The following is a 114040-nucleotide window of genomic DNA, read 5'->3' as shown; positions in this document are numbered from 1 at the left end:
CTGGCGCAGCGGCGCGGCCAACTCGCGCCAATGCTCGACCCGGCTGGCCAGCCAAGGCCCACGTTCGCTGAGCACCGCCAGGCGCGCGCGGCAGTCTTCGCCGCGCTTGTGGTCATGGGTGGCGGTGGCCAGCAGGTTGTCGGGGAAGTCGCGCAGGCGGCGCTCGGCCTCGGTGTGAAACGCCTCGGGCGCGGCGCTGAAGCGCTCGGCCTCAAAGCCCACATCATTGCGCGAGAGCAATCGGGCCGAGCGGTAGAAGGCAGTGTCTTCCACAGCCTTGGCCGCGCTCGGCGCGGTCAGCTGCTGGAAGCGCACGCAGGCATGGCGCAGGTGCTTGCGTGGCCGGCCAGGCGGCAGGCGGCGCCAGGGTTGGCCGCCGAGCCACAGCTGGAGCTGGTCGAGCAACGGCCAGTCGGCTTCGCTCAAGGTTTGCCGGGCGCCACTCAGCGCCTGCTGGAAAAACGCTTCGTCTTCAGCGGGGCGGCCGATGGCGTTGATATAGGTGCGGTACACCGGGTAATGCTCGACCAGCGCCTGGAGCGCCCGGCGAATCGCACCCAGGGTCAGGTCACGGGTCATCAGGTCGTCGCGCGCCACTTGCAGCAGCGCCTGGGCCACCGACTCACAGTCGCCGGCCAGGCTGGCGTTGAGCACCAGATGGCGCGCCTGGCGGACTTCCTCAGGGAAGTCAGGGCGCTCGCTGACGCTGCGCCACAACTCGGTCAGCGGCTCTTCACCCGCGGGGTCGTGCTGGAGCAGCGACACCTGGTTCATGAACTCGTAGCCGGTGGTGCCGTCGGTGAGCCAGTCCTGATGCAGGTGCTCATCGACGCCGAGGATCTTCTCCACGTAGATCGGGAAGTGCTCAAGCGCAGCGTCCAGCGGGCGCGTGGCCAACAGGCTGTCGACGCGCCGGCGCAACTTGCGACAGTAACCGCGTGGATCGGCCAGGCCGTCGATATGGTCGATGCGCAGGCCATCGACCAAACCGCGCTCGATCAGCTCGAACAGCTTGGCATGGGTCGCTTCGAACACCAGCGCGCGCTCGACCCGCAGGCCGCCCAGCTCGTTGATGTCGAAAAAACGCCGCCAGTTGATATCGTCCGCCGCCGTGCGCCAGCTGGCCAGGCGGTAGGTCTGGCGTTCGAGCAACTGATGCAGGCGCTTGAAGCCCGCTTCGGTGCGGCTGTCGAAGGCGCTCAGGGCCTCATCCAGGCTAGCGCCCTGGTTGACCACGCGAGCCAGTTCGGCGTGCAAGGGCAGGGCAGCGGTCACTGGCTCGGGCGACTCATGCAGGCTGTTGAAGCGTTGGGCCAGCTCGCGCAACTGCGGGTGCTGGCTGTGCCCCAGGATGCGCGGGTAGTCCAGCGGGCAAATGGGGAAGCGATGGTCGTAATGAGCGACCTCCAGTACCCCTTGATCGGCGTCGAAGGTCAGCGGGATGTCGCCCTGTTGCAAGGCCGCGCCATAGTCTGTGCCGAGAAACGGCAACAGCAATTGGCCGGCCAGCAGCGGGTCGCTGGAGTGCCATTGAATGTCGAAGAACTCGGCATAGGGGCTGCGTCGCCCCCAGGCCAGCAGGCTCTGCCACCAAGGGTTGTCGGCGCCGCCCACAGCCATGTGGTTGGACACCGTGTCGAGGATCAGCCCCATGCTGTGCTGACGCAATGCACCGACCAAGCGCAGCAGCGCGGCTTCGCCGCCCAGCTCCGGGTTGACCCGTGTCGGGTCGACCACATCGTAGCCATGCCGCGAGCCGGCGCGGGCCTTGAGGATTGGCGAGGCGTAGAGGTGGCTGATGCCCAAGCGGGCGAAGTACGGCACCAGCGGCACCGCGTCATCCAGGGTGAAGTCGCTGTGAAATTGCAGCCGCACGGTGGCGGTCAAGGGTTTCATCGGTCACGCTCCCAGGCTTGTTCACGGGCCTGGGCCAGCAGCTCCAGGCGCCGTGCGGCGTCTTCATCGTCGAGCAGGTCGCGCACCGCCAGGGCGAAACGGCGGCGCCAATTGGGGTGGCCTTCGGTGGTGCCGGGCAGGTTGGCTTGCTCGTCGCTGCCTAACAGGTCTTCCAGCGGGATCAGCACCAGCGGCGCGCGGGTATGGCCGACGTAGCGGATGGCCGCATCGATCAGCTCGTCGTCGGATTTGAGCGGGCCATAGTTGGCTTCCAGCAGGCGGCGCAGGCCGTCGCGCTCCTTTTGCCGGTCATGGCGCCAGTGCAGTTCGGCAGGCGCATCGATCAAGTGCAGGCGGTGATACCAGTCGATATCGCGGCTTTGCAGCCAACCGGCCAGCGGCGCCAGGTCGTGGGTGCCGGTGGTGGCCAGGGCGTTGTCTGGCCAGTCGAGAATCGGCTTGAAATGGCCAGTCGAGGTCTGCTCGAAGGGCAGCACGCGCATGCCCAGTATGGCCTTGTCGGCGAGCACTTCGCGCAGGCCTTCCGGCACCGTGCCGAGGTCTTCGCCAAGGATCACTGCCTGGTGGCGCACCGACTCCAGGGTCAGCAAGCGCAGCAGGTCATCCAGGGGGAAATTGAGGTAGGCGCCTTCGCTGGGCTTGGCGCCCCGGGGGATCAGCCACAGCCGGCGCAGGCCCATCACATGGTCGATGCGCAGGCCCCCGGCATGGGCCAGATTGGCCCGCAGCATTTCGATGAAGGCGCGGTAGCCGTTGCGCTTGAGGCCTTCAGGTGAGAACGCGCTGATGCCCCAGTCCTGGCCGGCGCGGTTGAGGATATCCGGTGGGGCGCCGACCGTCAGCTCAGATAGCAGCTCGTCCTGGCGGCTCCAGCCCTGGCTGCCAGCGCCATCGGCACCCACCGCCAGATCGGCGATCAGCCCGACGGCCATGCCGTTGCCGCGCGCTGCTTCCTGGGCGCGTTGCAGGCCGCGCTCCGTCAGCCATTGGCAGAACGCGTGGTACTCCACCCACGATGGATGGGCGCTGGCGAAGGCTTCCACCTCGGGGTGGTACGGGTCGTGCCAGGCGGCCGGCCAGTTGCGCCAGTCGGCACCCAGGCCGCGCTCCATGGCCTCGGTTTGCAGAACCTCGAAGCGGCAATGATGCTCCAGGGCCTGGCCACCGGCTTGGCGAAAACTGTCGAAGTCTTCGCGCAGCGGGTGATTGCCCTGGCTGAAATCCTTGTACAGCGCCTTGAGCAGACGCTGTTGGGCGTCGGCGGCGCGCGGCCAGTCGACCAACGACTGGCGCTCCAGCTCATCGAGGGTGGGTTGCAGCTCGCAGGCCTCGATGGCCAGGCGCACGGTGCGCTCGCCGAGCAGCGCCGCGGGGCTGGCATAGAGGCTGTTGAGCAGCAGCCGGCTGGACGGGGAGTAGGGGCTGTAGTGGCGCTGGTCGGCGCCCGACAACGCGTGGATTGGGCTGATCGCCAAGGCATCGGCGCCACGCTCGGCCGCACTGCGGGCCAATTGCTCCAGGGCCAGGCAGTCGCCATAGCCGCCGTCACCCGGGCGGCGCAGGCTGTACAGCTGCACCGACAGGCCCCAGCAACGCGGCGGTGGCTCTTGAACGGCATCGTGCAAGGCATGGCAACGCAGAGGCGCTACCGCCACGCTGAAGCTGCGGCCATCGATATCCAGCTGGTGATAACCGATGGGCAGTTTGCCGGGCAGTTGCGCCTGTTCGTCGAGGTTCAGCTCCACAGGGTCGCCGTTTTCCAGCACACAACGCACCGGGCTGCCGGCAGAAAAGTAACGCGCCAGCGGCAGCGGCTGGTCGATATCGACGGTCAGTAGCGGCGGCAGGTGCTCGCTGTCTTCGGCTTGATCCAGGCTTTGCAGGCTGGCCGCGATCGCCGCGTCATCGGTTGCCGGGTGGCCAAGCCCGGCCAGGACTTGGCGCAGTACCGGGTCGCTGACCTGCTGCGGGCGGTTGTTGGCATCGATCCAGTCACGGGCCACTCCCACACGGGCGGCCAGACGGTGCAACGGCAATTCGCTCATGTAGGCTCCAGGGCAGGGGCAAGCAGGCTGACCACGCAACTGTGCGCGGCCAGGGTGGAATCGGGGTGGGCGTTATCGCTGCTGTCGAACAGACGCTGCGTGGCAGGCGGCAATTCGACCGGCTGCGGCGTAGCGCCCAGGTTGAGGTCGATGCGCAGCTGCTGGCCATTACCCAGGCGCCAGCGCGCGCTGAGCGCCTTGTCGCCGAGCACCTCGGCGCCTAGCGCCTGGCTGCCGGGCAAATGCGGCGAGACGTGCAAGCGGCGTAGTTCGAGCAATTGCTGATACAGGCCGTGCCAGCCAGCCAGGACTTCCTGGCGCTTAGGGCGGGAGGCCTCGAAGGTGTCGGCGGCATTCGGGTCGGGGATCTGCTCGCGCTGGTCGGGGTCGGCGAACGCGGCAAAATGGGCGAACTCGCCGCGCCGGCCTTCACGCACCGCGTCGGCCAACTCGTCGTGAAAATCAGTGAAGAACAGGAAAGGTTTGCAGCTGCCGTCGTCGTCGCCCATGAACAGCAGCGGGATCATCGGCGACAGCAACAACAGCCCCGTGGCGGCGCGCAGCGCCTGCGGTGAGCAGAGCCGAGTGAGGCGCTCGCCCAAGGCGCGGTTGCCGATCTGGTCGTGGTTCTGCAAGAACAGCACGAACTTGCTCGGCTGCAAATGCGCACTGGGTTCGCCGCGAGGGGTGCCGTGGCGATTGGGCTGGCCCTGGAACACGAACCCTTCGCTCAGGCAGCGGGCGAGCTTGTCGATGGGGCGGTCTTGGTAATCTTGGTAGTAGCCTTCGGTTTCGCCAGTCAGCAGCACGTGCAAGGCGTTATGGCCGTCGTCGTTCCACTGGGCGTCGAAGCCTTGTTCGAGCAGGCTTGCCTGGTTGTGTTCGTTTTCCAGCACCAGCCACACGTGGCGACCGGGCTCATCGCGGGGCAAGCCCGCTTCCACGCTGTTGTTCGCAAGGGTGGCCGCGTGGGAGCGGGCTTGCCCCGCGATAGCGGTGGGGGCGCCCACCGCAGCGCGAACCCGCGTCGCCAGTTCCACCAGAAAGTCCGGTTGGTCGATGGCATGCACCGCATCCAGGCGCAGGCCATCGACGCGATAGTCACACAGCCACATCAGCGCGTTCTGAATGAAGTACTCGCGCACTTCAGGGCGGCGAAAGTCGATGGCTGCACCCCAGGGCGTCTGCCGATCCTGGCGAAAGAACGGGCTGGCGTATTCATGCAGGAAATTGCCATCGGGGCCGAAGTGGTTGTAGACCACATCGACCATCACCATCAGCCCAAGGCCATGCGCCTGATCGATCAGGGCACACAACTGCTGCGGGCTGCCGTAACTGTGCTGGGGGGCAAACGGCAGCACGCCGTCATAGCCCCAGTTGCGCTCTCCGGGAAACTGCCCCAGCGGCATCAGCTCGATCGCCGTGATACCCAGCTCGGCCAGGCGTGGCAATTGCCCGGCGACCCCGGCATAGCCGTCGGCCAAGCCCACGTGCAGCTCCTGGATCACCGCTTCGTGCCAGGGCCGGCCTTGCCAGGGGTGCAGCCACGGATAGCGGGCCAGGTCGACCACCTGGCTCGGGCCATGCACCCCTTCGGGCTGATAGCGCGAAGCCGGGTCGGCGACTTCCAGTTCATCATCGATGCGGTAGCGATAGCGGCTGCCTGCCTGGGCAGGGGCAATGCCGCTGAACCAGCCATCGCCCTCGGCCTGCAAGGCAATCGCCGGTTGTTGGTCCAACTGCAAGCTCACGCTGCGCGCATCCGGCGCCCAGAGGGCGAAGCGCGCCGACGTGGCGTCCAGTAAATGTGCGCCATGCCTGTGCATCTTCGACACCTCGATCAGTAGCGGCTGAACTGAACCTGCTTGACCAGCTCCTCATACAGGTGCGCATAGGGCTCGACCGCCTGGCACCAGTTGAACGGCTGGGTCATCGACAGGCAACGCATGGCGTGCAGCAAATCCTTCTTGGCATAGATATAGAATGCCCGGCTCAGCGCCTCGCGGTAGCTGTCCACGGTCGATTCGTCGAACAGAAAGCCCGTCACGCCATTTTCAATGGTGTCGGCCAGCCCGCCGGTATTACGCGCCACCGGTAGCGAGCCGAAGCGCTGCGCGTACATCTGGCTCAAGCCGCAGGGCTCGTAGCGCGACGGCATCAGCAGAAAATCACTGCCAGCGAACATGCGCCGGGCATCGGTCTCGTTGAAGCCGATGCGCACGCCGATCCGCCCTGGGTGACGCAAGGCCAGCTCACGCATGGCCTGTTCTTCTTCCGGCTCGCCACGGCCGATGATCGCGATCTGCCCACCTTGCTCGACGATGAAGTCGGCCACGCCCAGGGTCAGGTCCAGCCCCTTTTGATAGACCAGGCGCGAGACCACGGCGAACAGCGGGCCTTCGGACGGCTCCAGCTCGAACAGCTTGCGCACTTCCTCGGCGTTACGCGCTTTGCCGTCCCAGTCGTTGATACTGAAGTTGTGCTGCAAGTGGCGATCGGTGGCTGAGTCCCAGCTTTCGTCGATGCCATTGGGGATGCCGCTGAGCAGCCCTTGATAGGCCTTGCTGGCGAGAAAACCATCCAGCCCACAGCCAAATTCTGGCGTGGTGATTTCCTTGGCGTAAGTGGCACTCACGGTGGTGATGTGGCTGGAGTAGGCCAGGCCCGCCTTGAGGAACGACAACTTGCCGTAGAACTCCATGCCTTCTTGCTGCATGGCGTGGTCAGGGATCGCCAGCTCCGGGCTGCAGCCGCGGCTGTAGACCCCCTGGTACGCCAGGTTGTGAATGGTGAACAGGGTTGGCGTGCTCAGCCCGCGCCAGTGCATATAGGCCGGCGCCAGGCCTGCTGGCCAGTCATGGGCGTGGACCAGGTCCGGCTTCCAGTGCGCCATGCCTTCACCGGCCGCGATCTCGGCGGCAGCCAGGCCCAGGCGGGCGAAGCGGATATGGTTGTCGGGCCAGTCGCGGCCATTGTTGGCGCCATAGGGAGTGCCCTCGCGCTGGTACAGCTCGGGGCAGATCAGTACATAGATGACCAGGCCGTCGGCCAAATCCATCCGGCCCAGCTTGCAGGGTGGCAAGGCGGCGTGGCCACCCAGTTCGCCAACGATATGGATCGGATTGTCACTGTCCACCACCTGCGGATAGCCTGGGATCAGCACGCGGACATCGTGCAGATGGGCCAGCGCCCGCGGCAGGGCAGAGGAGACGTCGCCCAACCCACCGGTCTTGACCAGGTCAGCGATTTCCGAGGTGACGAACAGCACTTTGCGCTTGTTCGGATTGTGTTGGCGCTGGGCGCCCGGTGCCTTGGCTGTCGTGGCGAAATCCGGCTGGAGCGGCTCGCGGTTGTCCGGGTTGAATGAATCTACGTGAGGCTCGACAGCGGCACTGATCATACTTCTCTCCGTCCCTATTGGCCGGGTGGCAGGCACCCGTTGCGTTATTTCGTGTTGGTTCTCTCTAGTGCGAATCTTGGTAGTGCAGTCCTTGCCCCGAGGTCGTGCGCGCACGCACTGCGCGATCGGCATTCCTGCCGATGGCGGTGAGACTGATTGGGGTGGTTGGCCGAGGCTGGGGAGGTCCCGTTGCGCTGGCCTACTTAGTTCCTGACCCACCGCTGTTTAGGAAAGTTCGACTTTTTTTAGCTCGGTTTTTCCTGAGCAAATGGCGGGCCGAAACCAGAGTGTAGGAGAGCCGGGGATAAAAAGGTGACCCGTTGGTCACTTTCGTTATGAGGCGAGATAGACGCAAACGTTGGCGTCTGTTGCAGGATGTGAATGGGGTGGGAGAGGGGTGTTTTTAATTGGCACAACGGTGGGGCGGTGGTGGTTTTCAGTTGCGCTATGGTGAGGCGTGAAAGCGGTAGCGCACCATTTTGGGGCATTGCTTGCGGTGTCATAGCCCCTGTTCTTGGCCCACAGCGTCATGCCCCTCAGAGCGCTGGGGACAATTTTGTAGGAGCGGGCTTGCCCGCGATGAGGCCGGCACAGTCACTCATCGAGGTCCAGGCGTTGCTTGCGGTTCCACAGCGGGCCTGCCTGCGAGCGGTCTTGGTACTTGGCGGCCGATTGCTTGTAGAGGCGAGTGGTTGCCCAGGTATTGGTGCAGCAGGTTGTCCATCTGCCGGCTGAGTTGGAGGCCGTTGGCCTGGGGCGCTTCGTGGGGGCGAGCAGGTTGCTGGCGGAGGCGAAGGTTTCCGAGCCTAGCCGGCTGTGTGCGCCGAGCAGGCGGTTGAGCTAAATATATGGGTGGTAAGGATTGCCATGCTAAAGTAAAGCGTTTTTCGCAGAGTTCAGTATGGAAGCAAATTTTTGACGGTCAGTTTCAGAGATTTCCATTTGTTCCATTAAGGATATGGATCTCTCGATTGTGTCAAGGATCATCGAAATTTGTTTTTTGGGGGCGGCAACTTTAAACTCTTGATGAGATATATGTAAGCGGAATTCCATTGTTCTGTTTCTTTTATTAAGCTTTGCGACTTCTGGGTAGTGAGTAATGAACTGGTCAGAAAGAATTACTGAGATGAAGCTCCATTCGAGAATGTTTGAGTCAAACGATAGGTGGTGCATCAGTTTTCTTATGACGGGTTTTATTGAGTTTCTTGCTATGTGCTCATCGGGTCCCAGGTCGGCATCTATTTCGCCAGACATAAAAAACATCATGGTGAATTTCCTTGTTTTGGATTAATAATCGCTTTGTGAAGTGGCGGGCGTCAGCCGTTGTCGGCAGCTTATATTGTAGGATTTCTGATGTTGCCATTGATGCATTTGCCGTTTTCCACCGCTTTTCTCTGGGCGAAATACAGTATTGTGTCTTTTTAAAGTAGGGCTGTGTGTATCGGTACTTCTCCCGGGTAGTTAGGTTTGTTTTGGTATGGCGAATACCCTAATCAGTTCTTCGTTGCAAGCCTTGTCAAACCACCTGCTTTCAACAAATGTGAACTGTTCCATTAAATTACATTTTTTGAAAAGGTCCTTGGTTCGCTTCATTTCAGTGGATATTCTTCCTTGCTGATTTTTGATTAGATTTTCGTAGAGAGCCTGGCCCGCCTCGTCAGGGTATACAAATAGCCGTGGTATCAGGGTAGGGCCATACTCCTCTTTATCGAAATTCATAAAGGTGATGGCGATGAGCCCTTGCTTAATTTTCTTTGTGTGGCTAATTAAGCGTAGAGTGTTCAGGATGAAGTATGAAAATCCCAACAGAAATTCAGATGCATCATTTCCATTTAGCATTTTTTGTAGCGTTTCAGTTCGGCAGTCTCTTGATATAAGAGGCATTTCCTCAAAGCTATCAACTTCGTCAAAGAAGCGTTCAAGGTCTCGGTAAGATTCTTTGGATACTATGTTTTCGTAAAATTTTGGTAAATTCATTTTTCAATGCTCCAGTCATGACTATTGAGCCATTCGATCGTTTTCGGCCAAAGTTTACTTCACCCTTGCCTTTGTCATGAATCGAACCGTCTTGATTGTATCCAGGTCCGCATTGGCACTGTGCGTGCCACTGATTCTTGGGTGCTATTTCTTCAGGTTCATTAATACAATCGATTTCTAAAGGTGCTTGTTTTTTAAGCACCTTTCTTTGTGCTTGTCTTGGAGTTCCACTGATTTTTTTGGATAAGCCTATAGGGTCGACCCAATCCACAGGATTCGGAGCATAGGCATAAAGATTCAGCACTCCGGCATACCCAATCGGTTCCGCCGAAACAAACCGCCCCACCTGCGGATCATAGTGCTGGTGGAATCTTGCCGTTGAAAAAACTGTCTATGTAGTGTCTAAAGGTATAGGGAGTATTGTCCTGGTGTTAGGTTGTGTAGGTCTGTGCGACAGTCAGGAATTATATAGATGTTTAGCTGTTTGCCTGTGGCATAACAATCTCCAAAGTTCTGTATTTCTGCGATGGATGTTGGGGCCTCAACATCGCCGTAAATACCATCTACATCTAAGCACCATAAGTCATCAATCTTTACTAAGTGTACACCGGTGCAAATGGAATGGGCCTGGTTCCCTTTCCATAGAATTTTAAGGTTTACAACATCCTCTACGATTATTTTGATAGTGTCCCATCGCTCGCTGGATGCAAGGTGGTTTTTTGCGTAAAAAAGCCCCTGCACTGAAAGATTTCCTGAAGCCGGATAGAAAAATCCGAATGATAAAACTAATCCGTCATCAAGGTTGTGGTATTCGGTCATGAACTTGGCTTTAATGTCGGTCATGGCTACGTGTTATCCGATAATTGATTTTTTTAATATTGTAAGGGTCATTGATTTTATTTGTTGTGCGTTGCCCATTGAGTGATAAGTTTGAGCGTTATTCGATTATTTGGAAGGTTATCCAGCCTTCGATTATTTGCAGGTCTTTGATAGTGAGTTTGTTCTCTGGGTTTGTATCTGTTGTGGCGTAAAAATTTAGCGAGGCAATTTGTTTTTCAAGTTGATCTGCATGGGTAAGGAGGATCTGGTTTGCTGCGTGCTCTAGACTTCTGAAGAGATTTTCATACTGCTTAAAATATTGTGTTGGTAAAAAAGTTCCACAGATCTGTAATTCTGCTTCAGCTGTTGTTCTGCCAATGAGAGTATGGGTGCTGTCAAATATTTCGAATGTCGATTTGTTGGTTAGCATTTGGTGTTTTTTCCTAATGCGTTAGTTGATTTTCTTGGTTTTCTCGGTGAGTGCTAAGTATCCTCTGATGAAGCGTGATTCCTTGACTATATATCTGTTGCGTGCAATTCCATGTAAAAATCCCAGTGTATGACAGTTTTTCTATTTTCTGATAGAGATATTGTATTGATGAAGTCAGGCTCATCTATAAAATCAAGCCACTCCCGTAGGTGTGCTCTAATTGCTGTAAATGCGTTATCAATATCTATGATGAATAACTTTCGTATGGAGGTGGTAAGTTTTTGCTGGTTCGTATTAGTTGATAAGCCTGGGGCGGATTTATGTTTGATGAGATCGATTTAAGACGGGCTTTTGCTGTTTTAGCCAATTGTTCATTGCTTTTTTGATTTGCTCAATATTTTGTACGCTGCCACAAATGCAAAGCTCTTTTGAGTTATCTAGTTTGTTCTCAAAGCAAGTTATGTCGCTTGCGTCAATGTCGAGAATCACCCTAAGCCTGTCCTGGTTTGATAGATGCTTTGTTGAAAATATGGGGTTGCCATTCATGAAAGGCATTCCGTTTGCAAAATGGGTCCTATAATAGGGGGTTTGGAATTGTTTTTGATCTAAATTCTCTTTTTTTAGAAGGGTGTTGAAGGTTTTCTCGAAGTGCTCTTCGAGGGCTTGGTAAATTTCGGGGTGGGATAGATAGTTTTCAAACATGTTATTTCTCGGTGGAAGCTAGACCTGAGTGTACTGCGCTGTCTAGCCTTTCATGTGCTGTATCTTTAACCTTGAATGATAGGGCTTGCTTGGTTATAATTTTTTGGGTTTTTTTTCCGCTGTGAGTTCTAATGATCTAATGGTTTATCCGAGTTATAGAGTAGGCGGATTGGATGCAAAAGCTGAGAAATTATCAGCAATGAACTTTGCTTTTCCGGTTTCATGGCTCCATAAAACAACTTCAGGTTCACCTTGTGATCCAATGGATTCGTAATTGAAGCAGAAATAATCTCCTGTGCCATATTCCGCGAAAGGCAATAGTGGCGACAGGTCTAGTGATTCGTGCGAGTGGTTGTTAATCCAGATTGCCCACCCTTCATTAAAGTTTTTGGTGATTGAGCTCCAAGTCTTGCGAAGATTGTTAGGGTCATGTACTGGAAATACCGTTAGCCCATCTAAGCTTCTCCCATTGTTTATCAGTAACCAATTGAAGAACGATTGGGGGAACTTTCGGTTAAGCTGTGCCTCGGCTATGCGAATAGTGTCAGCTGTAGTGCCTGTAGTGAATTTGTGTTGCATTTCTTAGTCCGAGGGGCGTGCTCCAGGCTTCAGTAAACTTAAAGCGCCTGACCTTCGCGGCCCAGGCTGTGGAATGTGTATTGTCAAATATGACTTATGAGTGACGGTGTGCTAATCAAAAAGTTTTGCATGCTTCGGTCTCACAGGTCTGGGTGTGCTGACGGTATTGAGTGATGTCGATTGATTGCCCTTATTTCTTCTAGTGTTAGAGATCTGGTTTTAATGATTTTTGCTAATTCATTCTGCCAGGCAAGTTCGCTTTTTGTGAGGTCATCGATATGTTTTCCGTATATGTCTATGCTCTCTAGTACCTTGCCGATAGCATATTCGGCTAGTTTGATGTCTTGCTTTAAGATGTACTCGGCCGAATAGTACGTGCAGATTGCGGCGCACTGAGCTTGGCTGGCTAGGCTGCTGCAGTAATCTTCTGTGTCTGGTATTAATTGTTTAATGGCTTCAAGTGTTGTATTTATGTCGAGTTGAGGGCTGGGTGTGCTGTTAAATAGGGTGTCAATTAAGTTTTGAAGGTCACTGGTTTGTTTGCCGATATTTTTTGTAAATGTATTATGTGTGTGTGCAATTCGATCTGCTGCCAATAGGCAGAATTTTGTTGTTTCTTTGACGTTGAGGTTGCCGGGGATTTTGGTCATTGGTCCTATCTTCTGTTGCGGCTTTTTCGACCGCTAAATGGAGTGTTCGTAGTTACGCCATTCGACTTAACTAATGCTTCGCAGTCTAAGCAGATGCCACGGCTGGCGTCAACATGCTTGGCTCCGGCGTTAATTAGCGTCTCTTCTGCATGGCCAATGCCATTGTGAACTGAAAGACCTGTGCTTTCTGCATAGATTTGTTGTGACTTTGGAACTTTTGGGTCGCTGGATGCAATTCCTATTGTGCCATCCGGCATAACTCCCGCGGCCGTGGTTTTATATGCTTGAGCTATTGGGTCTAGAGTATTATGGGCCTCCTTCGCGATAGCGCCAGTTAGCGAGTTGCAAGGGTATGGCTTACCTGGTTTTTTTGAATGTAGTCCAAGGGGGTCCAGCCACCCCACTGCATTCGGCGCATATTGATAAAGATTCAGCCCCCCGGCATACCCAATCGGATCCGCCGAAACAAACCGCCCCACCTGCGGATCATAGTACCGGTACCGGTTGTAATGCAGCCCGGTCTCGACATCCAGGTACTGCCCCTGAAACCGTAGCGCAGTGTCGAGTTTCCTGCGCTGCGCGGCCTCGCTGAGCCTCACCTGGGCCTGCCCCCAGGCCTGGTAGTCCGCCCGCCAGACCATCTCGCCGTGCTGATCGGTCAGCTCCAGCGGGGTTCCTAGGTGGTCGCATTGGTACCAATCCAGCGCTTTGAAGGCCGGTGCCTGTGGCTGGTATTGCCAGACCGGATCCTGATCGATGTCATACGGCCCGTCATAGCTCGGCTCGGGCAGCAGGGCGATTTGTTGCTCGTACGAGGCCTGCACCAGCGGCACGAAGGTGCCTGGCTCGTAGAGGTAGTGTGTGGTGCGTTCGCCGCGCGGGTGGTAGGTGCTTTCAAACGCCAGGTGGTCGCCGTCCCAGCCATAGATGCTGCTCTTGCAGCCGTAGCGCTCATCGAGGTCCAGGCGTTGCTTGCGGTTCCACAGCGGGCCGGCCTGCGCGCGGTCTTGGTACTTGGCGGCCGATTGCTTGTAGAGGCGCCGGCCGAGGGCGTCGTAGCCGTAGTTGACCTTGAGCCGGGCATCTTCGTAGCCCACCAGGCGGTCGTACAGGTCCCAGGTGAAGCGGCCGTGCTGGCCGTCCAGCCAGCGCTCGCTGAGGTTGCCGCGGGGGTCGTAGCGGTAGTGGTTGCCCAGGTACTGGTGCAGCAGGTTGTCCATCTGCCGGCTGCGTTTGAGGCCGTTGGCCTGGGGCGCTTCGCGTGGGTCGAGCAGGTTGCTGGCGGGGTCGAAGGCGAAGGTTTCCGCGCCTAGCCGGCTGTGTGCGCCGAGCAGGCGGTTGAGCGGGTCGTAGCGGTAGCTGAGCGTGCCGCGGTTGCTGTCGTCGATGGTGGTCAGTTGGCCGGCGGGGTCGTAGTGGTGCTGGCGCTTGTGCAGGTAATCGTTGCTGCCGGGCCGGGTGAGGCTTTGCGTGTGCAGGTAGCCGTTGGCCGTCCATTACTGGCGTTGCTGCAGGCCGTTGCCTTGCACGCGGTTGAGCTAAATTATTAAAGAGCGTCTACTTTGGTGTCAGGACAAAATTAAGCTCAGTAGTTGAAAGTAAAGCTGCCTATATTTAGCTAAATATCACTCATGTCGAAGCCGCTGGCGCGCTCTTCTGATGCTGCTCTAGATAAGTCAAGATTGATTCACGGTTCACTCGCTTTTGGCTGAAAAACGTGATGATTCATGTGTGGTCCTACAGTTTGCGTGTTTCTGAAATCGAGCTTAGTTGGCTTTTGATAAGCGCTATTTCGATTTCCGAGATAAGTTGCTTTTCGTCTGAGATGGTATCAATTTTTTTTGCCTCTACGATCATAAGCTCTAAGCATTTGCGGATTTTATTAGTGAGATCTACTTCTAACGAGTTGTTGTTCAGTGTTATCCATTCGTTTTTTGAATAAACTAAATCGATGGTGAGTATTTTGTCTCGCTTTAAAAACTTAAGTCGTTCTATTCCGCTAGATTTGAAGTCTTGAATATCTCCTGAGACCCTTAATCCAATTGATAATACTTTTATTAGTTGAAAATATTCTTTTGTAATTGCGGTTTTGAATGATGCGTTCATTTTTTTTTGTAATGGCCAGAAGGCCTTGCTAGCATTTGGATCCCCGTATTGACCGCTAATTGCTATTTTCATACTTTATCTCCAATTGGCTATTTGTTATTTGCGTTTGGATCCAGCCCACGGCTCATTGTTAAGAGGGCCTGGGAACCTCTCAACAAGTCTTCGCTCTCGGTCCAGTATTTCTGCTCGCGGCCCGATTCTATAAGCCTCCAAACGCCCCCCGTCGAGTTCCTTAACTGAGTAGCGATTACTGGGGGACTGGGTTATGCCCCATTTTTGGAAATTTCCCTCTGCATCGAATCTACCGTAAAGAGTGGTTGGGGCCTCGCTGTTTCGGTGATTACCGTGAACCTTTTTGTCCAGTAAATCCAGTTCACATGGGCAAACTCTGTTGGGGTCTTTGCCGGTTGAAAAGGTCCCATTAGAGTTTCTTGGCTGTCCTTTCCACAGGCCTAGCGGATCAATCCACTCAACTGCATTCGGCGCATATTGATAAAGATTCAGCCCCCCGGCATACCCAATCGGATCCGCCGAAACAAACCGCCCCACCTGCGGATCATAGTACCGGTACCGGTTGTAATGCAGTCCGGTCTCGACATCCAGGTACTGCCCCTGAAACCGTAGCGCAGTGTCGAGTTTCCTGCGCTGCGCCGCCTCGCTGAGCCTCACCTGGGCCTGCCCCCAGGCCTGGTAGTCCGCCCGCCAGACCATCTCGCCGTGCTGATCGGTCAGCTCCAGCGGGGTTCCTAGGTGGTCGCATTGGTACCAATCCAGCGCTTTGAAGGCCGGTGCCTGTGGCTGGTATTGCCAGACCGGATCCTGATCGATGTCATACGGCCCGTCATAACTGGGCTCGGGCAGCAGGGCGATTTGTTGCTCGTACGAGGCCTGCACCAGCGGCACGAAGGTGCCTGGCTCGTAGAGGTAGTGGGTGGTGCGTTCGGCGCGCGGGTGGTAGGTGCTTTCAAACGCCAGGTTGTCGCCGTCCCAGCCATAGATGCTGCTCTTGCAGCCGTAGCGCTCATCGAGGTCCAGGCGTTGCTTGCGGTTCCACAGCGGGCCTGCCTGCGCGCGGTCTTGGTACTTGGCAGCCGATTGCTTGTAGAGGCGCCGGCCGAGGGCGTCGTAGCCGTAGTTGACCTTGAGCCGGGCGTCTTCGTAGCCCACCAGGCGGTCGTACAGGTCCCAGGTGAAGCGGCCGTGCTGGCCGTCCAGCCAGCGCTCGCTGAGGTTGCCGCGGGGGTCGTAGCGGTAGTGGTTGCCCAGGTACTGGTGCAGCAGGTTGTCCATCTGCCGGCTGCGTTTGAGGCCGTTGGCCTGGGGCGCTTCGTGGGGGTCGAGCAGGTTGCTGGCGGGGTCGAAGGCGAAGGTTTCCGCGCCTAGCCGGCTGTGTGCGCCGAGCAGGCGGTTGAGCGGGTCGTAGCGGTAGCTGAGCGTGCCGCGGTTGCTGTCGTCGATGGTGGTCAGTTGGCCGGCGGGGTCGTAGTGGTGCTGGCGCTTGCGCAGGTAGTCGTTGCTGCCGGGCCGGGTGAGGCTTTGCGTGTGCAGGTAGCCGTTGGCCGTCCATTGCTGGCGTTGCTGCAGGCCGTTGCCTTGCACGCGGCCGATTTCCCGGTGCAGGGCGTCGCGCTGGTAGCTGAGCAGCTCGGCGTCATCGAGCTTGATCGCCAGTAGGTGGCCGCTGCCGTAGGTCAGCCAGCTGACCCGGTGGCCATCCGGGCGGGTGGTGGCACAGCGTTGGTTGAGGGCGTCGTACTCGTGCTGCCAGATGGCCACGCTGGGGGTGTCGAGAAAGCGGTAGTACTGGTGCTCGCGGCTGAGGTTGCCGGCCCGGTCGTAGAACCACTGCAGCTTGCTCTGGCTGTTCTCGGCCATGAGCAGCTGGCCGTTGCCGTCGTAGTGGAAGGCTTCGCTTTGCCAGTGCTGGCCATGGCGGTGGCCGGCGTGGCGTTGGCTGAGGCGGCCGAGCGGGTCGAAGGCGAACTCGATGATCCGGTCTTCGTCCAGCTGCTGGGCGAGCACGCCGCTTTCGGCGTGGTAATGGTAGCTGCGGCGTTTACCGTCGAAGCCGGTCTCGCTCAGCAGGCGGCCCATGCTGTCGTAGCTGAAGCGGGCGCTGCTGTGGTTTTCGTTGCGCAGCTCGAGCAGGCGGCCGAGGCGGTCCCAGCGGTAGTCGAGGGTGTGCCCCTGGGCGTCGGTGCGTGTGGCGATCAGGCCGGCGACGTTGTAGGCCCAGCAGGTGCGCCGCTGCAGCGCGTCGGTATGGCTGAGCAAGCGGCCTTCGGCGTCGCGCTCGAACTGCTCGTGGCTGTGGTCGGGGTGGGTGAGGCGGGCCAGTTGGCCGGCTTCGTAGGCGTACTCGGTGACTTGGCCGAGGGCGTCGGTGTAGCGGATCAGCTGGCCGCAGGGGTCGTAGTGCCAGTGGCGGGTGTGGCCGGAGCAGTCGGTGTACTGGCTGAGCAGGCCGTCGGCGGTGTAGGCGAGGGTCTTCTCGTTGCCATTGGCATCGATTACGGCGATGGGCAGGTTGTCGCTGTTGTAGCGGTACTGGGTGGTGTTTTCCAGCGGGTCGATGGTTTCGATGAGGTTGCCGCGCTGGTCGTAGTCCCGCCGCCACAGGCCGCCTTCGGCGTCGCGGGTCTTGAGCAGCTGGTCGTGGTCGTCGTAGGCGTAGTGCACGCAACTGCCGTCGGCGCGGGTATGTTGCAGCAGGTTGCCGCGCTCGTCGTAGGCGAAGCGCTCGGTGCTGCCATCGGCGTGCAGGTGCTGGGTGATGTTCTTGGCGGTGTCGCGCAGCAACCACTCTTCGCTGCCATCGGGATGAATCACCCGGTAGGTAAAGCCCAGGCCGTCGTAGTAGTGCTTGGTGACCTGGCCGTGGGCGTCGGTGACGCAGGTCAGGCGAACATCGGCATCCCACGCCAGGCGGGTATCGAAGCTGCCATCGTCGGCCCACTCGCGCACCGCCTTGGCGTCAGGCCCGGTGCCTTGCCATTGCAGGTTGATGCCGCGCCCGCTGCGGTCGCTGTAACGGGTGATCAGGTGATCTTGGTACTGGTAGCTCCAGCTGGCCTGGTGCTCATCGTCGGCCTGCAGCAGGTCGCCGTGTTCGTCGTAGCGATAGGCGGCCAGCTGGCGGTGTGGCTGGCCGTTGCGCACCTGCCACAGCGCACTGATCCGACCGTGTTCGTCGAGCGCGGTGGCCAGGTGCTGGTGCTGCACCTCGTTCTGGTAGGTCACTAGGTCCGACAGCACCGGGGTGCCCTGGTGATGGTGCTCATAGTGCAGGTCGATACGCGCGCCGCCGCGTTGGCGGATGCTCTGCAGCACGAAGCGCTCGCCCTGGCGCTGGTAGCTTTCCTGGCTGGCATAGCCGCGGGCGATGACCAGTTGCGTCTCTTGGGTGCGAATCAGCACCAGGCCTTCGATGGCGTCGTAATGGTGCTTGCCGATTTTCGGCAGCGGGTAGGCGTGGCTGCGACCGTCCGCGGCGTGGTAGAGCACGCCCTGCTTGAGCACATCGAGGCAGGTCGAGAACGGCGTGATCCAGCGGGCGCCGAACACGCCACGGTCGAGCGCCGCCAGGCTGGAGCGGTAGGTGCGTGACCACTGCAGCGCAAAGCAGCCGGGCAAACTGAAATCGGTGTGGGTGAGGGTTTCGCTGCCACGGGCGAAGCTGATGCTGCGGCAGGTCGAGGGGCAGCCATCCTTCTTGGCGGACGGATCGGCTTTGGCCGGGGCTTCGCTGGAGCGGGCGACCAGCTGGCCCTGGCCACTCACCGCAGTGGCCTGGCTGGTGCCGTGCGGGGCGATGTTCTGCGCCTGGGCCTTGCGCCCTTTGCGATTGGCCAGGGCGGTCAGCAGCATGCTGACCAGGTAGCCAATGCTCTGGGTGTTGCTCGGGTCGGCCAGGGCGTTGATTTTCCGGTGGGCGTTGGCGCCGATGGTTTGCGCGGTATCGGCCACTTCCAGCAGTTTGCGCACGGTCGCATCGGACATGCGCGGGTCGTCGATCAGCAGGGAAATGGCCATGCCCAAAATGCCGGTGGAGGCGACGAACTTTTTCCCGCTCTTGACCGTTTCCGCGATCTTGCGCTGGCCTTCCGGGCTCGCCACCGAGCGGATCATGCTGGCGAAGCTGAGGCAGGTTTGCTTGATCTTGTCGGCGATCTGGCTCAGCAGGCTGGCAAGGCCCTGTTGCAGCGCGGTGGCAAAGTCTTCAATGGCGCCGGGGGCGAGCGCGTTGAGGTTGCTTTCCAGCGCGGTCAGCAAGGCATTGCCAAGGGTGGCTTTGCTGTGGCTGCGCAGCATGTGCAGGGTCGGGCGGATTGCCGCCCGGGCGGCGCCGACGCCGGGGAAGGACATGATGCCGAAGACGTTGATGCCAAAGCTGATCCAGGTAACGACGTCATCCTGATTGCCATCGATCAGGGTAATCAGGTCTGCGATGGCATCGATAGCGGCAAAGACGCCGCCAACACCTGGCAAGACCGAGCCAACGGTGTGGATGGTGTTCCAGCCGACGGTGTCGTTGGTCATGCGCAGCAGCCACTGGTCGAGCTTCTTCATGCTGAAGTCGACGTCGCTCTGGTGCAGGGTGTTGGCCGGGACCAGCGCCACTTCGCGGTGAGTTGAAGGGGCGGCGCTCATCGGCTGTGCTCCGTGGCCGAGCGGGCGGCTGGGAGAAGGCCGAGTACCGTGTTAGTGGTGGAGGGGCGTGTTTTTGCTGCCAATGGCACTGCGTTGCTCAGTGCTGCTGTGGCAAAGCTCGGTGTGGTTGTGAGCGCAGCAACCTTGCTGATCGACACGACTTCATTGATGAGGGGCTGAGCAAGCCTAGGCGTTTCCACCGGCAGCTGGTCAGCCAGAGCAGGGCGATTGAGTTCGTCAACAAAGCCTGGCGTCGTCCACACATCGGTTTGGTCTAGCCCAAACAGTACGCTCGCAGGGCCTGGTGCCACACCGTCGATTTGTGCATGCCCTTTGTTGTCGAGCGAGCCTTTGAATACCTTGCCCAGCGCATCCTCGACCCGGTATGTGCTGCCCTCGAAACTGTGCGTGTTGGCGTAGCGTTGAAACAACTGCAAATTCCCTTTGCCCGTCGTGAGCTCCTCAGGAAACGCCGCCGCCTCACTCTTCGCGCCCTGGTACACGAAGTCGCTGGCATGGGCGCTATACACCCCATTGGTGGCGTGGCTGATGCCGCCAGCGTTGTAGGTGGTGCTGCTGCCGGCGGCCTGGATCACCAGCTCTTCCTTGGCACTGAGGGTGATGCGCTCGGCCGTGACGCTGACCTTGAGCTTGGCCAGCAGGTTGATGTTGTCTTTCAAGGCGCGGATATCGATGTCGCCGGAGGCGGCGACCAGGCGCCAACCAAGGCTCTGCACGAAGCTGCGCATGCCCCGGCTGGCACTGACCAACAGGCGCTTGCCGATGGCCAGGCTGGTGTGGCCGCCACTGCTCAAGGCCAGGTGTTCGCCGCTGGCAATGTGGGTGGACCCAGGCGTTGAGGTGGCGATGCCGGCCGGGCTGGCCATGACCAGTTGCGGGGTGTCCAGTTCGGTGCGGGCACCACTGCCGTTGATGGCCTGATGCTGGTCGTGCAGGGCCTTGGCGACGTCATCCTGATCGCCTGCCTCTTGGGCCAGGTGATCACGTGCGAGGGCGTAGAACGTTTCGTGGTACTGCTGGGCAACGCCCAGGCGTTCGGCGGTTTCGGCCAGGTCGGTCTGGTGCTCGCAGGCGTTGCGCCGGGGCTCGGTGGTCAATAGCAATCCGGCGCCGGCGCGTACCACGCCGTGGCCATCGCTGCGTAGCTCGAAACCTTCGCCGCGTGGTTGACCGCCCAGGGGGCGAGGGTGGGTCAGATAGCCCAGGTGCAGGGCCGAGGCCTGGTGGTCGCTCATCAGCGTGGCACTGATTTGCCCTTCGGTATCGTCCAGGCGCAGCTCGTTGTGGCGTTGGCCTTTGTGCTCCTTGCTGCGGATCGGGCTCAGCGCCTTGAAATCGGGCAACTTGTACGGCGGCCGGTTGACCGCATGGTAGCTACGGCCAATCACCAGCGGCTGGTCGCCATCGCCATCGAGAAAGGCCACCACCACTTCCTGGCCCACCCGTGGAATCGCCATATGGCCCCAACCGGCGCCAGCCCACTGCTGAGCCACCCGCACCCAACAGGAACTATGGCCATCCTCGCGACCTTGGCGGTCCCACGGAAACTGCAAGCGCACCCGACCGTGCTCGTCGCAGAAGATCTCCTCGTTGCTCGGGCCAACCACATGGGCGATCTGTGGCCCGTCGATGCGCGGCTTGGCCAGCAGCGGCGCTTTCCAGTCGACGCTGTCGGGGATCAGCTCAGCGGTGAAGCTGTAGCGGGTGCCGACTTCGGCACCTGCCGCTTCTTCCTCCAGGCTGGTGTGTTGCACGCCTTCATGCCGCATGCTCACCGCGCGCCAGCCACTGTTCAGGCTCTCGCGTGGGTGGCCGGTGAGGGTGAAGGCAAGGCCGGGGACAATCCGCGCATCGTCGCCCATGACCGTGGCTGTGCGCGCATCACGGCGCAGCGCCTTGAGGCGGGTCTGGGTGAAGGGCAGGCCGGCTTCATCACGCTTGTAGCGCCCGGGTGCGTCATAGCGTTCATAGCGTGGGTGCTGGTGTTCGAGGCCTTGGGCCTGGACGCTGTGCTGCTGGTCGTAGCGGGGGTGTTTGAAGCTGTAGTCGCGCTGGGTCTGGCTGCTGCTGCGCAGCTGCTCGCGGTAGCTGAAGCGGCGCAGTGCCGGCTGCGGCTGGTCGCCGCCGGGGTTAGGCTGATAGAGCACTGGCGCGCCTTCGATAGCGCCGAGGGTCATGATTCGGTCGGTGTAGATCAATGCATGCGCGCTGGCACTGTGCCGGAAGACCGACAGCAGGCCTTCTTCGGCGGCCAGGCGTTGGTAGAAGTCCAGGTCCAGCTCGCCCACTTGGACGCAGTACTCGCGCGGTTGATGGGGGCAGGTCAGGCGTTGCTCGGCACTGAGCCGGTAGCGCGACTGCAATTGCTCATCGAGGATCTGCGTCACGCTGCGGTGCTGGAACACTTGCCAGTCCGAGCGCAGCTGGGCGCGGGCCAGTTGCGGAACGACTTCGGCGCTGTAGCGGGTGCGCCGCTGACCGCTGCTGCCTTGCTCGAAGCGGCTGATGATGCCGTGCACATGGCGCACTGCTTCGCCGTGGCTCCACACGGTCAGGCAGGCGGGCAGGTCGAGCAGTTGCGCAAAATCGATATCGGGGTCGTCGCTGACCAGTTCGATCTGCAACGAAAAGCACTCGGAGATCGCTTCGCTAAGCGTGAAGCTGACGACATCGAAGGCGATGTCGTTCGCGCAACTGAAGGTAAAGCGCACATCCTGCTGTGTGGGCATTCGGGCTTCCTGCATCGCCGATCCATGGGCCAGGATGAACCCCGCAGGGGCAGGGCATCCGTTTGGGCTCGATGGTGCAAGGAAGCGCTTCTCGGTCAAAAGCAGACCGGTCTGATGCGAGCGTGGGAAATTTCTCTAAATGCGGCTATCGCGACCGCTGCCGCGACTAGCGGTGCACGCTGGCCTGGCTGTTGCTGGCGATTAGCGAGGCGCCGCAGGCGGTTTTCATGCCGTCCAGGGCGACCGGCGTGCCATTGACCGAATAGGTGGGGCTACCTTCGATGATGGGAAAGCTGCCCTTGCACAAGGGGCAGGCCACCAGGTTGCCTTTGCCCGCCATTGGCCGGCCATTGAGATGGGTGTGGGGGATCGATTCGATCACGCTGCCGCCGTGATCGGTCTTGTCGCCCAGGCGCACTATCGCTTTCATGGGGCACTCTCCTACGCAGTGAAGTGGGGTTATCGGACCAGGATGTCACTCAAGGCCTGCAAGACTTCTTGGGTGCTGCGCTGCAACCGCCAGGACAACACCCCGTACACCGCCGTGCAGACGCCGCAGAGCACCACCCAAGGTGTCCACCAGGGCCATTGCCGGTTCATGCGGTAATGGCGTGGGGCGAGGTTGTCCAGCGGCTTGGTCAGCTGTTCAGGCAGCGGTCCGCGCAGCGCTCGCAGGGTGTGCTGCAGGCGGCTGATCAAGGCTTGCAGGGTGTTGCTGCCATCGGCCTGGATGGCGTACTGGCCCTTGTAGCCAAGGCACAGACAGAGGTACATGAACAGCAGGACATCGGCGTACTTGCTCGGCTCGAGCAGCATGCGGTCGAGCAAGGCAAAGAACTTGGCGCCACCCCAGGTTTCGTTGTGCAGGCAGCTGAGCATCGGATCACTGCCCCAGACCGACTGCTGGCCCCACGGGGTGGTCAGGACCGCCTCATCGACGAATACGCACAGGCAATAGCTGAAGGCCGAGAGGGTGGTTGGGTCATAGTGGAGCTGGCCAAGCTCTTGCAGGATGGCGGTTATCTGAAGCTTGACGTCGCCATGCAACTGGGCGATGTCGTCGAAGCTATGGCTGTGGCGCAGCCGTATCACCAGCCCAAGCAGGGGCATGCTGGCATCGGTCAGCGGGTTGTAGCTGCTGCCGCGCAGCTCGAAATCGATGCGGTCGATGACGTGGCTGCGAGCGCGTCGGCCGCCGTGCCAGCCGGTGTTCGCCTGCTCGATGTGTTCGAAGCGGTTGCTCGGCGCTGCCGGTGGAGATTGCATCAGTTGCCTCCTTTTCAGAGCGTGACTTGTCGGCCAACACGGGCCGGCCAGCTGTAGTGCTCATTGCTACGGGTGTTAATGATGTCCAGCTTGTGGAACGACTGTGGGCTGGCGTAAAGCGTGAAGAAGTACGACAGCACGCTGCCGAACAGGTACAGCTCGCCGTCGCTGTCGAACGGGCTTGGATCGACGCGCAGCGTGGTGTTCAGGCCGCGCACGGGTACACCTTTGAACAGCCAGTCCAGCGGCCGCGTGTCGGCCTGTTCGATGGCTTGCAGGCGGGCGCGGGTGGCGCGCTGTTTGGGCAGGTCGGTGAGGCCGGCAAAGTCGTAGCTGGCCAGCACTGCGCGCAAGCCTTCGGCGCAGTTCAGCGACAGGCTGTTGAGCGACAGGTTCGACAGTAATTGCCAGTGCAGCTGGCCATCCAGGAGCGGCGGCAGGCTTTGGGTCGGGCGGGTGATATTGCTGAAGTTGGCAAAAGCCGGGGTGGATTGGCTGGGGCGATCGATCTCACCGATGCCCAGCTGGCTGGGCAGCTGGCCGTGGGTGCAGGTCATTTCAATACTGAGGACTTCGCGGTTGCCGCGCCAGGCTTTGCCGTCACGCTGGAGCAAGCGCAGGATTCGCTGGCTTTGATCCTTGCTCGGGATGAGCTCGACGACTTCCTGGTAGTAGGGGCGGGCCTCCTCCTCAGCCAGTGCCGCGGGGTGGTCGAGGCTTTCGAATGGCTGTAGATCGTACAGCCACTGTTTTTTCGTTTGGCCCTGGTCATTTTCGTAGCGGCATGCGCTAACCCGGTCGACGCAAAATACCTCGCCTGGGGTCTGGTTTACCCCGGGCGGCTGCAACAGCATCGAGCTGTCCTGGCCGTCGAGGGGGGTGGCGTCGACGGTATGTTGGAATTGATTGATCGCGGGTGTGCAGTACAGGGCCAGATCTTCTAGGCGCAGATCACAGCCTGCGGGTAAGGGTTTATGGAATGTAAATTGGAAACTGACCTGCTCAGTTGGGTAATCCGGTAGATAGGCAGCCAGCTCATTTAATCTGAATGCCCAGAAGCGCTGCGGGAAATGAAAGTACTCCTGCAGTAGGCGATAGCCATCCAGCTCTGCCCGAGGGCTGGGTAATAGTGCCTCCTCTGGCGTAAAGCCTGGGAAGTCGATGATGTTCGGCGGCAGGCTGAGGATCTTGTCATTGATGACGATACTGATGCGCCGTAGGTGCTGACTAAGCCAAAGATAGAGCGTTTGTGCAGCGATCGGCTCACCGATCAGTTGCACGCTGAAGTTGTCGCAGCCTGAATGCTTGAGCGCCAGCTCAGTCAGTGATTGCAACTCGATGCGCAGGATTGAACTGTCAGGCCGGTGTTCGGTAGTGACGGCTGTTAGTTGCAGGGGGTGGATCGCCACTTGCGTGCAGGTGCGAAACTCACATGACACGCCCTCAACCTGGGATGAGAACAATCGAGTGCCCTTGGCGATGGGTTGACGTTCGCTGATGGCCTTGGCGATAGGTTCGAATCGCACCAAGGTCAGGCTAGGCACGGGCCGCAGGTAATTGGGCCAGAGCACCTGCAGCAGTGGGTGGGTGGTTTCTGGCAGGTCGTCATCGAGCTTGCGCCGCAACTGGGTGGTCAGGAACGCGAAGCCTTCGAAGAGCCGCTCGATGCTTTCATCGCCTGATTCGTTATCCAGAAACTGGGCGAGCCTGGGGTCGTCCTGAGCGAAGTCATGCGCCAGCGCTCGAAGAAAAGCCAGCTCGGATTGATAGTCGCTTTTGAAAGTCATGGGCGTGCTCGTTGCGGCGGCTTGATAAATGGCAAGTTCAATGGGTATGCATAATGGAACTAGGGTTTTACATTGCTGGGTAACTTGTAGGAAGTTTCTTACTTTTTGTATGGGCTGGCAGTTAAATAGCGTTTGATGCTACTCGCCCATTTACGCTGTGGCTGTTATCAATATGTAAGGGAATATGTTTTTTTGTCGTTGCTTGCCAGGGTTTTTTATCTGCTGTTACTGTGCGTTGGTTTTTCGATAGAACGCCTGGCGTCGCTAATTAAATGACGCGGCGGTGAGTTGTCAGAGTGAAGTAGAGGACGCGTCTAATAATGAATCGGGGCAAGGATGTTCTGTTGCGCGGTTGGGCAAAGTTCCAGCCTCATCTCGCGCTGCTAACCGTGTGGCTGCTGGCTGCGCTGGTCGTGGCACTGCTGGTTGCGATCTGGTGGCTAGGGCCGGACTGGAGCTGGGGTGAGCGGCAACCACTGGCGCCCCTGGCAATGCGGGTAGCGGCCAGCACGCTGGTGTTGGCGATGCCGTTGTCGCTCTGGGCCGTGTGGCTGTTTTGGCGCAATCGGCAACTGCTGGGTGAGCGCCAACAGCACACCGAGCGCCTTGAAGACCCTTGCCTGGTTCATCTGCAGGCCCAGACGCGCGCGCTCGATGCCAGCCTGGCGACCTTGCGTAGCCACAGTCATGAGCGTGGCTACCTGTACCGTATGCCGTGGTACCTGGTGCTGGGTGAGCAACATGCCGGCAAGTCCAGCTTCATCGAGCGCTCCAGTCAGAACTTCGCCCTGAGCCGGGTAACGCGACAAGCGCAGCCGAGCGATCCTGACCTGGCCTATCCGATCGATTGGTGGATGGGCGAGCAGGCGGTGATGATCGACCCGCCGGGCGAGTTCATCAGCCAACCCGAGCGCCAGGTTGCCGCGCCAGCGCTTGCTAGTGCCGCTGGCGACGATGATGAGCACCTATCCGTGGGGCCGCCGCCTGCGGGTGTGCTGCACGAGCAGTCCGGGCTGGGCCTGCCGGCGCAAGCCGAAAAGCGCCTGTGGCAGCATTTGCTGGGCTGGCTGGCGTGCAATCGCAGTCGTCAGCCGCTCAATGGCATCGTGTTGCTGGTCGATGTGGTGGCATTGCTTGAAGGTACGCCCGAGCAGCGTCGTGCCCTGGCGTTCGTGCTCCGGGCACGGTTGTTCGAGCTCAGTGCAGAATTGGGCGTACGCCTGCCACTGTATGTGGTGTTGAGCAAATTTGACTTGCTCGAAGGCTTCGAAGAGCTATTCGCCGGTCTGCCCGCTGCGCAGCGTGAGGAGATTTTCGGTTTTACCTTCAGCCTCGATGCCGTGCATGCGTTCGACACTTGGTTGGAGGAGTTGGCCAAGGCCTATGCGCAGATGGTTACGCTGCTCAACGAGCGGGTGCTGCAGGCCATGGGTGAGCCGCGCGCGCAGCAGGAACGTGAAATGCTGCTGTGCCTGACGCGCCAGGTCAGCGGCTTGCAGCCGCTGCTGCTGAGTTTTCTGCGCGATGTGCTCGGCAGTGATCGCTACAGCACACCGGCCTTGGTGCGTGGGCTATACCTGTCGTCGGTGTACCAGCAAGGGGTGCTGTCCAACGCCTTTCTGGGCAAGGCCGCGCGCACTTATGGCTTTGTCGAGTTGGCTAACGCTGCCAAGCCGCAAGGTCGCTCGGTGGTGTATTTTGCGCAGCACCTGTTGCAGCGGGTCATCTACCCCGAAGCAGGCCTGGCCGGCGATAACATGAAGGTGGCGCTGCGCAAGCGCCGTCACTTGCTGGCAGGCTCGATCGCCGCTGGCGTGCTAGGGCTGTGCTTGACCGCAGCCTGGGCCAATTACTACCTGGACAACCGCGCCAAGACCGACCAAGTCCTGGCCAGAAGCCAGCTGTTCAGTCAGCTCGACGATGAGCAGAGCCTTGACCCTACCGGACGCAATTTGCTCGCCTCGCTCGACGAAATCCACGGCGCATTGGCGGTCTATGGCAATTACCGCGAGGCGTGGCCGCTGGCTAACCTGGGGCTGTACCAAGGGCGTGCTATCGGGCCGATGGTCGATCACGCCTACCTGAATGTGTTATCGCGGCGTTTTCTCCCGGCCTTGGCCAAGGGCGTGCTTGAGACGATTCGCCAAGCCGCCCCCGGCAGCGACGAGCAGCTGGCAGCGCTGCGCGTCTATCGGATGCTCGAAGAGCGCAACAATCGTCGTGCGCAGGTGGTGCAGGAGTGGATGGCCAAGCGCTGGCAGCAGGCTTACCCTGGCGAGCGCGCGGTGCAGGCGGCGTTGATGCGCCACCTTGAATACGGCTTGAGCTACGCCGACGCCGACTTGCCAGCCAACGACCCGCTGATCAGCGAGGCGCAGCAACAACTGCGCAAGTTGCCCCTGGAGCAGCGGTTGTACCTGATGCTCAAGCAGGATGCCCAAGAGCACTTGCATGGCGCGTTCGACCTGCGCAACCAGGTGGGGCCAGCCTTCGATCTTGTCTTCCAGCTGCCGCAAGCTGGCGACAGCGATGGCGACGACGCCCTGATTGTGCCGGCCTTGATGACGGCCAATGGCTTCAAGCAGTTTTTCGAACCGCGTAGCAAAGCCGTCACTGAGCTGGCGATGATCGATCAATGGGTGCTCGGTGAGCGGGCTGCGCTCGATTACTCAGAGCATGATCGGCAGGCCTTGCTCGACCGCTTGCGGGCGCTATACAGCGCCGATTACATCGATACCTGGCGACGAGCGCTGAATCAGCTGAGTGTCCAAGCGTTTGCCGATCTGAGCCAGGCCTTGACCGTGCTGGAGCACATCACTGGGCCGGCAGCGCCCATGCGCCGTCTGCTTGAAGCGGTTCGCGAGCAGTCGGTCATCTACCCTCAAGTCGCGGTGGCGGCTGGCATTGACGAGCAGGGCGCTGCTCAACACGCTGCGGCGCAGCTCCAGGCCCAGGGCATCCGACGCGCCTTCAATGGCTTGTCTGGGATGCTGGCTGGAGAGGGCGACAAACCTAGCTACTACGACGAAACGATCAAGGCGATCAGCGCCATGCAGGACTACGCCAAGTCAGTGCAGGACAGCCCCAACCGCGGCAAGGCGGCGCTGGCCCTGGTGACATCACGCTTTACCCAGACTGAGCCCGACCCGATTGCCAATGTGCAGCGCATTGCCAGCGGCCTGCCCGAGCCGCTCAATCAGCAGGTTCGCGACCTGGCCGAGCACACTGCACAAGTGCTGACGGTGGCGGCCCTGCGTGAGCTGGAGAAACGTTGGCAGGTGGATGTCTACAGCTTTTTTCAGGCGCGCCTGGCGGGTCGCTATCCGTTCCGGGTGCGTGCCGAGGATGCAGCACTGGAAGACTTCGAGGCGTTCTTTGGCCCCAAAGGCCGCTTGCAGACGTTCCAGGCGCAGTATCTGGACGTCTTCCTCAAGGACATACCCGACGCGCTGCACGGCGGCGAGCAGCGCAATCAATTGGTCCGGCGGGAGGTGATCGAGCAGCTAGCGGCGGCTGAGCGCATCCGCGAAACCTTCTTCGACGCCAGCGGCAATCTCAGTGTGCAGTTCAACATCGAACCCTTGGGCTTGAGCCCAAACCAGCGCACCAGCCTGTTGGACCTGGACGGGCAGACGGTTTCCTACACCCATGGTCCCCCGTTCATCAGTGGGGTGATCTGGCCGAACAAAGGTAGCCCGATGCGCAGCAACCTGACCCTGCTCAGGCGCAATGGCACCACCAGCAGCCTGGAGTACCGTGGGCCTTGGGCGATGTTCCGCCTGCTCAGCCGCGGCGCGCTCAATGGCCGCACTGCGACCAGTGTCGACCTGAGCTTCAGGACCGGGGATGGCATGATGCGTTACAAGCTGAGTTCGGAAAAAACCTTCAACCCGATCACCCAGCAGCCGTTCAAGGGGTTCTCCCTGCCACGGGCTCTGCTGCAGCCAAGCGTGGTGGAGCAGCAGGCGGCTGCCTGGGTGCAGTAGCTAGAGTCAAAAACGCCGGGTACTGAGCAACTCATCCAGCACCCTGGCTGCGACGCGGAATGGCATCGACATGTGATCTTCGCCCGGCTCGACCTGAAAATCACTGCGCAGCCCGTACTGCGAGAGCTGCTCGAGCCTCAGTTGCAGCGAGCGCGCGTCCTGGATCTCTTGTGGCATCTCGCGCTCGCCCATCAGCAAGCTCAGGCTGCTATGGGTCAGGTCGATCTGCCCGGCCTGGGCGCGCTGGGTGAAGGTGCGCTCGTGCGCCATCAGGTAGCGATCGCGCCACCACAGGCTGGGGCTCACCGCCACCACGTGCTGGAACAGCTGCGGCCGGGTGAACAGGGTGTACACGCCGAACATCCCGCCAAACGAATGCCCGACCAGGCTACGTTGATCCTGGTCGACCTTGAAGCGTGCGTTGACCTTGGGCATCAGGCGCTGTTCGATGAAGTCGAGAAACAGATCCTGGCCGCCCTGGGGCGGCACGTTGCGCTCAGGTGGTTGCGGTGGCGACAGGTCGAATGCGCGGCGCTCGAAGTCCAGCGGGGTGTCGCTGGGGTAGCCAATGGCGACCAGGATCGCGCCGCGCAACCTGTCCTGCGCGCGTTTGGCGGCATGGAAGGCGGGGAAGTAGGCATTGCCGTCCAACAGGTAGATCACCGGATACCCCCCCGTCCAAGGCACATCGCCTTCGGGCAGGCTGATCATGATGCGGTACTCGCGGCCTTCGGCGCTTTTCATCGTCCACTGCTCGCTGCCGTCCAGGCTGACCGGATCTGCCTGGGCCAGCGACAGGCTGGCCAACAGCAATGTACCTATGAATAGAAACAGTCTGGCAAACATGCGTGTGCTCCTTACCAGCGATAGCTGAGGCTGGTGACCAGGCTGCGCGCTTCACCGCGGTAGCAGTAGCCTTGCTGGCAATTGATGTAGCGCTTGTCGAACAGGTTGCGCGCGTTGAACGCCAGGCGTACGCCGTCCAGGCCGCCGCCGAAGTCGTAGTGCACGCCGGCATCGACCAAGGTGTAGCCTTCGTTTTTCACGGTGTTCTGCGCATCGCCATAGTTGCTGCCGGTGTAACGCGCACCGCCCCCCACGCCAAAGCCCAGCGGCAGGCGGTAGTCGAGCCACAGCGAGGCCAGGTGACGTGGCACGTTCAACGGCTCTTTACCCTCGTTGCCGTCGGTGCTCTTGGTCACTTCAGCGTCGTTGAAGCTGTAGCTGGCGGTCATCTTCAAGCGCTCGGTGAGGTCGGACACCGCTTCCAGCTCAAGACCACGCGAAACTTGCTCGCCGGTGGCGATGCTGCGGGTGGGGTCGGACAGGTCGCGGTTGAGCACGTTCTGCTGGGTCAGGTGATAGAGCGAGGCGGTGAGCATCGTTGCGCTGCCCGGTGGCTGATACTTCACGCCCACTTCGTACTGCTCGCCCTCGGTCGCCTTGTACGGGCTGCCATCGGGCTGGCTGCTGCTTTGCGGCAGGAACGAGGTGGCGTAGCTGGCGTAGGGCGCCACGCCGTTGTCGAACAGATAGAGCACGCCGAGCGAGCCGGTTGTGGCCGAGTCGTTGTCGTTGCGGTTGGCGCTGTTGTCGGCGACCAGGTTGTTGCTGCGGCGCACGTTGACCCAGTCGCGGCGCAGGCCGGCCGACAGGCGCCAGCGATCGATCTCGATCTGGTCTTGCAGGTACAGGCCGCTGCGGTGCTCCAGGCCATCCTCGTCGGCCAGCGCATCGCTTGGGCGCGCCACCGGTTGGTGATAGTTGGGAGCGAAGCGGTCAATCGACGGCGCCGGCCCCATGGCATAGAACAGCTTGGTGTCGACCAGGGCGTAATCCCAGCCGCTGACCAGGGTGTGCTGCCAGTCGCCGGTGGCGAAGTGGCTGACCAGGCGGGTGTCGGCCGACAGCGAGCTCAGCTCTTCGTAGACCCCCACCGCGTAGCGGTCGAGCACGGTGCCGCGCTCCTGGTATGGCTGCAGGTACTGGTTGGTGGTATCGACCTGGCCGTAGCGCAGGTTCTGCTGGAAGGTGAAAGTATCGTTGAAGACGTGCTCGAACTCGTAGCCCAGGGTCCACTGGCGCTGTTCGAGTTTGTCGAAGTACTCATCGCCCTGCCAGAAGTTGGTCAGGTGATCGCCCTGCTGATAGAGCATCGGCGAGGCGGCGGTTTCCCGCTCTTGGTATTGCGCCAGCACGGTGAGGCGGGTGTCGGGGTCGATCTGCCAGGTCAGCGAGGGCGCGATCAGGCGCACGTCGTTGTTCAGCTGCTCGATGTAGTTTTCCGCGTCGCGATAGACACCGACCACTCGAAACAGCAGGTCACCTTGCTCATCCAGGCGCCCGCCGATATCGAACTGACCCTGTTGGTGGTTGTAGTTGCCCGACTGGATCTGCACTTCGTTCTTGGCCAGCAGGCTCGGGCGCTTGCTCACCCGGTTGACCATGCCGCCTGGGCTGATCTGGCCGTAGAGCACCGATGAGGGGCCCTTGAGCACTTCGATGCGCTCAAGGTTGTAGGCCTCGGTCTGGTACAGCGACAGCCAGCCACTGCCCGGTTGGCGCAGGCCGTCGAGGAAGTCGGCGGTCATGGTGGTCTCAAAGCCGCGCACGCTGATCATGTCAAAGCGTGGGTCCAACCCAGAGCTGCCGACCCGCACGCCAGCGGTATAGGCCACGGCGTCTTCGACCCGGTCGACCTTGCGGTCGGCAATCTGTTCGGCGGTTACCACGCTGATGCTTTGCGCGGTTTCCAGGATCGGGCGGTCGGTCTTGGTGGCGCTGCTGGCATTGCTGGCGAAGTAGCCGTCGACTGGGGCAAAGGCGCTCTGCGTGCCTTTAGCGTCGATAGTGGTCGGCTCCAGTTGCACGCCCGAATCGCTCGGTGCAGGCAGCACCACGTAGCCAGCGGCGGTCTTGTGCGCGGCCAGGCCGCTGCCGCTGAGCAGATGGCTCAGGCCATCCTCCAGCGAGCCGCCGCCCGCCAGGCCTGGGCTGTTCAACCCACGCACAGCCTCTGGTGCAAACGACAAGGTGATGCCCGCACGCTCGGCGAAGGTGCTCAGTGCTTGATCCAGCGGCCCGGCAGCAATGCTCGGGGCGCTTTGCGCTTGGGCCAGGGCGGAACCTGCGAACAGGCTCAGCGCCAGGCAGATGGCACGTGGCAGGGTGCGGCTGGGGAAGGGCGCTAGGGGTTTGGGGGAGCGGCGGGCGGGCAACATGAAAAGGGTCCGTTCAGGAAGTGATCATCCCTAACCGGATGAGGCGTAAAAGTCCGACAGTTTTTTTTATGCCGGGACAACTCGCACCCACCAGCGGCTGCGCTCGACGATGCGCACCGGCAACAGGTGGGTGATGTTGCGCAGCATCAGCGCCGGTTCATCCAGGCGGAACACCCCGGACAAGCGCAGATCCGCCACCGCCGCATCGCAGCCTAACCAGCCGTGACGGTAGCGGCCGGCTTCGGCGAGCAAATCGCCCAGGCGGATATCGCTGACCATCAGCAGGCCACGGCTCCAGGCGAACGGGTCGAGTGGCCCCGGCGCCAAGGCACGCATGCCCTGGGCGTCGATGGCCAGGCCGGTGCCGGCCTGGACGCTGCGCATGCCGCTGCTGGCGCGCACCAGCACTTCACCGCGCTCGACGTGCAGTTCGCTGTAGCCTTGCTGTTCGCGCAGTACCGCCCGTGCCTGCTTGCCGTCACACAGCGCATAGCGGCAGTGGGCGCGCCAATCGGCGCCGTCGAGCAAGACTTCGCCGGCCCGCAACGTCAGCGCATGGCCGTGCACATCGACTGCGCTGTTGGTGTTGAGCATCACCTGCAGGTCACTGGCCAGTGCCAGCTGACGGCGCTCGCCGGTGGCCGTGGCGAAATCGCTACGCCAGCCCGGTGGTGCCTTGCTCACCAGCAGGGTGCTGGCGCCCAGCGCTGCGCCGACGCCGAGCAGCTTGAGCATGCGTCGTCGGCCCAGGTCAGTCTCGGCGCGGCGTAGCAATGCGTTGGTTTGGGCGGCATCGGGTAATTGGCTGGCATTGAAATGCCCGCTTAACTGACGCATGCGCTGCCAGGCCAGTTCATGACGGCCATCGCGCAGGCGCCAGGCCTGGAGCTGGGCGTGCAGCTCGTGGCTGTCGGGATGCTCGCGCAGACGCATTTGCCATTCGATGGCCTTGCACACAATGGCTTCGGGTATGCGCTCGGCGCTGGCGCTCATGGCGCCTCCTCGAAGCACACCCGATAACAATGCAGCAGGGCATTGGCGACGTGACGCTCGGCAGTGCGGCTGGAGATGGCCAGTTGTTCGGCGACCTGGGCGTGGGTCAGGCCGCCCAGTTGATAGAGCAGGAAGGCTTCGCGCACTACAGGCTTGAGCCCGTCGAGCATCTGCGCGATGCGTTCCAGGCACAGCAGCGCCTCGTGGCGTACTTCAGGCGAGGGGTAGTTGGCCTCGGGCACCAGGGCCAGCGCTTGCAGGTAGGCGCGCTCCAGCGCATCGCGGCGCCAGTGGTCGATCACCAGGCCGCGGGCGATGCGCGCCAGCAGTGCTTTCGGCGCACGGTCGCTGATCGGCTGGTTACGTACCAGCAGGCGCACGAAGGTGTCCTGGGCCAGGTCCGCCGCTTGCTGCGAGCAGCCCAGTGAACGGCGCAGCCAGCCGTGTAGCCACCCGCGGTGGGTGCCGTACAAGACCTCGAGCGGGATGATCGAATCCGTTTCAGGCAGCGACATGGAACGCCCCGGGGCAGACAATAGAAGAGGGAATCACGAAAGCGCGCACCATAAACGCGAATCGTTCCCAGTTCAACTGTTTTTACAGGGCAGGGGAGGCAACGTGGGAGCCGGATCAGCTCCCACTGGAGGAGGGGTCAATCAGACGCTGACAGCTTTACCTTCACTGCGGCTCTGTTCGAGCAGCAGGCTCAACTGCGCAACCTGGCGCTGCAATTGGTCACGCTCTTCCTTCAGACGGCGCAGTTCATCACGACGTACGGAGACATAAAGGGTCTGGACGGGAGTAGCTGGCATCAAGGTACCCATTGCACACCTCGCAATTGGCTAGTGACATTTGTAAGCGTAGACGCTCGCGCGGCGCGCATTCTGAATTCTTTCTGCGGCCTTGGGAACTTTTTTGTTTATCGTTGTCACGCCGTTCGTCGCTGAACCCTCGGGCGAAGTGCTGGACTAATCTGAAAACCTGAACCGCCTCGTCATCCATTTCTTAGGGGAGCGTCAGCACATGCAACTGGGAATCGTCGGGCTGGGCCGCATGGGCGGCAATATCGCAAGACGGCTGATGCGTGCAGGGCATCGTACCGTGGTCCATGACCGCAACCGCGAAGCGGTCACTACCTTGGAAGCCGAGGGCGCCCAAGGTGCGCATGACCTCGGCGCGCTGATCCAGAAACTCAAGGCGCCGCGCGCGGTATGGGTGATGCTGCCGGCCGGCGAGCCCACCGAGCAGACCATCGCCCAATTGGCTGAGTTGCTCGAGCCGGGCGATGCGATCATCGACGGCGGCAATACCTTCTACAAGGACGATATGCGCCGCGCTGCCGAGCTGGCCAAGCGTGGCCTGCATTACCTGGACGTTGGCACCTCCGGTGGCGTCTGGGGCCTGGAGCGCGGTTATTGCATGATGATTGGCGGCGAGCAAGCGGTGTTCGAGCGCCTTGAACCGCTGTTCAAAACCCTCGCTCCAGGGGTCGGCGATATCCCGCGTACCCAAGGCCGCAGCGGTGAGCATGAGCGCGCCGAGCATGGCTATATCCACGCAGGCCCTCCCGGTGCCGGGCACTACGTGAAGATGATCCACAACGGCATCGAATACGGCCTGATGCAGGCCTATGCCGAAGGTTTCGACCTGCTGCGCAGCAAGGGCGGCCCTGAGTTGCCCGAAGCCCAGCGCTTTGACTTGAACGTGGCCGAGATCGCCGAAGTGTGGCGCCGTGGCAGCGTGGTCACCTCTTGGCTGCTGGACCTGACTGCCGATGCCCTGGTCGCTGACCCTGCGTTGTCTGAGTTCAGCGGTTCGGTGTCCGACAGCGGGGAAGGGCGCTGGACCATCGATGCTGCGGTCGAGCAGGCGGTGCCGGTGCCGGTGCTGTCCAGTGCACTGTTCGCGCGTTTTCGCTCGCGTCAGCAACAGGGCACCTTCGGCGATAAAGTGCTCTCGGCCATGCGCCTGGGCTTTGGTGGCCACGTCGAGAAGAAACGCGGATGAGCCAACAGAAGATCCCCGCCGCGCCGCCCTGCACGTTGTTCTTGTTCGGCGCCAATGGCGACCTGGTCAAGCGCCTGCTGACGCCGGCCCTGTACAACCTGAGCCGCGATGGTCTGCTCGATCGCAACCTGCGCATCGTCGGGGTCGATCACAACGCCGCCACCGCCACGGAGTTCGCCGAGCGCTTGCATAGTTTCATGGTCGAGCGCGACAAGGGCGAAGGGGCCGCCACGTGCCTGGATGACAAGGTCTGGGCTCGCCTGGCCAAGCGCATGGACTACCAGACTGGCGATTTTCTCGACCCAGCCACCTACCAGGCGCTGGCCAAACGCATTGACAAGACAAGCCACGGCAACGCGATTTTCTACCTTGCCACCTCGCCACGCTTCTTCCCGGAAGTGGCCCAGCGCTTGGGCGCTGCCGGCCTGCTCGACGAATCGGCGGGTGGCTTTCGCCGGGTGGTGGTGGAAAAGCCGTTTGGCACCGACCTGGCCAGCGCCGAGGCGCTTAACGCCTGCCTGCTGAAAGTGATGAGCGAGCGGCAGATCTACCGCATCGACCATTACCTGGGCAAAGAGACGGTGCAGAACATTCTCGTCAGCCGTTTCTCCAACGGCCTGTTCGAGTCGTTCTGGAACAACCACTACATCGACCATGTGCAGATTACTGCCGCCGAAACCGTCGGCGTCGAGACCCGCGGCGCCTTCTACGACAACACCGGGGCGTTGCGCGACATGGTGCCCAACCACTTGTTCCAGCTGCTGGCGATGGTCGCCATGGAGCCGCCGGCGGCGTTCGGCGCAGATGCCGTGCGCGGCGAGAAGGCCAAGGTGATCGGCGCCATCCGCCCGTGGTCGCAGAAAATGGCCCTGAAAAACTCCGTGCGCGGCCAGTACAGCGCCGGCAAGCAAGGCCGCAAGCGGGTGCCGGGCTATCGCCAAGAGGCGAACGTCAGCAAGGACAGCCAGACCGAAACCTACGTTGCCCTCAAGGTGATGATCGACAACTGGCGCTGGGCCGGTGTGCCGTTCTATTTGCGTACCGGCAAGCGCATGAGCGTGCGCGACACCGAAATCGCCATCTGCTTCAAGCCCGCGCCGTATGCGCAGTTTCGGGAGTCGGAACTGGAGCGGCCCAAGCCCAACTACTTGAAGATCCAGATTCAGCCCAACGAAGGGATGTGGTTCGACTTGCAGGCCAAGCGCCCTGGGCCGGAGTTGGTGATGGAGAATGTCGAGTTGGGTTTTGCCTACAAAGACTTCTTCAAGATGACCCCGGCCACTGGTTACGAGACCTTGATCTACGACTGCCTGACCGGTGATCAGACCTTGTTCCAGCGCGCGGACAATATCGAGAACGGCTGGCGTGCGGTGCAGCCGTTTTTGGATGCCTGGGCCAGTGAAAGCGAAGTGCACCCGTACCCAGCAGGTGAAGATGGCCCTGATGCCGGCAACGAGCTGCTCAGCCGCGACAAGCGCGAGTGGCATACCCTGGGCTGATGGCTGTGCATCGGTGTCGCCCTCTTCGCGGGCAAGCCCGCTCCCACAGGGATAGCGCCGCTTTCAGGATCGGCGCCGTACCTGTGCTCGCTTGCCCGCGAAGAGGCCGGAACGTCCACCACCCGACTGGCAGACCAACCCGCCGCTGCGACGCATAGCGTTTCCCCAGGCGCGACGCCGTCATGCGGTCAGCGCGATCCCTGTGGGAGCGGGCTTGCCCGCGAAATGGCCGGAACTTTCACCACCCTACTGGCAGACCAACCTAGAGACCACGAACAACCCAGATCAAGTATCAAGACCCGCAAGGAGCCCCCATGCCAGCACCGATCGAAGACTACGCCCTGCTGGGCAACTGCCGCAGCGCCGCGCTCGTCAGCCGCGATGGCTCGCTGGACTGGCTGTGCCTGCCGCGCTTCGACGCCCCGGCCGTGTTCGCCGCGCTGCTGGGCAACGAAGAAAACGGCCGCTGGCGCTTGGCCCCCTGCGATCCGGTCGAGCACTCCAGCCGTCGCTACCTGGGCGATACCCTGGTGCTGGAAACCACCTACAGCACCGCCAGCGGTCGCGCCCGGGTGCTCGATTTCATGCCCTTGGACGAAAGCAACGCGCTGATCCGCATCGTCGAAGGCCTCACCGGCGAAGTCAATTTCGAAATGGACCTGGTCCTGCGTTTCGACTACGGCCGCAGTGTGCCCTGGGTAGAAAAACTCGACCCGCTGACCTTGAGCGCCGTCGCCGGCCCGAACCGACTGGTCCTTTGCAGCACCGTAACCACCCACGCCCGCGACCACCACACCGTGGCCCGCTTGCGCGTGTGCGCCGGCGAACGGCACAGCTTCAGCTTGCGCCACCAGCCTTCGCACCTGCCGGTGCAGCCCGGATGCGACATTGACAACGCCCTCGAACACACCCTCACCCAATGGCAAACATTCGCCGACCGTTGCCCGGACGTCGGCCCCCACACTGCCCATGTGCGCCGTTCGCTGCTGACCCTCAAGGCCATGACCTACGCGCCAACCGGCGGCATCGTCGCCGCCGTGACCACCTCGCTACCCGAGCGCATCGCTGGCGAGCGCAATTGGGACTATCGCTACTGCTGGCTACGCGACGCCACCATGACCTTGCTCGCTTTCATGAACCTGGGCTACTTCGACGAAGCCCAGGCCTGGCGCGAATGGTTGCTGCGCTCGGTAGCTGGCAACCCCGAGCAGATGCAGATCATGTATGGCCTGGCCGGGGAGCGCGATCTGCAGGAATACACCCTGCCGTGGCTGCCTGGCTACGAGCACTCCCAGCCGGTGCGCGTGGGCAATGCCGCGTCGCAGCAGCGCCAGTTGGATATCTACGGCGAAGTGGCCGACGCCATGACCCAGGCGATCAAGGGCGGCTTGCCACGCCACCCACGCAGCGCCGCGATTGCCCGCCTGATACTGCCCTACGTGGAGCGTATCTGGCGCGAGCCCGATGAAGGCATCTGGGAAGTGCGCGGCGGGCCGCAGCATTTCGTGCACTCCAAGGTCATGGCCTGGGTGGCATTCGATCGCGCTGCGGGGCTGGCCGACACCACCGAGGAGGACCGCGAACGCGGCCGGCATTATCGCCAGGTGGCCGATGAGATCCACCGCGACGTCTGCGCGCGCGGGCTGGATGGCAAGGGCGAGTTCTTCGTGCAGGCGTACGGCTCCAGCGAGCTGGATGCCAGTCTGCTGCAAATCGCCTTGACCGGTTTTTTGCCTGCGGACGATCCGCGCTTTCTGCGCACGCTTGAGCAGATCGAAAAACGCCTGCTGAGAAACGAGCTGTTGCTGCGCTATGACAGCGACAGCTGCAGCGATGGGCTGACCCCAGGGGAGGGCACGTTCCTGGTCTGTTCGTTCTGGCTGGCGGATGTCTATGTATTGCTTGGCCGCCAGGAGCAGGCCCAGGCGCTGTATGAGCGTTTGCTTGGCTTGTGCAATGACGTGGGTTTACTGGCCGAGCAATACGATCCGGCCGGCAAGCGCATGCTGGGCAATTTCCCTCAGGCGTTCAGCCATATCGGCATCATCAATACCGCGCTGAATGTGCACCGGGCGCAGTGTCCGGCGCGCGATCGGGCTCGCTGTGGTTGATTTGAGCCTGGTCAATCCAACGGTGCGCTTGGGCCTCTGAATAGTATGTGACGCATAACGTCACATATGTTATTTTGCTCCGTGTGATGCGGCGGGTCACACTTGCGTCATTCTCACTGAATGGATGCAGCGCGATCCTCATGATCATCAGCTTTCGGTACAAAGGACTGCGCGTTTTTTATGAAACCGGCAGCCCCCGCGGGATCCAGCCAGCCCATGCCAGCCGCCTCAAACGGCAGTTGCAAATCCTCGACCGTGCCATCGCGGCAGACGAGATGAGCGTGCCTGGCTGGCAATTGCACCCGCTCAAGGGCGAATTGGCTGGCTTCTGGTCGATCAGTGTCTCAGGCAATTGGCGGGTGATTTTCCGCTTTATTGGCTCGGACGTAGAGTTGGTCGATTACCTTGATTACCACTGAACAGGAGGGCACACCATGCCTCTGCACAATCCGCCCCATCCAGGTGAAACGCTGCGTGAGGACGTCTTGCCGACGCTAGGCCTGACAGTGAAAGCGTTTGCCGCGCACCTGGGTTTTTCCCGCGAGGCGCTCTCGCGGGTACTGCATGGCCGGGCCGCAGTCTCACCTGACTTGGCGTTGCGCTTGGAGATGGCTGGAGTCAGCACGGCTCGTCTGTGGCTGGCGATACAGGCTGATTACGATCTTTGGCAGGCTCGAAATCGTAAGCAGCCTGTTGTCGAGCGGCTTTTTCAGGCGGCATGAACGCTGTAGTCAAGCCCATCGTTTCTGCCAAGGTCTCGCGCGGTCCTATCGATAGATAAAACCTTCCGACTTCTCCGTCGATCATTGTTGAGCTGGATTGTTGTCGCCTTTGCCTTTGCTGTGGTCTTTACCTGTAGCTGTGACACCGTGAGTTGCTTGACCGAAAGCAGCACCGCTATCGCTCACTGCTCGGCTCGCAACCAACCCCGCAAGCGCCTGGCGCAGGCCGGGCAAATCGCTGAAACGCCGCTCACGCGTGACGCTACCGCCCTGCATTTCCAGCCACTGAACACTGTCGCGGTCACCGGCGTAGCGCTCGGCGACCTGGCCGTCGCGGTCCAGCAGAATGCGGTAGGTCGCCGAGCGCATATTTGGCACCAGCACGGCCTGGACCAGGCTCGGCAGCTTTTCGATATCCGCCACGAAGACCACGCCGCGTTGTTCCAGATAACCTTTCGGGGTGTGTTCCACCGCACTGTTTACCAGGCGCGCGCTGGACATGCTGCGGGCAATCATCAGCACACGGGTCTGGCCATCGAGGGTGAAGGGCTGGTCGAACTGGTCAGAGAGCGTCCAGGCATCGCGCACAGGCAAGGCCTGTTCGGCCAGCAGTGGGGGACAGCTCAGGCTGAGGATCAACAATAGCCAGGTCCGCATCGGGCAATGCTCGCGAGTGAGTGTGCTCCTTACCCTAGTCGTGCGCATACGCTAAAGCCAGCCGGCGCATGCTAAGTTACCCCGACCTCTCCCTCACCCGAGATGAGGCCCGAACCGGCGGTCGCAAACTCAGCCGACCACACATGGCCCATAAAAGGAGTTTACCGATGCCATTCCCCGCCCATGAACACACCGCCCTGTTAGCGCTCAAGGGCGTCGGGCCGACCGTCATCGCACGTCTTGAGCAGATAGGCATCGACTCGCTGGCGCTACTCAGTCAGGCGAATGTAGGCGACATCCTTGCTCAAGCTTCTGCCGCAGTGGGCTCGACCTGTTGGAAAAACAGCCCGCAAGCGCGGGCGGCGATTACTGCGGCGGTCGAGTTTGCCAAGAGTGCACAGTCAAGCACACCCGCCGCCCACTAGGCAGCGCTGGTACCTGAGATAGTCGTGAGTGCCGGTGCCCGTGCAGATGAACCCCGCCTGCTCATACAGGTACCTGGCGGGGTTATCGGGGCGCACGCTCAAGGCCAGCTGGGTGAACCCCAGGCTCAGTGCATCAGCGCTGTACCTGTCCAGTAGCGTGCGCCCCACGCCATTACGCCGGTAGCGCTCCGAGACATGGATAGTGCACAGCTCAGCCGTGCCTTGCTCGGCAGTCCATAGCGCGTAACCGGCGAACTGCTCATCGATGAGCGCGACCGTCAGTCGCTCGAAGTTATCCACCCAGCGCCGTAGATGCCTTTCCAGTTGCAGGCGCCAGGCCGTCTCATGGGCGGGCTCCCAGCGTTGGATGTAGGCCTGTTCGCCTTGATAGATCGACGGCAGGTCGGTCACCTGCGCGGGTCGTAGTCGAAGGGTCATCCTTGTGCCCTGTAGCTGATGAGGGGAGGTGGGGCGCGACGAGACAGAACGCTCAAGACTTCCCGTCAAGAAACCCGGATAATGCCCGCCATCGTTTTGCTCGAATTATGGTAATCCCGCATGGAAATCAAGGTAAATTTTCTCGATAACCTTCGACTTGAAGCCAAGTTCGATGATTTCACGGTGGTGGCCGATCAACCTATCCGCTACAAGGGCGATGGCTCGGCACCGGGGCCGTTCGACTACTTCCTGGCTTCGTCGGCGCTGTGCGCGGCTTACTTTGTAAAGCTGTACTGCCAGACGCGCAATATCCCTACGGAAAATATTCGCCTTTCGCAGAACAACATCGTCGACCCAGAAAACCGCTACAACCAGATCTTCAAGATCCAGGTCGAGCTGCCGGCCGATATCTCGGAAAAAGACCGCCAGGGCATCCTGCGCTCGATCGATCGCTGCACGGTGAAAAAGGTCGTGCAGACCGGGCCTGAGTTCATCATCGAAGAGGTGGACAACCTCGACGCCGATGCCCAGGCGCTGCTGATGCTCGACAGCGACGCCCAGGCCCGCACCTATATTGCCGGCAAGGACCTGCCACTGGAGCAGACCATCGCCAACATGTCGGCGATTCTCGCTGACCTTGGCATGAAGATCGAAATTGCCTCGTGGCGCAATATCGTGCCTAACGTCTGGTCGCTGCACATTCGTGATGCGCACTCGCCGATGTGCTTCACCAACGGCAAGGGGGCGACCAAGGAAGGCGCGTTGGCCTCGGCCCTGGGCGAATTCATCGAGCGGCTGAACTGCAACTTCTTCTACAACGATCAGTTCTGGGGCGAAGACATCGCCAATGCAGACTTCGTGCACTACCCCAACGAGCGTTGGTTCAAGCCGGGTCCGAAGGACGCGCTGCCGACGGAAATTCTCGATGAGTACTGCCTTGAAATCTACAACCCCGACGGCGAGCTGCGTGGCTCACACCTGTACGACACCAACTCGGGCAACAAGGAGCGCGGCATCTGCTCGCTGCCGTTCGTGCGCCAGTCGGACGGTGAGGTGGTGTACTTCCCCTCCAACCTGATCGAAAACCTGTACCTGAGCAACGGCATGAGCGCCGGCAATACCCTGGCCGAAGCGCAGGTGCAGTGCCTGTCGGAAATCTTCGAGCGCGCGGTCAAGCGCGAGATCCTCGAAGGCGAGCTGGCGCTGCCGGATGTGCCGCAGCAGGTGCTGGCCAAGTACCCTGGCATTCTCGCCGGGATCCAGGGCCTGGAAGAGCAAGGCTTCCCGGTGTTGGTCAAGGACGCTTCGCTGGGCGGTGAATTCCCGGTCATGTGCGTGACCTTGATGAACCCGCGTACCGGCGGTGTGTTCGCCTCGTTTGGCGCGCACCCAAGCTTTGAAGTGGCGCTTGAGCGCAGCCTCACCGAACTGCTCCAAGGCCGTAGCTTCGAAGGCCTCAACGACCTGCCGCAACCGACCTTCGAAAGCCACGCGCTGACTGAGCCGAACAACTTCGTCGAGCACTTCATCGACTCCAGCGGCGTGGTGTCGTGGCGCTTCTTCAGTGCCAAGGCCGACTTCGAATTCGTCGAGTGGGATTTCTCTGGCCAGGGCGAGCAGTCCAATGCCGATGAAGCGGCGACTTTGTTCGGCATCCTCGAAGGCATGGGCAAGCAAGTGTACATGGCGGTCTACGACAGCCTTGGCGCCAATGCTTGCCGGATCCTGGTGCCGGACTACTCGGAAATCTACCCGGTGGAAGACCTGATCTGGGACAACACCAACAAGGCCTTGCTGTTTCGCGCCGACATCCTCAACCTGCACCGCCTCGATGACCGCAGCCTGAGGGCGCTGGTCAAGCGTCTGGACAACTGCGAGGTGGACGAGTACACCGCCATCAGCACCTTGATCGGCATCGAGTTCGACGACAACACCGTCTGGGGTCAGTTGACAATCCTGGAGTTGAAACTGCTGATCAGCCTGGCCTTGAAGCGCTTTGAAGTGGCCAAGGAACTGGTGGAGACCTTCTTGCAGTTCAACGACAACACCCTGGAGCGCGGTCTGTTCTATCAGGCGCTGAACGTGGTGCTCGAAGTGCAGCTGGACGATGAGCTGGAGCTGGCCGATTACGAGGTCAACTTCCGCCGCATGTTCGGCAACCCACGGATGGATGCGGTGATCGGCTCGGTCGACGGCAGCGTGCGCTTCTATGGCTTGACCCCGACCAGCATGAAGCTGGAAGGGCTCGACCGACATTTGCGCCTGGTCGACAGCTACAAGAAGCTGCACAGCGCTCGGGCCAAGGCGGCGCTGTCCTGATAACGGTGTAAACAACAAAAGCACCCGAGGGTGCTTTTGTTGTTTTTGCAGCTTAGAACGTCCCGCGCTAGAAGAAGCTGCGCTGGGCCTTGAAGGTGAGCATGCCATCGCAGTAGCTGTTGATACCTGCATAGGCTGCGCAGCCGCCCCCACTGAGGTCGGAGTTGCTGTAGATCAGGTTCAGGTCCAGGCCCAGCCACGAGCGCGACAGCTTCAGCGACCAATCGTTGAAGCTGTCGACCTGGCGGCCATCGCCGATGGTGTAGGGCGTCCCGAGGCGGTGATGGGCCAGCTTCACGGTCACCCCGACATCCAACAGCGGCAGTTGGCCCAGATCGGCGAACAGGGTACCAATGCGGTTGTCGGGGTTGTCATTGAGCGCGCCGCCCAACTTGCTGCCCAACAGTGACAGGCCGCCGTACATCGCGTAGCGGTCACGGCCTGATATCTCGGGGTAGCTGTAATGGATCAGCCCTACCTCGTAGCCCAGGCTGTTGTCGAAGTGGTGCTTGTAGCCCAGGTAGTTATCCAGTTGCAGGGTGGAAGTGGGGGTCAGGCCCATGCTCGGCGCGTACTGGCCGAAGTACCAGCCGCTGGGGTGGGTGAAATCCAGGCCGCCGTGGAACGAGCCGATCGCGCTGGGAGAGATCAGCCCTTGGGCCATGCTGCGCGAGGCACTGGTGCCCAGTTTGAAATCGAACTCACCTAGCTGGCGCTGGATGATCTGCGCCTGCAGCGGCGGGCTGAGGAGCAGGGCTGCGCTGAGCAACACTAGCGGCTTGGTCATCATTACCGTCCTGGAAAGCCCGGATTTGAGAGGCCGAGGATACCTGTGCCTGCCGACATGGGGAACCCTTGAGCGAGCCTGCGGGATTTCCCTCTGGGCGATCTGCAGCCTTGAGCGTGGGTATATTCGATCAGGCACTATGCATGTACCCAACTCATCTAGCGTCGCGGGCACAGGCCATTGCCGTTGGCCGGGGATAGGGTTTAGCTAATCGCTGGCCGGGCGCAACCGGCTCGGCCTGAACACTCCAAGACAACAATGGCGCGCTGACCGCCTCAAGCAAGGCGGCCGCGCGGAAAATCAGGTGCACGCCATGAGCACACCCCTGGATTTGCAAGCATTGAAGGCCCGCCAGCAGGCGGCGTGGGCCAGTGGAGATTACGCGGTCATCGGTACCACGTTGCAGTTGGTTGGCGAGCGGTTGGCCGAAGCCTGCGACCTGCACTGGGACGAGCAGGTGCTGGATGTCGCCGCCGGCAACGGTAATGCCACCCTGGCGGCTGCACGGCGCGGTTGCCGGGTCACTTCCACCGACTATGTAGCCGAGCTGCTCAAACGAGGTGAAGAGCGCGCCCGCGCGGAACACCTGGATGTCGTGTTTCAAACCGCCGATGTCGAGGCGCTGCCGTTCGACAATGGTGCGTTCGATGCCGTCATCTCGACCTTCGGTGTGATGTTCGCCCCCGATCAGGCGCAGGCAGCCAAAGAGCTTGCCCGTGTTTGCCGCTCGGGCGGCAGGATTGGCCTGGCCAATTGGACCCCACAAGGTTTTATCGGCCAGATGTTCAAGACCCTGGGCCGGCACGTGCCACCGCCTGCCGGTGCGCAACCGCCATCGCGGTGGGGCGATGAAGAGCAGTTGCACCAGCTGTTCGGCGATGCCATCGGCTCAATCAAGGTGAGCCGCCAGCATTTTAATTTTCGCTACCGTTCGCCGGCGCATTTCATCGATGTGTTTCGCACCTGGTACGGCCCGGTGCACAAGGCCTTTGCGTCGCTGGAAAGCGCCGCAGCGGGTGCACTGGAAAGCGATTTGACCCAGCTGCTCATTGAGCACAATGGCGCAGGCGAAGGGTCGTTGGTGGTGCCCAGTGAATATCTGGAAGTGGTGATCAGCCGCCGCTGAAGGTGAAGCCACCGCCAGGTGGCGCCTGGGCTGGCGTTATCTGCCGATAGTGACAGGTGTGGGGGGCACTCTGGCCTCTTCGCGGCGAACCGCCGCGAAGAGGCCAGAACCCACAACACAAAAATTGAAAATCAAACGTTGGCTTTGGCTTAACTGGGGTTAGTTGCCTGCGCCTTGCGCAAAACTGTTAGCCTTGACGGGTTTCAGTCGCATTGGACAGGCCATGGCCAACCACAAGATCGAGATCCGTCGACGCAACGTCGAGAAGATTCTGCAAGCTGCCGAGAAGGTGTTTGCCGAGAAGGGCTTCGGCGCCACTTCGATGGGCGATATCGCCGAGCAGGCCGAACTGCCGCGCTCCAATCTGCATTACTACTTCAGCACCAAGGACGACCTGTATCGAGCGGTGCTGCAGGATCTGCTGGATGTGTGGAAGCAGGACGCCCTGTGCTTCGAGCGCTTCGACGACCCGCGGGTGGTGCTGACCAGCTATATCCGGGCCAAGATGAGCCACTCGCGCTCGCGCTCGCTGGGCTCGAAGATCTGGGCCGAGGAGATGCTGCACGGCGCGCCGCTGCTGGGCGCGAGCCTGGATGACAGCCTGGTGCCCTGGGCGCAGCTCAAGCAAGCGAAGATCCGTCGCTGGGTCGAGGAGGGGCGGATCCTGCCGGTCGAGCCTTCGGCGCTGTTGTACATGATCTGGGCCTCGACCCAGCATTACGCCGACTTTGGTTATCAGGTCGAGCTGCTCAATGGCGGCGAGCCGCTGTCGGACATGGCTTTTGAAAGGGCGGTGCAGACAGTGACCGGCGTTATCCTGCGCGGCATTGGCTTGGAGCCTTGATATGCATGACACGCTGATTGAACGAGCTGAACGCAGTATCCACGAGGTGCATCACCTAATTCATACAGTGTTCACCCGGCCTGCGGCTGAGACCCGCGACGTGCTTGAGCAATTGATGGCGGTGTTTGCCGATGACTTCAGCATGGTCACCACGGCTGGAGCGCTGGTGGACCGTAGCCAGGTGCGGCAGATGTTCGATCGCGTTGCGGGTACGCGGGTAGGGTTGCACATGCTGGTCAGCGATGTGCAGGTGGTGTGGCAGGCGGGGAGCGGCGTTGCCTTGAGGTACAAGGAGACGCATCGTTTGGCCAGGGTTGAGCAGGTGCGGTATTCGTTGGTGATCGTGCAGTGCAGCGCACAGGCGGTTGTTTGGCAGTGTTTGCATGAGACGGCGTTGGGGTGAAAGTACTGGGGCCGCAAAGCGGCCCCGACTATCGTCGAACAAACCGCAACCTAACCGGCCTCACGATACGGATTGCGCGGATCCTGGGTCCAATTCAGATAAGGCTTGCCGGTATCCTGCGCCACCATCTCGATGCAGTCCTCGACCGGGCAGGTGATCTGGCACAGGTTGCAGCCCACGCATTCCTCCTCGATGACGCTGTATTCATGGGTGCCGTCGGCCTTCAGCGCGCTGCCGATCGCCTGGTGCGAGGTGTCTTCGCAGGCAATATGGCAACGCCCGCAGCCAATGCACGCTTGCTGGTCAATCTGGGCAATCACCTTGTAGTTGATGTCCAGGTACTTCCAGTCCGTGGTATGCCCAACCGCCTGGCCACGGAACGCTTCCAGGTTACGATGACCATGCTGGTCCATCCAGCGCGCCAGCCCGTCCTTCATGTCCTCGACAATCCGAAAGCCATGCAGCATTGCCGCCGTGCACACCTGCACCGCACCGCTGCCCAGCGCGATGAACTCCGCGGCATCGCGCCAGTTACCGATACCGCCGATGCCGCAGATCGGCAGCCCACGGGTCTCAGGGTCGCGGGCAATTTCGGCGACCATGTTCAAGGCAATTGGCTTGACCGCCGAACCGCAATAACCGCCATGGGTGCTCTGATCGCCAACGATCGGGTGCGCAACCATGCGCTCGAGATCGACACTGGTGATCGAGTTGATGGTGTTGATCAGCGACACCGCATCGGCGCCACCGCGATGCGCAGCGCGGGCTGACTGGCGAATGTCGGTGATGTTCGGCGTGAGCTTGACGATCACCGGCAGCGAGCAGTAGGTCTTGCACCAGCGGGTGACCATCTCGACATACTCGGGCACCTGGCCGACAGCAGCGCCCATGCCACGCTCGGGCATGCCGTGCGGGCAGCCGAAGTTGAGCTCGATACCATCTGCGCCGGTGGCCTTTACCAGCGGCAGGATGAACTTCCATGACTGCTCTTCGCACGGCACCATCAGCGACACGATCAGCGCGCGGTCGGGCCAGTCCTTCTTGACCTGGGTGATCTCGCGCAGGTTGATCTCCAGCGAGCGGTCGGTAATCAGCTCGATGTTGTTGATGCCCTGCACCGAACGGTTGGCGCCAAAGTGCGCCGAGTAGCGCGACGACACGTTGACCGCTGCTGGGTCTTCGCCGAGGGTTTTCCAGACCACGCCACCCCAGCCGGCCTCGAACGCGCGGACCACGTTGTAAGCCTTGTCGGTTGGCGGTGCGGAGGCCAGCCAGAACGGGTTGGGTGCCTTGATACGGGCGAATTCGATAGACAAGTCGGCCATTTACGCAGCCTCCACATTGAGCATGAGTTGGGCATGGATGGCTTCGGCGGCCAGCTTGCCGTGTTGCACGGCCTGGACGGTGAGGTCCTGGCCTAGCGCGGTACAGTCGCCGCCGGCATAGATGCCGGGCAGGTTGGTGCGCAGGTTCTGGTCGACCTGAATGCGTTCGCCGTCGCGGGCCAGTTGCGCGGCCAGCGGGTCGCTGAGACTGGTGTCGTCGAAGCATTGGCCGATGGCTTTGAAGATCGCGTCGGCGGCCAGCTCGAAGCTTTCGCCGGTATCGCGCAGGCGGCCTTCGACCAGCTCGGTGCGGGTAAAGCGCATGCCGCGCACGCGATTGTGCTGATCGAGCAACACCGCATCCGGGCGTGCCCAGGTGTGCAGGCGTACCTGGTTGGCCTTGGCGATGTCCTGTTCATGGTCGGTGGCGCCCATGTCGGCGTGGCCACGGCGGTACACCAGGTTGACGTCGCGGGCGCCCAGGCGGCTCATCTGCACGGCCATGTCGATGGCGGTATTGCCCGCGCCGATCACCAGGCAGCGGTCAGCCAGCGGCAGTTGGCTCAGGTCATCGGCCTGGCGCAGTTCGCGAATGTATTCGGTGGCGGCGAGCAGGCCGGGCGCTTCTTCGTCCGCCAGGCCCAGTTGGCGTACAGCGTTCAGGCCCAGGCCGAGGAATACCGAGTCGTACTGCTGGTGCAGTTCGCTCAAGCTCAGGTTGCTGCCCAGGCGCTGGCCGTGGCGGATCTCGATGCCGCCGATGCCAAGTAAAAATTGCACTTCTTGCTGGGCGTAGTCGTCCACCAGTTTGTAGCGGGCGATGCCGTACTCGTTGAGGCCGCCGGTCTTCTCGCGGGCCTCGAAGATCACCACGTCGTGGCCATGCATGGCCAGGCGATGAGCGCAGGACAACCCCGCCGGGCCGGCACCGACCACTGCGATACGCTTGCCCGTGGCGGGCGCGCGCTTGAATGGGTGCTCGCTGAAACCGGCGTTGTCCAGCGCGTAGCGCTGCAGCTGGCCGATCAGCACGGGCGCGCATTCCTGGGCGTTGTTGCGCACGCAGGCTTGCTGGCAGAGGATTTCGGTCGGGCAGACCCGGGCGCAGCTGCCGCCGAGGATGTTCGCCGACAGAATCCGTTCGGCGGCGCCTTGCAGGTTGTCGTCGCTGATGCGGTGGATGAACGAGGGGATGTCGATCTCGCTGGGGCAGGCGTTGACGCACGGCGCATCGAAGCAGTACAGGCATCGAGCACTTTCCAACGCAGCCTGGCGAGCGCTGAGGGGGGGAGCGAGATCGCCGAAGTTATCGGCCAGTTGGTCGGCGCCGGCGCGGGGGCGCGGCAAGTGCTTCAGGGCATCGATCACGGTTGTAGCCTCTCTCTTTTTTATGGATTCAGGCGGCGGTCACTCGCCTGTCCGTTTCGGGGATGGCAGTCAACAGGTACAGCACTCTTGTTCTTGCTCGCCCATCGCAGGCTGTCGCCAGCCTGCGATGGGCTGCCTGGCAGGCCCGTGCTTCAGCGCTGAACGGGCGTCGGCCGCTGATGCTCGGCGCGTCGGCTGAGCACCTCATACACCGAGGGGTAGGCCGGGCGCTCCACGTAACGACCGGCGCCAGGTTCTGCGCGCAGGTCGCCATCGGCCCAGAGCACCCGGCCCTGGCTGATGGTGTGGCTGGGGATGCCGCGAACCGTGCGGCCTTCGAAGATGTTGAAATCGACCTGCTGGTGGTGGGTCTTGGCCGAGATCGTGCGGCTGCCCTGTGGGTCCCACAGCACCAGGTCGGCATCGGCGCCGACGCGGATCGCGCCCTTGCGCGGGAACAGGTTGAAGATCTTCGCCGTGTTGGTGGAGGTCAGCGCGACGAACTCGTGCATCGACAAGCGCCCGCTGTTGACCCCGGCGTCCCACAGCACGGCCATGCGGTCCTCGATGCCGGCAGTGCCGTTGGGGATGCGGCTGAAGTCGTTGCGCCCGGCGGCTTTCTGCTCGGCGCAGAAGCAGCAGTGGTCGGTGGCGGTGGTGTGCAGGTTGCCCGATTGCAGCCCGCGCCACAGCGCCTCTTGATGCTCGCGTGGGCGGAACGGCGGGCTCATCACAAAGCCGGCGGCGGTGGCCCAGTCCGGGTCGCGGTAGACGCTGTCGTCGATCAACAGGTGGCCGGGCAGGACTTCGCCATACACCGGCTGGCCCTTGGCCCGGGCATAGGCGATTTCATCCAGCGCCTCGCGGGTCGAGACATGCACCAGGTACAGCGGCGTGCCCAGGGTTTCGGCGATGCGGATGGCGCGGCTGGCGGCTTCGCCTTCGACCTGGGCAGGGCGCGACAGCGGATGCGCCTCGGGGCCGGTCATGCCCTGGGCGAGCAACTTCTGCTGCAGGTGGTAGACCAGCTCGCCGTTCTCGGCATGCACGGTAGGCACTGCGCCCAGTTGCAGGCAGCGCTCGAAACTGGCCACCAGGGTGTCGTCGGCGGCCATGATCGCGTTCTTGTAGGCCATGAAGTGCTTGAAGCTGTTGACCCCATGGTGGGCGACCAGCTCGCCCATCTCTTCGGCGACCTGTTCACTCCACCAGGTGATGGCGACGTGAAAGCCATAGTCGCTGGCGGATTTTTCCGCCCAGCCGCGCCAGGTGTGGAAGGCTTCCAGCAAGGATTGCTGCGGGTTGGGGATAACGAAGTCGATGATCGAGGTGGTGCCACCGGCAAGCCCTGCGGCAGTGCCACTGAAGAAGTCTTCACTGGCCACCGTGCCCATGAACGGCAGTTGCATGTGGGTGTGCGGATCGATGCCACCGGGCATCAGGTATTGGCCGCTGCCGTCGAGGATTTCGCAGCCAGCGGGGGGATCGAGGTTTTTGCCAATGGCGCGGATCAGGCCATCAACACACAGGACATCAGCGGGGTAGCTTTCTTCGTGAGTAACCACGGTGGCGCCACGGATCAACAGGGACATTGCCGTCTTCCTCGCAGGCTGACCGGTCTTGGGCCGGTTCTTGAAATTATTTTTCTGGCAGTGACTGGAGGATAAATTTAATCCTGTCAGGCCTGACAAGAATGAAATCTAGATGGGGATCTACTATTGTTCAAGAAATATTTTTATAAGCATATTCAGTTTATAAGTTCTTGAAAAATAACGAATTAAAATAAAAATCACCAAAATGGTGAGCCTCCTCACCATTTTGACGCACTTGACAAGATGGCAAATTGGTCAAGATTTTCCATGCAAAATCAGCTGCTTGAAACCGGGTGTGAGGGCCTGGTCAGCGGCGCAGAAAAAACACGCTGCACCAGATTGAAACCTGATGCAGGGGCCAAGGCCGGCCCGTTGCAGTTACAGCGTCAGCTGAGGGTGTGACCGTGCCCGCCGCTGGCGTTGAACAATGCTTTGCAGATCAGTTGATTACCTGTGGGCGGCGGCGGCCGACCGGGGCAGCTTCGGCCAACCCGGCACGCTTATTGAGAGGGCCCGCAGCCAGGCCGGGCCACAGGTGCAGTACTGGTGGTGTGTGTACTCCGGCCATCGCATTAGCCCGATGAGCGAAAAACTAAAAGAAAATCTGGAGAAGGCCCCATGCAACCGAGCAGATCGGAAGTGATCGAAAAGGATGGTCTGTGCGAGCTCAATGCTGGCAGCGACGTCCTCGACAGCCCCCGCTACAACCACGACATGGCCCCCACCAAGGTGCACCAGCGCACCTGGAACAAGTGGCACATCACCGCCTTGTGGGTGGGGATGTCCATCTGTGTGCCGACCTACACCCTGGGCGGCGTGCTGACCGCCTACTTCGGCTTGAGCGTGGGCGAGGCGTTGCTGGCGATCCTGCTGGCCAACCTCATCGTATTGATCCCGCTGACCCTCAACGCCTTCCCAGGGACCAAATATGGCATTCCCTTCCCAGTGCTGTTGCGCTCCTCGTTCGGGATTCTCGGCTCCAACGTGCCGTGCCTGATTCGTGCGGTGGTCGCCTGCGGCTGGTTCGGCATCCAGACCATGTTCGGCGGCTTGGCCATTCACCTGTTCCTGGGCTCGGTGTTCGACGGCTGGAAGGCCTTGGCCGGCACCGGCGAGGTGCTGGGTTTCATGATCTTCTGGGCGCTCAACCTGTGGGTGGTGCTGCGTGGCGCCGAGTCGATCAAGTGGCTGGAAACGCTGTCTGCGCCGCTGTTGGTGGCAGTCGGTTTCGGCCTGCTGTTCTGGGCCCTGCCGCACATGTCGATGACCGAGCTGCTGGCGCAACCACCCAAGCGTCCAGAGGGCGCCAGCGTGGTCAGTTACTTCTGCGCGGGGTTAACGGCGATGGTCGGCTTCTGGGCCACACTGTCGCTGAACATTCCCGACTTCAGCCGCTATGCCAAGAGCCAGAAAGACCAGATCCTCGGGCAGATTTTCGGCCTGCCGCTGACCATGTTCCTGTTCGCCGCCCTGGGGGTGGTGATGACCGCCGCCTCGGCCTCGCTGGTGGGGGAAACCGTGTCCGATCCGGTCAGCCTGATCGGCCGTATCCAGAGCCCAGGCTGGGTCGCATTGGCCATGGCCTTGATCGTGATCGCCACGCTTTCGACCAACACCGCAGCGAACATCGTCTCGCCTACCAACGACTTCCAGAACATCGCCCCCCGCTTGATCGGGCGCACTCGGGCGGTGCTGCTGACCGGGGTGATCGGGTTGCTGCTGATGGGCCATGAACTGCTGAAAAAGCTCGGCTGGATCGTTTCCGAGCTGAGCCTTGAGAGCGTCTATTCCAACTGGCTGCTGGGCTACTCCAGCCTGCTCGGGCCGATTGCCGGGATCATGGTGGTGGACTACTTCCTGATCCGCCGTCAGCAGCTGGACCTTGCCGGGTTGTACCGCGACGACGTTTACCCGGCCTGGAACTGGGCGGGTTTTGCCGCCTTCGCGCTACCGGTGGCGCTTACCGTGATGGCTATCGGCAATACTAGCTTCAGTTGGTTCTATGACTACGGCTGGTTTACCGGGTCGCTGCTGGGTGGGGCGCTGTACTACGTCCTCGGTGGCATCGCAGCTCGCAGTCCGGCACGGCTGGCTAAACCTGTGCCCTGAGCAACCGCGCTGGTCTGTTCGCGGGCAAGCCCCCACAGGGCTTGGCGTGATGTTCGGATCAGCGTTCAGCCTGTGCGGGCTTGCCCGCGAACAAGCCCCACTCGACAACCCATGCGTGTCAGCAGAAAAAAGCCAGAGGAGATGACCATGAATCCTGCCAAGGATGTCCTGCAATCCACCGACCGCCACGTCGACAGCGCCCGCCTGTGGCAATCTTTGATGGACCTCGCGCGCCTCGGCGCTACCGCCAAGGGCGGCGTCTGTCGCCTGGCGTTGACCGACCTCGATCGCCAGGCCCGCGACCTGTTCGTGCAGTGGTGCCAAGCGGCCGGCTGCAGCGTCAGCATCGACGGCATCGGCAACATCTTCGCCCGCCGCCCGGGGCGCAATCCCAAGCTGCCGCCGGTAATGACCGGCAGCCACATCGACACCCAGCCTACCGGCGGCAAGTTCGACGGTTGCTTTGGCGTGATGGCGGGGCTAGAGGTGATCCGCACCCTCAACGACCTCGGCGTGGAAACCGAGGCGCCGCTGGAAGTGGTGGTGTGGACCAACGAAGAAGGCTCGCGCTTCCCCCCCTGCATGATGGGCTCGGGCGTGTTCGCCGGTAAGTTCACCCTCGAGCAGACCCTGGCCAAGACCGACGCGCAAGGCGTGACAGTGGGCGATGCGCTCAACGCCATCGGCTATGCCGGCCCGCGTGCCGTGCTTGGCCATCCGGTGGGCGCCTACTTCGAAGCGCACATCGAACAGGGACCGATTCTTGAGGACCAGGCCAAGACCATCGGCGTGGTGCTCGGCGCCCTCGGACAGAAGTGGTTCGACCTGAGCCTGCGTGGCGTCGAAGCGCATGCCGGCCCCACGCCCATGCATTTGCGCAAGGACGCCCTGGTCGGCGCTGCGGCGGTGGTCGAGGCGGTCAACCGCACTGCGCTCGGCCATCAGCCCCACGCGTGCGGTACGGTTGGATGCCTGCAAGCGTATCCGGGCTCGCGTAACGTCATTCCGGGGGAAGTGCGCATGACCCTGGATTTGCGTCATCTGCAAGGCGATCAATTGGACGCGATGATCGTCGAGGTGCGTGAGGTGATCGAGGCTACCTGTGCCAAGCACGGCTTGAGCTACGAGCTGACCCCAACCGCAGATTTCCCCGCGCTGTATTTCGACCGCAGTTGCGTGGACGCGGTGCGCGACTCGGCGCGCACGCTTGGCCTGCCGCACATGGACATCGTCAGTGGGGCAGGGCATGACGCTATCTTCCTCGCCGAGCTAGGCCCGGCGGGAATGATCTTCGTGCCCTGTGAAAATGGCATCAGCCACAACGAGATCGAGAACGCCACGCCCGAGGATTTGGCGGCAGGCTGCGCGGTGTTGTTGCGGGCGATGCTGGCGGCGTCCGAGGCGATTGCCAGCGGGCGCCTGGCTGCCTGACTCAAGCTACCATTGCTGGGCCAGCGGTGGCGGGCCGGACAATGACGGGAACAGGGGCAGCACGTCCTGCCCCAGTTCCTCGATGATCTCGGCCGCGGGTCGGCGTGCCATCTGCATACCCAAGGCTGCATGGTTGACCCCGGCAGCCTGCCATTCACCGAGCAATTCGATCAGCCCGTTGCGCCCTGTCTTCAGTACATAGCCACCTTGCAACGGCGTACGTGGAAAGTTCGGATCCTCCGCCAGATCAATCCATTCGTTGGTCATGTGCGGGCGGAAACCGCCGCCGGGAATCGCTTCGCGCCAGGCGCGGATCTTCTCTGCCAGGCGCCGCGGTCCCATCACGTTGTGGGTGGCCTCGGGGTAAGTCAGCCAGCCATCGGCCTGCTCGCCCAGCCAGTGCATCGATTGGCGCGATGAGCCGGTGACGATCAGCGGAATGCGGCCGGTGACTGGCTTGGGCAGCAGGAACGCGTCGCTCAACTGCCCCAGGGGTGACTCAATGCTGGGCGGGGTGTTCGCCAGCAGTTGACGGAAGTAGTCCACCGACTGCGCAAAGCGCTCGCCGCGTGTCTCATGTGCCAGGCCATAGGCGGGGAATTCCACCGCACGATCCCCGGAGGCGATGCCCAGCACCAATCGGCCGCCAGATAACCTATCGATGCTCACCGCCGACTTGGCCAGTTCGATGGGGTGGCGCAAGGAAAAGATCGCACTGCCCGTCGCCAGTGCAATCTGCCGCGTGTGCGCGGCCAGATAGGCGAGATAGACGAATGGATCGAACACTTGCCCGGCATCGCCGAACCCCGGATCGAACAGCGGTACATCGCGCACCCAGGTGGCGGCGAAGCCCAGGCGATCGATCGTGCTGACCAGCTGCGCCTGTCCTTCGAGCACGGCCATGTCGCCTGCATAGAAGCGCAGCGGCAAGAAGATCCCCAGGGTCAGTTGGTCCGGGGCGAACATGCGCCGGTAGCCAGGGTGATCGGCGAATGCCGAAGCATTGGCGCCGCGAGTGACAGCGGCTGGGTTGAACTGGGTCATGTCGTTCATGGCGATTCCTTGCAGGTGGAGTCAGGCGCCTGTTGCAGGCTCTGGTAGGCGAATGCCGCGCTGTACCGCGGGTCGTTGCTCGACGCGGGCGAACCACTCGCTTAGGTGGCGGTGGTGGCTGAAGTCGAAGTCGATCACACGGGCGATGTGCATCCAGCCGAAGCTGGCGATATCGGCAATCGAGAAGGCATCACCGGCTAGCCACAAACGGTTGGCCAAATGCTGGTCGAGCGTGGCCAAGGCGGTTTCGCTGAGCTGCCGGTAGCGGTTGATGGCTGGCTCATTGCGGGTCTGTTCGAACAGTTCGAAATGCACCCGCTGGCCTAGCAACGGCCCCATGCTGGCGCTGTGGAACATCAACCAGGTGATGGTCTGCCAGTGCGCTTGAGGCTGGCGGTCGAGCAGCTGGCCGCTCTTGTCAGCGAGGTACAACAGAATCGCGGCGGACTCGAACAGGGTGATGCCGCTGCTGCGGTCGACCAGCACCGGGATCCGTCCATACGGGTTAAGTGCAAGAAAATCGGCATGGTGCTGATGCCCTTGCTCGATGCGTACATGCCGCAGGCTGTACGCCAGGCCCATTTCTTCCAGGGCGATGGTGATCTTGAAGCCATTGGGGGAGCTGTCGGTGTAGAGAATCAGATCGGGATCAGGCATGGACCACTTACCTCAGGCAGGCTAATGTCAGCGACGAGTGTTGCCAGCCATGCTAGTGGGCCGGGTAGGCAGCTGAAAAACGATATGTCCTGCGCTTAAGCGTTAGTTTTTCTAAACCAAGGAGTGGCTTGATGGGCGCTGTGCTTCCTTTACTGGCCCTGCGGGCATTCACTGAAACCGCGCGCCTGGGTAGCCTCAAGGCCGCTGCGCACCGGTTGGGGGTGACGCCTGGGGCGATCAGCCAACAGATTCGCCAACTTGAAGACCGGCTGGGCGCTACGCTGCTGCTGCGCAGTCGCCAGGGCGTACAACTGACCGAAGCAGGAGCGCGTTTGCATCCAGGTTTGCTGCGCGGTTTCGGCCAGATTGAAAACGCCCTGGCTGAGCTTGAGGCAATGACGGCCGAGCAAACCCTGACCGTGAGTACCGTGCCGTCTTTTGCGTCGTGCTGGCTGGTGCCGCGGCTGGCCGATTTCAGTGCCCGGCACCCGGGCATCGAAGTGCGGGTGGAGGCCACGGCGCAGCTGGTGGATTTGCACCATGAGCGCGTCGACATCGCCTTGCGCCATGGCCTGGGGCACTATCCGGGGCTTGAGTCGATTGCATTGCTGGCCCCGGTGCTGCTGCCAGTCGCCAGCCCCGCATTACTGGGCAAAGGCCCGGCCATCCAGAGTCCGGCGGATTGCCTGCACTATCCGCTGTTGCAAGACTCCGACCGCGCCGACTGGGCACTATGGCTACAGGCGCATGGCGTGGAGCCTGACAGCAGGGTCAGGCGCGGGCCGAGCTTTGATGAGGATCTGTTGTTATTGCGCGCAGCGGCGATGGGCCAGGGCATTGCTCTGGTGCAAGACAATCATGCCCAGGAAGAGTTACAAAGTGGCAGGTTGGTGGTGGTGCTGGACCTGCCCTGGCCCGCGCGCTTCGCCTATTACGCGGTTGCTCGCCCGAATGCCTTGCAGCGTGCGCCGGTATCCGCGTTCATCGATTGGCTCAGGCATCAGGCGAACCTTGCATCGCCAGTGTTGCCCACCGTCTGAAGGGAGATCGACCCGCCCATGCTCACCCATACCGCTTACCTGCACAGTGCCAAACGCGCCAGGTTGCAACGCTTGCGCGGGCGCGTCGGCTTGGGCCTGGTCGCCGGGCTGTCGGTGCTGGCGGGAATGACCGATGCCATCGGCCTATTGGCGATGGGCGATTTCGTCTCGTTCATGAGTGGCAACACCACCCGCTTGGCCGCAGCCATCAGCCAGGCCGATCTGGCCCTGGTGGTGCGTCTGGCGCTGGCGATTGTTGGCTTCGTGGTCGGCAATGCCCTTGGCGTGATGCTGGTGCGCAGCTTCAAGCGCAAGGCCTGGCCGGTGCTGTTGATTGTCGCCAGCCTGCTGACCAGCGCTGGCCTGTGGCCGGTACCGACGGCATTGCCAGCGCTGCTCACGGCGATCCTGGCCATGGGCATGATCAATGCCGTGGTCGAGCAAGTGAATGGCCTGCCGATCGGCCTGACCTATGTGACCGGTGCGCTGTCACGCTTCGGTCGCGGGCTTGGGCGCTGGCTGCTGGGCGAGCGGCGCAATGGCTGGCGGGTGCAGTTGGTGCCTTGGACTGGCATGTTGCTGGGCGCCGCGCTGGGGGCTTGGTTGCAACAACGGCTGGGGCTGATTGCGCTGATTGGCAGTGGCGCGCTGGCCAGCGTACTGGCTTTGGTCTGCGCCTTCATCCCCAGGGCTTGGCAACTGGGCTACCTGCCGCGCTAGCGAGCTGTAGTTCTTTTCAGTAAGGCTAATGGCTTAGTCGAGCACCGGCCGCAGGAAGCTTCGCTCATAACTCAGAATGAACCGCTGCTCGGTCGCCAGGGCGAACGCGGCGATGCATTCTGGATCGGTTTCAGAATCTTTGCGGTACTGTTCGTACGCCGCAAGGCTTGGGAAACTGAACAGTGCGTAGGCGATATTGTTGGCGCCCTCGCAAGGCAGGAAATAACCATGGTGGGTGCCGCCCATGCGGTTGACCAGATGAATCCACAACCGTGAGTAGTGCTCGAAGGCAGGGATCTGGTAGGGGTCGATGACGTATCTGAGGTGGCAGGTAATCATTCGCTCATTCCTTTGCTGCGAGGTGGGGCGCACACCTTAGCAGGCAACCCGTAGCAGCGTCGATTAGCGCCCCATCAACGCGAGCACCAGGGTCTGACTGATCAGCTCATAGCCTTCGCGCAGCGCCCTCGGCGGCAGACCCTTGTGACAGGGTGTGCCGGGATTTTCCTCTGTATGGTCCGATTGGCCCCCATCTGTAGCTTATGCCAGCTGCCTGCCTGCTTTAGCATCGACGGCCCGGCCTAGGTGCAAGTTATGAACGAGACTCCCCGCACAATCGATTTTTCCGGCCTGATGGTGCGTCGGTTGCAAACGGGTGACCACGCGATGATCTGTGCCCAGCGCGAAAAAATGTTCGCTGAGGCCGGTGGTGAGCCTGCCCAGCTGCGCGTCATGACCGAGCACTTCGCGACCTGGTTACGCCCGCGTTTATTGGATGGGCGATACTTTGGCTTCGTCCTCAGCGATCAAGGCAAAACCGCTGCGGCGATTGGTTTGATGAGCCTGGACTGGCCGCCGCATCCGGCTCATCCAACCTGCGCCCAGCGTGGCTATGTGCTCAATGTGTTCGTCGAGCCGGACTACCGACGGCGCGGGCTGGCCTCGGCCTTGATGAACCTGGCCGAGGCCGAGTTCGCCCGGCGCGGCATCGGCTTTGCCATTCTCCATGCCACCGAACTTGGCCGGCCGGTGTATGAAAACCTGGGCTGGGTAGCGACCGCTGAGATGGCCAAAGTCATCCCGCTCGATTGAGTGACCAACACGCCCAATAGCCTTTCACTTTTATTGAGTTCCAAGACATGGATATCCACTTGCTCCTCGCTTATTCCCTGGTTGCCGCGATTGCCATCGCCAGCCCTGGGCCTGCCTCATTGATGGCGATCAACAACAGCATCCAGTACGGCGCACGCTCGGCGATCTGGTCGTCGCTGGGCAACGTCAGTGGCCTGTTCTGCTTGTCGGCAGCGGCGATGCTCGGCTTGGGGGCCTTGCTTGCCAGCTCGGAAATACTGTTCAACGCAGTGAAGATTCTGGGGGCGGCTTACCTGTTCTACCTGGGCGCAAAGCAGCTGTTAAAGAAGAATTCGATGCTTGCGAACGATGGCGCGGGCAGCAGCAAGGCCAACAGACCGACGCGGATGAAACTGTATAAGTCGGCGTTTCTCACGGCAGCGACCAACCCCAAGGCGACCATGTTCTTCACCGCGCTGTTCCCGCAGTTCATTGACCAGGGGGCTGCATTGCTGCCGCAGTTTTTGATCCTTACCTCGATCTTCATGGCGCTGTCGCTGATGTCGCTGGGGCTGTACGCAATGCTCGCCTCGCGGGCCAAGGGCGTGCTGACCCGGCCGGCGTTTTCGCGCTGGGTCAGTCGGGTGGTAGGGACCACCTTCATTGGCTTCGGCGCGGCGATTTTGATGATGCGCCGGCAGACGGCCTGAGCGCGGAGCTGGCCTTCAGCGCGGATACGCGCGCAGCTGCGCTACCGCCGAGGCAGCCTGCTGCTGGTCGGGCAGGGCCAAGGCCAAGCGGTACAACAACAGATGCGCGCGGCACAGGGCGTCTGGCTGGTCTGCGTGCTGGCGCGGCTTGACGAACAGCTCGCGCGCTGCGGGCATGCTGGCCTGGGCCTGGATAAACAGGGCATCGAGGTTGGCTTTGAGCAGCGACGCTGTGGCGTCGCTGGGGTTTTGCGCTGCGGCCTCGATGACGCCGCGCTGAGCCTCCTGGATTTGTTGCAAGACAGTCGCTGGTACCGCTTCGGCGTAGCTGAAGCCTGCCGGTAGCGTGCCAAGAATGTAGTTTTTGCACTGCTCGGGCGCATGCTCTTGCAGGGCCTGCATCAGCGCCACCTGGGCGTGCCAGAACGCCAGGGTTGGCGCGGCAGGTGCCATGTCCAGCGCCTGAGTGACCAGGATCGAGCTCTCGCGCCCGGTCAACCCACTGAACTGAGCGAAGCTGCTGGCCTCATCCAGTGCCTTGGCGGCCTCGGTCTTGATCGCCTGGTAGCGCTCGGGATCGGCTTGGGCAAGGGTTCTGAACACGAAGTTGCCTTGCAGGAAGCTATCGAGCTGGCCTGGTTGCTTTAGTCGCAGCAGTCGGCCATCGCTGAACCGCCCAGGATCGACCACCGCGGTGACGATCCGCTCGTGCAGCAGTTGCTCGCTTTGCGGATACCACATGGCGCTGGGAGGGGTATTGAGCATTTTGTCGCTGAACGCTGCCGATACGCCATGCTCATCGAAGGCCTGGCGATACATAGCGCGCATGAACTGAGGCGCAGTGTCACTGCCGTAGAGGTTTGGGCTGTGGAAGCCCAGGCGCCCCTGATGACCCAGCAGCCGCTGCTTGCCGGCCAGGAACAGCAGGGTACAGGCACTGGAACACTCAGCGTTGGTATAGGTGGTGAAGCCGTTTTCCTTGATACGCAGGGCAATCGCCCGGGCTTCGCCCAACAGCCCGCCGGGGCTGTCCAGCTGGACTGTGGTCAGCTGTGGATTGGCCCTGAGAAGCTGCTCGAATGTGCTCAGGCTGCCGGGTGACAGAGCGCCGGCAATTTCCACTTCGTGCTCGCTGAGCAGGCTGATGCGGTGGGCAGGTAACGAATCGGGGCTGCTGACCATTTGCGCCAGCGACTTGAGTGCCGGGTAGAACCCCAGCAGCAGTTCGCGCCCGCTCACCAACAGCACTGCCAGCACCAACATGCGCACCAGAGTAACCCAATAGACCTTGCCGCCTTGCGCCTTGTGGCGCTTAGCCGAGCGCCTGACCCCCACCGCCTGCCAGATGGCCACCGCCAGGGTGATACACAGCAGCGGGATCAGCACGGCAACCAACGCCTTTGGACTGAGTGGGTAGCGCACCAGCAGCCAATACAGCAGCAAGAAAATGGGCAGCGACAACACGCCCAGCAACATTTCGTTGACCCACAACGACGTCGCCAGCGACAGCTCGCCACGCCAATGGCGCACGATGTAATGGCGGCGAGGTTCAGGCAGCGGGTCGTCGACCGATCGTTCCATGATCCGGGGTTCCGTTACGAGAGGGGGGAGCGGCTATGGATAATAATCGATCAGCTGTGGGCGACGGTAGGAAACCGCATCGCGGCTGGCAATCGTGGGCTGTGAGTTCCACTATTGAAGCTGATCGAAGAGATGACGGAGGTGCGTCATGCAGCGATTCAGCGCAGGGTGCCTGTGCGGCGATGTGCGGATTGAAGCAACGGGGAGGCCCTACCGGGTTGGCCTGTGCCACTGTCTGGATTGTCGAAAGTTTCACGGGGCGTTGTTTCATGCCTCGGCGATCTTTGCTCAGGCGGCGGTGACGATCACGGGTGAGACGCGCGATTACGCGGGGCGGCATTTTTGTCCGCGTTGTGGTTCGTCGGTGTTCAATCGCAGTGCTGATGAAGTCGAGGTCAATCTGGGGGCGATGGATGCGCCTGATCAACTGCAGCCTACCTATGAAAGCTGGACGGTGCGCCGCGAGGGCTGGTTGCCGGCGTTTGCCCTGGCCAAGCATTACCCGCAGGACCGTGAAGGGGTAGGGCGTGGCGAGGATTGATGGCGTGTCAGTGCCGGCCTCATCGCGGGGCAAGCCCGCTTCCACGCAGGCCGCTCAGGTCCTCGTGGGAGATGGGCGTGGGAGCGGGCTTGCCCCGCGATGAGGCCGGCACAGTCAACCCATTGGCTTGGGCTTTACAACCAGTAAGTCACCGCCCACCAGCCCAGGCCACCCATCACTACGGTATACGGCAAGGCCATCCACACCATCCGCCCGTACGACAGCCGAATCAGCGGGGCAATCGCCGAGGTCAGCAGGAACAGAAACGCTGCCTGGCCATTGGGCGTGGCCACGCTGGGCAGGTTGGTGCCGGTATTGATCGCCACCGCCAAGGTCTCGAAATGCTCGCGGCTCATCGCACCGTTGACAAATGCTTGCTTGACCTCGGTGATGTAGATGGTCGCCACGAACACGTTGTCGCTGATCGCCGACAGCAGGCCGTTGGCCAAGTACAACATGCCTGGCTGCTGCTCGGCCGGTAGGGCCAGCACCGAGGCGATCAGCGGGCTGAACAACTGCTGCTGATGGATCACTGCGACCACCGCGAAAAACACCACCAGCAACGCCGTGAACGGCATGGCGTCCTGGAACGCGCGGCCCAGGCGGTGCTCGTCGGTAATGCCGGTGAACGCGGTGATCAGCACGATCACCATCAGGCCAATCAAGCCGACTTCGGCGATGTGCAGGCCCAGGCAGACAATCAGGATCAGCGCGGCAACCCCCTGCACCAGCAGTGCCAGGCGTTGCGCTGGGGTGCGCGCGGCATCGTCCTCGGCGGCGTGGGCGGCCAGCACCTGGCGTACGCGCTCGGGCATCAGGGTGCCGTAACCAAACAGGCGCAGCTTCTCCAGGGCTACGCAGGTCACCAGGCCGGCGGCGAGTACTGGCAAGGAAACCGGCGCCACCTTGAGGAAGAAATCGGCGAAGTGCCAACCCAGCTCATGGCCGATCAGCAGGTTCTGCGGCTCGCCGACCAAGGTGCAGACCCCGCCCAGCGCCGTGCCGACCGCGCCATGCATCAACAGGCTGCGCAGAAAGGCGCGGAACTGGTCGAGGTCTTCACGGTGCAACTGGGCGACCTGCTGGTCGCTGGCCAGCTCGGACTCTTCCCGGGGGTTGGCCCCAGACGCCACCCGGTGATAAACCGCATAGAAACCCACCGCCGCGCTGATGATCACCGCTGTCACGGTCAGGGCATCGAGAAACGCCGAAAGAAACGCCGACAACACGCAGAACAACAGCGCCAGCAGCGCCTTGGAGCGCACCCCCAGCAGGATTCGCGAGAACAGGAACAGCAACAGCTCCTTCATGAAGTGAATGCCCGCGACCATGAACATCAGCAGCAGGATCACCGGGAAGTTGTGCAGCAGCTCTTCGTACAGCGCCTGGGGCGTGGTCAGCTTGATCAGCAAGGCTTCGATCAACAGCAGACCGCCAGGCATCAGTGGATAGCACTTGAGGGCCATGCCCAACGTGAAGATGAACTCGATCACCAGCAGCCAGCCTGCGGCCACTGGGCCAGCGCTCAGCAGTACCAGTGGGTTGAGGATCAGGAACAGGCAGATGACCGCCTTGTACCAAAGCGGCGACTGGCCCAGGAACGAGTGGGCGACAGTGCCGGCCAGAGAGCGCGACATGAATTTGTATCCTTATGATTCTGCAGTGGCGCAAAGTGCCCCAAGCGGGCGCATCGCGCAAGCTGTGCAGTCCCGCTTTTGGCACAAGTGCGGCCTGTGGGGTGCGCTATAGTCCGGCGCTGAACCCTTTTCCCACAGGAGTGCCGCCCGTGACCGACTACACCGCGTTCAAGGTCGAACTGACCGACAACATCGCCCACGTTCAGATCAATCGCCCGGAAAAGATCAACGCAATGAATGCGGCGTTCTGGGAAGAGATCATCGCGATCTTCAAGTGGATCGACGACACCGATGCGGTGCGGGCCGTGGTCATTAGCGGCGCAGGCAAGCATTTCTCCTCGGGCATCGACCTGATGATGCTGGCGTCGCTGGCCAACCAGCTGGGCAAGGACGTCGGTCGCAATGCCCGCCTGCTGCGCCAGACCATCCTGCGCATGCAGGCTTCGTTCACCGCCGTCGACAATTGCCGCAAGCCGGTCTTGGCGGCGATCCAGGGCTATTGCCTGGGCGGTGCGATCGACCTGGTCTCGGCCTGTGACATGCGCTACTGCAGCAGCGATGCGCAGTTCTCGATCAAGGAGATCGACATGGGCATGGCCGCCGATGTCGGCACCTTGCAACGCTTGCCGCGGATCATCGGAGATGGCGTGATGCGCGAAATGGCCTATACCGGTCGTCACGTCGAGGCCGAAGAGGCGCGGCAGATCGGCCTGGTCAACCGGGTCTACCTTGATCAGGCGGCGCTGCTTGACGGAGTCTTTGCCATTGCCCGGGAAATTGCGGGAAAATCCCCCATTGCCGTGGCCGGCACCAAAGAGATGATCGGCTACATGCGCGACCATCGCATCGACGATGGCCTGGAGTACATCGCCACCTGGAACGCCGCCATGCTGCAGTCCGAAGACTTGCGGGTAGCCGTGGCGGCGCACATGAGCAAACAGAAACCGACGTTCGCCGACTGATTGGCGGGGGACGCGCTTGAAGGAAGCCGAACATGTCAGCACGCTGGACTACCGCAGTACTCGACCCGCAGATCTCTGGGGGCTGGGCCGTTGCCCGCGGCCCGGACGGGTTCCTGGTGGATGACAACGGCGCGCTGTTCCCTCGCCAGTGGCTCAAGCGCCAAGCGCTGGACGTGCTCAGCGAGCACGGCATCGGCCACTTCGACGGCGAGCCGGTGTTCTTGCTCGAACTGCGCAGCGCTGGCGAAGTGGCCGGTTGTGGCTGGCGTGGCCTGCGCCAGTTCATGCTCGAAGGCGATTTCGATACCTACAAGCTACTGGGCTATGCCGCGCAGATCGGCACCTGGGCGCGTGAGCACCGGTTCTGCGGCAGCTGCGGCCAGGCGATGACGCAGATCCACTGGGAGCGGGCGATGTACTGCCAGCATTGCGATCTGCGCAGCTACCCACGGATCTCGCCGAGCATGATCGTTCTGGTGACGCGCGGTGACGAGATTCTGCTGGCGCGCTCGCCGCGCTTTGTCACTGGGGTCTACAGCACCCTGGCTGGTTTCGCCGAACCCGGTGAGTCGGCAGAGGACTGCCTGGTGCGCGAAGTGCGTGAGGAAGTGGCGGTGCAGGTGAAGAACATCCAGTACGTGGGCAGCCAGTGTTGGCCATTCCCGCATTCGATGATGCTGGGCTTTCATGCCGAGTACGCCGGTGGCGAGATCGTCATGCAGCCGGATGAGATCGAGGATGCGCAGTGGTTCAACGTCCATGCGTTACCGCCACTGCCGGCCGGGCGTTCCATCGCCCGGCACCTGATCGACCTGTATGTCGCGCGCCGCTTAGGCTTGCCCGAACCAGTGCTGCCAGGCTAGGCGCACGGTCAACGCCAGCACCACGGTGATGAACACCGGGCGGATGAACTTGCTGCCGCCGCTGATCGCCGTGCGTGCACCGAAGAAGGCGCCGACCATCACTGACAGGCCCATGGCCAAGCCGACGATGTAGTCCACTTGCCCAGACACGATGAACACCGTCAGCGCCGCGATGTTGCTGACGAAGTTCATGCTGCGCGCCACGCCGCTGGCGCGGACCAGATCGATCGGGTACAGCAGCAGCGTACTGACCGTCCAGAACGCCCCGGTGCCAGGGCCTGCCACGCCATCGTAGAAGCCCAGGGTGAAGCCCTGCGGCACCTGCCAGGTTTTCTTGATCGGTGCATCGGCATCCAGCGGTGCTTTCGGCGTGCCGCCAAACAATAGGTAGATACCGCAGGCGAAGACGATCACCGGGAGCATTTTGTTCAGCCATTCGGCAGGCAGGTAGTGGGCGATGATCGCCCCCAGCAGTGCCCCGACCAGGGTGGCGAACAGGGCAGGGCGCCACTGCGCCGGGTGGAACAGTTTGCGCCGGTAGTAGGTGAAGCCGGCGGTGGCCGAGCCGAAGGTTGAGCTGAGCTTGTTGGTGCCCAGCACCAGGTGCGGCGGCATGCCTGCGGTGAGCAATGCTGGTGTGGTCAGCAGGCCACCACCGCCGGCAATGGCATCGATGAAGCCGGCGACGAAGGCGACTGCGGCGAGGATCAACAGGGTGAGCGGTTCTACGGAGAGTTCGAAAGGCATGAGGGTTCGGGCTTATGCGGCAGGGCGCGGCAAAAGGCCGCGCTAAAGCCTGCCATGGTAGCCCTCGGGGTGAAGGGTTGCCAGTGTTGACCTCATCGCGGGGCAAGCCCGCTCCCACGCGGGCCCTGCGATAAACCCAGCTATCTTCACAGGAACCGGTGGGACTGCCAGCAATCTTCACAGGAACCAGCGGTACTCCCTGGCACTGACCTCCTGCATGAATGCCAGGTGATCCTGACGCTTGTTCTCGCAGTAGACCATCACGAACTCCTCGCCCAGGCCTTCCAGCACGGGTGGGTAATCGCGCATCGCGGCTACGGCGCTCAGCAGATCCTTGGGAAAATCAATGCCGCTGCCACGATCTTCATTGAGCGGCGCGATCGGTTCCTGCGCCGCGTCCAGGCCATGCTCCATGCCCGCTAGAATGGCCGCCAGTACCAGGTACGGATTGGCGTCGGCCCCGGCCAAGCGGTGCTCGATGCGCAGGTTGCGCGGATCCGACTCGGGAATACGGATGCACGCGTCGCGGTCTTCGAACCCCCAGCTGGCGCGGCTGGCGGCATTGACCATGGCGCCATAGCGCCTGAATGCATTGTGGTTGGCGGCAAAGATCGGCATGCAATGCGGCAGCAGCGCCAGGCAGCCGGCCACCGCGTGGCGTAACGGCCGTTGCTCGTCAGCGGCCAACAGGTTGTTGCCGGCCTGGTCATACAGGCTGACATGCACATGCATGCCGCTGCCCGGCGCTTGCAAGTAGGGCTTGCTCATGAAACTGGCGCGCAGGCCGTGCTTGAGGGCCACGCCGCGGGTGCTGCGGCAGAACAGCGCCGCCCAGTCGGCGGCGCGCAGGCCGTCGTCGCAGTGGCCGAAGTTGATCTCGAACTGGCCGGGGCCCAGCTCGGCGGTGATCACGTTGGCGTCCACGCCTTGCGCGTTGGCGGTCTCGACCATCTCGCGCAGCACGTCGCTGAAGCGCGACAGCCGTTCGATGTGCATGTTGGGCTGGTCATCCAGGTCGCCGCTGAGCGGGTCGCGGGGGAACTGCGGCACACCGTCCTGGAGCGTGCGTTCGAACAGGTAGAACTCCAGCTCGAACGCCACCACCGGGCGAATGCCGCGACGCTGCAGACGTTGCAGCACGCGGGCGAGCACTTCCCGTGGCTCGAACTCGATGGGGGCGGCGGTGCCGTCGGAGCTGATCAGCATCTGCCCCAGCGGTTCACGCTCCCAGCTAACCGGCTTGAGGGTGCCGGCGATCAGCCGGCGTGGCGCGTCCGGGTCGCCGTCGTTGAAGCAGTAGTCGCCAATGTCGAACAATCCGCCTTGCACGCCGAGCAGTACGCAGTTTTGCGGCAACTTCAGCGCGCTGCCCGCCGCGACTTTTTCCAGCATGTCGATGGGGTAGCGCTTGCCGTAGAAATGCCCGGGGATGTCCAGGCTGATCAAGTCGACATAGCGTACGGCGGGGTGTTGGCTGCGAAACGCGCGTACTTCACTGAGCAAATCGGCAAAACCTTGGGTGCTGGTCATGGTGTGCTCTCAACGGAAGACCCAGAGGACGCGGGTCGCCTGGGTGGACAGGTTGGCATAGCGAAAATGACGGTTGGGCGGCAGCTGGAAGCTGTCGTTGGGGTAGAGGGTGACGGGCTCATCCTGGCCATCGAGCCAGAGGGTCAGCTCACCTTGCAGAACAAAGCCGCCTTGCTCGGAGCTGTCGTTCAGGTGCCCCTCGCCACTGCTGGCGCCCGGTGCCAAGTGGCTATCGAGCATCGAGAAGCCGCCGTTGAGCTTGGGCGACACCAGCACATCGGTAACGCCACCGGCGTAGTAGAGTGTGCGCCGCTCATCCGGGCGGGTGACCCAGTCCAGCGCGCGCGGTTTGCTGACGTTGTAGAAATAGGTGGTGGGCACCTTCAATGCTTCGCTGATGGCGGTCAGGTCAGCCACGGTCGGGCGCGACAGGCCGCGTTCGACCTGGGACAAGAAGCCTACCGAGCGATTGATCTGATTGGCCAGTTCATCCAGGGTCAGCCCACGGTGCTTGCGCAGGTCGCGGACCAGGATCGCCAAGCCTTCGATTTCATCTTGCATGTTCATTGCCATGGCTCCGATCAGAAGTTGTCGCGTAGCCGATACCAGGCCTTGGCCGCCGCCTCCAGTGGCGCGGCCAGCAAATCGCCGCCGGGGAAGCGGCCGTTGTCGATGCCCTGGTACAGGCTTAGCAACTGCTCATCGCCGAGGATCGCATCGCTGACCGCCCGCGCCCCGGCCAGGGTCGGCAGCACGCCATGGCCGGAAAACCCCTGTAGCCAGTAGCGCTGGCCCTGGCGGCCAATGTCCGGGGTGCGTTGGATGCTGCAGTCGATATGCCCGCCCCAGGTATGCTCCAGCGCGACCCCGGTCAGTTGAGGGAAGACCCGCTCCAGGTAGGGCCGAGTGGCGCTGGCGATGTCCTTGGGAATACCACCCAGATAGGTGCAGCCGCCGCCGAACAGCAGGCGATGGTCTGGGGTCAGGCGGAAGTAGTCGGGGACGAACTGGTTGTCGATCACGCAGCTGTTGCGCGGCAGCAGCGATAGGGCGAAGGCCGGTTCCAGTGGCGCCGTGGTCACCTGGTAGGAGCCCACCGGCAGCAGCCGGCGTGCCAATGGCCGATCGAGGCGGTCGATGTAGGCGTTACAGGCCAGCACCAGCACCTGGCTGCGGACCTCGCCGTGATCGCTGCGGGCGACGAAACCGCTGGCGGTTTGCTGGTAGTCGTGGACTTGGCTCTGTTCGAAAATCTGCCCGCCAGCGGCTTCGATGGCACTGGCCAGGCCTTGCGCCAGCTTCAGCGGGTTGAGGTGGGCGCCTTTGGGGTCATACAGCGCGGCCTGGTAGCGGGGGCTGTCGATCCATTGGGGTAGTTCATCGTGGCCGATCAGGCGCAGGGCGTCGTAGCCCCATTTTTCCTCGGCTTCGCGTTTTGCCTGGGCAAGCTGGTTGACCCGGCGGGGGAGCACGGCAGTCCACAGGCTGCCGGTCCGGTAGTCGACATCGAAGCCATGGCGCTGCGGCAGTTCACGCAGCTCCTGGGCAGCCCAGCACATGCTGTCCCATAAACGGCGGGTACGCTCAAGGCCCAGGGCTTTTTCCAGCGGCGGCATATCGCACGACCAGCCCAGCAGCGCCTGGCCGCCATTGCGCCCGGACGCTGCCCAGGCGACCCGGCTGGCTTCCAGCAGAGTTACCCGCTTACCGGCCAGGACCAGGCGCAGGGCCGTGTGCAGGCCGCTGAAGCCGGCGCCGATGATCAGTACCTCGGTATCAATCGGGCCTTGCAGGGTAGGGCGTAACGGGATCGGTGCGGGGTAGGTTTGGGCGTAGTAGCTGGCGACGTGCTGTGCGGATTGCTTGAACATGCCGAGCCTCATGAAATTTATTGTTGTTAATTTCATGAAAATTTAGCAGAGGATTTTCATTGTGCCAGTGAGGTTTGTAGGCATGCGCCGGCCTCTTCGCGCCGAACCGCCGCGAAGAGGTCAGCACAGACACCCACCCAACAGGTAAGCTTCGCCTCGAACGCCCAGTTTCATCCCTCGAACAAGAGCGATTACCGCCATGCGCCGCCTACCCTCGCTGACTGCCCTGCGCACCTTCGAATGCGCCGCCCGCCACGGCCATTTCGGCCGTGCCGCCACCGAACTGTGCGTCACCGACAGCGCCGTCAGCCACCAGATCCGTCAACTGGAAGAGCAGTTGGGCGTGGCGCTGTTCGAGCGCGTCGGTCGCCAGGTGCGCCCCAGTGCGGAAGCCGAGCGCCTGCTGCATCACCTGCAACAGGCCTTCGAATTGATCGGCAAGGCCTGCGATGAGCTGCGTGACCCAGCCTCCCAGGCGGTGCTGCGGGTGGCGGTCACTGCGGAGCTGGCGCAGAAGTGGTTGGTCGCCCGCTTGGCCGACTTCAGCAGCCGCTACCCGCACATCACCCTGCACCTGCACGACCAGCCAATCGATGCTGGCGCCCCGGCGCTGGATGTCGATATCGCCATCACCTACGGCACCAGCGCGTTGGATGCCAGTACTCACTTCGTCCGGCCGCTGCCGTTGTTGCAGTTCTTTCCAGTGTGCAGCCCTGGGCTGTTCAACCAAGGCGGACTCAAGCGCCCACGCGACCTGGTACGCCACTGCCTGCTGCACGACGACCAGGACGGCAAGACCTGGACCACCTGGCTGGCCACTCACGCCGATGACGCGCTCCCCACCCGCCAACTGTATTTTCCCCACGCGGCGTTGGCCCTTGAGGCGGCGGTGCTGGGCCAGGGCGTGGCGATGGGCGACAACCTGACCTGCCAGGCCGATCTGCAAAGTGGCCGCCTGGTGCGCCCGTTCAGTGCCAGCGTCACTGCCCAAGGGCAATACGCCCTGGTGTGCGAACGCCTGCGCCTGGAGCGCGCAGCAGTGGCGGATTTCGTCGATTGGTTCATCGAACAGATCGCCGAACCCTGAATTGAATTCACCTATCGCTGAGTTTTCATCGTTGGAAGCGTGGCGTTGGGCGGCGTAGCGTCTGCTCATCCCATCCAGTGACGACGAGGTTGACCCATGGCACGTTCGCTTACCACCACTCCCAAAGCTGATGGTTTCCGCCTGCCCGGAGAGTTCGAGCCAAAGGCTGGCTGCTGGCTCGGCTGGCCGGAGCGCACAGATGTCTGGCGCAACGGGGCAAAGCCTGCGCAAAACGCCTGGGTGCAGATCGTCAGTGCGATCGCCAGCAGTGAGCCGGTGACGGTCTGCGCCTCCGCTGCCCAGTACGCCAATGCCCGGCGGGTACTGCCCGAGCAGGTGCGGGTGGTGGAAATGACCTGCAATGACACTTGGTTCCGTGACAGCGGGCCGTGTTTTGTGGTCAACGACAGCAGCGGCGAGGTGCGCGGCGTCGACTTTGAGTTCAACGCTTATGGTGGGCTCGATGGCGGTCTGTACTACCCGTGGGACAAAGACGACCAGATCGCCCGCAAAGTCCTCGAGATCGAGAACCTGGACCGCTATCGTGCCCCATTGATCGCCGAGCTTGGCGGGATCCAGAGCGACGGCCAAGGCAGCCTGCTGACCACCGAACAATGCCTGCTCAACCGCAACCGCAATGCCCATCTGGGCAAGGACGAAGTGACCCGCAGGCTGCAGGACTACCTGGGCGCCGAGCAGGTGATCTGGCTGCCACGGGGCTGCAAGTTCGACGAAACCGACGGCCATGTCGATGATCTGGCCTGTTTCGTGCGCCCTGGTGAAGTGGTGCTGCAATGGACCGACAACCGCGACGACCCGCAATGGGAAATCTACCAGGAGGCCTACGATATCCTGCGTAGCACCCGCGACAGCCGTGGCCGCGAGCTTAAAGTTCACAAGTTGCCCCAGCCGGATGTGCTGCAATGGACTGCCGAAGAAGCCGCCGGCCTGGATCAGGTCGAAGGCACCCACCTGCGCGAGGCGGGCACGCGCATCTGCGCCTCGTATATCAACTATTACGCGGGTAATTCGGCGATTGTCGTGCCGCTGTTTGGCGACCGTAATGACAGCGTGGCGCAGGCGACGTTGGCTGAATTGTTCCCTGGGCACCGCATCATCGGCATCGAAAATTCCCGCGAGATCCTGCTGGGTGGCGGCAACGTGGCTTGCATCACCATGCCGCAATACGCTGGGGGACGCCGCTGATGAAACTGCGCAACCTCGCCCTTGCGGTGGCGTTGGGCTGCGCAGGGGCGGCGGCGCAGGCCGCCGACGCACAACAGCCGACCGTCAACCTGTACATCTGGGGCGAATACCTCGCCCCGGACACCCTGGCCAACTTTGAGAAGCTCACGGGCATCCGGGTGGTTGCCGACCATTTCGATTCTCTGGAAACCGCCGAGACCAAGCTACTCACCGGCGGCAGTGGCTACGATCTGGTGCTCAGCGCCGGGCAGCACTTGAGCCGAGCCATTGCCAGCGGCGCCTTGCAGCCGCTGGACAAGGCCAAGCTGCCGCACCTGCAGGGTATCGGTGAAGAGTTCCGTCAGCACATGGCAGTGTTCGACCCCGGCAACCACTACGCCGGGACTTACGCCTGGGGCACTACCGGGGTGGGCTTTCAGCAGCAGGCGGTGCAGGCGCGGCTGGCCGATGCGCCGCGCGATAGCTGGGCGATGTTGTTCGATCCGCAGGTGGTGGCGAAATTCGCCGATTGCGGGGTCAGCCTGCTGAATGATCCCAATGAGGTGTTTGCCGCGGTAATGCGCTACCTGGGGTTGGACATCAATCAGCAGCGCCTGGAAGACCTCAAGCTGGCTGAGGCGCAGCTGCGCAAGATACGGCCCTACATCCGCTACTTCGACAATGATCGCAACATCAATGACCTGGCCAATGGCGAAACCTGTGTGGCGATGTCGTGGAACGGCAATGTGGCCATTGCCCAAGGCCAGGCGCAGCAGGCGGGCAAGCCGTTCAGCCTGGATTACCGGATTCCGCAGGAGGGCACGTTGATCTGGCTCGATGCCCTGGTGGTGCCCAGGGATGCACCGCATCCACAGGCCGCCTGGGCGCTGATGGACTACTTGATGCGCCCTGAGGTGATCGCGCCGATTACCGACACCATCCACTATGCCAATGCGATAACCGCCGCTGATGGCCTGGTGGATGCGCAGATTCGCAATGCGCCCGGAACGTACCCGCCAGCAGAGGTGCGGGCGCGGTTGTATAGCAAGAATGACAATGGCAAGCAGTTCAATCGCGAGCTGACAAGAGCCTTCAGCCGGCTGAAAAGTGGAACCTGAAACCTTGCAGTCAATACAGGCCCTAGCGCTGGGCAAGCCCCCCTATACACATGCAATTGGCGTGGGAGCGGGCTTGCCCCGCGATAGGGTCGATAAAGCCTAGGCAGTTGTTGTCTTACCCCGACTTTGCCTTGGCTTGCCACTCGCAGCCTTGGTCGCTCCAGCGGCCTTGGCCTTGCCGCCACTGCGGCGCTTTTTCTTCCAGGGCGCACCTTTGCCACCTGCCGGTACCAGCGGCCCACTAATGGTCATGCGCATGCCCCGGCAGCGCTCGACCAGTTTGCCCATCCATGCCGACTGCCGGGCGACGAACTCTTCCAGGCTCATCTCGCCACTTTGCACCATGTCCAGCGCCTGCTCCCAGATCGCCGTGGTGCCAGGGTCGGCAATCGCCCGGGGTACGGCATCGATCAGGCTGAACGCCGCCGGGGTAGCCGCCAGCGCCTTGCCATTTTTCACCAGGTAACCACGATCGAGCAGGCCTTGAATGATGCTGGCGCGAGTCGCTTCGGTGCCGATGCCGGTGGTGTCCTTGAGCTTTTGCTTGAGCTTGGGATCGTCGACCAGCTTGGCGACGTTCTTCATGGCCTTGATCAGATCGCCTTCGGTGAAGGGCTTGGGCGGCTGGGTCCACAGGTCCTTGAGTTGCAGGCCATGCACGGCGCAGTCCTGGCCTTCGCGTAGCGCGGGCAGTACCTGCGCAGGTGGCGCTTCACGGCCTTTGGCTGGGGTCAGCGCTTCGGGCAGGGCGCGGCGCCAACCCGCCTCGACGATCTGCTTGCCCACCGCGCGCAAGGCGTGGCCGGCGCAATCGAATTCGGCCTGGGTGCGGTCATACTCGTGATTGGCCAGGAACTGCGCCAGATAGCGTGCCCGCACCAGGGTGTAGACCGCCTTGTGCTTGGGCGGCAGTCGCGTGGGATCGCTGGCTGCGGCGGTGGGAATGATGCCGTGATGCGCGCTGACCTTTGCGTCGTTCCAGGCCCGCGAGCGGCGCTGCGGTTGCAGATGCGCGTGCAGTGGCGCAAGGCTGGCGTCGGCGCGTTGCAGGGCGGCGAGAATCGCCGGGGCCTCGGCGTGTTGGCTTAGCGGCAGGTAGCCGCAGTCGCTGCGTGGGTAGGTGATCAGTTTGTGGGTTTCGTACAGGGCCTGGGCGATGTCGAGGGTTTCCTGGGCGCCCAGGCCGAGCTTTTTCGAGCACACCTCCTGCAGGGTGCCCAGGTCGAACGGCAGCGGTGCTACCTCGCGCACGCGCTCGGTGGTCACCTTGCTCACCCTGGCATTGGCGGCAGCGTTGATCTGGGCGGCGGCTTGCTGGGCCAAGCCCTGGTTGAGGCAGCGACCCTGATCGTCACAGGCATCTTCAGGTGCGCGCCATTGGGCGTTGAATACGCTGGCGGCGTGTTCCAGCTGCACGTCGATGGCCCAGAACGGCACGGGTACGAAGTCAGCGATGCTGCGATCACGGTCGACCACCAGGCGCAGCGTCGGCGTTTGTACCCGGCCCACTGGCAACACCCCTTGGTAGCCAGACTGCTGGCCGAGCAGGGTGAACAGCCGGCTCATGTTCATGCCGATCAACCAGTCGGCACGCGAACGGCCCAGCGCTGAATGGTACAGGCTGAAGGTTTCATTGCCGGGTAGCAGGCGTGCCAGGGCCTTGCGAATAGAAGCGTCATCCAGCGCCGACAGCCACAGTCGCTGGATCGGTCCGCGGTAGCGGCAGTGCTCGACCAGCTCGCGGGCGATCATCTCGCCTTCACGGTCGGCGTCGGTGGCGATCACCAGCTCACGGGCTTGGCCGAGCAGGCGTTTGACGGCCTTGTATTGGCTGGCAGTCTTGGGCTTGACCAGCATCTTCCACTTATCCGGGATGATCGGCAGGTCAGCGAGGTTCCAGCGCTTGTAGCGGTCGTCGTAATTGTCGGGTGGGGCGGTTTCAAGCAGGTGGCCGATGCACCAGGTGACGCACAGGTCAGGGCCTTGCCAGCAGCCATCGCCGCGGCGGGTGGCGCCGAGGACTTGGGCGATGTCTTTGGCCTGAGAAGGCTTTTCGCAGAGAAAGAGGCGCATGGCCGGCAACGCTTCGTGGGCAAACGATGGGCGTTAGGATGCGCAAAGAGAAGGGGGGAAGCAAGCTATATCTGTATGGATGTACAGCTTTTTGTGTCGCGCAGCTAATTGGCTGTCGACCCTGATCGCGGGGCAAGCCCGCTCCCATCCAGGAGCAGGATTGCCTCACGAGGATCAGATCAGGCGATCTCGTGGGAGTCGCGGACCATATCTACGTGCGGGATACCGGCCTCGAGGAATTCCTCGCTGACCACGCGAAAGCCCAGCCGCTCGTAGAATGGCGTGGCATGCACCTGGGCACTCAAGGTCTGCTGCTTGAGGTCGCGGTGCTGCGCTTCGGCGATCACTGCCTGGACCAGCGCGTCGCCTACCTTCAGGCCACGCCAGTCCTTGAGCACCGAGATGCGGCCGATGGTGCCATCGGCGAGCAAACGGGCGGTGCCGATCGGGTAGTCGCCTTCCAGGGCCAGGAAGTGCACGGCTTCCTGGTCTTCGGCATCGAACTCCAGCTCAGGTGGAATGTGCTGTTCGGCGACAAACACCGCTTCGCGGATGCGGCGGATATCGGCGTTGTCTTTATGCCAGTCGGCGAGGCGAACGCTGATTTTATTCATTGGCGAATCCCACACTCCCTTGTTTGACCAGCTGGCAGACCAACGTGCGGCCTTCTTCGTCTTTGAGCCACTCTACAAGGTTTTCGATGTGCAGTGCGTCGGCCGCGCAGATCAGCTTCAGCAGTTCGCGCAGATGGCCCGAGACCAGACGGCTCTGGCCGCTGGCGAACAGCAGCAGGTTGTCGTCGACTTCCGACCAGGCCAAGCGCGCGCTTGGGTTGCGCACCAGGATCGCGCCTTGCTCCAGGCTGTCGATCAGCTCTTCTTCGCTGAGCTCCTCGCCAGCAACCTGCTCGGGGTAACGCGGCTCGGTCATGAACTGGCCGAACCAGGTCAGCAGCAGGCGCTCGTCGCCCATGTGCTCGGCGAGCAGGGCCTTGAGGCGGTCGAGGGCGTCGTGCTGGATCTGGTGCGGGTCGCTGACCGGCTGGGCGTCGGCGTCGCTGTAGCGCTCTTCGTCCGGCAGGAACTGGCTGAGGAAGTCGGTGAAGTGGGTCAGCACTTCAGCGGCGCTCGGCGCACGGAAGCCGACCGAGTAGGTCAGGCAGTCGTCTTCGGCGACGCCGTAGTGGGCCAGGCGTGGTGGCAGGTAAAGCATGTCGCCCGGCTCCAGGCTCCACTCGTCGGTCTGCTCGAAGTCGGCCAGAATGCGCAGGTCGGCGTGCTCGATCAGCGGGCTGTCGCTGTCGCACATCTGGCCGATCTTCCAGTTGCGGTTGCCGTGGCCTTGCAGCAGGAACACATCGTAGTTATCGAAGTGCGGGCCGACGCTGCCACCAGGGGCGGCGTAGCTGATCATCACATCGTCGATACGCCAGCTTGGCAGGAAGCGGAAGTTTTCCAGCAGCTCGGCCACTTCCGGGACGAACTGGTCCACAGCCTGTACCAGCAGGGTCCAGTCACGCTCTGGCAGCTCGGAGAAGGCGTCTTCGGCGAACGGGCCGCGGCGCAGCTCCCACGGACGCTCGCCGTGCTCAAGTACCAGGCGCGACTCGACTTCCTCTTCCAGGGCCAGGCCGGCCAGCTCGTCGGGGTCGATCGGGCTTTCGAAATCAGGGAAGGCCTGGCGCACCAGCAGGGGCTTCTTCTGCCAGTAGTCGCGCAGGAATTCACGAGCAGTCAAACCGCCAAGCAGCTGCAGTGGAGTATCAGGATTCATGTTCAACCTATTGAAAAAACGTAATTTTCGTCCGGGAATAAAAACGCCCGGCCAGGCCGGGCGTTGCACGCGGGCACAGACTTAGATGCGTTTGGCCTGGGCCACGGCGTTACCGATGTAGGTCGCCGGGGTCAGCAGCTTGAGCTCAGCCTTGGCTTCGGCTGGCATATCCAGGCCGTCGATGAAGGTCAGCAGCGCTTCAGGGGTGATGCCCTTGCCACGGGTCAGCTCCTTGAGCTTCTCGTAGGGGTTTTCGATGTTGAAGCGGCGCATGACGGTCTGGATCGGCTCGGCCAGGACTTCCCAGCAGGCGTCCAGGTCGGCGGCGATGCGCTGGGTGTTGATTTCCAGCTTGCCGATGCCTTTGAGACTGGCTTCGTAGGCGATCACGCTGTGGGCAAAGCCGACGCCCAGGTTACGCAGCACGGTGGAGTCGGTCAGGTCGCGCTGCCAGCGCGAGATCGGCAGCTTGCTGGCCAGGTGCTGGAACAGTGCGTTGGCGATACCCAGGTTGCCTTCGGAGTTTTCGAAGTCGATCGGGTTGACCTTGTGCGGCATGGTCGAGGAGCCGATTTCGCCAGCGACGGTCTTCTGCTTGAAGTAACCCAGGGAGATGTAGCCCCAGACGTCACGGTCGAAGTCGATCAGGATGGTGTTGAAACGCGCGATCGCATCGAACAGCTCGGCGATGTAGTCGTGCGGCTCGATCTGGGTGGTGTACGGGTTGAACTGCAGGCCCAGTTCGTCTTCGATGAAGGCGCGGGCATTTTCTTCCCAGTCGATCTGCGAGTAGGCCGACAGGTGGGCGTTGTAGTTGCCCACGGCGCCGTTGATCTTGCCCAGCAGCGGCACGGCGGCAACCTGGGCGATCTGACGCTCCAGGCGGTAGACGACGTTGGCCAGCTCTTTGCCCAGGGTGGTCGGCGAAGCCGGCTGACCGTGGGTGCGCGACAGCATTGGCACGTCGGCGTACTGGTGGGCGAGGGCGCGGATCGACTCGGCGATCTGGCGCATCAGCGGCAGCAGTACGTCGTCACGGCCTGCGCGCAGCATCAGGGCGTGGGACAGGTTGTTGATGTCCTCGCTGGTGCAGGCGAAGTGGATGAACTCGCTGACCTTGGCCAGTTCAGGCAGTTGCGCAGCCTGCTCCTTGAGCAGGTACTCGATCGCCTTGACGTCGTGGTTGGTGGTGCGCTCGATTTCCTTGACGCGCTCGGCGTGTTCCAGCTTGAAGTCGCTGGCCAGGGTATCGAGCACGGCGTTGGCCTCGGCGGAGAACGCCGGCACTTCACCGATCTGCGGGTGAGCGGCCAGACGCTGCAGCCAGCGCACCTCGACCAGGGCGCGGAAACGGATCAGGCCGTATTCGCTGAAAATGGGGCGCAAGGCCTGGGTTTTGCCGGCGTAGCGGCCGTCTACAGGGGAAACCGCAGTGAGCGAGGAAAGCTGCATGGGGTGTTCTCGGACAGTCAGGCTTTTGGAAGGGCGCATATCATACATGAAAAATGCGTCCGGGTCGGGTGGCTGACCAAAGGTCGGGCCATTTCGAAGCGTGTGGTACCTGGCGTGGGAGCGGCCTGGCCCCGCGCTGGCGGTGGTGCATTCGGCATCGCTATCGCGGGGCAAGCCCGCTCCCACGGTTCACTTCAGTCGTTGGGACGCATCATCGCGTACAGCTCGTTGAGCAGCTTGCGCCGGCTGAACACCAGCTGCCAGCGGTGCCCGCCCAGCTGGCGCCACAGGCGTGCGGCGCGGATACCGGCGAGCAGCAACGCGCGGATCTTCGAGGCGTTGCTGGCCTGCTGCAAGAAGCGCATGTCGCCATGTACCTGGATACGCTGGCGCAAGGTGCTCAGGGTGTCCTGGTACAAGGCTCCACTGGAAGCGATGACGTTTTCATGAACCAGGCCGAAATGGTCGGCCTGCGACTGGATCTGCGGCAAGCGGTTGCCGATGGTCTCCAGCAGGTCGTCGCGCTTGGCCAGCTGCCGCTCCAGGCCAAGCATCGACAGGGCATAGCGCAGCGGCTCGCGCTGCAGGCTGCTGGGGTCGCGCTCCAGGGCGCCGACCAGCGCACGATAACCATCGCGCAGGTTGAGGTCATCGCCGCCGAACACTTCCAGGGTGTCCTTGGGGTCACGTACCAGCAGGCTGTTCAGCATGCAGCCGATGTTGGCCTCGGTGGCCTGGCCGGTGCGGGCGATCCGGTCGACCAGCACCGCCGCCTGGAACACGCCGCCAAGGGCAATCAGTTGCTCCTGGAGGTTGCTCATGGACGAGGGCTCCAAGGCTCGGCGGTTTCGATCACGCCGCCGCCCAGGCACACCTCGCCGTCATAGAACACCACCGATTGGCCCGGAGTGACGGCGCGCTGTGGTTCGTCGAACACGGCGCGGTAGCCGTTTTCCGTGCGCTCCAGGGTGCAAGCCTGATCGCCCTGGCGATAGCGGACCTTGGCCGTCAGGCGGCGCGGCGCAGCCAGGTCGATCGGGTTGACCCAGTAAATCTGCGAGGCGAGCAGGGCGCGGGAGAACAGCCACGGGTGTTCGTTGCCCTGGCCAACTACCAGCACGTTGCGCTCAAGGTCCTTGACCAGCACGTACCACGGATCGTCACCGGCATCCTTCAGGCCGCCAATACCCAGGCCCTGGCGTTGGCCGATGGTGTGGTACATCAGGCCATGGTGGCGGCCGATCACTTCACCTTCGGTGGTTTCGATGTCGCCCGGCTGGGCCGGCAGGTACTGCTTGAGGAAGTCGCTGAAACGTCGCTCGCCAATGAAGCAGATCCCGGTGGAGTCCTTCTTCTTGGCGGTGGCCAGGCCATGCTTCTCGGCAATGGCGCGTACTTCGGGTTTTTCCAGCTCGCCAACCGGGAACAGGGTGCGGGCGATTTCCTTGCCGCCAACGGCGTGCAGGAAGTAGCTCTGGTCCTTGTTCGGGTCCAGGCCCTTGAGCAACTCGGTGAGCTCGCCAGTGTCGCGACGGCGCACGTAATGGCCGGTGGCGATCAGGTCGGCGCCCAGCGACAGGGCGTAGTCGAGGAACGCCTTGAACTTGATTTCGCGGTTGCAGAGGATGTCCGGGTTCGGTGTGCGGCCTGCCTTGTACTCTTCAAGGAAGTGCTCGAACACGTGGTCCCAGTATTCGGCTGCAAAGTTGGCGGTGTGCAGCTTGATGCCGATGCGGTCGCACACGGCCTGGGCGTCGGCCAGGTCTTCGCGGGCGGTGCAGTATTCGGTGCCGTCGTCCTCTTCCCAGTTCTTCATGAACAGACCTTCCACCTGGTAGCCCTGCTCGATGAGCAAAAGGGCGGAGACGGAAGAGTCCACGCCGCCGGACATGCCGACGATGACGCGGGTCTTGGCGGGGTCTTTGAGTGCTGGGCTGGTCATGGCTACCGATGTGTATCAGGGAAAAAGGTCGATTCTATCAGGCCAGCTCGCGCGCGTCAGTCGCGCAGCAGGCTAAGGCTGTGCAGCGGGCCTGCCAGGTAGTCGTCGAGGCAGCGTGGCACCAGTTCGCTGCGCCAGCGCGAGGGCTCGGCCAGCAGTTGCTCGCGGGTCATCCATACGGCGCGGACGATATCGCTGTCCAGGGCAAGCGCTGGATGATGGCGCACGGGGCGCGCGGCAAAGCAGATGCGCTGGTAGGTCACGCCGTTACTGGGGGCGGTATACAGGTAGATGCCGACCACGCCGGTCAGTTCGACGTCCCAGGCGGTTTCTTCCAGCGTCTCGCGCAGGGCAGCCTGGGCCAGGGTTTCGTTGGCTTCCAGATGGCCAGCGGGCTGGTTGAAAACGTGCTGGCCGGCTTTGAATTCTTCGACGAAGAGGAATTTGCCCTGGTCTTCGACGATGGTGGCGACGGTGATGTGCGGTTGCCAGGTCATGTGCATCTGAAGTCCCTGTAGGTTCTTAGAAAGCACAAACCCCGGTGCGTGGCCGGGGTTTGTGGGGTTACTTCAAGCGAACCTTACAGGGCGGCGATGGCGCTGTTCAGGGTCTGGCTTGGACGCATTACCTTGGCGGTCAGCTCGGCATCCGGGGCGTAGTAGCCACCGATGTCGGCTGGTTTGCCCTGAACGGCGTTGAGCTCGGCGACGATGGTCGCTTCGTTCTCGGCCAGGGTCTTGGCCAGCGGGGCGAAGCGCGCTTGCAGTGCGGCGTCGTCCGACTGCTCAGCCAGCGCTTGTGCCCAGTACAGGGTCAGGTAGAAGTGGCTGCCGCGGTTGTCGATACCGCCGACTTTGCGCGATGGCGACTTGTTGGTGTCGAGGAACTTGCCGGTAGCCTGGTCCAGGGTGTTGGCCAGGACTTTGGCGCGCGGGTTATCGTAGGTGTTGCCCAGGTGCTCCAGGGAGGCGGCCAGGGCCAGGAATTCACCCAGCGAATCCCAACGCAGGAAGTTCTCTTCGACCAGCTGCTGGACGTGTTTCGGAGCCGAACCACCGGCGCCGGTTTCGAACAGGCCACCGCCGTTCATCAGCGGGACGATCGACAGCATCTTGGCGCTGGTGCCCAGCTCCATGATCGGGAACAGGTCGGTCAGGTAGTCACGCAATACGTTGCCGGTCACCGAGATGGTGTCTTTGCCTTCGCGGATGCGTGCCAGGGAGAACTTGATCGCCTCGACGGGTGCCAGGATACGGATGTCCAGGCCGGTGGTGTCGTGGTCTTTCAGGTACTTCTGGACCTTCTCGATCATCACGCCGTCGTGGGCGCGAGCTGGGTCGAGCCAGAACACGGCTGGGGTGTTGCTCAGGCGGGCACGGTTAACGGCCAGCTTGACCCAGTCTTGGATCGGCGCGTCCTTGGTCTGGCACATACGGAAGATGTCGCCAGCTTCGACGTTCTGCTCCAGGACGACCTTGCCCTTGCCATCGACGACGCGTACGACACCGTCGGCCTTGACCTGGAAGGTCTTGTCGTGGGAACCGTATTCTTCGGCTTTCTGCGCCATCAGGCCAACGTTCGGTACGCTGCCCATGGTGGTTGGGTCGAAGGCGCCGTTGACTTTGCAGTCTTCAATGGCGGCCTGATAGATGCCTGCGTAGCAGCGGTCAGGGATGATCGCCTTGGCGTCCTGCAGTTCGCCGGCGGTGTTCCACATCTTGCCCGAGTCACGGATCATCGCTGGCATCGAGGCGTCGACGATGACGTCGCTTGGCACGTGCAGGTTGGTGATGCCTTTGTCGGAGTTGACCATGGCCAGGGCCGGACGAGCGGCGTACAGGGCCTGGATGTCTGCTTCGATCTGGGCCTGCTGCTCAGCGGGCAGGTCCTTGATGCGGGCGTACAGGTCGCCAATGCCGTTGTTGGCGTTGAAGCCGACGTCGGCCAGGGCCGAGGCATGCTTGGCCAGTACTTCGCCGTAGAACTCTTCGACGATGACGCCGAACATGATTGGGTCGGAGACTTTCATCATGGTGGCTTTCAGGTGTACCGACAGCAGTACGCCGGAAGCTTTGGCATCGGCGATCTGCTCGGCGATGAAGGCTTTCAGGGCTTTGCGGCTCATGGTCGCGCAGTCGATGACTTCAGCGGCCTTGACGGCGGTTTTTTCCTTCAGGACGGTGATGGCACCGTTCTTGTCGACCAGCTCGATGCGCAGGCTGTCGTCAGCCTCGATCAGGGCGGCCTTTTCGCTGCCGTAGAAGTCGCCGTTGTTCATGTGCGCTACGTGCGACTTGGAGTCGGCAGCCCAGGCGCCCATTTTGTGCGGGTGCTTGCGTGCGTAGTTCTTGACCGACAGTGGTGCGCGGCGATCGGAGTTGCCTTCGCGCAGTACCGGGTTAACGGCGCTGCCCTTGATGCGGTCGTAGCGTGCGCGAGATTCTTTCTCTTCGGCGCTGGCTGGCTCGTCGGCGTAGTCAGGGATGTTGTAGCCCTTGCCTTGCAGCTCTTTGATCGCCGCTTTCAGTTGCGGGACCGAGGCCGAGATGTTCGGCAGCTTGATGATGTTGGCTTCAGGGGTGGTAGCCAGCTGGCCCAGTTCCGCCAGATGATCGCCTACCTGCTTGTCTGCGCCGAGTTGCTCCGGGAATGCCGCAAGGATACGGCCAGCCAGGGAGATGTCGCGAGTTTCGACGGCAATGTCAGCCGAAGCGGTGAAGGCTTCGACGATCGGCAGCAGCGAATAGGTGGCGAGGGCGGGGGCTTCGTCGGTGAAGGTATAGATGATCTTGGAACGGGTGGGCATGCGGGTTAACTCTCTATGTGCTGAGCGTACTCGAGTCTCGAGGTGCGCAGGGTAGGCGCTTCGCTCAGGCGACGCCATGAGCGGAAAGTCGAGAGGCTGCGAGCGGTGATGGTGGATGCATCAGTCGAGCGTCAAGTGCTGGGCTGCGGTAACAACCCAGGCTTTTGGCCATTCTTGGCCGAGGGCGAGCCGCATTTTCCAAGGGTTCGCCCCGATGACCCTGCGGTCAGGGCCGGAGTATATCAAACCCTTTGGGCTAATCAGCAAGGCTAAGTGGTATCAACGCATTTATAAGACCAAAGACGTAGGAGCAATGTGGCGTGTTGCCGCAGGTTCGGCGACCAGCTTGCAGGTCAGCGGATGTGGTTTAGGCTCAGTGGATCGCACGATGTCCAATCACACCCGAAAGCGGAGTAGTGCAAGCATGGCTTACCAGAAAATCAAGGTTCCGGCCGACGGCGCCAAGATCACCGTCAATGCAGACCATTCGCTCAACGTTCCCGACAACCCCATCATTCCTTACATCGAGGGCGATGGGATTGGCGTCGATGTCTCGCCAGTCATGATCAAGGTGGTGGATGCCGCAGTAGAAAAAGCCTACGGCGGCAAGCGCAAGATTGCCTGGATGGAAGTCTATGCCGGCGAGAAGGCCACTCAGGTCTACGACCAGGACACCTGGCTGCCGCAGGAAACCCTCGATGCGGTGAAAGACTACGTGGTCTCGATCAAAGGCCCGCTGACCACCCCGGTCGGTGGGGGTATTCGTTCACTTAACGTGGCCCTGCGCCAGCAGCTGGACCTGTACGTCTGCCTGCGTCCGGTGGTGTGGTTCGAGGGTGTGCCAAGCCCGGTGAAGAAGCCTGGCGATGTCGATATGGTGATCTTCCGTGAGAACTCCGAGGACATCTATGCCGGGATCGAGTGGAAGGCCGGCTCGCCTGAGGCGAACAAGGTGATCAAGTTCCTCAAGGAGGAAATGGGCGTCACCAAGATCCGTTTCGACCAGGATTGCGGTATCGGCGTCAAACCGGTGTCCAAGGAAGGCACCAAGCGCCTGGTGCGCAAGGCCCTGCAATACGTGGTCGACAATGACCGCGAGTCGCTGACCCTGGTGCACAAGGGCAACATCATGAAATTCACCGAGGGCGCCTTCAAGGATTGGGGCTACGAAGTGGCCAAGGAAGAGTTTGGCGCCGAGCTGCTCGATGGCGGGCCGTGGATGAAGTTCAAGAACCCCAAGACTGGCAGGGAAGTGGTGGTCAAGGACGCGATCGCCGACGCCATGCTCCAGCAGATCCTGCTGCGCCCAGCAGAATATGACGTGATCGCCACCCTCAACCTCAACGGCGATTATCTGTCCGACGCCCTGGCGGCAGAGGTCGGCGGGATTGGCATTGCCCCAGGCGCCAACCTCTCGGATACCGTGGCGATGTTCGAGGCCACCCACGGCACCGCGCCCAAGTACGCCGGGCAAGACAAGGTCAACCCAGGCTCGGTGATTCTTTCGGCAGAAATGATGCTGCGGCACATGGGCTGGACCGAGGCGGCCGACCTGATCATCAAGGGCACCAACGGTGCAATTGCAGCCAAGACCGTGACCTATGACTTCGAGCGTCTGATGGACGGCGCGACCTTGGTCGGCAGCTCGGGCTTCGGCGAGGCGTTGATCAAGCACATGTAAGGCATACAAAAACCGGTCGCCTGGTTAAACAGGCGACCGGTTTTTTCGTTTTACCGGCAGAACGCAGGGTACTCCAGGCTCAGGCAGTCACGGTCGTTGCCGGTGGCGCGGCAGGCTGTTCGACCTTGGCGCCGACACCGCTGATATTGACGGCGTGCAAGCCTTTGGGGCCTTGGATGATCTCGAAATTTACCGGTTGGCCAGCCTTGAGGGTCTTGTAACCGTCCATCTGAATCGCCGAGTAATGGGCGAATAGATCCTCGTCTTTGCCGTCCTCATTGATGAATCCGTAGCCCTTGGCATTGTTGAACCACTTGACTTTACCGCTTGCCATCCCTATGTCCCTCTGCAAAGGACTCCATCACTGGAGTATCATCCACGTCATCCGCATACGAACCTTGCGAAAAAATCTGGTTGACTGCGCGGATCTTTATCGACCACGGTGGGTTCTTATTGGTTGTAACACCGTTTTGCCGATAGTCAAGGTCATGCGGCGCCCGCGCCAGCGGCGGCCTGTGCGGTCAACCCACAACCTTAACCTGTCGATGTGATGAAATTCTTTCCATGCATGCACACAGTCAGATTCGACTAACATTCAATCAGGATCGTCCTCAAACCAACGAGGACGATGGCTCCGGTCTGGCAGTGCAAGAAGCCAAGCCGATCCTGCAGGCGCCACCGATGTACAAGGTGGTTTTATTCAACGATGACTACACGCCGATGGATTTCGTCGTCGAAGTGCTCGAAACGTTCTTTAGTTTGAACCGCGAGCTGGCGACCAAGATCATGCTGACCGTCCATACCGAGGGACGGGCAGTGTGCGGATTGTTTACCCGCGACATCGCCGAAACGAAGGCCATGCAGGTCAACCAATACGCCAGGGAAAGCCAGCATCCGCTACTCTGTGAAATCGAGAAGGACGGTTAATCGCCGACCACTTGGGTATGAGGTGAAGCTATGTTAAACCGCGAGCTCGAAGTCACCCTCAATCTGGCCTTCAAGGAGGCCCGTTCGAAGCGTCATGAGTTCATGACCGTCGAACACTTGCTGTTGGCACTCCTTGACAATGAGGCGGCCGCAACCGTTCTACGCGCCTGTGGCGCTAATCTCGACAAGCTCAAGCACGACCTGCAGGAGTTCATCGATTCCACTACTCCGCTGATCCCGGTGCACGACGAGGACCGCGAAACCCAGCCGACCCTGGGCTTCCAGCGCGTGCTGCAACGCGCCGTGTTCCACGTGCAAAGTTCGGGCAAGCGCGAAGTCACCGGCGCCAATGTGCTGGTCGCGATCTTCAGCGAACAGGAAAGCCAGGCGGTGTTCCTGCTCAAGCAGCAGAGCGTGGCCCGCATCGACGTGGTCAACTACATAGCCCATGGCATCTCCAAGGTGCCAGGCCATGGGCCTAATACCGACAGCGACCAGGACATGCAGGACGAAGAGGGCGGCGAAACGTCGTCTTCGAGCAATCCCTTGGATGCCTACGCCAGCAACCTCAACGAGCTCGCTCGTCAGGGGCGGATCGACCCGCTGGTGGGGCGTGAGCAGGAGGTCGAGCGCGTCGCGCAGATCCTTGCTCGTCGGCGCAAGAACAACCCGCTGCTGGTCGGTGAGGCGGGGGTCGGCAAGACCGCCATCGCCGAAGGCCTGGCCAAGCGCATTGTCGACGGCCAGGTGCCTGACCTGCTGGCGCAGAGCGTGGTCTACTCGCTCGATCTGGGCGCGCTGCTGGCCGGGACCAAGTACCGCGGCGACTTCGAGAAGCGCTTCAAGGCGCTGCTCGGGGAGCTGCGCAAACGTCCGCAGGCGATCCTGTTCATCGACGAGATTCACACCATCATCGGTGCCGGTGCGGCCTCCGGTGGGGTGATGGATGCGTCCAACCTGCTCAAGCCCTTGTTGTCGTCGGGTGATATCCGCTGCATCGGCTCGACCACTTTCCAGGAGTTTCGCGGCATCTTCGAGAAGGACCGGGCCTTGGCGCGGCGCTTCCAGAAGGTCGATGTCTCCGAACCATCAGTGGAAGACACCGTAGGTATCCTGCGCGGCCTGAAAGGGCGCTTCGAAACCCACCACCACATCGAGTACAGCGACGAGGCCCTGCGCGCTGCTGCCGAGCTGGCTGCCCGCTATATCAATGACCGGCACATGCCGGACAAAGCCATCGACGTGATCGACGAGGCGGGCGCCTACCAGCGCCTTCAGCCGGAAGAAAACCGCGTCAAGCGTATCGAAGTGGCCCAGGTCGAGGACATTGTCGCCAAGATCGCGCGGATTCCGCCTAAGCACGTCACCAGCTCCGACAAGGAGTTGCTGCGTAACCTGGAGCGCGACCTGAAGTTGACCGTGTTTGGTCAGGACCAGGCGATCGATTCGCTGGCTACCGCGATCAAGTTGTCGCGGGCCGGGCTCAAGGCGCCAGACAAGCCAGTCGGTTCGTTCCTGTTCGCTGGGCCTACTGGGGTCGGCAAGACCGAGGCTGCACGGCAGCTGGCCAAGGCGCTGGGCGTTGAGTTGGTGCGCTTTGACATGTCTGAGTACATGGAGCGCCATACCGTATCGCGTCTGATCGGTGCGCCTCCCGGTTATGTTGGTTTCGACCAGGGCGGCTTGCTGACCGAAGCGATCACCAAGCAACCGCACTGCGTATTGTTGCTCGATGAAATCGAGAAGGCCCACCCGGAAGTCTTCAATCTGCTGCTGCAGGTGATGGACCACGGTACCCTGACCGACAACAACGGGCGCAAGGCGGACTTCCGTAACGTGATCCTGATCATGACCACCAACGCCGGCGCTGAAACCGCCGCGCGGGCCTCGATCGGCTTCACCCATCAGGACCATGCGTCCGATGCGATGGAAGTCATCCGCAAGAGCTTCACGCCGGAATTCCGCAACCGCCTGGATACCATCATCCAGTTCGGTCGCCTGAGTCACGAGACGATCAAGAGCATCGTCGACAAGTTCCTCATCGAACTGCAGGCCCAGTTGGAAGACAAGCGTGTGCTGCTTGAGGTCAGTGATGATGCGCGAGGCTGGCTGGCAGCCAGTGGCTATGACGTGCAGATGGGCGCTCGACCAATGGCGCGGCTTATCCAGGACAAGATCAAACGGCCGTTGGCCGAGGAGATCCTGTTCGGTGAGCTGTCCGAGCACGGTGGCGTGGTGCACGTCGAGCTGCGTGATGGCGAGCTGGTGTTCGACTTCGAGACTACGGCTGAAGTGGCCTAGATCTGCAAGTCGATGTGGGAGCGGGCTTGCCCCGCGATGGCGGCAGTAAGGGCAAATGGGTTGTCTGAGCTGGCGCTATCGCGGGCAAGCCTGCTTCTACATGGCGGTGCCTGATGTTTCGCATGAGTCACAAAAAAGCCCGGCACATTGGCCGGGCTTTTTTTGTGGCTGGAGCTTAACGGGCGCGGTAGGTGATGCGGCCCTTGCTCAGGTCGTAAGGCGTCAGCTCGACGCGGACCTTGTCGCCAGTGAGAATACGGATGTAGTTCTTGCGCATCTTGCCAGAGATATGCGCGGTTACGACGTGCCCATTTTCCAACTCCACGCGGAACATGGTGTTGGGCAGGGTGTCGACGACAGTGCCTTCCATTTCGAAGCTGTCTTCTTTCGACATGCAGTAAAGCCCTCGGTGTCCAGTGTAGGCCCGACGCGTGACTGCACCGGGCAAAAAAAGTGGCGTGGATTATGCCCGAAAATAGTGTTTCAAGCCAATGCTTTCAATTGAGGCTGACCCAACGCTGGTTGATCAGCAGTTCGATGGGGCGGTACTGGGTCTTGTAGTTCATTTTCTTGCAGTTCTTGATCCAGTAGCCCAAGTACACCGCCTCAAGGTTTTGCCGCAGCGCTTCGGTGATTTGCCAGAGAATGGCAAAACGGCCCAGGCTGCGGCGCTCTTCGTCGGGTTCGTAGAAGGTGTATACCGCCGATAGCCCGTTGGGCAGCAGGTCGCAGACCGCTATCGCCAGCAGGCGGCCTTCGAGGCGAAACTCGTAGAACCAGCAGAATGGCAGATCGCGCACCAGAAAGGTGGAAAACTGATCGCGGCTGGGTGGATACATATCGCCATCGCTGTGGCGCTGCTCGATGTAGCGCCGGTAGAGGTCGAAATACTCTTCTTTGAATGCCGGGCGCGCGGCCGTCACGGCCAAGTCGGCATTGCGCTTGAGAATGCGCCGTTGCTGGCGGTTGGGAATGAAGCGCGCAGCCGGAATGCGCGCCGGCACGCAGGCATTGCAGTTCTGGCAATGCGGGCGATAGAGATGATCGCCACTGCGACGAAAGCCCATTTCCGAAAGGTCGGCATACACGTTGACGTCCATCGGCTGGCTAGGGTCGAGGAACAAGGTAGTGGCCTGTTCGTCCGGCAGGTAGCTGCAGGAGTGGGGCTGAGTGGCATAAAACTTCAACCGCGCCAACTCTGTCATGATCAACCCCTCGGGCAATACTTTGCCTTAAGTGTAAGCCAGCTGTGGAAACTCGCCTAGCGAACCCAGGTGGCCTGGTTGGGTTGATCGAGGTGGCGCGCCAGATACTCGGCGAAGCTGTCGCGGCTGATGGAGCGAGCGCCCAGGCTGTGCAGGTGGTTGGTCGGCATCTGGCAGTCGATCAGCACGAAACCTGCGCTGCGCAGGTGTTCGACCAGGGTCACGAAGCCGACTTTGGAGGCGTTGTCGGCGCGGCTGAACATCGATTCGCCGAAGAACAGCCGGCCCATCGCCAGGCCATACAGGCCGCCGACCAGCTCGCCGTCCTGACGCACTTCCACCGAATGGGCGATGCCGCGCCGGTGCAGCTCGCAATAAGCGGCGCGCATGCTGTCGGTGATCCAGGTGCCGTCGGCGTAGTCGCGGGGCGCGGCGCAGGCAGCGATCACGGCCTCGAAGTCGCTATCGAAGCTGACCTGATAACGCTCTTGGCGAATCAGCTTGGCCAGCGAGCGCGACACGTGCAGCTCGTCGGGGAACAGCACGGTACGTGGGTCGGGCGACCACCAGAGGATCGGCTGGCCATCCTGGTACCAGGGGAAGCAGCCATGGCGGTAGGCGCGGACCAGCCGTTCAGGGGTCAGGTCACCGCCTGCAGCGAGCAGGCCGTTGGGCTCATGCAGGGCCTTTGCCAAAGGCGGGAAGGTCAGCGAGTCGCGGGTCAGCCAGGTCAGCATGGTCTTCAAGTGCGGTGGGGGAGGGGAGGGCGACCAGCATGGCGCGCCTGCAAATCGAGGTCAATCATGGGTGTGTGCTGGCTGGGTAGGCGTGTTTGCGGGTAAACCCGCTCCTACAAGATTTGTCGTCGACTCTTAGGCCCGAAGAAGCAACTGCTGTTGGGCTAATGGCTGATTTCCTACACATTTATCCGCCGACTGGCACCAACCTGACGCTTTGTTGTCACACCTGTGCAAAAACACAGCATAAGCCTTTGTCACAAAAGAAAATGCATGCTCAAATTGCACGCATGGAAAATTGCCCTGTTCACGCCCTTACGGCGTGCCGCCATGGCGGCTAGTGGGCAGTAATGTTAAAAGTAGTGGTTTGCAGACCGATCACCGGGTCGATCACTACTGGACGCGCAGCAAGCGCAGGAATAGACGCGTTTTGAAGAAATCCACCGCAACTCCGCCCCCTCTGCCCGTGCCCCTCTGGCGGCAGCAGCTGCACTACCGCCTCAAGGAAGGTGCGCTGATCGCCGTCGGTGCCCTGTGCCTGTACCTCTGGATGGCGCTGCTGACCTACGACACGGCCGATCCTGGCTTCAGCCACACCAGCAATGTCGAGCAGGTGCAAAACGCCGCCGGCCGGGCTGGTGCGTATTTCGCCGACATCCTGTTCATGGTGCTCGGCTACTTCGCCTACATCTTCCCGTTGTTGCTGGCGATCAAGACCTGGCAGATCTTCCGTGAGCGCCATCAGCCCTGGCAGTGGAGCGGCTGGCTGTTCTCCTGGCGGCTGATTGGCCTGGTGTTCCTGGTGCTGTCGGGCGCGGCCTTGGCGCATATTCATTTCCACCCTTCTGCGAGCCTGCCGTTCTCGGCCGGTGGCGCCTTGGGCGAGAGCCTCGGCGATCTGGCGCGCAACCTGCTCAACGTGCAGGGCAGCACGCTGATGTTCATTGCCCTGTTCCTGTTCGGCTTGACCGTGTTCACCGACTTGTCCTGGTTCAAGGTGATGGACCTGACCGGCAAGATCACCCTCGATCTGTTCGAGCTGGTGCAGGGCGCGGCCAACCGCTGGTGGGAGGCGCGCAACGAGCGCAAACGCCTGGTCGCCCAACTGCGTGAAGTCGACGAGCAGGTTGACGAAGTGGTCGCCCCGGTAGTTGCAGACAAACGCGAGCAGCTCAAGGCCCGCGAGCGCATCATCGAGCGCGACGAGGCGTTGACCAAGCATGTCGCCCAGCGCGAGCAGCAGCCGGCACCGGTGATCATGCCGGCCCCGGTCAAGGCGCCGGAGCCGAGCAAGCGGGTGATGAAGGAAAAACAGACGCCGCTGTTCGTCGACAGCGCCGTGGAAGGTACTCTGCCATCGATTTCCATCCTTGATCCGGCCGAAGAGAAGAAGATCGAATACTCGCCAGAGTCGCTGGCGGGTGTCGGTCACCTGCTGGAAATCAAGCTCAAGGAGTTTGGCGTCGAGGTGTCGGTCGACTCGATCCACCCAGGCCCGGTGATTACTCGTTACGAGATCCAGCCGGCCGCGGGCGTTAAGGTCAGCCGCATCGCCAACCTGGCCAAGGACCTGGCGCGTTCGCTGGCAGTGACCAGCGTGCGGGTGGTCGAGGTTATTCCGGGCAAGACCACCGTGGGCATCGAGATCCCCAACGAGAACCGCCAGATGGTGCGCTTCTCCGAAGTGCTGTCGTCGTCGCAGTATGACGAGGCCAAGTCGCCAGTAGCCCTGGCCCTGGGCCACGACATCGGCGGCAAGCCGGTAATCACGGATCTCGCGAAGATGCCGCACCTGTTGGTGGCCGGTACCACCGGTTCCGGTAAGTCGGTCGGGGTCAACGCGATGATCCTGTCGATCCTGTTCAAGTCCGGCCCGGAAGACGCGCGGCTGATCATGATCGACCCGAAAATGCTCGAACTGTCGATCTACGAAGGCATTCCGCACCTGCTCTGCCCAGTGGTCACCGACATGAAGGACGCTGCTAACGCCCTGCGCTGGAGCGTGGCCGAGATGGAGCGGCGCTACAAGCTGATGGCGGCCATGGGCGTGCGTAACCTGGCCGGCTTCAACCGCAAGATCAAGGACGCCCAGGAGGCCGGCGAGGTCATCCACGACCCGCTGTACCGCCGTGAAAGCATGGACGACGAGCCGCCTGCGCTGAAAACCCTGCCGACCATCGTCGTGGTGGTCGACGAATTCGCCGACATGATGATGATCGTCGGCAAGAAGGTCGAAGAGCTGATCGCGCGTATCGCCCAGAAGGCGCGGGCTGCTGGTATCCACTTGATCCTCGCTACCCAGCGTCCGTCGGTGGATGTGATCACCGGCCTGATCAAGGCCAACATCCCGACGCGGATGGCGTTCCAGGTATCGAGCAAGATCGACTCGCGGACCATCATCGACCAGGGCGGCGCCGAGCAGTTGCTGGGGCACGGTGACATGCTCTACATGCCGCCAGGCACTAGCCTGCCAATCCGCGTGCATGGCGCGTTCGTCTCCGACGACGAGGTGCACCGGGTGGTCGAAGCGTGGAAACTGCGCGGCGCTCCTGACTACAACGACGACATTCTCAACGGCGTCGAAGAAGCCGGCAGCGGCTTCGACGGTGGCAGCGGCGGGGGCGACGGCGACGATGCCGAAACCGATGCGCTGTATGACGAAGCCGTGCAGTTCGTGCTGGAAAGCCGCCGCGCCTCGATCTCGGCGGTCCAGCGCAAGCTCAAGATCGGCTACAACCGCGCTGCGCGGATGATCGAGTCGATGGAGATGGCCGGCGTGGTCACGCCGATGAACAGCAACGGCTCGCGGGAAGTGATTGCCCCAGGCGGCCCCCGCGACTGATGATCACCCTGCCGGGCGCCAACGGTGGCGCCCGGCTTCTTCAATGCTCAATGAGGATTAACATGCGCGCGATTCGCATGCTGTTGGTTTCTGCCATGACCCTGGGTTGCGCATCGGCTTACGCCGCTGAGCAGGACGTGCAACGCCTGACCCAATTGCTGGAAAAGTCGCAGACCATCGAGGCCAATTTCTCCCAGCTGACCCTGGATGCCGGCGGCACCAGCCTGCAGGAAACCACTGGCAAGATGACCGTCAAGCGTCCTGGCCTGTTCTACTGGCACACCGATGCTCCGGCCGAGCAGGTGGTGGTGTCCGATGGCAAGAACGTCACCCTGTGGGACCCGGACCTGGAACAGGCAACCGTCAAGAAGCTCGACGTGCGCTTGAACCAGACCCCAGCGCTGCTGCTCTCGGGCGATGTTTCGAAGATCAGCCAGAGCTTCGATATCACCTCCAAGGAGCAGGGAGAAGTCATGGACTTCACCTTGAAGCCCAAGACCAAGGACACCCTGTTCGACTCGCTGCGCGTGTCGTTCCGTAGAGGCTTGATCAACGATATGCAACTGATCGACAGCGTCGGCCAGCGCACCAATATCCTGTTCAATGGGGTCAAGGCCAACCAGGCGGTCCCGGCGGACAAGTTCCAGTTCAAGATCCCGGCTGGCGCGGACGTCATCCAGGAATAACCAGAGAGCGTCATGGACCTGTTTCGAAGCGAACCCGTCGCCCAGCCCCTGGCCGCTCGTCTGCGTCCGTCCAACCTGGACGAGTACGTCGGCCAGGAGCACCTGCTGGCCCGCGGCAAGCCGCTGCGTGAGGCGCTGGAGCAGGGTGCGCTGCACTCGATGATCTTCTGGGGCCCGCCTGGGGTGGGCAAGACCACCCTGGCGCGGCTGCTGGCGCAGTTCTGTGACGCCCACTTCGAGACCGTCTCGGCGGTGCTGGCTGGGGTCAAGGAGATTCGCCAGGCGGTCGAGGTGGCCAAGCAGCAGGCCGCCCAGTATGGCCGGCGGACCATTTTGTTCGTCGATGAAGTGCACCGCTTCAACAAGTCTCAGCAGGATGCGTTCCTGCCGTTTGTCGAAGATGGCACGCTGATCTTCATTGGCGCCACCACCGAGAACCCGTCGTTCGAGCTGAACAACGCCTTGCTTTCGCGGGCGCGGGTGTATGTGCTCAAGAGCCTCGATGAACAAGCGCTGCGCAAGCTGGTCGACCGCGCCCTGAACGAGGAGCGTGGGCTGGGCAAGCGTCAGCTGACGGTGGGCGATGAGGCCTTCAAGATGCTCATGGCCGCCGCCGATGGCGATGGCCGGCGCATGCTCAATTTCCTCGAGAACGCCTCTGACCTGGCCGAAGACGGGAGCGAGATCGGCGTCGAGTTGTTGCAAAGCCTGCTCGGTGACAGCCGGCGACGTTTCGACAAAGGTGGCGAGGCGTTCTACGACCAGATCTCGGCGTTGCACAAGTCGGTACGCGGCTCCAACCCCGACGGCGCGCTGTATTGGTTCGCGCGCATGCTCGACGGCGGCTGCGATCCGCTGTACATCGCCCGCCGCGTGGTGCGCATGGCCAGCGAAGACATCGGCAACGCCGACCCGCGCGCGCTGAGCCTGTGCCTGGCTGCGTGGGATGTGCAAGAGCGCCTGGGCAGCCCCGAGGGCGAATTGGCAGTGGCCCAGGCCATCACCTACATCGCCTGTGCGCCGAAGAGCAACGCAGTCTACGTCGGCTTCAAGACCGCCCTGCGCGAGGCGGCCGAGCACGGTTCGCTGGAAGTGCCGCTGCACCTGCGCAACGCCCCGACCCAGCTGATGAAGCAGCTGGGCTATGGCGAAGAATACCGTTACGCCCACGATGAGCCGGACGCCTACGCCGCAGGCGAAGACTACTTCCCCGAAGCCCTTGAACCGCGCGCCTATTATCAGCCGGTGCCGCGTGGCCTGGAGTTGAAAATCGGCGAGAAGCTGCGCCACCTGGCCGAGCTCGACCGCCTCAGCCCCCGTCAGCGGAGAAAACCATGATTGCCCTGATAGCCGCAGTCAGCGCGGGCGGCGTGGCCGGTACGCTGCTGCGCTTTGCCACCAGCAACTGGGTCAGCGCCAACTGGCCACGGCACTTCTATCTCGGTACGCTGGCGGTCAACCTGATTGGCTGCCTGCTGATCGGCCTGCTCTACGGCCTGTTTCTGCACAAGCCCTTGGTGCCGGTCGAGCTGCGCGCCGGGCTGATCGTCGGCTTTCTCGGCGGCCTGACGACCTTTTCTTCTTTTTCGCTGGATACCGTGCGCCTGTTGGAAAACGGGCAGATACCGCTCGCCCTGGGCTATACCGGTATTAGCGTGTTTGGCGGGCTGCTCGCGACCTGGGCCGGCCTGTCTTTAACCAAATTCTGAACCACACACATAACGAGAGAACGATATGCTCGATGCCAAACTGTTACGCGGCCAACTTCAGGAAGTGGCGGACCGCCTTGCCTCCCGTGGCTTCAGCCTGGATGTCGCGCGCATCGAATCACTGGAAGAACGCCGCAAGGCCGTGCAGACCCGCACCGAGCAGCTGCAAGCCGAGCGTAACGCCCGTTCCAAGTCCATCGGCCAGGCCAAGGCCAAGGGTGAAGACATCGCCCCGCTGATGGCAGACGTTGAGCGCATGGCCAACGAACTGACCGAGGGTAAGAGCGAGCTGGACGCCATCCAGGCCGAGCTGGACGGCATCCTGCTGACCATCCCCAACCTGCCGGACGCCAGCGTGCCGGTCGGTGCCAGCGAAGATGACAACGTCGAAGTGCGCCGTTGGGGCACGCCGAAGGCGTTCGATTTCGAGATCAAGGACCACGTCGCCCTGGGCGAGATCAGCGGCGGCCTGGACTTCGAAGCGGCGGCCAAGCTCTCGGGTGCGCGCTTTGCCGTGCTGCGCGGTCCGATCGCGCGCCTGCACCGCGCCCTGGCGCAGTTCATGATCAACCTGCACACCGGCGAACACGGTTACCAGGAGCACTACACCCCGTACCTGGTCCAGGCCCCGGCCCTGCAAGGTACTGGCCAGCTGCCCAAGTTCGAGGAAGACCTGTTCAAGATCAGCCGCGAAGGCGAAGCCGATTTCTATCTGATCCCCACCGCCGAAGTGTCGCTGACCAACCTGGTGGCTGGCGAGATCATCGACGCCAAGCAGCTGCCGCTCAAGCTGGTTGCCCACACCCCTTGCTTCCGTAGCGAAGCCGGCGCTTCGGGCCGTGATACCCGCGGCATGATCCGCCAGCATCAGTTCGACAAGGTCGAGATGGTGCAAATCGTCGAGCCGTCCAAGTCCATGGAAGCCCTGGACGGCCTGACCGCCAACGCCGAGCGGGTCCTGCAGTTGCTGGAACTGCCATACCGCGTGTTGGCCCTGTGCACCGGCGACATGGGCTTCGGCGCTGTGAAAACCTACGATCTGGAAGTGTGGGTGCCGAGCCAGGACAAGTACCGCGAGATCAGCTCCTGCTCCAACTGCGGCGACTTCCAGGCGCGCCGGATGCAAGCGCGCTGGCGTAACCCGGAAACCGGTAAGCCGGAGCTGGTGCACACCTTGAATGGCTCGGGCCTGGCGGTCGGCCGGACGCTGGTCGCGGTGCTGGAGAACTACCAGCAGGCCGACGGGTCGATCCGCGTGCCGGAGGTGCTCAAGCCGTACATGGGTGGCGTCGAGGTCATCGGCTAAATGGATTACCTGCCGCTGTTCCACAAGCTGCAGGGCGGCCGCGTGCTGGTCGTCGGCGGTGGCGAGATTGCCTTGCGCAAAGCGCGCCTGCTGGCCGATGCCGGCGCCGCGTTGCGGGTGGTCGCGCCTGAAGTCGACGGTGAGCTTGCCGCCTTGGCCCGCGAGGGTGGCGGTGACGTCCGTGTGCGTGGCTATCAGGTCGCCGACCTGGACGGTTGCCGGCTGGTGATCGCCGCCACCGACGACCCTGCGCTCAATGCGCAGGTTTCGGCCGAGGCCCAGGCCCGCAGCCTGCCAGTCAATGTGGTGGATGCACCGGCCTTGTGCACGGTGATCTTCCCCGCAATCGTCGACCGTTCGCCCCTGGTGGTGGCGGTGTCCAGCGGTGGCGATGCGCCGGTGCTGGCCCGCTTGATCCGGGCCAAGCTGGAAGCCTGGATTCCTTCGGCGTATGGCGAGTTGGCCGGTTTGGCCGCGCGCTTTCGGCACAAGGTCAAGTCACTGTACCCGGACGTCAATCAGCGTCGCGGCTTCTGGGAGACAGTATTCCAAGGGCCGATTGCCGAGCGCCAATTGGCCGGGCAGGGCGCCGAAGCTGAGCGCTTGTTGCAGGCGATGGTCGATGGCGCGCCGATGCAGCAGGGCGGTGAGGTGTATCTGGTCGGCGCCGGCCCCGGTGATCCGGACCTGCTGACCTTCCGCGCCTTGCGCCTGATGCAGCAGGCGGACGTGGTGTTGTACGACCGTTTGGTGGCACCGGCGATCATCGAGATGTGCCGGCGTGACGCCGAGCGCATCTATGTCGGCAAGCGCCGCGCCGATCATGCTGTGCCGCAGGAAAAGATCAACCAGCTGCTGGTCGACCTGGCCAAGCAGGGCAAGCGTGTGCTGCGTTTGAAGGGCGGTGATCCGTTCATCTTCGGCCGCGGTGGCGAAGAGATCGAAGAGCTGGCCGAGCAGGGCATCCCGTTCCAGGTGGTGCCAGGGATTACCGCGGCCAGTGGATGCTCTGCCTATGGCGGAATTCCACTGACTCACCGCGACTATGCCCAGTCGGTGCGCTTCGTCACCGGGCACCTGAAGGATGGCACCAGCAACCTGCCGTGGGATGACCTGGTGGCGCCGGCGCAGACCTTGGTGTTCTACATGGGCTTGGTTGGCCTGCCGACCATTTGCGCCGAACTGATCCGCCATGGCCGCGCTGCCAGCACCCCAGCGGCGCTGATCCAGCAGGGCACCACGCGCAATCAGCGGGTGTTCACCGGCACCCTGGCAGATTTGCCAGAGCTGGTGGCGCGTCACGAAGTGCATGCGCCGACCTTGGTGATTGTTGGCGAAGTGGTGCAGTTGCGCGAGAAGCTAGCGTGGTTTGAAGGCTCGCAGCAGGTCTGAAACATCGGGGGAGCGGGCTTGCCCCGAGATAGCTTCAGAACGAGCGACATCGTTGCCTGACCTGGAGCTATCGCGGGGCAAGCCCGCTCCCACGTGTTTATGGGGTCAGGCAGATTTGTCGGAGGCGGTGGCGCGTCACGAAGTGCATGCGCCGACCTTGGTGATTGTTGGCGAAGTGGTGCAGTTGCGCGAGAAGCTAGCGTGGTTTGAAGGCTCGCAGCAGGTCTGAAACATCGTGGGAGCGGGCTTGCCCCGCGATAGCTTCAGAACCAGCGACATCGTTGCCTGATCTGGCGCTATCGCGGGGCAAGCCCGCTCCCACGTGATGTTATGGGGTCAGAACAGCGGCAGCGAGTAGCTGACCATCAGCCGGTTCTGGTCCTGATTCCACTCGCTGGGCACGCCACTGCGCAGCATCCCATTGCGCCAGCTGAACGCCAGCCCCTTGAATGTCCCGCCTTGCACCACGTAATCCAGGGCAATGTCCCGTTCCCACTCTTTCTCATCGCCGCCTGCGGCCATGCGGATGTTGGTCCCCTTCAAATACGTCACCGAAGCCACCAGCCCCGGTACGCCGAGCGCGGCGAAGTTATAGCCATACTGGCCAAACGTGGTGCGCTCACCGGCACGGGTGAAGCTGGTTACCAGGCGGTCGGTGAACAGGTAGATGCTCGACCCTGCCGCGCCCTCACCGGTATTGCCCTGGTTGAGCTGGACGAAGTTGCCACTGTCGGAAACCCGTTGATGGCCAAGCAACACTGAGTGCCCACCCAGGGCATAGGTGAACATGGCGCTCCAGGTGTCGTTGTCGATTTTGCCCGGGGTGTCGGCCAGCCCGCTCACCTGATAGCCATCGGCGCGGCCGGCCGCTGAGTCGTTGCGGCCATCGGCATCGGTCTTGAAGTAACGCAGGTCGGTGGTCAGTGACTGGTTGTCCGCCAGCGCCCAGACATGCACCAGGCCGCCAAAGTGCTGCACGTAGTAGTCTTCCAGCTGGGCGGCGTAGTACTGCAGCTTGAGCGCCTTGGTCAGCTGGTAATCGGCGCCGGCAAACAGGAACTGGTTGCTCTGCTGGGTGCCACCGGCCACCGCCAGCCCGGAGCGATTGGTCGAGCCGCGCCCAGTGGTGTGCTCAAGGCGTCCGCCCGTCAACGTCAGGCCATCGAGCTCTTGCGAGGTGATCATCCCGCCTTCGAAGGTCTGCGGTAATACCCGGCCATCGTTGGCCACCAGGATCGGCAGCTTCGGCTGCAAGGTGCCATAGCGCGCCTCGGTCTTGGAAAAACGCAGCTTGCCGGTCACTCCCAGCCGGCTCCATTCGTCCACGGCGCTGCCATCGCTGTCGTCCGGAATCATCGAGCTGCCGCGATGATTACCCGCGCCGCCATCCAGGCGTACCCCCAGCAAGCCCAGTGCATCGACACCAAAGCCGACGGTACCGTCGGTAAAGCCAGACTTGTAGTCGAGCAGAAAACCTTGCGCCCATTCGGCGGTCTTGCTCTGCCCGGCGGCGCCTGGGCGGTCACGGAAATCGTTGTTGAAGTAGTAGTTGCGCAACGTCAGCGTGGCCTTGCTGTCGCCGATGAAGTCCGCTTGGGCGGCGGGAACCAGCAGGGCGCTGGTGGCGGTCAGCAGGGAAAGGTGCATGAAGGGCTTTGTTGTCATTGTTGTTTTCCTGATGCAGGGAGGCGCCCAGAACACAGGCGCAAGTGGGCCGGGCGCGCTCACACCCGGGTGAAACTGGGGGCTTGGTCTGGCTCAATCAGGCAGCCATTCCTGCAAGGTCAGCTCGATGGTGATGAACGACAGGTTGCGGCCACGTTGCAGCCTGCCGGCGAAGATATTGCCGTCGGCGTCGGCCACCACCGCTTGCAGGCGGCTTTCGCCCAGGGCGATCTCACCGCTGAGGCTGAGAATCTCCACCCCAGGCCCCGGCACGTGGATGTCCTGCATGCCACTGCGGCCCAGGTAGTGCAGCTCGGCGTCGATCAGGCTGCCCAGCCCGCCGCGCACTACCGCCAGGCTGATGCCGTGGCTGGCACAGAGCGCCTCGGCGCTGTCGATGATGTCTTCGTTGGGCTTGAGCCGGGCCACCACCAAGCGGCCCAGGCGGCCGCTTTGTACCTGGGATTCAGCCTGGGTTGCTGCAAGGTTCATGACGCCTCCTGGAACACCGGATGGAGCAGGTTGAAGTGGGTTTCAGCGTCGGGCTGGACCTGATAGGCGACCTGATCGAACAGGCACAAGCGCAGCACCAGCGGTTCGCTGCCGACGATCAGCCGGTCGAGCACCAGGTGGCCGCCATGCTGCTGGCCATCGCGGTCGAGAAAGCCTGCGTGGCAGTGCAGCAGCGGTGCTCCAGCGGCGTCGCGGCCGACCGTCAGCGCGCCGCTGACGAAGGTGATGTAGCCATCGAGGACCACCGCTTGGCCATAGTCGTAGGGCCGCTGTTGGTCTTGGGTGGTGACCATGCGGTGATAACTCAGGTGCGCCGCACCGCCACACAGGATGCGCCCGACCGCGCTGCCATAGCGACGGCCCTCGAGCACCTTGAGCAGGCCCTCGGCGACATTGCAGGCCAGCGGCAGGACCACACGCAACTCCTCGCTGGCTGGCACTTCGCAGTCCAGCAGGCGCGGCTGTTGTGGCTCGCCGCCATGAATGAACACGCGCACCCCGGCGCGCTGTTCGAAATGCGGGGTCATAGGGCAGGCTCCTCGCTGGCTTCGAGCAGGGCGCGGATCTGCTTCTTGACGATCTTGCCGTAGCCCGACTTGGGCATTTGCGACCAGCGCACGAAGCGCTTGGGCCATTTGTAGCGGGCCAGGCGCGGCTGCAAATGAGCCAGCAGCTGCTCGTCGCTGACCTCGGCTGTGACCACGATCACCGCACAGCCACATTCACCCCATTTCTCGTCAGGTAGCCCGAGCACGGCAACTTCGTTGACCGCCGGATGGGTGAGTAGGGCCTCTTCGATCTCCCGCGGGTAAACGTTGGAGCCGCCGGAGATGTACATGTCCGAAGCGCGGCCGGTGATGAACAGGTAGCCCTGCTCGTCGAGGTGGCCGAGGTCGCCGGTGTGGAACCAGCCAAAACGAAAGCACGCCGCGTTGGCCTCGGGGTTGTTGTAGTAGCCGGCAAACACCGCCGGGCCGCGCACGCAGATTTCTCCATCGCTGCCGGTGGGCAGTTGATTGCCGTGCTCATCGAGGATCGCCACCTGCATGCCGGTGCGCGGGTAGCCGCAAGAGCCGACTTTGGCCTGCGGCCCGTCCTCGGCGTCGTGGCAGTCGGCAGGTAGCACGGTGATGTTGCCGGTGACCTCGCCCAGGCCGTAGTACTGCACCAGCACCTTGCCCAGGGTACGCAGGGCGTGGCACTGATCGGCGCGGTACATCGGCGCGCCTGCATAGATCACATAGCGCAGGCTGCTGTGGTCGTAGCGCTCGACGGCCGGGTCTTCGGTGAGCATCTTGACGATGGTCGGCACGGTGAACAGGTTATCTATCCGGTGCTCCTGGACCAGGCGCCAGGCCTCGTCGCAGTCGAGTCGGTCACTGGCGGGCAGCACGCAGGCGGCGCCGCGGGCGACGTTGATCAGCGCGTGGATGCCAGCGCCGTGGGACAGCGGTGCGAGCACCAGCGAGCGCGATTGTGCGTTCAGCCCAGGCATCAGGTCGGCCAGGTGGTTGTTGATCACGAAGGCCATTTGCCCGTGGGTCAGCACTCCGGCCTTGGGGTGGCCGGTGGTGCCGGAGGTATAGAAGAACCACAGCGGGTCGTGATAAGTCACTTCGGCTGGGCGGAAATCCGCTTGCAGCGCGGCGCCCTCATCGAGCAGCGCGTCATAGCTCAGCTCGCCTGTACGCGGCGCGCCGATGGCGATGACCTGTTGCAGGGCAGGGGAGGCAGCGCCTACGGCGTCGACGTAATGCGCCATGCCTTCGTCGTAGAGCATCGCCACCGCGCCACTTGAGCTGCCCAGGTAGGCCGCCTCAGGCGGGGTGATGCGCACGTTGGTGGGCACCCAGACCATGCCTAGGCGAAACGCCACCCAGGCGCTCTCGAACAACTGCAGGTTGTTGCGCGAATGCACCAGCAGGCGATCACCCTTGCGCAGCCCGCGCGCGCGCAATGCCGCGGCAACGCTGTCGACCCGGGTCAGCAACTGGCGCCAGCTGTAGCTTTGCCCTGCACGGATGAAGCCAGGCGCGTCGGGCAAGCGGCGGGCGATCTGGGCAAGCAATTCGCCCAGGTTCATCACATTGTCGATACCGCTGATCATTGCACGGCCTCCAGGATGCTCACGTAATTGGTAACCGCTGCGCCGCCCATGTTGAACACCCCGGCGCGGTCAGCCCGAGGCAGCTGCATGTCGCCGGCCTGGCCCGTCAGCTGCATGGCGGCCATCACGTGCATCGACACGCCACTGGCGCCGATCGGATGGCCCTTGGACTTGAGCCCGCCCGAAGGGTTGATCGGCAGGCGGCCGTCCTTGCGGCTGATGCCTTCGGCGATGATCCGCGCGCCCTGGCCGCGTTCGGCCAGGCCCATGGCCTCGTATTCGAGCAGTTCGGCGATGGTGAAGCAGTCGTGGGTTTCCACCAGCGACAGGTCCGCCAGCGTCAGCTCGGCGTGCGCCAGGGCCTGCTGCCAGGCCCGCGCCGCACCTTCGAAAACCGTCGGGTCGCGCCGCGACAGCGGTAGGTAGTCATTGACCTGGACCGCTGCGCGAAAGCCCACGGCGTGTTGCTGGCCGTTCAGCGCGTCGACCCGGCTGATCACCAGCGCGGCCGCGCCATCGGTGATCAGCGAGCAGTCACTGCGCTTGAGCGGGCCGGCGACAAATGGGTTTTTCTCCGAGGGGGTGCGGCAGAAGTCGAAGCCAACATCGCGGCGCATGTGCGCGAAGGGGTTGAGCGCGCCGTTGGCGTGGTTCTTGGCTGCGATCATGGCCAGCGCATCGGACTGATCGCCATAGCGCTGGAAGTAGGCCTGGGCGATGTTGCCGAACACGCCGGCAAAGCCATTCTCGATCTGCGCTTCCTCGCGGGCATAACAGCACTTGAGCAGGATCTTGCCGACCTCGGCGGTAGGCAGGCCGTTCATCTTTTCAAAGCCCACCACCAGCGCATGCCGGGATTGCCCGCTGAGCACCGCCTGCAATGCCGAATGGATCGCTGCCGAGCCTGTCGAGCAGGCGTTTTCCACCCGCACCGAAGGGGTGAAGCGCAGCGCCGGCAGGTGGTTGGCCAACAGTGCGGAGGGGAAGTCCTGGTAGATCAGGCCAGCATTGAAATGGCCGACATGCACCGAGTCGATCTGCTCGGCATCGAGGCGGGCGTGGCTGAGGGCGCCGATGGCGGCGTCGGCCATCATCTGCTCGGGGTCGATATCGGCAAACTTGCCGAAGGCGGAGTGGTACCAGCCGCTGATAACAGGCGAATCCATGAGGTGCGTCCTCGCTTGATGGAGAGTGCGAGGTCGATAGCAAGGGTGGTGCCAAGGTCGTTTCGAGGCGTCTGCGTTGAGGCTTTGGCGCGTGCCCGGGGTGTCCATTGGTAGCGTTTAGCCGCCTACAGGTGTCGCCTTGGCCGCGCAGGCGACAGTTCAAGGAGACACCTGTTACACCCAAGCGCCGTGTATGCCTGCTCGATCACACTGTCACTGCCCGCCGAGTGAAATTTTATTTGCTAGCTAAAACATAGGCTTGAATAGCTTCTGGGGTGTTTGCACAGCGCTGCGCGTAGGTGCTGGCGAGCAATGGCACCCGTATTGCTAACAACACCTGCATCGTCGCTGCAATTCGATCAATAAGAACAAATAGGTCAGGAGAGCTTCATGAGCGATTTCACCCGCCGTTCCTTCATCAAGACGGCCTCACTGGCATCGGCCGCTGTCGCTGCCGCCGGGATGGGCCTGTACAGCGGCAATAGCCGCGCCGCCGACTTCAAGCTGAAGTTTGCCAACAACCTGCCCATCAGCCACCCGATGAACATCCGTGCCCGGGAAATGGCCAAGGCGATCAAGGAGGAAACCAACGGCGCGCTGAGCGTGCAGGTGTTCCCCAGCAGCCAGCTGGGCAGCGATACCGACACCCTGGCCCAGGTACGCTCTGGCGCGGTCGACCTGTTCTCGCTGTCGCCGGTGATTCTCGGCACCCTGGTGCCGTCGGTGCAGATCAGCGCGGTGGGTTTTGCCTTCAAGGACTACCAGCAAGTCTGGAGCGCAATGGACGGCGCCCTTGGCGAGCACGTGCGCGGTGAGATCGCCAAGACCGGTACGCTGTTTGCCTATGAGCGGATGTGGGACAACGGTTTTCGCGTCACCACCACCAGCACCCGGCCGGTGGCCAGCCCCGATGACCTGCGCGGGATGAAGCTACGGGTGCCGCCGAGCCCGATCATCATGTCGATTTTCCGCGCCCTGGATGCAGCGCCGACCAGCATCAACTTCGCCGAAGTCTACTCGGCGCTGCAGACGCGCATCGTCGAAGGCCAGGAGAACCCGCTGACCCTGGTGTCCTCGGCCAAGCTCTATGAAGTGCAGAAGTATTGCTCGCTGACCAACCATGTCTGGGATGGCTTCTGGATGCTCGGCAACAGCGCCTCCATCGGCCGCCTGCCGCCTGAGCTGCAAGCGGTGCTGCGCAAGCACATCGAGGCGGCGGTGCTGGCCCAGCGCGATGACCTGGCCAAACTGGAAGGCACTACGCGCGACACCCTCAAAGGCAAGGGCCTGGAGCTGGTCGACTCGCCCGCCGAGCCGTTCCGCGCCAAGTTGCGCAGCGCCAATTACTACGCCGACTGGCACGAGAAGTTCGGCGACGAGGCCTGGGCCATTCTTGAGCAGTTCTCCGGGAAACTGGCCTGATGAGCGCGCCAGCGGTCACGGCCTCCAACGTTTCGCAGCGCCTGCCGGCCCGGGTGCTGATCTGCCTGAACACCTGGACCATGCGTGTGGTCGGGGTCATCGCCGTCACCTTGATGGTGATCGAGACCCTGGTGCTGCTGGCGGGGGTGATCGCCCGCTATGTGCTGCACAGCCCGTTGATCTGGTCCGACGAGCTGGCGTCGTCGCTGTTCATCTGGCTGTCGATGTTCGGCGCGGTGCTGGCGCTGGACCGTGGCGAACACATGCGCATGTCGGCGGTGGTGAACAAGTTGCCGGCTGCCTGGCGCGGCTTCAGTGAAACCTTGTCGGCGCTGATTGTCTGCCTGTTCGTGGCGATGATCATTTCTCCGGCGATGCAGCATTCGCATGAGCAGATGTGGATTACCACGCCCGCCTTGGGCATCCCTGACGGGGTGCGCGCGGCAGCACTGCCGGTGGGCGCGGTACTGATGCTGTTGGCGGCGGTAGCGCGCATGGCACGCTATTCGACAGTGCGCCAGTTCATGGCCGGGCTTGCGGTGGTGGCGGTGGTGGGGGCGGCGTTGTGGCTGGCCCAGCCATTGCTGGCGGCGATGGGTAACTACAACCTGGTGGTGTTCTTCCTGGTGCTGCTGGGGGCGTGCGTGTTTGGCGGTATCCCGATTGCCTTCGCCTTCGGTACGGCGACCATGGCCTACCTGGCCCTGGCCACCCATGCGCCGCTGTCGATCGTGGTCGGGCGCATGGACGAGGGCATGTCGCACATGGTGCTGTTGGCGGTGCCGCTGTTCGTCCTGCTGGGGGTGGTGCTACAACTGTCGGGCATGGCCCGCACGCTGATCGACTTCATGGCCTCGCTGCTCGGCCATGTGCGCGGGGGCCTTCAGTACGTGCTGTTGGGGGCGATGTTCCTGGTGTCGGGGATTTCCGGCTCCAAGGTCGCCGACATGGCTGCGGTGGCACCGGCCTTGTTCCCCGAGATGAAGCGGCGCGGCTCCAAGCCAGAGGAGCTGGCAGCGCTGCTGTCGGCTACCGGGGCGATGACCGAGACCATTCCGCCAAGCCTGGTGCTGATCACCATTGGCGCGGTGTGCAGCGTATCGATCACCGCGCTGTTCATTGGCGGCTTGATGCCGGCGGTGGTCGCGACAATCGCTATCGCGGTGGTCTGCTGGTGGCGGTCACGCAAGGAAGACGGACCGAAGATCGAGCGCGCACCGCTGTCGCGGGTGGCCAAGACCTTCCTCATTGCCTTGCCCGCATTGGCGCTGCCGCTGCTGATCCGCGTGGCGGTGCTCGAAGGCGCCGCGACCGCCACTGAGGTGTCGACCATCGGCGTGGCCTACGTGGTGTTGGTCGGCCTTGCCATGCACCTGTTCATGCGCCACATCGAGTTCGCCCGGCTGTACCCGATGCTGCTGGAAGCGGCGGCGCTATCGGGGGCGATTTTGCTGATCATCGGCATGGCCTCGGCGATGGCCTGGGCACTGACCCAGTCCGGGTTCTCTGCCTCGTTGGTCGAGCTGATCGAGGAAATCCCTGGCGGCACCTTTGGCTTCATGTTCGTCACCATTTTGGTGTTCCTGATTCTGGGCAGCGTGCTCGAGGGCATCCCGGCGATCGTGCTGTTCGGCCCGTTGATGTTCCCGCTGGCGGAAATGCTCGGTATCCATCCGGTGCACTACGCCATGGTGGTGATCCTGGCGATGGGCGTGGGCCTGTTCGCACCGCCTTTGGGGGTCGGCTTCTACGCCGCCTGTGCGATCAGCAAGACCTCGTCCGATCACGTTATACGCAGGGTTTGGGGTTACCTGGGGGCCTTGCTGGTGGCCCTGGTAGTGGTGGCCTGCTTCCCATGGATTTCCATTGGTTTCCTTTAAGAGAGGGCTGTCATGAGCCAAGCTGCGAAAACAACGATGTATGCGCCAGCCCACGGCCGGGTTGCGCTGGTGACGGGGGCTGCGATGGGTATCGGTGCGGCCATCGCCGAACGCCTGGGTCACGACGGCCACAGCGTGGTGGTGGCCGATATCAACCTGGCGGCGGCCGAAGAGATGGTCGCTGGGCTGCGGGTGCAGGGCATCGAGGCCCAGGCCATGGTCATCGATGTCGGCGATGGGCAGTCGATCAGTGCGCTGTTCGCCCAGCTGCGCGAGCACTATGGGCGCTGCGATGTGCTGGTCAACAATGCTGGCGTCGCCCGCACCCAGGCGTTTCTCGATACTGAGCTTGAGGGTTGGCAACGGCTGATGAACATCAACCTGACCGGCACCTTGCTGTGCAGCCAACAGGCGGCGCAGTTGATGCGCGAGCAGGGCTGGGGGCGGATCATCAACGTCGCTTCGATCAGTGGCATGCGCGCGAGCATGGGACGTACTGCTTATGGCACGTCGAAGGCAGCGGTGATTGGCCTGACCCGGCAGATGGCGATTGAACTGGCTGAGCATGGCATCACGGTTAACGGCATTGCACCGGGGCCGGTGGATACGCCACTGACCCAGACCCTGCATTCGGCGGCGACGCGTGAGTCGTATGCGCGGGCGGTGCCTCTACGCCGCTATGGCACGCCGGCGGAGATGGCGGGGGCGGTGGCGTTTCTGGCTTCTGAGGATGCCTCGTACATCAGCGGGCATGTGATCCCGGTGGATGGTGGCTTCATGGCTTCGGGGATCCTGGAGATCTGATCTGGCAGTGCCGGCCTCATCGCGGGGCAAGCCCGCTTGTATGGTTAGACTTGAAGGGGTGGTGGGACTAAATGCCCGATTCTGACTGTTCGCAGCAGTACAGACCGTGGGAGACATCGCCCCACCCCTTCCACCAAAGCGCCGATAAAGAATGCATCGTTTGCAAGCGACGATAGAAGCAAGCCAGCGCCTCTTGGTGAAACCCCTTCAAGCCGAAAAACCTTAACGTGGAGAACCGCCCATGGCAATGCAGGCAGGCAAACTGATCGTGGGTACGGACGTCGCAAAGGCTGAGTTGGTTATCCATCACGACGCTAGTGATGAGGTAATCAAACTGAAAAATTCAAAACCCGACATCAAGCGATGGTTGAAACAACAGCCGCTCAACACGGCTATCGCAGTTGAAGCGACCAACGTCTATCACTTGGACCTGGTCGAGTTAGCCCATGGTGCGGGTCTTGAGGTTTATGTCATTGATGGCTTTCAACTGAGCAACTATCGGAAAAGTGTTGGAGGACGAGTCAAAACTGACCCTTCTGATGCGAGATTGTTGTCCCGGTTCTTGAGAAACGAAGGGGAAGATCTTCGCCCCTGGAGCCCCCCTCCCGCCGTCTACGGCAAGGTCCAGAGCCTTCTGCGACGCAGAGCTGCCTTGGTGACAGCGCGCACTGCAATGACTCAGAGCTGGGCCAATGAAAGCCTTTTGAAGAGCGCCTTCGAAGTGTTCGTCAAATCGATAGACCGCCTCGATTTACTGATTCAGAAAAAACTTAAGGACGTGCTCCGAGAAGCCGGACTACAAGAACAAGTGGCTCGCTGCCAAGCCGTAGAAGGAATTGGTTTTCTGACCGCTGCGGCATTAGTCATGGCCTTTGTCAGAGGCGAATTTAAAAACAGTGACTCCTTCATCGCATTCCTTGGAATGGACCTGCGAGTTAATGACTCTGGGCAGACGAATGGACGTCGTCGCCTGACAAAGCGGGGATGTTCAGAGATCCGTCGTTTGCTGCACAACGCGGCAATGTCCGCCAGCAGGTCGGCCGCTTGGAGAGACCTTTATGAGCAGCATCGAAACAGCGGTAAAGCAACAACCCAAGCCTTGGTCATCTTGGCTCGAAAGCTTGCCCGCGTGGCTTTCGCCCTGATGAAAAATCAGGGCGAATACATCACCAGAGCTATGAAATTGGCTTGCCCATAACCATAGAATCTCCCACGCTACTCATGTTCAGTCAGTGTACCGGGCGCGTGGGAGCGGGCTTGCCCCGCGATGAGGCCAGTACCGACACCCCAGCAATCACCCCTCCAACCCCCGCTGCGCCTGATCCTCGCGCGTTGCCTGCTCGCCCGCCTGCAGCGCCGTCTCGACAAAGGTGGCAATGCACGGGTTGTGGTTATCGGCCTTCCACACTGCCACCACTTCGATCACCGGCGCGTGCTTCAACGGCTTGAAGCTGGTGGTGGCCAGGCGCATGTTGCGCATCGAGCGCGGCACGATGGCGACCCCTAAGCCTTCACCCACCAGGTTGACGATGGTCTGCTGCATGTTGATCTCCATGCCGATGTTCGGCGTCACGCCGTGCTGCAGGCAGTAGTTGAAGATCATGTCGTGCAGCGCCGGGGCAATCCGCCTGGGCACGATGATGAACGGCTCGCCGGCCAGCGCTTGCGGGTCGATCAGCTCGTGTTCCATCAAACGATGCCCAGGCGGTAGCACCAAGGTCATTTCTTCGCGGTACAGGGTCACCGTCTCCAGGCCACTGCAATCCTGCGGCCGGTACATGATCGCCACGTCCTTGTTGCCACTGCTGATGTCCTGGGCCAGGTCCAGCGGCAAGGTCTCGGTCAACTTGAGGTTGACCTGCGGATACAGCGCTGCGTAGCGGCGGGTGATGGCCGGGGTGATGCTGTAGGCGGTCGACATCATGAACCCCACCGACAATTCGCCAGCCGCCCCGCGCGCGGCGGCCAGGGCATTGCGCTTGGCCTGCTCGAAGGCGGCGAACACCGTGCCGGTGTCCAGGTAGAAGCGCTGGCCGGCTTCGGTCAGCTCGACCCGGCGCCGCGAGCGATCGAACAATTTCACCCCCAGTTCCTCTTCCAGCAGGGCGATCTGCCGCGACAACGGCGGCTGCGAGATGTGCAGGCGCTCGGCTGCGCGGCCAAAATGCAAGGTCTCGGCCAGGGTGCGGAAGTAATGCAAATGGCGCAGTTCGATCACGTTGATGCTCGCAAAGGTATCAATGGATGCTTGATTATGTATTGGAAAATATAAGTGCGCCTACCTAATGTGATCAGGCAACACCCCTTCGGCCCCGGCCGCGCCACAAGCGTCGCCCGCCGACATAGTCACAAGCTATAGAACAATAAAAGGTGACGCTGATGCATTCCCTGACTGACCCTGCTGTGCCGTACGCCACCACCGCCGAAACCGATATCGCCCATGACAGTGACCCGCAGGTGCGCCAGGCCTTTCGCCGCGCGTTGCGCCTGATGGAGCGTGGCATTGCCGTGCTGATCCGGGGCGAGACCGGTACCGGCAAAGAGATTCTTGCCCGTGCCCTGCATGCCCACAGTCAACGGCGCAACGCCCAACTGGTGGCGCTCAACTGTGCCTCGATCCCCGAGACGCTGATCGAAAGCGAGCTGTTCGGCTACAGCCGTGGTGCCTTTTCCGGCGCGTTGCCGGGTGGCAAGAAGGGCAAGGTCCAGCAGGCGGATGGCGGCACCTTGTTTCTCGATGAGATCGGCGATATGCCCTACGAGCAGCAGACCCGTCTGCTGCGGGTGATCGCCGAGCGTGAAGTGACCCCGCTGGGCGCCGAACGCAGCCTGCCGGTGAATTTCGCCTTGGTCTGCGCCACCCACCAGGACCTGACCGCGCGGGTGGCCGACGGCAGTTTTCGCGAGGATTTGTTCTATCGCATCGCCACTGGCGTGGTGGAGCTACCGCCGCTGCGCGAGCGCACCGATCGCGGCGAGTTGCTGTGCAACATGGTTGCTCATGAACTGCCCGGTTGCGATCCGCGCCAGGTGATCAGCGCTGAAGTCTGGTCGCTGCTGCTGACCCACGCCTGGCCCGGCAACCTGCGCCAGATGCGCGCGGTGATCCGCTATGCCTGTGCGGTGATGGAAGGTGCGCGGATCCAGCGCGGCGATCTGCCGGTGGACTTCCTCGCCCAGTTGCCGCCTGCCTCAGGCGCAGTACGTCCGGTGATGCCTAATGTCACGCCGATTCGCCCGATTCGCCCGACTCGCGCAGGCGATGAGCGCGCCGATGTGCTCGAAGTGCTGCAAGCCTGTCGCTGGAACATGTCGGCGGCGGCGCGTGAGCTGGGTATCTGCCGGCCATCGCTGTACCGGGTGCTACGGCGCCTGGATATCCCTCCGCTCAAGGAACAGTTGGCGCTGGGCGCCTGCCGCAACGCCTGATCCGCATCACCCACTGATCGCACAGATCCAACGCCCCTTGCCGTGCAGGGGGCGGGCCTGACTTCGACCTCATGAAGGAATAACAACAATGAATGCCGCTGCCGCTTACGCCCCTTTGAACTTCACCCTGACCGGCCGCACCGCCTTAGTGACGGGCGCCGCCCGCGGGATTGGCCACGCCATCGCCGTCGCGCTTGGCCACTGCGGGGCGCGGGTCGCCCTGGCCGATCTTGATCCACAGGCCGCGGAGCGTGCGGCCGAACTGCTGCGTGCACAGGGGATCGAGGCTATTGGCGTGGGGGTGGATGTGGCAGAGGAGCAGCAGGTGCAGGCGATGGTCACGCAGGTCGAGCGACTGTTCGGTGGGGTCGATATTCTGGTCAACAACGCCGGGATCGTTTCTACAGCGCCGCTGCTGGAGCTGACCACGGCGGAGTGGAATCGGGTCATGGCGATCGATCTCAACAGCGTGTTCTTCTGTGTCAAGGCGGTGCTGCCGGGGATGATGGATCGGCGTGCCGGGCGGATCATCAACATCGCTTCGGTAGCCGGTAAGCGCGGGGGAGGGTTGTTGGGCAACAGTTGCTATGCGGCGGCCAAGGGTGCGGTGATCGCCCTGACCAAGGGGCTGGCGCGTGAGGCGGGGCCGTTCGACATTACTGTAAACGCAGTGTCGCCGGCACTGACCGATACCGAGATGACCAGCGTGCTGGCGCCGCAAGCTCGGGCGCAGGTGCTGGCGCAGATGCCGCTGGGGCGTGCTGGGACGCCACGGGATATTGCTGCGGCAGTGTGTTTCTTGGCGTCGGCGGAGGCAGGCTTTGTCACCGGTGAGATCATGGATGTGGATGGCGGGTTCATGCGCGACTGAGCGATGCTACGGGCGCAAAGCTAGTAGGCGCGGGACAATCCCGCGCCTACAGATCGGCGTGTGCCTTAGCGGCCCTGCCAGATGCCGTAGCCAGTAAGGCGCTCACGATCATGGGCCAGGCTGAAGTCCTGTAGCGGCCCTTTAGGCACGATGCCATTGGGGTTGATGGTCTTGTGGCTCATGTAGTAGTGCTTCTGGATATGCTCCATATCCACGGTGCCTGCCACTCCAGGCCACTGATACAGCTCACGCAGCCAGTTGGACAGATTCGGGTAGTCGCTCAACCGTCGCAGGTTGCACTTGAAGTGGCCATGGTAGACCGCATCGAAACGCACCAGGGTGGTGAACAGGCGCACGTCGGCCTCGGTCAGGTATTCACCGGCCAGATAGCGCTGGCGGCTGAGCAGCGCTTCCAGGTAGTCCAGTTCGTTGAACACTTCGTCGAACGCCGCTTCATAGGCCTCTTGGGTGGTCGCGAAACCTGCCCGGTACACGCCGTTGTTCACTGCCGGATAGATGCGCTCGTTCAACGCTTCAATGGTTGGGCGCAGCGCTTCGGGGTACAGGTCAAGACGATTGCCGGTCAGCTCATCGAAGGCACTGTTGAAAATGCGGATGATCTCGGCCGACTCGTTGTTGACGATGCGCTTTTGCTTCTTGTCCCACAGCACAGGCACGGTCACTCGGCCGGTGTAATTGGGGTCATCCTGGGTATAGCGCTGGTGCAGGTAGTCGAGGCCGTCGAGCTGATCGCCGCTGGAGCCATTTTGCTTATCGAAAGTCCAGCCGTGCTCGCCCATCAGCCAACTGACCACCGAGACGTCGATCAGCGGCTCCAGGCCTTTGATCGCGCGGAAAATCAGGGTGCGGTGTGCCCACGGGCAGGCCAGTGACACATACAGGTGATAGCGGCCGGCTTCGGGGGCGGGCAGCTGATTACGCCGTTGTGCGTTCTCGCGCTGGAACGCGCCGTCCTTGCTGGTCTGGTACCACTGGTCATGCCAGCGGCCATCAATCAAAAGGCCCATGGTGAGCTCCTCGGAACAAAGTTGTTTGTCGTTGGAGCCCAGTCTAGGGCTTATCGTTCGAATAAATAGCGCAAAGACTGCGCTGTTCTTATCGAATTAATTGATGTTTTTGCGCTCCGCCCAGTAAACACGGGCATTGCCGAAAGCCTGCTCGCGATCTTGCCCAAGCCCGCGCAGGGCCAGGGCCATGGTTGCGATCACCGCCATTTCGCCGTAGCTGTCTTGCGCTTCGCCGCGCCAGACCGCAAGCAGTTGCTCAGGCTGCAGGCTGGCCGGTTTGACATGGCGCTGGGCGCTCATGGCCGGCCACTCTTCGTCCCAGTTCTCGCCGCCGCTGGTGCCGTACAGATGGCTGGCAACGTCCGGGTTGATCTCGATCTCGCCGCCGTCACCTTTGATCACCACGGCGTGGTCGCCCAGCAAACGGCTGGCCTCGCGGTGCACTGCCTGGTAGCCGGGGTGGAAAATGCTTTGCAGGCCGCAACGCGCTGCCAGCGGATTGAGCACCCGGGCCAGCGAGTGAATCGGCGAACGCAGGCCCAAGGTGTTGCGCAGATCGATCATTCGTTGCAGCTGGGGCGCCCAGTCCTGCAACGGGAAGAAGGCCAGGCGCTGTTCATCGAGGGCGTTGGAGACCGCTTGCCAGCTGCGACACAGCGGAATTTCCAGCAGGGTCAGCAACTGCTCGGTGTACATCCGGCCTGCGGTGTGGGCGCCACCGCCATGCAGCATGATCCGCACGCCATTGCCGGCCAGGCACTTGGCCGCCAGCAAATACCAGGGTAGATGGCGCTTTTTGCCGGCGTAGCTGGGCCAGTCCAGATCGACAGCGATGTTCGGCGCTTGCAGGTGCGTGCGCAGCGCCTCGGTGAACCCAGCCAGCTCCTCGGCGCTTTCTTCCTTGTGCCGCAAGAGCATGAGGAAGGCGCCCAGTTGGGTATCCTCGACCTTGCCTTCGAGCAGCAGGGTCATCGCCGCGCGGGCCTCTTCTCGGGTCAGGCCGCGGGCGCCGCGCTTGCCTTTGCCTAGGATGCGCACGAATTCGGCGAAGGGGTGTTCGGCTGGCGTTTCCAGGGTGAGCGGGCGCAGTTCGGCGCAGAGTTCGGTCATATGCAATTGGTCGGCTTGGGCAGGCCCGCCAGCTTGGCGGCGAGTTTGGCGGGAGTGCCGTTGAACAGGCGATTGAGGTGTGGGCTGTTGCCTTTTTCCGCGCCCAGCTTGAGTGCGGTGTACTTGATCAGCGGGCGGGTGGCTGGCGACAACTCGAACTCCTGGTAAAACTGGCGCAGCAGTTCGAGGATCTCCCAGTGATCCTGGCTCAGGGCGATGGCCTCGCGCGCAGCCAAGGCCTCGGCGACGGCGGGGGACCAGTCGTGCAGGTCGACCAGAAAGCCGTCCTTGTCCAAAGCGATCTGCTGATCGCCGACAGTCAGGGTGCTCATAACCAGCTATTTACCTTGTCATACTTGAGCGACAGCGCAACGAAGGCCGGGTAGTCCACGGCTTCGG

Annotated in this window: 99 protein-coding genes and 1 pseudogene (2 of these 100 running past the window's edge); 39 read left to right on the top strand and 61 right to left on the bottom strand. The window is 62.0% G+C overall.

Annotation, left to right across the window (positions count from 1 at the left end):
- From HU737_RS12440 to tssF, 19 genes are all read right to left on the bottom strand, one after another.
- Positions 1-1896: the 5' portion of a malto-oligosyltrehalose synthase gene (locus HU737_RS12440; RefSeq protein WP_186554830.1), read on the bottom strand. 879 nt of this gene lie to the left of the window's left edge; only the first 1896 of its 2775 coding nucleotides appear in the window; its start codon is at positions 1894-1896; its stop codon lies off the left edge, out of view.
- Positions 1893-3962, bottom strand: a complete 2070-nt coding sequence (gene malQ, locus HU737_RS12435) for a 4-alpha-glucanotransferase (RefSeq protein WP_186554829.1) — start codon at positions 3960-3962, stop codon at positions 1893-1895. Before malQ ends, HU737_RS12440 begins: the two co-directional genes overlap by 4 nt.
- Positions 3959-5788: a malto-oligosyltrehalose trehalohydrolase gene (locus HU737_RS12430; RefSeq protein WP_186554828.1), complete on the bottom strand. Its 1830-nt coding sequence runs from the start codon at positions 5786-5788 to the stop codon at positions 3959-3961. Before HU737_RS12430 ends, malQ begins: the two co-directional genes overlap by 4 nt.
- A 14-nt stretch (positions 5789-5802) precedes the next feature.
- Entirely contained in the window at positions 5803-7362 is a 1560-nt protein-coding gene (glgA, locus tag HU737_RS12425; RefSeq protein WP_186554827.1) for a glycogen synthase GlgA, read from the bottom strand.
- 870 nt (positions 7363-8232) lie between these two features.
- Positions 8233-8628, bottom strand: coding sequence for an Imm44 family immunity protein (locus tag HU737_RS12420; protein WP_186554826.1), 396 nt, complete (start codon positions 8626-8628; stop codon positions 8233-8235).
- Between the two features lie 195 nt (positions 8629-8823).
- A complete protein-coding gene (locus HU737_RS12415) occupies positions 8824-9339 on the bottom strand; it encodes a hypothetical protein (protein WP_186554825.1) in 516 nt (171 codons plus the stop codon).
- Entirely contained in the window at positions 9281-9685 is a 405-nt protein-coding gene (locus HU737_RS26420; protein WP_186554824.1) for an RHS repeat-associated core domain-containing protein, read from the bottom strand. Before HU737_RS26420 ends, HU737_RS12415 begins: the two co-directional genes overlap by 59 nt.
- Before the next feature lie 56 nt (positions 9686-9741).
- The gene (locus tag HU737_RS12405; protein ID WP_186554823.1) at positions 9742-10182 is read right to left on the bottom strand and encodes a hypothetical protein; all 441 of its coding nucleotides are present in this window, start codon (positions 10180-10182) and stop codon (positions 9742-9744) included.
- 94 nt (positions 10183-10276) lie between these two features.
- Positions 10277-10588, bottom strand: coding sequence for a hypothetical protein (locus tag HU737_RS12400; RefSeq protein WP_186554822.1), 312 nt, complete (start codon positions 10586-10588; stop codon positions 10277-10279).
- A 318-nt stretch (positions 10589-10906) separates the two neighbouring features.
- A complete protein-coding gene (locus tag HU737_RS12395) occupies positions 10907-11290 on the bottom strand; it encodes a hypothetical protein (RefSeq protein ID WP_186554821.1) in 384 nt (127 codons plus the stop codon).
- A 153-nt stretch (positions 11291-11443) separates the two neighbouring features.
- Positions 11444-11869: an SMI1/KNR4 family protein gene (locus HU737_RS12390; RefSeq protein ID WP_186554820.1), complete on the bottom strand. Its 426-nt coding sequence runs from the start codon at positions 11867-11869 to the stop codon at positions 11444-11446.
- A 140-nt stretch (positions 11870-12009) separates the two neighbouring features.
- On the bottom strand, positions 12010-12519 hold the full coding sequence (locus HU737_RS12385) for a hypothetical protein (RefSeq protein WP_186554819.1): 510 nt from the start codon (positions 12517-12519) through the stop codon (positions 12010-12012).
- Positions 12520-12524: 5 nt separating this feature from the next.
- Positions 12525-13955, bottom strand: a complete 1431-nt coding sequence (locus tag HU737_RS12380; protein ID WP_496198507.1) for an RHS repeat-associated core domain-containing protein — start codon at positions 13953-13955, stop codon at positions 12525-12527.
- 301 nt (positions 13956-14256) lie between these two features.
- Complete coding sequence (locus tag HU737_RS12370) at positions 14257-14697, bottom strand: Imm44 family immunity protein (RefSeq protein ID WP_186557777.1); 441 nt, start codon at positions 14695-14697, stop codon at positions 14257-14259.
- A 24-nt stretch (positions 14698-14721) separates the two neighbouring features.
- Entirely contained in the window at positions 14722-19275 is a 4554-nt protein-coding gene (locus HU737_RS12365; protein ID WP_217838530.1) for an RHS repeat-associated core domain-containing protein, read from the bottom strand.
- Positions 19272-22025 (bottom strand): type VI secretion system Vgr family protein, encoded by a 2754-nt coding sequence (locus HU737_RS12360; RefSeq protein ID WP_186557247.1) that lies wholly within the window; start codon positions 22023-22025, stop codon positions 19272-19274. The genes HU737_RS12365 and HU737_RS12360 overlap by 4 nt, the downstream gene beginning before the upstream one ends.
- A gap of 166 nt (positions 22026-22191) precedes the next feature.
- Positions 22192-22455 (bottom strand): PAAR domain-containing protein, encoded by a 264-nt coding sequence (locus HU737_RS12355; protein ID WP_186557246.1) that lies wholly within the window; start codon positions 22453-22455, stop codon positions 22192-22194.
- Positions 22456-22484: 29 nt separating this feature from the next.
- Positions 22485-23291: a type IVB secretion system protein IcmH/DotU gene (gene icmH / locus HU737_RS12350; protein ID WP_186557245.1), complete on the bottom strand. Its 807-nt coding sequence runs from the start codon at positions 23289-23291 to the stop codon at positions 22485-22487.
- Positions 23292-23305: 14 nt separating this feature from the next.
- Entirely contained in the window at positions 23306-25078 is a 1773-nt protein-coding gene (gene tssF / locus HU737_RS12345) for a type VI secretion system baseplate subunit TssF (protein ID WP_186557244.1), read from the bottom strand.
- 320 nt (positions 25079-25398) lie between these two features.
- Here tssF and tssM point away from each other — a divergent pair, with 320 nt between their 5' ends.
- Positions 25399-29064 (top strand): type VI secretion system membrane subunit TssM, encoded by a 3666-nt coding sequence (tssM, locus tag HU737_RS12340; protein ID WP_186557243.1) that lies wholly within the window; start codon positions 25399-25401, stop codon positions 29062-29064.
- A gap of 6 nt (positions 29065-29070) precedes the next feature.
- Here tssM and HU737_RS12335 read toward each other — a convergent pair whose 3' ends face one another.
- From HU737_RS12335 to HU737_RS12315, 5 genes are all read right to left on the bottom strand, one after another.
- Positions 29071-29910 carry an alpha/beta hydrolase gene (locus tag HU737_RS12335; protein ID WP_186557242.1) on the bottom strand — a complete coding sequence of 280 codons (840 nt, stop codon included), beginning with the start codon at positions 29908-29910 and terminating at the stop codon, positions 29071-29073.
- Positions 29911-29921: 11 nt separating this feature from the next.
- Positions 29922-32285, bottom strand: coding sequence for a TonB-dependent siderophore receptor (locus tag HU737_RS12330; protein ID WP_186557241.1), 2364 nt, complete (start codon positions 32283-32285; stop codon positions 29922-29924).
- Positions 32286-32351: 66 nt separating this feature from the next.
- Positions 32352-33278, bottom strand: coding sequence for a DUF4880 domain-containing protein (locus HU737_RS12325; protein WP_186557240.1), 927 nt, complete (start codon positions 33276-33278; stop codon positions 32352-32354).
- Positions 33275-33793, bottom strand: a complete 519-nt coding sequence (locus HU737_RS12320; protein ID WP_186557239.1) for a sigma-70 family RNA polymerase sigma factor — start codon at positions 33791-33793, stop codon at positions 33275-33277. Before HU737_RS12320 ends, HU737_RS12325 begins: the two co-directional genes overlap by 4 nt.
- A gap of 141 nt (positions 33794-33934) precedes the next feature.
- Entirely contained in the window at positions 33935-34102 is a 168-nt protein-coding gene (locus tag HU737_RS12315; protein ID WP_225915609.1) for a DUF6026 family protein, read from the bottom strand.
- 199 nt (positions 34103-34301) lie between these two features.
- Here HU737_RS12315 and gnd point away from each other — a divergent pair, with 199 nt between their 5' ends.
- The 5 genes from gnd to HU737_RS12290 all read left to right on the top strand — a co-directional run bounded on the left by gnd (position 34302) and on the right by HU737_RS12290 (position 39617).
- Positions 34302-35285, top strand: coding sequence for a phosphogluconate dehydrogenase (NAD(+)-dependent, decarboxylating) (gnd, locus tag HU737_RS12310; protein WP_186557238.1), 984 nt, complete (start codon positions 34302-34304; stop codon positions 35283-35285).
- Positions 35282-36784: a glucose-6-phosphate dehydrogenase gene (gene zwf, locus HU737_RS12305; RefSeq protein ID WP_186557237.1), complete on the top strand. Its 1503-nt coding sequence runs from the start codon at positions 35282-35284 to the stop codon at positions 36782-36784. Before gnd ends, zwf begins: the two co-directional genes overlap by 4 nt.
- Before the next feature lie 314 nt (positions 36785-37098).
- Entirely contained in the window at positions 37099-38895 is a 1797-nt protein-coding gene (locus HU737_RS12300) for a glycoside hydrolase family 15 protein (protein ID WP_186557236.1), read from the top strand.
- A 140-nt stretch (positions 38896-39035) separates the two neighbouring features.
- Complete coding sequence (locus HU737_RS12295; protein WP_186557250.1) at positions 39036-39314, top strand: type II toxin-antitoxin system RelE/ParE family toxin; 279 nt, start codon at positions 39036-39038, stop codon at positions 39312-39314.
- Positions 39315-39329: 15 nt separating this feature from the next.
- A complete protein-coding gene (locus tag HU737_RS12290) occupies positions 39330-39617 on the top strand; it encodes a HigA family addiction module antitoxin (RefSeq protein ID WP_186557235.1) in 288 nt (95 codons plus the stop codon).
- Between the two features lie 81 nt (positions 39618-39698).
- On the opposite strand, the gene HU737_RS12285 is transcribed toward HU737_RS12290, so the two are convergent.
- Positions 39699-40274, bottom strand: a complete 576-nt coding sequence (locus tag HU737_RS12285) for a hypothetical protein (protein ID WP_186557234.1) — start codon at positions 40272-40274, stop codon at positions 39699-39701.
- 167 nt (positions 40275-40441) lie between these two features.
- Between HU737_RS12285 and HU737_RS12280 the strand changes: the two genes are divergently transcribed.
- Complete coding sequence (locus HU737_RS12280) at positions 40442-40699, top strand: helix-hairpin-helix domain-containing protein (protein ID WP_186557233.1); 258 nt, start codon at positions 40442-40444, stop codon at positions 40697-40699.
- On the opposite strand, the gene HU737_RS12275 is transcribed toward HU737_RS12280, so the two are convergent.
- On the bottom strand, positions 40676-41137 hold the full coding sequence (locus tag HU737_RS12275) for a GNAT family N-acetyltransferase (RefSeq protein ID WP_186557232.1): 462 nt from the start codon (positions 41135-41137) through the stop codon (positions 40676-40678). The two genes, HU737_RS12280 and HU737_RS12275, sit on opposite strands and share 24 nt — an antisense overlap.
- 120 nt (positions 41138-41257) lie before the next feature.
- Here HU737_RS12275 and HU737_RS12270 point away from each other — a divergent pair, with 120 nt between their 5' ends.
- The gene (locus tag HU737_RS12270) at positions 41258-43456 is read left to right on the top strand and encodes an OsmC domain/YcaO domain-containing protein (protein WP_186557231.1); all 2199 of its coding nucleotides are present in this window, start codon (positions 41258-41260) and stop codon (positions 43454-43456) included.
- 67 nt (positions 43457-43523) lie between these two features.
- On the opposite strand, the gene HU737_RS12265 is transcribed toward HU737_RS12270, so the two are convergent.
- A complete protein-coding gene (locus tag HU737_RS12265; RefSeq protein ID WP_186557230.1) occupies positions 43524-44243 on the bottom strand; it encodes a TorF family putative porin in 720 nt (239 codons plus the stop codon).
- Positions 44244-44556: 313 nt separating this feature from the next.
- Between HU737_RS12265 and HU737_RS12260 the strand changes: the two genes are divergently transcribed.
- The 3 genes from HU737_RS12260 (at position 44557) to HU737_RS12250 (ending at position 46616) form a co-directional block, all read left to right on the top strand.
- On the top strand, positions 44557-45369 hold the full coding sequence (locus HU737_RS12260) for a class I SAM-dependent methyltransferase (protein ID WP_186557229.1): 813 nt from the start codon (positions 44557-44559) through the stop codon (positions 45367-45369).
- 223 nt (positions 45370-45592) lie between these two features.
- The gene (locus HU737_RS12255) at positions 45593-46213 is read left to right on the top strand and encodes a TetR/AcrR family transcriptional regulator (protein ID WP_186557228.1); all 621 of its coding nucleotides are present in this window, start codon (positions 45593-45595) and stop codon (positions 46211-46213) included.
- 1 nt (position 46214) lies between these two features.
- The gene (locus HU737_RS12250) at positions 46215-46616 is read left to right on the top strand and encodes a DUF4440 domain-containing protein (RefSeq protein WP_186557227.1); all 402 of its coding nucleotides are present in this window, start codon (positions 46215-46217) and stop codon (positions 46614-46616) included.
- Positions 46617-46666: 50 nt separating this feature from the next.
- On the opposite strand, the gene preA is transcribed toward HU737_RS12250, so the two are convergent.
- From preA to hydA, 3 genes are all read right to left on the bottom strand, one after another.
- Positions 46667-47941 (bottom strand): NAD-dependent dihydropyrimidine dehydrogenase subunit PreA, encoded by a 1275-nt coding sequence (preA, locus tag HU737_RS12245; protein WP_186557226.1) that lies wholly within the window; start codon positions 47939-47941, stop codon positions 46667-46669.
- Positions 47942-49309 (bottom strand): NAD(P)-dependent oxidoreductase, encoded by a 1368-nt coding sequence (locus tag HU737_RS12240; protein WP_186557225.1) that lies wholly within the window; start codon positions 49307-49309, stop codon positions 47942-47944. It lies immediately after the preceding gene.
- A gap of 152 nt (positions 49310-49461) precedes the next feature.
- A complete protein-coding gene (gene hydA, locus HU737_RS12235) occupies positions 49462-50901 on the bottom strand; it encodes a dihydropyrimidinase (protein ID WP_186557224.1) in 1440 nt (479 codons plus the stop codon).
- Positions 50902-51519: 618 nt separating this feature from the next.
- Between hydA and HU737_RS12230 the strand changes: the two genes are divergently transcribed.
- Both HU737_RS12230 and HU737_RS12225 read left to right on the top strand, forming a co-directional pair.
- Positions 51520-53010, top strand: coding sequence for an NCS1 family nucleobase:cation symporter-1 (locus HU737_RS12230; protein ID WP_186557223.1), 1491 nt, complete (start codon positions 51520-51522; stop codon positions 53008-53010).
- 147 nt (positions 53011-53157) lie between these two features.
- Complete coding sequence (locus HU737_RS12225; RefSeq protein ID WP_186557222.1) at positions 53158-54441, top strand: Zn-dependent hydrolase; 1284 nt, start codon at positions 53158-53160, stop codon at positions 54439-54441.
- 6 nt (positions 54442-54447) lie between these two features.
- On the opposite strand, the gene HU737_RS12220 is transcribed toward HU737_RS12225, so the two are convergent.
- Together HU737_RS12220 and HU737_RS12215 are read right to left on the bottom strand one after the other, a co-directional pair.
- Positions 54448-55494, bottom strand: a complete 1047-nt coding sequence (locus HU737_RS12220) for an LLM class oxidoreductase (RefSeq protein ID WP_437182221.1) — start codon at positions 55492-55494, stop codon at positions 54448-54450.
- A 21-nt stretch (positions 55495-55515) separates the two neighbouring features.
- A complete protein-coding gene (locus HU737_RS12215) occupies positions 55516-56151 on the bottom strand; it encodes a glutathione S-transferase family protein (protein WP_186557221.1) in 636 nt (211 codons plus the stop codon).
- A gap of 131 nt (positions 56152-56282) precedes the next feature.
- Between HU737_RS12215 and HU737_RS12210 the strand changes: the two genes are divergently transcribed.
- Together HU737_RS12210 and HU737_RS12205 are read left to right on the top strand one after the other, a co-directional pair.
- Entirely contained in the window at positions 56283-57191 is a 909-nt protein-coding gene (locus tag HU737_RS12210; RefSeq protein WP_186557220.1) for a LysR substrate-binding domain-containing protein, read from the top strand.
- An 18-nt stretch (positions 57192-57209) separates the two neighbouring features.
- Entirely contained in the window at positions 57210-57911 is a 702-nt protein-coding gene (locus tag HU737_RS12205) for a YoaK family protein (RefSeq protein ID WP_186557219.1), read from the top strand.
- Positions 57912-57944: 33 nt separating this feature from the next.
- On the opposite strand, the gene HU737_RS12200 is transcribed toward HU737_RS12205, so the two are convergent.
- On the bottom strand, positions 57945-58250 hold the full coding sequence (locus HU737_RS12200; protein ID WP_186557218.1) for an NIPSNAP family protein: 306 nt from the start codon (positions 58248-58250) through the stop codon (positions 57945-57947).
- Between the two features lie 255 nt (positions 58251-58505).
- Between HU737_RS12200 and HU737_RS12195 the strand changes: the two genes are divergently transcribed.
- Complete coding sequence (locus HU737_RS12195; RefSeq protein ID WP_186557217.1) at positions 58506-59003, top strand: GNAT family N-acetyltransferase; 498 nt, start codon at positions 58506-58508, stop codon at positions 59001-59003.
- Between the two features lie 47 nt (positions 59004-59050).
- Positions 59051-59692, top strand: coding sequence for a LysE family translocator (locus HU737_RS12190; protein ID WP_186557216.1), 642 nt, complete (start codon positions 59051-59053; stop codon positions 59690-59692).
- 15 nt (positions 59693-59707) lie between these two features.
- Here HU737_RS12190 and HU737_RS12185 read toward each other — a convergent pair whose 3' ends face one another.
- Entirely contained in the window at positions 59708-61273 is a 1566-nt protein-coding gene (locus HU737_RS12185; protein WP_186557215.1) for a COG3904 family protein, read from the bottom strand.
- A 148-nt stretch (positions 61274-61421) separates the two neighbouring features.
- Here HU737_RS12185 and HU737_RS12180 point away from each other — a divergent pair, with 148 nt between their 5' ends.
- Positions 61422-61814 carry a GFA family protein gene (locus HU737_RS12180; protein ID WP_186557214.1) on the top strand — a complete coding sequence of 131 codons (393 nt, stop codon included), beginning with the start codon at positions 61422-61424 and terminating at the stop codon, positions 61812-61814.
- Positions 61815-61948: 134 nt separating this feature from the next.
- On the opposite strand, the gene nhaB is transcribed toward HU737_RS12180, so the two are convergent.
- Complete coding sequence (nhaB, locus tag HU737_RS12175) at positions 61949-63451, bottom strand: sodium/proton antiporter NhaB (RefSeq protein ID WP_186557213.1); 1503 nt, start codon at positions 63449-63451, stop codon at positions 61949-61951.
- Between the two features lie 149 nt (positions 63452-63600).
- Here nhaB and HU737_RS12170 point away from each other — a divergent pair, with 149 nt between their 5' ends.
- Both HU737_RS12170 and nudC read left to right on the top strand, forming a co-directional pair.
- The gene (locus HU737_RS12170; RefSeq protein ID WP_186557212.1) at positions 63601-64413 is read left to right on the top strand and encodes a crotonase/enoyl-CoA hydratase family protein; all 813 of its coding nucleotides are present in this window, start codon (positions 63601-63603) and stop codon (positions 64411-64413) included.
- A gap of 32 nt (positions 64414-64445) precedes the next feature.
- Positions 64446-65276, top strand: a complete 831-nt coding sequence (nudC, locus tag HU737_RS12165; RefSeq protein WP_186557211.1) for an NAD(+) diphosphatase — start codon at positions 64446-64448, stop codon at positions 65274-65276.
- Here the strand turns inward: nudC and HU737_RS12160 are convergent.
- From HU737_RS12160 to HU737_RS12145, 4 genes are all read right to left on the bottom strand, one after another.
- Positions 65244-66023 (bottom strand): TSUP family transporter, encoded by a 780-nt coding sequence (locus tag HU737_RS12160; protein WP_186557210.1) that lies wholly within the window; start codon positions 66021-66023, stop codon positions 65244-65246. The two genes, nudC and HU737_RS12160, sit on opposite strands and share 33 nt — an antisense overlap.
- A gap of 177 nt (positions 66024-66200) precedes the next feature.
- The gene (locus tag HU737_RS12155; protein ID WP_186557209.1) at positions 66201-67553 is read right to left on the bottom strand and encodes a glutamine synthetase family protein; all 1353 of its coding nucleotides are present in this window, start codon (positions 67551-67553) and stop codon (positions 66201-66203) included.
- 9 nt (positions 67554-67562) lie between these two features.
- Positions 67563-68120: a helix-turn-helix domain-containing protein gene (locus HU737_RS12150; protein ID WP_186557208.1), complete on the bottom strand. Its 558-nt coding sequence runs from the start codon at positions 68118-68120 to the stop codon at positions 67563-67565.
- A gap of 14 nt (positions 68121-68134) precedes the next feature.
- Positions 68135-69424, bottom strand: coding sequence for an NAD(P)/FAD-dependent oxidoreductase (locus tag HU737_RS12145; RefSeq protein ID WP_186557207.1), 1290 nt, complete (start codon positions 69422-69424; stop codon positions 68135-68137).
- Positions 69425-69623: 199 nt separating this feature from the next.
- On the opposite strand from HU737_RS12145, the gene HU737_RS12140 reads away from it, so the two are divergent.
- The 3 genes from HU737_RS12140 (at position 69624) to HU737_RS12130 (ending at position 72814) form a co-directional block, all read left to right on the top strand.
- Positions 69624-70511: a LysR substrate-binding domain-containing protein gene (locus HU737_RS12140; protein WP_186557206.1), complete on the top strand. Its 888-nt coding sequence runs from the start codon at positions 69624-69626 to the stop codon at positions 70509-70511.
- Positions 70512-70607: 96 nt separating this feature from the next.
- Positions 70608-71717 (top strand): agmatine deiminase, encoded by a 1110-nt coding sequence (gene aguA, locus HU737_RS12135; protein WP_186557205.1) that lies wholly within the window; start codon positions 70608-70610, stop codon positions 71715-71717.
- Complete coding sequence (locus HU737_RS12130) at positions 71717-72814, top strand: extracellular solute-binding protein (RefSeq protein ID WP_186557204.1); 1098 nt, start codon at positions 71717-71719, stop codon at positions 72812-72814. Before aguA ends, HU737_RS12130 begins: the two co-directional genes overlap by 1 nt.
- 99 nt (positions 72815-72913) lie before the next feature.
- On the opposite strand, the gene HU737_RS12125 is transcribed toward HU737_RS12130, so the two are convergent.
- The 8 genes from HU737_RS12125 to HU737_RS12090 all read right to left on the bottom strand — a co-directional run bounded on the left by HU737_RS12125 (position 72914) and on the right by HU737_RS12090 (position 82860).
- Positions 72914-74887, bottom strand: a complete 1974-nt coding sequence (locus HU737_RS12125) for a DNA topoisomerase III (protein WP_186557203.1) — start codon at positions 74885-74887, stop codon at positions 72914-72916.
- 179 nt (positions 74888-75066) lie between these two features.
- Positions 75067-75501, bottom strand: a complete 435-nt coding sequence (locus tag HU737_RS12120; RefSeq protein WP_186557202.1) for a GNAT family N-acetyltransferase — start codon at positions 75499-75501, stop codon at positions 75067-75069.
- Entirely contained in the window at positions 75494-76660 is a 1167-nt protein-coding gene (locus HU737_RS12115; RefSeq protein WP_186557201.1) for a ribosomal protein uL16 3-hydroxylase, read from the bottom strand. Before HU737_RS12115 ends, HU737_RS12120 begins: the two co-directional genes overlap by 8 nt.
- A gap of 81 nt (positions 76661-76741) precedes the next feature.
- Positions 76742-78112, bottom strand: coding sequence for an adenylosuccinate lyase (gene purB / locus HU737_RS12110; RefSeq protein WP_186557200.1), 1371 nt, complete (start codon positions 78110-78112; stop codon positions 76742-76744).
- A 194-nt stretch (positions 78113-78306) separates the two neighbouring features.
- Positions 78307-78933 carry a high frequency lysogenization protein HflD gene (hflD, locus tag HU737_RS12105; protein ID WP_186557199.1) on the bottom strand — a complete coding sequence of 209 codons (627 nt, stop codon included), beginning with the start codon at positions 78931-78933 and terminating at the stop codon, positions 78307-78309.
- On the bottom strand, positions 78930-80054 hold the full coding sequence (gene mnmA / locus HU737_RS12100; RefSeq protein ID WP_186557198.1) for a tRNA 2-thiouridine(34) synthase MnmA: 1125 nt from the start codon (positions 80052-80054) through the stop codon (positions 78930-78932). Before mnmA ends, hflD begins: the two co-directional genes overlap by 4 nt.
- Before the next feature lie 56 nt (positions 80055-80110).
- A complete protein-coding gene (locus HU737_RS12095; RefSeq protein ID WP_186557248.1) occupies positions 80111-80551 on the bottom strand; it encodes an NUDIX hydrolase in 441 nt (146 codons plus the stop codon).
- Between the two features lie 83 nt (positions 80552-80634).
- On the bottom strand, positions 80635-82860 hold the full coding sequence (locus HU737_RS12090) for an NADP-dependent isocitrate dehydrogenase (protein ID WP_186557197.1): 2226 nt from the start codon (positions 82858-82860) through the stop codon (positions 80635-80637).
- A gap of 424 nt (positions 82861-83284) precedes the next feature.
- Here HU737_RS12090 and icd point away from each other — a divergent pair, with 424 nt between their 5' ends.
- A complete protein-coding gene (gene icd, locus HU737_RS12085) occupies positions 83285-84541 on the top strand; it encodes an NADP-dependent isocitrate dehydrogenase (RefSeq protein ID WP_186557196.1) in 1257 nt (418 codons plus the stop codon).
- A gap of 79 nt (positions 84542-84620) precedes the next feature.
- Here the strand turns inward: icd and cspD are convergent, their stop codons facing one another.
- Positions 84621-84875, bottom strand: coding sequence for a cold shock domain-containing protein CspD (cspD, locus tag HU737_RS12080; RefSeq protein ID WP_186557195.1), 255 nt, complete (start codon positions 84873-84875; stop codon positions 84621-84623).
- Positions 84876-85105: 230 nt separating this feature from the next.
- On the opposite strand from cspD, the gene clpS reads away from it, so the two are divergent.
- Together clpS and clpA are read left to right on the top strand one after the other, a co-directional pair.
- Complete coding sequence (clpS, locus tag HU737_RS12075) at positions 85106-85468, top strand: ATP-dependent Clp protease adapter ClpS (RefSeq protein WP_119140441.1); 363 nt, start codon at positions 85106-85108, stop codon at positions 85466-85468.
- A gap of 30 nt (positions 85469-85498) precedes the next feature.
- The gene (clpA, locus tag HU737_RS12070; RefSeq protein ID WP_186557194.1) at positions 85499-87769 is read left to right on the top strand and encodes an ATP-dependent Clp protease ATP-binding subunit ClpA; all 2271 of its coding nucleotides are present in this window, start codon (positions 85499-85501) and stop codon (positions 87767-87769) included.
- Between the two features lie 175 nt (positions 87770-87944).
- On the opposite strand, the gene infA is transcribed toward clpA, so the two are convergent.
- From infA to aat, 3 genes are all read right to left on the bottom strand, one after another.
- The gene (gene infA / locus HU737_RS12065; RefSeq protein ID WP_002553999.1) at positions 87945-88163 is read right to left on the bottom strand and encodes a translation initiation factor IF-1; all 219 of its coding nucleotides are present in this window, start codon (positions 88161-88163) and stop codon (positions 87945-87947) included.
- Positions 88164-88266: 103 nt separating this feature from the next.
- Positions 88267-88974 carry an arginyltransferase gene (locus HU737_RS12060; protein WP_186557193.1) on the bottom strand — a complete coding sequence of 236 codons (708 nt, stop codon included), beginning with the start codon at positions 88972-88974 and terminating at the stop codon, positions 88267-88269.
- 56 nt (positions 88975-89030) lie between these two features.
- A complete protein-coding gene (aat, locus tag HU737_RS12055) occupies positions 89031-89711 on the bottom strand; it encodes a leucyl/phenylalanyl-tRNA--protein transferase (protein WP_186557192.1) in 681 nt (226 codons plus the stop codon).
- Positions 89712-90141: 430 nt separating this feature from the next.
- On the opposite strand from aat, the gene ftsK reads away from it, so the two are divergent.
- From ftsK to HU737_RS26200, 7 genes and pseudogenes are all read left to right on the top strand, one after another.
- Complete coding sequence (gene ftsK / locus HU737_RS12050; protein ID WP_186557191.1) at positions 90142-92553, top strand: DNA translocase FtsK; 2412 nt, start codon at positions 90142-90144, stop codon at positions 92551-92553.
- 62 nt (positions 92554-92615) lie between these two features.
- Entirely contained in the window at positions 92616-93239 is a 624-nt protein-coding gene (gene lolA / locus HU737_RS12045) for an outer membrane lipoprotein periplasmic chaperone LolA (RefSeq protein ID WP_186557190.1), read from the top strand.
- A gap of 12 nt (positions 93240-93251) precedes the next feature.
- Entirely contained in the window at positions 93252-94577 is a 1326-nt protein-coding gene (locus tag HU737_RS12040) for a replication-associated recombination protein A (RefSeq protein ID WP_186557189.1), read from the top strand.
- Positions 94574-94948, top strand: coding sequence for a fluoride efflux transporter CrcB (gene crcB, locus HU737_RS12035; RefSeq protein ID WP_186557188.1), 375 nt, complete (start codon positions 94574-94576; stop codon positions 94946-94948). Before HU737_RS12040 ends, crcB begins: the two co-directional genes overlap by 4 nt.
- A gap of 25 nt (positions 94949-94973) precedes the next feature.
- A complete protein-coding gene (gene serS / locus HU737_RS12030) occupies positions 94974-96254 on the top strand; it encodes a serine--tRNA ligase (RefSeq protein ID WP_186557187.1) in 1281 nt (426 codons plus the stop codon).
- Positions 96255-97646 (top strand): siroheme synthase CysG, encoded by a 1392-nt coding sequence (cysG, locus tag HU737_RS12025; RefSeq protein WP_186557186.1) that lies wholly within the window; start codon positions 96255-96257, stop codon positions 97644-97646.
- 121 nt (positions 97647-97767) lie between these two features.
- A pseudogene (locus tag HU737_RS26200) lies at positions 97768-97875 on the top strand (hypothetical protein); the annotation flags it as partial.
- A gap of 107 nt (positions 97876-97982) precedes the next feature.
- Here the strand turns inward: HU737_RS26200 and HU737_RS12020 are convergent.
- From HU737_RS12020 to HU737_RS12000, 5 genes are all read right to left on the bottom strand, one after another.
- Entirely contained in the window at positions 97983-99293 is a 1311-nt protein-coding gene (locus tag HU737_RS12020) for an OprD family porin (protein WP_186557759.1), read from the bottom strand.
- Positions 99294-99404: 111 nt separating this feature from the next.
- Positions 99405-99803: a PPC domain-containing DNA-binding protein gene (locus HU737_RS12015; RefSeq protein ID WP_186557755.1), complete on the bottom strand. Its 399-nt coding sequence runs from the start codon at positions 99801-99803 to the stop codon at positions 99405-99407.
- Positions 99800-100351, bottom strand: coding sequence for a PPC domain-containing DNA-binding protein (locus HU737_RS12010; protein WP_186557754.1), 552 nt, complete (start codon positions 100349-100351; stop codon positions 99800-99802). The genes HU737_RS12015 and HU737_RS12010 overlap by 4 nt, the downstream gene beginning before the upstream one ends.
- Positions 100348-101931, bottom strand: coding sequence for an acyl-CoA synthetase (locus tag HU737_RS12005; RefSeq protein WP_202885274.1), 1584 nt, complete (start codon positions 101929-101931; stop codon positions 100348-100350). The genes HU737_RS12010 and HU737_RS12005 overlap by 4 nt, the downstream gene beginning before the upstream one ends.
- Positions 101928-103097 carry an acetyl-CoA acetyltransferase gene (locus HU737_RS12000; RefSeq protein ID WP_186557753.1) on the bottom strand — a complete coding sequence of 390 codons (1170 nt, stop codon included), beginning with the start codon at positions 103095-103097 and terminating at the stop codon, positions 101928-101930. The genes HU737_RS12005 and HU737_RS12000 overlap by 4 nt, the downstream gene beginning before the upstream one ends.
- Positions 103098-103487: 390 nt before the next feature.
- Between HU737_RS12000 and HU737_RS11995 the strand changes: the two genes are divergently transcribed.
- The 4 genes from HU737_RS11995 (at position 103488) to HU737_RS11980 (ending at position 108401) form a co-directional block, all read left to right on the top strand.
- Complete coding sequence (locus HU737_RS11995) at positions 103488-104519, top strand: TRAP transporter substrate-binding protein (protein WP_186557752.1); 1032 nt, start codon at positions 103488-103490, stop codon at positions 104517-104519.
- Positions 104519-106399, top strand: coding sequence for a TRAP transporter large permease (locus HU737_RS11990; RefSeq protein WP_202885273.1), 1881 nt, complete (start codon positions 104519-104521; stop codon positions 106397-106399). The genes HU737_RS11995 and HU737_RS11990 overlap by 1 nt, the downstream gene beginning before the upstream one ends.
- Before the next feature lie 12 nt (positions 106400-106411).
- Positions 106412-107203 (top strand): SDR family NAD(P)-dependent oxidoreductase, encoded by a 792-nt coding sequence (locus HU737_RS11985; protein ID WP_225915608.1) that lies wholly within the window; start codon positions 106412-106414, stop codon positions 107201-107203.
- 241 nt (positions 107204-107444) lie between these two features.
- On the top strand, positions 107445-108401 hold the full coding sequence (locus HU737_RS11980) for a transposase (RefSeq protein WP_186557780.1): 957 nt from the start codon (positions 107445-107447) through the stop codon (positions 108399-108401).
- Between the two features lie 96 nt (positions 108402-108497).
- Here HU737_RS11980 and HU737_RS11975 read toward each other — a convergent pair whose 3' ends face one another.
- Entirely contained in the window at positions 108498-109421 is a 924-nt protein-coding gene (locus tag HU737_RS11975) for a LysR family transcriptional regulator (RefSeq protein WP_186555078.1), read from the bottom strand.
- A gap of 161 nt (positions 109422-109582) precedes the next feature.
- Here HU737_RS11975 and HU737_RS11970 point away from each other — a divergent pair, with 161 nt between their 5' ends.
- Positions 109583-110632, top strand: a complete 1050-nt coding sequence (locus HU737_RS11970) for a sigma-54-dependent Fis family transcriptional regulator (protein WP_186555079.1) — start codon at positions 109583-109585, stop codon at positions 110630-110632.
- Between the two features lie 88 nt (positions 110633-110720).
- Complete coding sequence (locus tag HU737_RS11965; RefSeq protein WP_186555080.1) at positions 110721-111503, top strand: SDR family NAD(P)-dependent oxidoreductase; 783 nt, start codon at positions 110721-110723, stop codon at positions 111501-111503.
- 65 nt (positions 111504-111568) lie between these two features.
- Here HU737_RS11965 and HU737_RS11960 read toward each other — a convergent pair whose 3' ends face one another.
- The 4 genes from HU737_RS11960 to tusB form a co-directional block, all read right to left on the bottom strand.
- Positions 111569-112531, bottom strand: a complete 963-nt coding sequence (locus HU737_RS11960) for a glutathione S-transferase family protein (protein ID WP_186555081.1) — start codon at positions 112529-112531, stop codon at positions 111569-111571.
- Between the two features lie 96 nt (positions 112532-112627).
- Positions 112628-113641: a glycosyl transferase family protein gene (locus tag HU737_RS11955; protein WP_186555082.1), complete on the bottom strand. Its 1014-nt coding sequence runs from the start codon at positions 113639-113641 to the stop codon at positions 112628-112630.
- A complete protein-coding gene (locus HU737_RS11950; protein ID WP_186555083.1) occupies positions 113638-113973 on the bottom strand; it encodes a TusE/DsrC/DsvC family sulfur relay protein in 336 nt (111 codons plus the stop codon). The genes HU737_RS11955 and HU737_RS11950 overlap by 4 nt, the downstream gene beginning before the upstream one ends.
- Positions 113970-114040, bottom strand: the final stretch of a protein-coding gene (gene tusB, locus HU737_RS11945) for a sulfurtransferase complex subunit TusB (RefSeq protein ID WP_186555084.1). The gene runs 235 nt beyond the window's last position; 71 of the gene's 306 nt are visible here — the last part of the coding sequence; its start codon lies off the right edge, out of view — the gene reads right to left on this strand; its stop codon occupies positions 113970-113972. Before tusB ends, HU737_RS11950 begins: the two co-directional genes overlap by 4 nt.

Origin of the sequence: Pseudomonas urmiensis, assembly GCF_014268815.2 — a bacterium.
Classification (GTDB): Bacteria; Pseudomonadota; Gammaproteobacteria; order Pseudomonadales; family Pseudomonadaceae; genus Aquipseudomonas; species Aquipseudomonas urmiensis.
Note: the sequence above shows the minus strand (reverse complement) of the source record. Positions and strands in the feature narration are given on the sequence as shown.

Excerpts from the sequence above, each read along its gene's own strand:
- malQ (WP_186554829.1), bottom strand. The coding sequence starts at position 3,962 with ATGAGCGAATTGCCGTTGCACCGTCTGGCCGCCCGTGTGGGAGTGGCC.
- HU737_RS12430 (WP_186554828.1), bottom strand. The coding sequence starts at position 5,788 with ATGCACAGGCATGGCGCACATTTACTGGACGCCACGTCGGCGCGCTTC.
- glgA (WP_186554827.1), bottom strand. The coding sequence starts at position 7,362 with ATGATCAGTGCCGCTGTCGAGCCTCACGTAGATTCATTCAACCCGGAC.
- HU737_RS12420 (WP_186554826.1), bottom strand. The coding sequence starts at position 8,628 with ATGATGTTTTTTATGTCTGGCGAAATAGATGCCGACCTGGGACCCGAT.
- HU737_RS12415 (WP_186554825.1), bottom strand. The coding sequence starts at position 9,339 with ATGAATTTACCAAAATTTTACGAAAACATAGTATCCAAAGAATCTTAC.
- HU737_RS12405 (WP_186554823.1), bottom strand. The coding sequence starts at position 10,182 with ATGACCGACATTAAAGCCAAGTTCATGACCGAATACCACAACCTTGAT.
- HU737_RS12400 (WP_186554822.1), bottom strand. The coding sequence starts at position 10,588 with ATGCTAACCAACAAATCGACATTCGAAATATTTGACAGCACCCATACT.
- HU737_RS12395 (WP_186554821.1), bottom strand. The coding sequence starts at position 11,290 with ATGTTTGAAAACTATCTATCCCACCCCGAAATTTACCAAGCCCTCGAA.
- HU737_RS12390 (WP_186554820.1), bottom strand. The coding sequence starts at position 11,869 with ATGCAACACAAATTCACTACAGGCACTACAGCTGACACTATTCGCATA.
- HU737_RS12385 (WP_186554819.1), bottom strand. The coding sequence starts at position 12,519 with ATGACCAAAATCCCCGGCAACCTCAACGTCAAAGAAACAACAAAATTC.
- HU737_RS12370 (WP_186557777.1), bottom strand. The coding sequence starts at position 14,697 with ATGAAAATAGCAATTAGCGGTCAATACGGGGATCCAAATGCTAGCAAG.
- HU737_RS12365 (WP_217838530.1), bottom strand. The coding sequence starts at position 19,275 with ATGAGCGCCGCCCCTTCAACTCACCGCGAAGTGGCGCTGGTCCCGGCC.
- HU737_RS12360 (WP_186557247.1), bottom strand. The coding sequence starts at position 22,025 with ATGCCCACACAGCAGGATGTGCGCTTTACCTTCAGTTGCGCGAACGAC.
- HU737_RS12355 (WP_186557246.1), bottom strand. The coding sequence starts at position 22,455 with ATGAAAGCGATAGTGCGCCTGGGCGACAAGACCGATCACGGCGGCAGC.
- icmH (WP_186557245.1), bottom strand. The coding sequence starts at position 23,291 with ATGCAATCTCCACCGGCAGCGCCGAGCAACCGCTTCGAACACATCGAG.
- tssF (WP_186557244.1), bottom strand. The coding sequence starts at position 25,078 with ATGACTTTCAAAAGCGACTATCAATCCGAGCTGGCTTTTCTTCGAGCG.
- tssM (WP_186557243.1), top strand. The coding sequence starts at position 25,399 with ATGAATCGGGGCAAGGATGTTCTGTTGCGCGGTTGGGCAAAGTTCCAG.
- HU737_RS12335 (WP_186557242.1), bottom strand. The coding sequence starts at position 29,910 with ATGTTTGCCAGACTGTTTCTATTCATAGGTACATTGCTGTTGGCCAGC.
- HU737_RS12330 (WP_186557241.1), bottom strand. The coding sequence starts at position 32,285 with ATGTTGCCCGCCCGCCGCTCCCCCAAACCCCTAGCGCCCTTCCCCAGC.
- HU737_RS12325 (WP_186557240.1), bottom strand. The coding sequence starts at position 33,278 with ATGAGCGCCAGCGCCGAGCGCATACCCGAAGCCATTGTGTGCAAGGCC.
- HU737_RS12320 (WP_186557239.1), bottom strand. The coding sequence starts at position 33,793 with ATGTCGCTGCCTGAAACGGATTCGATCATCCCGCTCGAGGTCTTGTAC.
- HU737_RS12315 (WP_225915609.1), bottom strand. The coding sequence starts at position 34,102 with ATGGGTACCTTGATGCCAGCTACTCCCGTCCAGACCCTTTATGTCTCC.
- gnd (WP_186557238.1), top strand. The coding sequence starts at position 34,302 with ATGCAACTGGGAATCGTCGGGCTGGGCCGCATGGGCGGCAATATCGCA.
- zwf (WP_186557237.1), top strand. The coding sequence starts at position 35,282 with ATGAGCCAACAGAAGATCCCCGCCGCGCCGCCCTGCACGTTGTTCTTG.
- HU737_RS12300 (WP_186557236.1), top strand. The coding sequence starts at position 37,099 with ATGCCAGCACCGATCGAAGACTACGCCCTGCTGGGCAACTGCCGCAGC.
- HU737_RS12295 (WP_186557250.1), top strand. The coding sequence starts at position 39,036 with ATGATCATCAGCTTTCGGTACAAAGGACTGCGCGTTTTTTATGAAACC.
- HU737_RS12290 (WP_186557235.1), top strand. The coding sequence starts at position 39,330 with ATGCCTCTGCACAATCCGCCCCATCCAGGTGAAACGCTGCGTGAGGAC.
- HU737_RS12285 (WP_186557234.1), bottom strand. The coding sequence starts at position 40,274 with ATGCGGACCTGGCTATTGTTGATCCTCAGCCTGAGCTGTCCCCCACTG.
- HU737_RS12280 (WP_186557233.1), top strand. The coding sequence starts at position 40,442 with ATGCCATTCCCCGCCCATGAACACACCGCCCTGTTAGCGCTCAAGGGC.
- HU737_RS12275 (WP_186557232.1), bottom strand. The coding sequence starts at position 41,137 with ATGACCCTTCGACTACGACCCGCGCAGGTGACCGACCTGCCGTCGATC.
- HU737_RS12270 (WP_186557231.1), top strand. The coding sequence starts at position 41,258 with ATGGAAATCAAGGTAAATTTTCTCGATAACCTTCGACTTGAAGCCAAG.
- HU737_RS12265 (WP_186557230.1), bottom strand. The coding sequence starts at position 44,243 with ATGACCAAGCCGCTAGTGTTGCTCAGCGCAGCCCTGCTCCTCAGCCCG.
- HU737_RS12260 (WP_186557229.1), top strand. The coding sequence starts at position 44,557 with ATGAGCACACCCCTGGATTTGCAAGCATTGAAGGCCCGCCAGCAGGCG.
- HU737_RS12255 (WP_186557228.1), top strand. The coding sequence starts at position 45,593 with ATGGCCAACCACAAGATCGAGATCCGTCGACGCAACGTCGAGAAGATT.
- HU737_RS12250 (WP_186557227.1), top strand. The coding sequence starts at position 46,215 with ATGCATGACACGCTGATTGAACGAGCTGAACGCAGTATCCACGAGGTG.
- preA (WP_186557226.1), bottom strand. The coding sequence starts at position 47,941 with ATGGCCGACTTGTCTATCGAATTCGCCCGTATCAAGGCACCCAACCCG.
- hydA (WP_186557224.1), bottom strand. The coding sequence starts at position 50,901 with ATGTCCCTGTTGATCCGTGGCGCCACCGTGGTTACTCACGAAGAAAGC.
- HU737_RS12230 (WP_186557223.1), top strand. The coding sequence starts at position 51,520 with ATGCAACCGAGCAGATCGGAAGTGATCGAAAAGGATGGTCTGTGCGAG.
- HU737_RS12225 (WP_186557222.1), top strand. The coding sequence starts at position 53,158 with ATGAATCCTGCCAAGGATGTCCTGCAATCCACCGACCGCCACGTCGAC.
- HU737_RS12220 (WP_437182221.1), bottom strand. The coding sequence starts at position 55,494 with ATGAACGACATGACCCAGTTCAACCCAGCCGCTGTCACTCGCGGCGCC.
- HU737_RS12215 (WP_186557221.1), bottom strand. The coding sequence starts at position 56,151 with ATGCCTGATCCCGATCTGATTCTCTACACCGACAGCTCCCCCAATGGC.
- HU737_RS12210 (WP_186557220.1), top strand. The coding sequence starts at position 56,283 with ATGGGCGCTGTGCTTCCTTTACTGGCCCTGCGGGCATTCACTGAAACC.
- HU737_RS12205 (WP_186557219.1), top strand. The coding sequence starts at position 57,210 with ATGCTCACCCATACCGCTTACCTGCACAGTGCCAAACGCGCCAGGTTG.
- HU737_RS12200 (WP_186557218.1), bottom strand. The coding sequence starts at position 58,250 with ATGATTACCTGCCACCTCAGATACGTCATCGACCCCTACCAGATCCCT.
- HU737_RS12195 (WP_186557217.1), top strand. The coding sequence starts at position 58,506 with ATGAACGAGACTCCCCGCACAATCGATTTTTCCGGCCTGATGGTGCGT.
- HU737_RS12190 (WP_186557216.1), top strand. The coding sequence starts at position 59,051 with ATGGATATCCACTTGCTCCTCGCTTATTCCCTGGTTGCCGCGATTGCC.
- HU737_RS12185 (WP_186557215.1), bottom strand. The coding sequence starts at position 61,273 with ATGGAACGATCGGTCGACGACCCGCTGCCTGAACCTCGCCGCCATTAC.
- HU737_RS12180 (WP_186557214.1), top strand. The coding sequence starts at position 61,422 with ATGCAGCGATTCAGCGCAGGGTGCCTGTGCGGCGATGTGCGGATTGAA.
- nhaB (WP_186557213.1), bottom strand. The coding sequence starts at position 63,451 with ATGTCGCGCTCTCTGGCCGGCACTGTCGCCCACTCGTTCCTGGGCCAG.
- nudC (WP_186557211.1), top strand. The coding sequence starts at position 64,446 with ATGTCAGCACGCTGGACTACCGCAGTACTCGACCCGCAGATCTCTGGG.
- HU737_RS12160 (WP_186557210.1), bottom strand. The coding sequence starts at position 66,023 with ATGCCTTTCGAACTCTCCGTAGAACCGCTCACCCTGTTGATCCTCGCC.
- HU737_RS12155 (WP_186557209.1), bottom strand. The coding sequence starts at position 67,553 with ATGACCAGCACCCAAGGTTTTGCCGATTTGCTCAGTGAAGTACGCGCG.
- HU737_RS12150 (WP_186557208.1), bottom strand. The coding sequence starts at position 68,120 with ATGAACATGCAAGATGAAATCGAAGGCTTGGCGATCCTGGTCCGCGAC.
- HU737_RS12145 (WP_186557207.1), bottom strand. The coding sequence starts at position 69,424 with ATGTTCAAGCAATCCGCACAGCACGTCGCCAGCTACTACGCCCAAACC.
- HU737_RS12140 (WP_186557206.1), top strand. The coding sequence starts at position 69,624 with ATGCGCCGCCTACCCTCGCTGACTGCCCTGCGCACCTTCGAATGCGCC.
- aguA (WP_186557205.1), top strand. The coding sequence starts at position 70,608 with ATGGCACGTTCGCTTACCACCACTCCCAAAGCTGATGGTTTCCGCCTG.
- HU737_RS12130 (WP_186557204.1), top strand. The coding sequence starts at position 71,717 with ATGAAACTGCGCAACCTCGCCCTTGCGGTGGCGTTGGGCTGCGCAGGG.
- HU737_RS12125 (WP_186557203.1), bottom strand. The coding sequence starts at position 74,887 with ATGCGCCTCTTTCTCTGCGAAAAGCCTTCTCAGGCCAAAGACATCGCC.
- HU737_RS12120 (WP_186557202.1), bottom strand. The coding sequence starts at position 75,501 with ATGAATAAAATCAGCGTTCGCCTCGCCGACTGGCATAAAGACAACGCC.
- HU737_RS12115 (WP_186557201.1), bottom strand. The coding sequence starts at position 76,660 with ATGAATCCTGATACTCCACTGCAGCTGCTTGGCGGTTTGACTGCTCGT.
- purB (WP_186557200.1), bottom strand. The coding sequence starts at position 78,112 with ATGCAGCTTTCCTCGCTCACTGCGGTTTCCCCTGTAGACGGCCGCTAC.
- hflD (WP_186557199.1), bottom strand. The coding sequence starts at position 78,933 with ATGAGCAACCTCCAGGAGCAACTGATTGCCCTTGGCGGCGTGTTCCAG.
- mnmA (WP_186557198.1), bottom strand. The coding sequence starts at position 80,054 with ATGACCAGCCCAGCACTCAAAGACCCCGCCAAGACCCGCGTCATCGTC.
- HU737_RS12095 (WP_186557248.1), bottom strand. The coding sequence starts at position 80,551 with ATGACCTGGCAACCGCACATCACCGTCGCCACCATCGTCGAAGACCAG.
- HU737_RS12090 (WP_186557197.1), bottom strand. The coding sequence starts at position 82,860 with ATGCCCACCCGTTCCAAGATCATCTATACCTTCACCGACGAAGCCCCC.
- icd (WP_186557196.1), top strand. The coding sequence starts at position 83,285 with ATGGCTTACCAGAAAATCAAGGTTCCGGCCGACGGCGCCAAGATCACC.
- cspD (WP_186557195.1), bottom strand. The coding sequence starts at position 84,875 with ATGGCAAGCGGTAAAGTCAAGTGGTTCAACAATGCCAAGGGCTACGGA.
- clpS (WP_119140441.1), top strand. The coding sequence starts at position 85,106 with ATGCATGCACACAGTCAGATTCGACTAACATTCAATCAGGATCGTCCT.
- clpA (WP_186557194.1), top strand. The coding sequence starts at position 85,499 with ATGTTAAACCGCGAGCTCGAAGTCACCCTCAATCTGGCCTTCAAGGAG.
- infA (WP_002553999.1), bottom strand. The coding sequence starts at position 88,163 with ATGTCGAAAGAAGACAGCTTCGAAATGGAAGGCACTGTCGTCGACACC.
- HU737_RS12060 (WP_186557193.1), bottom strand. The coding sequence starts at position 88,974 with ATGACAGAGTTGGCGCGGTTGAAGTTTTATGCCACTCAGCCCCACTCC.
- aat (WP_186557192.1), bottom strand. The coding sequence starts at position 89,711 with ATGCTGACCTGGCTGACCCGCGACTCGCTGACCTTCCCGCCTTTGGCA.
- lolA (WP_186557190.1), top strand. The coding sequence starts at position 92,616 with ATGCGCGCGATTCGCATGCTGTTGGTTTCTGCCATGACCCTGGGTTGC.
- HU737_RS12040 (WP_186557189.1), top strand. The coding sequence starts at position 93,252 with ATGGACCTGTTTCGAAGCGAACCCGTCGCCCAGCCCCTGGCCGCTCGT.
- crcB (WP_186557188.1), top strand. The coding sequence starts at position 94,574 with ATGATTGCCCTGATAGCCGCAGTCAGCGCGGGCGGCGTGGCCGGTACG.
- serS (WP_186557187.1), top strand. The coding sequence starts at position 94,974 with ATGCTCGATGCCAAACTGTTACGCGGCCAACTTCAGGAAGTGGCGGAC.
- cysG (WP_186557186.1), top strand. The coding sequence starts at position 96,255 with ATGGATTACCTGCCGCTGTTCCACAAGCTGCAGGGCGGCCGCGTGCTG.
- HU737_RS12020 (WP_186557759.1), bottom strand. The coding sequence starts at position 99,293 with ATGCACCTTTCCCTGCTGACCGCCACCAGCGCCCTGCTGGTTCCCGCC.
- HU737_RS12015 (WP_186557755.1), bottom strand. The coding sequence starts at position 99,803 with ATGAACCTTGCAGCAACCCAGGCTGAATCCCAGGTACAAAGCGGCCGC.
- HU737_RS12010 (WP_186557754.1), bottom strand. The coding sequence starts at position 100,351 with ATGACCCCGCATTTCGAACAGCGCGCCGGGGTGCGCGTGTTCATTCAT.
- HU737_RS12005 (WP_202885274.1), bottom strand. The coding sequence starts at position 101,931 with ATGATCAGCGGTATCGACAATGTGATGAACCTGGGCGAATTGCTTGCC.
- HU737_RS12000 (WP_186557753.1), bottom strand. The coding sequence starts at position 103,097 with ATGGATTCGCCTGTTATCAGCGGCTGGTACCACTCCGCCTTCGGCAAG.
- HU737_RS11995 (WP_186557752.1), top strand. The coding sequence starts at position 103,488 with ATGAGCGATTTCACCCGCCGTTCCTTCATCAAGACGGCCTCACTGGCA.
- HU737_RS11990 (WP_202885273.1), top strand. The coding sequence starts at position 104,519 with ATGAGCGCGCCAGCGGTCACGGCCTCCAACGTTTCGCAGCGCCTGCCG.
- HU737_RS11985 (WP_225915608.1), top strand. The coding sequence starts at position 106,412 with ATGAGCCAAGCTGCGAAAACAACGATGTATGCGCCAGCCCACGGCCGG.
- HU737_RS11980 (WP_186557780.1), top strand. The coding sequence starts at position 107,445 with ATGGCAATGCAGGCAGGCAAACTGATCGTGGGTACGGACGTCGCAAAG.
- HU737_RS11970 (WP_186555079.1), top strand. The coding sequence starts at position 109,583 with ATGCATTCCCTGACTGACCCTGCTGTGCCGTACGCCACCACCGCCGAA.
- HU737_RS11965 (WP_186555080.1), top strand. The coding sequence starts at position 110,721 with ATGAATGCCGCTGCCGCTTACGCCCCTTTGAACTTCACCCTGACCGGC.
- HU737_RS11960 (WP_186555081.1), bottom strand. The coding sequence starts at position 112,531 with ATGGGCCTTTTGATTGATGGCCGCTGGCATGACCAGTGGTACCAGACC.
- HU737_RS11955 (WP_186555082.1), bottom strand. The coding sequence starts at position 113,641 with ATGACCGAACTCTGCGCCGAACTGCGCCCGCTCACCCTGGAAACGCCA.
- HU737_RS11950 (WP_186555083.1), bottom strand. The coding sequence starts at position 113,973 with ATGAGCACCCTGACTGTCGGCGATCAGCAGATCGCTTTGGACAAGGAC.